This window comes from Kitasatospora sp. NPDC101157, assembly GCF_044768255.1.
In the GTDB taxonomy this organism is placed as follows: domain Bacteria; phylum Actinomycetota; class Actinomycetes; order Streptomycetales; family Streptomycetaceae; genus Kitasatospora.
In genome coordinates, this window is record NZ_JBIWPL010000012.1 from 101,554 (window position 1) to 216,896 (window position 115,343).

The following is a 115,343-nucleotide window of genomic DNA, read 5'->3' on the forward strand; positions in this document are numbered from 1 at the left end:
GCCTTCGACAGGGCTTCCACCTGGAGCTGGTGGTAGTCCCGCTCCCAGGCCCGAGTAGTCGCGTTGTCCCGTGCGAGGAAGCCGCGCAACTGGCACTCCGAGTATGCCAGGAGTGTTCGACCCGGCATGGTCAGCAGCGTAATGACCATGGTGAACGGCAGTTCTTCCGCGAGCGAGAACGGAGCGACCTGGATCGTGACGTTCGGGCGGGCGGCGAGGGCTTCGAGGTGCTCCAACTGCCGTGCCATGACGTCCGGCCCTCCGACGGTCCGCCGCAGCGCGCCTTCGTCCAGGACGAAGTGGAGACGAGGAGCCGGGTGCCGGTCGATCAGCCGCTGGCGGGTGACGAGGAAGTCCAGCCGTTCCAGTGCCTGCTTCTCATCGATGCTGCCGCGTCGAACGGCGGCGGAGGCGAACGCCTCGGCGTAGTCCGGAGTCTGGAGCAGTCCGGGCACGATGCCCGGCTCGAAGTGGCGGATCTCGGTGGCCCGGGTCTCGTGGAGCGCGTACTCGGGGAACCCCTCCAGCAGCGAAGCGCGGGAGTACATCCGCCACAACTCCATGAAGGTGCCGCCAGTTTCGAACACCTCATCGGCTTTCACCGCGAATTTGAGAGTGGCGGGCTTCTTCCCCCGTTCGACGTACGAGACCATGCCGTGCGAGTAGCCCATCAGCTTGCCGAGGTGGGCCTGCGACCAGCCCCTCGCCCTTCGCAACCTGCGGAGCTCGTTCCCGAACCGGATCGCCAGAGATGACGACTCGTCATATTCGTTCGATTCCACTGCTGCTCCCCCTCTGTGACATGGCAGAACAGTGAAGGTTGAGGCCTGGCAATCGTAAGGGAAAGCGCGCCACCATGGCTACACCAGGTGAGGCGCCGATTGCGCCGAGCAACCTTCGGAGCTTCCATGCCTTCAGGACAGACGCGTCCAAAGCCGTCCGGATTCGAGGCCCCACTGAGGCCCAACCAAGCGGCTCTCACGGCCAGTCCGCCGCCAGTTGCCCAGTCGAACCCAGACATGAGCGCCAAGACGGCATCTGTCTGCCTGCCGTACCGGCCGGAGTCGGTGGGTGCCGCTCGGCGCTTCGTGTGCACGCAGCTGCGGGGCTGGGGGCTCGACAACCTGGTCGACGACGCCGCCGTCATCGTCAGCGAGTTGGTCACCAACTCCATCAAGACCGGCTGCCAGACCCGCATGCTCGTCGGCGTCCGCCGTCCGACCGACCGCACCGTCCGCATCCTCGTCGGTGACGGTTCCCGGTCGATGCCCGTGATGGTCCAGGCCCGGCCCGACGCCACGTCGGGCCGTGGCCTGGAAATGGTCCACCGGCTCACTCACGGCCGCTGGGGTGTCACGCCCCTCCCGTTCGGCAAGGTCGTCCACGCCGACCTCGCGACTCCCGCGCCGATCCCCCGGTGAACCGGCAATCTCCGCAGGACACTTACGCCCCCGACGATGCACCGCCGTCGCCACCGTCCATCCCCGATCCCACCCGGATCTGGGCCGCCTACGGCGTGTCCGTCGCGGCCGGGCTGCATGTCGTCATCGCGGCCCTCGTACTGATCAACCGATCCCGCTGAACTCCCGGCCGCGCCGCCGATCCAGCGGCGCGGTCGGGATGACCATCACTCATCAACACACAAGGAGGAACCATGGGTTGGGGAACAGACAAGTCCAGCGGCGGCAAGCACGGCGGTAAGAAGGACCCCGGCACGAGCAAGCCGTCCCCCGACGGATCCCGGCCGGCGCCCGAGCCGAAGCACAAGAAGGACGAGGGCGACAAGTGACGGACCCCGTGCATCGACCGGAGCAGGCCGCCGTGCGCGGCCTGCTCCGGGCCGTCGGCGAAGCGCTCGACGGCCCGGTCCCCCGCGAGTGGCAAGCAGCGATCACAGCAACTCCCCGCCACCGCTTCCTGCCCGAGCGGATCTGGCTGGAGAACGACGACGGCGGCTACGAGCCGTGCGACCTCTCCACCGACCACGACCGCTGGTTCGAGGCGGCCTACTCGGACGCGCCCGTCATCACCCAGGTCAACGACGGCCAGGCATCGGCCGACCCGGCCGATGCCTGGCCCTCCTCCTCCGCCTCCGCCCCCTCGATCGTCGTCCGCATGCTCCGCGACCTCGACGTCCGGCCCGGGATGAACGTCCTGGAGATCGGCACCGGCACCGGCTGGAACGCCGCCCTCCTCGCCCACCGCCTCGGCTCCGGCCACGTCACCTCGATCGAGATCGACTCCGAGGTCTCCGAGCAGGCCTGGGCCGCCCTGAACGCGGCCGGCCTGGACGTGGACCTGATCTGCGGAGACGGATCCCTGGGCTGGCCCCACCGCCTCCCCTACGACCGGATCATCTCCACCTGCTCGGTCCGCCACGTCCCTTGGGCCTGGATCGAACAGACCCGGCCCGGCGGCATCGTCCTCACCCCCTGGGACAGCCCCATGCTCTGCTGGGGCCTGCTCAAGCTCACCGTCGAACGCGACCGCGCCCAGGGCCACTTCAGCCCCCACTCCGCGTTCATGCTGATGCGCAACCACCGGCAGGACCTGCGGATCTTCCGCGACGTCGTCCAGGACGATCACGTCCCGGACGAGTCCGAAACGGTGCTCCCGCCATGGGAAGTCACCGGCGACCACTGGGAGGCCCGCTTCGCCCTCGGCCTACGGCTGGGCGACGTGTGGACCGCCTGGGAGGACGAGCCGGGCGTCGACGGCGTCGCCGCCCGGCTCTGGGTCGCCACCACCGATGCCCGTTCCTGGGCGGCCGTCGACCACGACGGCCGCCAGAACAAGCGCTTCACCGTCTGGCAGCACGGCCCCCGCCGCCTCTGGGGCGAGATCGAGGCCGCCCACCACTGGTGGCAGCACAACAACCGCCCGACCCCCGACCGCTTCGGCCTCACCGTCACCGCGAACAGACAGTGGGCCTGGCTCGACCGCCCCGCCCAGCCCGTTCGTCACCCGCTCCCGTAAGGGCCCGGCGACCGAGCCGTCGCCGGAGGGGCTACTGCGGCCGGCGACGGGCGCGGATCAGCGCGACACCGATCGCGAGGGGGAAGGACAGCAGGAAGAGCGTCACCGCGGGCCACAGCGGGTCGCCGTCGACTATCGCGTTCACGAGCGTGCGGATACCGACAACGATGACGTGCATGCGCGTACCGTAGCGCTACCCTTCGCCGGGCCGTCCGGCGCCCCTGACCAGCGAAAACGGCCCGGCTTCCCCACCTAGGAGGAGCCGGGCCGTCGGCGTTCGAACCAGGAGCGGTCAGCCGCCGAGCTGGATGCCGGCCATGCGCTTCCACTCGTACGCGCTGGTCTTCACCTTCAGCCCCAGCTCGCCCTCGAAGTTCTCGTGCAGGGTCAGGCCCGCCAGCTCCGCGGCCCGGCGGCCGACGGCGTAGGTCGGGGCGACCTGGTCGCCCCAGGCGCCGTCCGCGCCGACCACGACGATGCGGGTGGCCACGGCGCCGACGTACTCGACGACCGCGTCGGCGCTGCCGCCGTGCTGCTGGGCAAAGCTGGTCAGGTGCTTGGCGATGCGCTTGGCGCGGCGCTCGGTACGGGCGTCCGGCGCGGCGGCGGTGGCGGTCGATGCGCTGCTCATGCGCCCGCCTCGCTTCGCTCGCCAGGGGCATTCGCCCATGCGCGCCTTTCGATGATTCGCTCACTTCGCTCGCTCATGCCCGCATGCTACCCACCGGTACGCGACCTCGCGACGGGAGCGCCCTGTGCACCGGGACACATACTCGGAACATGACGTTCAAAGGCTGGCCGAGCGAGGCGCTGGACTTCTACGAGCACCTCGAAGCCGACAACTCGAAGACCTTCTGGCAGGCCCACAAGGAGCAGTACGACACCGCCGTACGGGCCCCGATGGAGGCGCTGCTGGCCGAGCTGGAGCCGGAGTTCGGGCCGGGGAAGATCTTCCGCCCCAACCGGGACGTCCGCTTCAGCGCCGACAAGTCCCCGTACAAGACGCACATCGGCGCGCACCTGGAGTCCGGCGGCTACGTCCAGCTCTCCGCCGACGGCCTGGCCTGCGCCAACGGCATGTACCAGCTGGCCCCCGACCAGCTGGAGCGCTACCGCGCCGCCGTCGCCGAGGACGTCAGCGGCGCCGAGCTGGAGCGGGTGATCGCCCGGGTGGAACAGGCCGGTCCGCGGGTCCACGGCCGCGACTCCCTCAAGTCGGCCCCGCGCGGCTACCCCAAGGACCACCCCAGGATCGAGCTGCTGCGCCACAAGGGCCTGGTGGCCTGGCAGGACTGGGAGCCCGCGAAGTGGCTGGGCACGCGCGCCGCCCACACCCGGATCGTCGACTTCCTGCGCGCCTCCCAACCGCTGCGGGACTGGCTGGACGGCCACGTCGGCCCGTCGGAACTCCCGTCCCGCTGAAACGCGAAGAGCCCCGGTCCGCCCAGGACCGGGGCTCTTCCCAAGACAACAGCCTTACTTCACGAACGGATCGATCGCGCACACCACGAACAGCAGCGACAGGTAGGTGATCGACCAGTGGAACAGCCGCATCTCCTTCAGCTTGGCGCCCACGATCCCGGCCTTCGCCCGCCCGTACAGGGCGTGCGCCTCGCGCAGCCAGAAGCCGCCGAGCAGCACCGCGGCGACGGGGTACAGCCAGCTCATGTGCCCCAGCGGCCAGACCGCCAGCGAGACCGCCACCATCACCCAGGAGTAGGCGACGACCTGCTTGCCGACCGCCACGTTGCCCTTGATGACCGGGAGCATCGGCACCCCGGCCCGCTCGTAGTCGTCGCGCACCTTCATCGACAGCACCCAGGTGTGCGGCGGAGTCCAGAAGAAGACCACCAGGAAGAGCGCGACGGCCGCCCAGGACACCGAGTTGGTCACCGAGGACCAGCCGATCAGCACCGGCATGCAGCCCGCGATGCCGCCCCAGACGATGTTCTGCGAGGTGCGCCGCTTGAGCCCCAGCGTGTAGACGAACACGTAGAACAGCAGCGCGCCGAGCGCCAGTCCGGCGGAGAGCCAGTTGACGCCGATGCCGAGCAGCAGGGTGGAGACGATCCCGAGCGTGATGCCGAAGACCAGCGCCTCGCGCGGCGACACCATCCCGGTGACGATCGGCCGGCGCTCGGTGCGGGACATCAGGGCGTCGATGTCGCGGTCGATGTACATGTTGAGGGCGTTGGCGCCGCCCGCCGAGAGGTAACCGCCGACCACGACCTTCAGCACCAAGAGCATGTTCGGCACGCCCTGTTGGGCCAGGAACATCACCGGCACGGTGCTCATCAGCAGCAGCTCGATGATGCGCGGCTTGGTCAGTGCGACGAAGGCGCCGACACGGGCCCCGATGGGCCGGTGCGCAGGAGTCGCCCCGGTGACCCCGGCGGGACGGGTTTCGACGGCGGTCACTAACACCCCAACTGAAGATGAATCCTCGCAGGCGTCCACAGGAACGAAGGGTCCCGAATCGTCCGCTCTGCGCGTACCACGCCACCTTAGACGCTCCATATATCCCATCCGGCTCCGGGGTCCCCCGGCGAGGCGGATCGCACACCCCCGGGTGAGCCGACTGGGTGAAGCCACGAAGCGGCTCCGGCGCGACCCCGCAACCCGTCCCGACCACCCGGGCGGCGCGCCCGTGCAAACCGGGAGAGCCTGGGACAAAACATGTCGGACCGCCCTAGTGGGAATCACCATGCGGAAATCCCGGTTGTCCCGGCACGGAGGGTGAGCCCCGGCCCGGACGGTAGGCTCGCACGCAGAAGCGGGATCTACCCTCCGTGACCGGCACCATCCACAGTCGGGACCACAGCGCCGTGGCCGACCCGGTCCCCATTCACGGGGTCACTCTTCACAATGGAAGGAGCCCTGAGACAGGGTGAGCACTGCGCCGACGAACGCATTCGAGTGGAGCGACCTGGATGAGCGCACGGTTGACACGGCGCGCGTCCTCGCGATGGACGCTGTCCAGAAGGTCGGGAACGGGCACCCCGGGACGGCCATGTCCCTGGCCCCCGCTGCCTACCTGATCTTCCAGCGCTTCCTTCGCCACGACCCGACCGACCCGGCCTGGGTCGGCCGCGACCGCTTCGTCCTCTCCCCCGGGCACACCAGCCTGACGCTCTACACCCAGCTCTACTTCTCCGGCTACGGCCTGGAACTGGACGACCTCAAGGCGTTCCGAGTGGCCGGCAGCCGCACCCCCGGCCACCCGGAGCACGGCCACACCGCGGGCGTGGAGACCACCACCGGCCCGCTCGGCCAGGGCATCGCCAACGCGGTCGGCATGGCGATGGCCGCCCGCTACGAGCGCGGTCTGTTCGACCCGGAGGCGGCCGCCGGGGAGTCCCCCTTCGACCACACCATCTGGGCCATCGTCTCCGACGGCGACCTGGAGGAGGGCATCTCCGCCGAGGCCTCCTCGCTGGCCGGCCACCAGAAGCTGGGCAACCTGGTCGCCCTCTACGACGACAACCACATCTCGATCGAGGGCGACACCGAGACCGCCTTCTCCGAGGACGTCCTCAAGCGCTACGAGGCGTACGGCTGGCACGTCCAGCGCGTCATCCCGAAGGCCAACGGCGACGTCGACGTCGAGGCCCTCGCCGGTGCGCTGGCCGCCGCCAAGGCCGAGACGTCCCGCCCGTCGATCATCGCGATGCGCACGATCATCGCCTGGCCGGCCCCGGACGCCCAGAACACCGCCAAGGCGCACGGCTCCGCGCTCGGCGCCGCCGAGATCGCCGCCACCAAGAAGGTCCTGGGCTTCGACCCGGAGAAGACCTTCGAGGTCAGCGACCAGGTCATCGAGCACGCCCGCAAGGTCATCAAGCGCGGCAAGGCCGCCCGCGACCAGTGGCAGCAGAGCTTCGACGCCTGGCGCGCCGCCAACCCGCACCGGGCCGCCGAGTTCGCCCGCATCCAGGCCGGCGAGCTGCCCGAGGGCTGGAAGAAGGCCGTTCCGACCTTCCCGGCCGGCAAGGACGTCGCCACCCGCAAGGCCTCCGGCGAGACCCTCAAGGCGCTCGGCGCGGTGATCCCGGAGCTGTGGGGCGGCTCGGCCGACCTCGCGGAGTCCAACCTCACCACCATCGACGAGGACAGCTCCTTCCTCCCCGAGGGCAACCCGCTGAAGTCCGCCAGCCCGTACGGCCGGACGATCCACTTCGGCATCCGCGAGCACGCCATGGGCTCCACCATGAACGGCATCGCCCTGCACGGGAAGACCCGCGTCTACGGCGGCACCTTCCTGGTCTTCGCCGACTACATGCGCCCCGCCGTCCGCCTGGCCGCGCTGATGAAGCTGCCGGTCACCTACGTCTGGACGCACGACTCGATCGGCCTCGGCGAGGACGGCCCGACCCACCAGCCGGTCGAGCACATGGCCTCGCTGCGTGCCATCCCGGGCCTGTCCATGGTCCGCCCGGCCGACGCCAACGAGACGGCCGTCGCCTGGCGCACGATCATCGAGCGCCAGACCAGCCACCCCGGCCCGGTCGGCCTGGCGCTGACCCGCCAGAACGTCCCGACCTTCGACCGCGAGGTCTTCGCCTCCGCCGAGGGCACCGCCAAGGGCGCCTACGTGCTGGCCGAGGCCTCCACCGGCGACCCGCAGGTGATCCTTCTGGGCACCGGTTCCGAGGTCCAGCTGGCCGTCCAGGCCCGCGAGGCCCTGGAGGCCGAGGGCGTCCCGACCCGGGTGGTCTCCGTCCCGTCCTTCGAGTGGTTCCAGGAGCAGGACCAGGCCTACCGCGACAGCGTGCTGCCGCCGTCGGTCAAGGCCCGCGTCTCGGTCGAGGCCGGCATCGCCCAGGGCTGGCGCGAGCTGGTCGGCGACCACGGCCGGATCGTCTCGCTGGAGCACTTCGGTGCCTCCGCCGACTACAAGGTGCTGTTCGAGGAGTTCGGCCTGACCGCCGAGCGCGTGATCGCGGAGGCGCACAACGCCCTGCGCGCCCTCGAAGCCGTCAACCGCTAGTTCCGCTCCGGCCGCGTACCTCGCCCGCACGCGGGTACGCGGCCCCTCTGACTACCCCACGAAGCAGAAGAAGGACTGAAGCACCATGACTGACGCACTGAAGCGCCTCAGCGACGAAGGCGTTGCGATCTGGCTGGACGACCTCAGCCGCAAGCGGCTGAACTCCGGCAACCTGGCCGAGCTGGTGCAGAACAAGCACGTGGTGGGTGTCACCACCAACCCGACCATCTTCCAGAAGGCCATCGCCGGCAGCGGCGACACCTCCTACGACGGCCAGCTGCGTGACCTCGCCGTCCGCAAGGTCACCACCGAGGAGGCGATCCGCATGATCACCACCTCGGACGTGCGCGACGCCGCCGATGTGCTGCGTCCGGTCTACGACGCCTCCAACGGCCGCGACGGCCGGGTCTCCATCGAGGTCGACCCCCGCCTGGCCCACGAGACCGCCCCGACCGTGGCCGAGGCCAAGCAGCTGTGGTGGCTGGTCGACCGCCCGAACGTCTTCATCAAGATCCCCGCCACCGAGGCCGGCCTGCCCGCCATCAGCGAGGTCATCGGCCTGGGCATCAGCGTCAACGTCACGCTGATCTTCTCCCTGGAGCGCTACAAGGCCGTCATCGACGCCTACCTGACCGGCCTGGAGACCGCCAAGGCCAAGGGCCTGGACCTCTCCCAGATCGAGTCGGTCGCCTCCTTCTTCGTGTCCCGCGTCGACACCGAGATCGACAAGCGCCTGGACAAGATCGGCGGCGACGCCAAGGACCTGCGCTCCAAGGCCGCCCTGGCCAACGCCCGCCTCGCCTACCAGGCGTACGAGGAGGTCTTCGGCTCGGTCGACGGCAAGACCGCCGGCAATGCCCGCTGGAAGGCCCTGGAGGCCGCCGGCGCCAAGCCGCAGCGCCCGCTGTGGGCCTCGACCGGCGTCAAGGACCCGGCCCTGCCGGACACCCTGTACGTCACCGAGCTGGTCGCCCCGGGCACCGTCAACACCATGCCCGAGGCCACCCTGGACGCCGCCGCCGACCACGGCGTGGTCAGCGGCAACACCATCGTCCCCAACTACGCCGACGCCAAGGCCGTCCTGGACGCCGTCGCGGCCGCCGGCGTGGACTACGACGACGTGGTCCAGGTCCTGGAGGACGAGGGCGTGCAGAAGTTCGAGCAGTCCTGGCAGGAGCTGCTCGACACCGTCACCGCCTCGCTGGCTTCCTTCGCCACCGAGAAGTGACCCCCGCTCACACAATCGGCGCACGAAAGCGGAGCACACCAAGTGAGCACTGATTTCCCCGAGTTGACGTCGGAATCGGACGCGGACGACCTCCCGCCCTCCCCCGTCAACCCGCTTCGTGACCCCTCCGACCGGCGGCTCCCGCGCATCGCGGGGCCGTCCGGCCTGGTCATCTTCGGGGTCACCGGCGACCTGTCGCGCAAGAAGCTGATGCCGGCCATCTACGACCTGGCCAACCGCGGTCTGCTGCCGCCGGGCTTCTCCCTGGTCGGGTTCGCCCGCCGCGAGTGGGACAACGAGGACTTCGCCCAGGAGGTCCACGACGCGGTCAAGGAGCACGCCCGCACCCCGTTCCGGGAAGAGGTCTGGCAGCAGCTCGCCAAGGGCATGCGCTTCGTCCACGGCACCTTCGACGACGACGACGCCTTCGACAAGCTCCGCGAGACCATCGAGGAGCTGGACAAGGCCCAGGGCACCGGCGGCAACTTCGCCTTCTACCTGTCCGTCCCGCCGAAGTTCTTCCCGACCGTCGTCCAGCAGCTCAAGAAGCACGGCCTGGCCGACCCGCCGCAGGGCTCCTGGCGCCGCGCCGTCATCGAGAAGCCCTTCGGCCACGACCTGGAGAGCGCCCAGGAGCTCAACAAGGTCGTCCACGAGGTCTTCCCCCGGGACGAGGTCTTCCGGATCGACCACTACCTGGGCAAGGAGACGGTCCAGAACATCCTGGCGCTGCGCTTCGCCAACCAGATGTTCGAGCCGATCTGGAACCGGTCCTACGTCGACCACGTGCAGATCACCATGGCCGAGGACATCGGCATCGGCGGCCGGGCCGGCTACTACGACGGCATCGGCTCCGCCCGTGACGTCATCCAGAACCACCTGCTCCAGCTGATGGCGCTCACCGCCATCGAGGAGCCGGCGTCCTTCCACCCGAAGGCGCTGGTGGCCGAGAAGCTCAAGGTGCTCAGCGCCGTCAAGCTCCCGGCCGACCTCGGCCGGCACACCGTGCGCGGCCAGTACGCGGCCGGCTGGCAGGGCGGCGAGGAGGTCGTCGGCTACCTGGACGAGGACGGCATCGACCCCGAGTCCAAGACCGACACCTACGCGGCCATCAAGCTGGAGATCAACAACCGCCGCTGGGCGGGCGTCCCGTTCTACCTGCGCACCGGCAAGCGGCTGGGCCGCCGGGTCACCGAGATCGCGGTGGTCTTCCAGCGCGCCCCGTACCTGCCGTTCGACTCCTACGCGACCGAGGAGCTGGGGCAGAACGCCCTGGTCATCCGGGTCCAGCCGGACGAGGGCGTGACGGTGCGGTTCGGCTCCAAGGTGCCGGGCACCTCCTTCGAGGTCCGGGACGTCACGATGGACTTCGCCTACGGCGAGTCCTTCACCGAGTCCAGCCCGGAGGCGTACGAGCGGCTCATCCTCGACGTGCTGCTCGGCGACGCCAACCTGTTCCCGCGCCACCAGGAGGTCGAGCTCTCCTGGCAGATCCTCGACCCGATCGAGCGGTACTGGGACACCCACGGCAAGCCCGCCCAGTACGCGGCGGGCACCTGGGGCCCCGCCGAGGCTGACGAGATGCTCGCACGAGACGGCAGGAGCTGGCGCCGGCCATGAAGATCGACCTCACCAACACGACGTCCAGCAAGATCAACGCCGCGCTGATGGAGGCGCGCCGGGCCAGCGGCTCCACCGCCGCCGGCATGGTGCTCACCCTGGTGATCGTGACCGACGAGGGCAGCGCCTACGACGCCCTCAAGGCCGCCAACGACGCCTCCCGCGAGCACCCGATGCGCACCCTCGCGGTGATCAAGCGCGCCGGGCGCTCGCCCCGGGCCCGCGCGGAGACCCGGCTGGACGCCGAGATCCTGGTCGGCTCGGACGCGGGCTCGGGCGAAACGGTTGTCCTGCGCATGCACGGCGAACTCGCCGCGCACGCCCAGTCGGTCGTCCTGCCGCTGCTGCTGCCGGACGCCCCGACCGTGGTCTGGTGGCCGGACAACGCGCCGCTGCACCCGGCCCAGGACCCGCTGGGCGCGCTCGCCCAGCGCCGGATCACCGACGCGGTCACCGCCGAGTCCCCCGTCGGCCAGCTCGCCCAGCGCGCCCAGAGCTACACCCCGGGCGACACCGACCTGGCCTGGACCCGGCTCACCGGCTGGCGCTCGATGCTGGCCGCCGCGCTGGACCAGCGGCCGTCCACCATCGTCTCCGCGGCGGTCGAGGGCGAGTCCTACAACCCCAGCGTGGAGCTGCTCGGCCTGTGGCTGCTCAACCGGCTGCACGTGCCGGTCGAGCGGGTCGTCACCGGCGGCCCCGGCATCACCGCGGTGCGCCTGCGCACCAAGGACGGGGACATCACCCTGGACCGCCCGGACGGCCTGATGGGCATGCTCTCCATGCCCGGCTCGCCGGACCGCCAGGTGGCGCTCAAGCGGCGCGAGACCTCGGAGCTGATCGCCGAGGAGCTGCGCCGGCTGGACCCGGACGACATCTACTCGACGGCCGTGCGCACGCCCGTCGAGCGGCTGCGCGAGCACGACGACACCGTCCCGGCGGCCGCCGAGCAGATCGCCCAGGCGGTCGAGGCCTCGGTGGCCGACGCGGACGGCGGGCCGGGCGGACCGGTCGGGGCCGTCGAGGCTGGGAAGAAGCCCGCCGCGAAGAAGGCCGCCGGCAAGCGCGCCGCCACCAAGGACGGCGAATGACCAGGGCCACTCCGCAGCTGGTCGTCCACCGGGACAAGGAGCTGATGGCCCAGGCGGCCGCGGCCCGGCTGATCACCCGGATCGTGGACGCCCAGGCCGCCCGCGGCACCGCCTCGGTGGTGCTCACCGGCGGCCGCAACGGCAACGCCCTGCTGGCCGCGATCGCCGCCTCCCCGGCGCGCGACGCGGTCGACTGGGGCCGGCTGGACCTCTGGTGGGGCGACGAGCGCTTCGTGCCCGCCGCCGACGGTGACCGCAACGCCGTCCAGGCCCGCGCCGAACTGCTGGACGCCGTCCCGCTCGACCCGGCACGGGTGCACGAGATGCCCGCCTCGGACGGGGAGGACGGCTCCGACGTGGAGGCCGCGGCCGCCCGCTACGCGCAGGAGCTGGCCGAGGCCGCCGGACCGGGCGACCGGCTCGGCGTCCCGGCCTTCGACGTGCTGCTGCTCGGCGTCGGACCGGACACCCACATCGCCTCGCTCTTCCCGGAGCACCCGGGCGTGCGGGAGACCGAGCTGACCGTGGTCGGCGTGCGCGGGGCCCCCAAGCCCCCGCCGACCCGGATCTCGCTCACCCTCCCGGCGATCCGGGCCGCCCGCGAGGTCTGGCTGCTGGCCGCCGGAGAGGACAAGGCGGGCGCGGTCGCGCTGGCCCTGTCCGGCCCCGGCGAACTGCAGGCGCCCGCCTCCGGCGCGTACGGCCGCAGCCGCACCCTGTGGCTGCTGGACCGCGCCGCCGCCGAGCGGATCCCCGCCCAGCTGTACCCGCCGGCCTCGGCCTAGCCTGTACGACGCCGAAGGGCGCCCACCGTCGTTCGACGGTGGGCGCCCTTCCTGCTTCTCCGGCGCTCGGCCCGGTCAGATCTCGCCGCGCAGCTTGGCCAGCGCCTCCGCGAGGATCGCCTCGCCGTCGGCGTCGGTGCGCCGCTCACGGACGTAGGCGAGGTGGGTCTTGTAGGGCTCGTTGCGCGAGGGCGCCGGCGGGTTGTGCTCGTCCTGGCCGGCCGGGAAGCCGCAGCGCGGGCAGTCCCAGGTGTCCGGGATGACGGCCTCGGCGGCGAAGCTGGGCCGGGTCTCGTGCTTGTTGGCGCACCAGAAGGAGATCCGGTTGCGCGGAGCGGACTCGCCGCGCTCCGCCTCCCCCATCGGGCCGGCCCCGACCCTGCTGCCACGGATGGCGTTGCCACTTGCCACGGTCTGACTCCCTGCGTGCTGGTGCGCCGACCCGCCGCGGTGCGCGCCGGTGGCGAAAGTCGTCCTAGTGTAAGCAGGACTTAAGCTTCCGCCACCATCGCCTCCGCCCCGACCGTCCAAGGATAGGCGCTCGGGCGACGGGGCGTCAGGGTTGTGTCAGCTCTTGTACTTCAGGACCAGGCCCAGCACCAGGATGCACGCGAACCAGCCGATGCCGACCACGATCGTGATGCGGTCCAGGTTGCGCTCGGCCACCGCCGAACCGCCGCCGGTCGACATCGCGCCGCCGCCGAACATGTCCGACAGGCCGCCGCCCTTCCCCTTGTGCAGCAGCACCAGGAGGATCATCAGCAGGCTGAAGACGATCAGGGCAATCGAGAACCCGAGAACCACGGCGGGACCAACTCTCTCGTATCTTCGGCGAAGGGGCCGGGCCGCGTACGGCGGTCCGGCCCCAAAGCCTACGTTGCTGCGGCGGCGTTAGCCTACTGCCTGCTCACGGTAGCGCACGATCTTGACGAACTCGTCGGCGTCCAGCGAGGCACCGCCGATCAGACCGCCGTCGATGTCGGGCTTGGCCATCAGGCCGGCCGCGCTCGACGCCTTGACCGAACCGCCGTACAGCACGCGGACCTTGTCGGCCAGCTCGGCGTCGTACAGCTCGGCGATCCGCCCGCGGATGGCGGCGCAGACCTCCTGCGCGTCCTCCGGGGTGGCCACCTCGCCGGTGCCGATCGCCCAGACCGGCTCGTACGCGACCACGATCGACTCGGCCTGGTCGGCGGTGACGCCCTCCAGGGCGCCGTCCAGCTGGGCCAGGGTGTACTCGACGTGGGTGCCGGCCTTGCGGATCTCCAGCGGCTCGCCGACGCAGAGGATCGGGGTGACCCCGGCCCGGTAGGCGGCCTTGACCTTGGCGTTGACGATCTCCTCGTTCTCGCCGTGGTACTGGCGGCGCTCCGAGTGGCCGATCACCGCGTAGGTGCACTGCAGCTTGGCCAGCATCGGGCCGGAGACCTCGCCGGTGTAGGCGCCGCCGTCGTGCTGCGAGATGTCCTGCGAGCCGTACTTGATCTTCAGCTTGTCGCCGAAGACCAGGGTCTGCACCGACCGCAGGTCGGTGAACGGCACCAGGACGGCGACCTCGACGGCCTCGTAGTCCTTGTCGGCCAGCGCGAAGGCCAGCTTCTGGGTGTGCTGGATGGCCTCAAGGTGGTTGAGGTTCATCTTCCAGTTGCCCGCCATCAGCGGGAGACGCTCAGTCATGCCTTCAGCCTTCCAGGGCGGCGAGACCGGGAAGGGTCTTGCCCTCCAGGTACTCAAGGCTCGCGCCACCGCCGGTCGAGATGTGCCCGAACTTCGTCTCGTCGAAGCCCAGGATGCGGACGGCCGCGGCGGAGTCGCCGCCACCGACCACGGTGAACGCCGCACTGTCGGTCAGGGCCTGCGCGACGGCCTTGGTGCCGTTCGCGTAGTCCGGGTGCTCGAAGACGCCCATCGGGCCGTTCCAGAACACCGTGCCGGCGTCGGCCAGCTTCGCCGCGTAGAGCTCGCGGGTCTTCGGGCCGATGTCCAGGCCCTCCTTGTCGGCCGGGATCGCGTCCGAGCCGACGACCTCGTAGTTCGCCGGGGTCTTGCCCTTGAGGTCCGGGAACTCCGCGGAGACCAGGACGTCCACGGGCAGGACGAACTCGACGCCCCGCTCCTCGGCCTCGGCCAGGTAGCCCAGGACGGTCGGGATCTGGTCCTCCTGCAGCAGCGAGATGCCGACCTCGTGGCCCTTGGCCTTGAGGAAGGTGTACGCCATGCCGCCGCCGATCAGGATCCGGTCGGCCTTCTTCAGCAGGTTGTCGATCACGCCGAGCTTGTCCGACACCTTGGCGCCGCCGAGCACGACGACGTACGGGCGCTTGACGTCCTCGGTGAGCTTCTTCAGCACGCCGACCTCGGTGGCGATCAGGTCGCCGGCGGCGTGCGGCAGCAGGCCCGGCAGGTCGTACACCGAGGCGTGCTTGCGGTGCACGGCGCCGAAGCCGTCGCCGACGTACAGGTCCGCCAGGGCGGCCAGCTGCTCGGCGAAGGCCTTGCGCTCGGCGTCGTCCTTGCTGGTCTCACCGGCGTTGAAGCGCAGGTTCTCCAGCAGCACGACCTCGCCGTCGGCCAGCGCGGCCACGGCGGACTTCGCGGACTCGCCCACGGTGTCGGCGGCGAAGGCGACCGGCTTGCCGAGGATCTCGCCGAGGCGCTCGGCCACCGGCGCGAGCGAGAACTGCGGGTCCGGCGCGCCCTTGGGACGGCCGAGGTGGGAGGCGACGACGACCTTGGCGCCGCGCTCGACGAGCTTGGCGATGGTCGGGGCGACGGCGCGGATCCGGCCGTCGTCGGTGATCCGGCCGTCCGACAGCGGAACGTTCAGGTCGGCGCGTACGAAGACGCGCTTGCCGGCGACGTCCAGGTCTTCGATGGTCTTCACGGGTTCTTCGGTCTCCTGGGGAGATGGTTGATGCGCAGAGGCGGCACGGCGCAGGGGCCGCCTGAGAAGTCCTTGTACGCAGAGCGAGGGCCCGGTCGGCACGTTTCGCCGTCCGGGCCCTCGCCCCTACATCACGTCAGCTCCCACACCGTCAGAGCTGGCCACCGACGAGGGTGACCAGGTCGACGACGCGGTTCGAGTAGCCCCACTCGTTGTCGTACCAGCCGAGCACCTTGACCTGGTTGCCCTGGACCATGGTCAGGCTGGAGTCGAAGATGCAGGAGGCGGGGTCGTTGACGATGTCCGAGGAGACGATCGGGTCCTCGGTGTAGGCCAGGATGCCCTTGAGCGGGCCCTCCTGCGCGGCCTTCTGGAAGGCCGCGTTGACCTCGTCCTTGGTGACCTCGCGCTCCAGGGTGACGACCAGGTCGGTGATCGAGCCGGTCGGGACCGGGACGCGCAGCGAGGTGCCGTCCAGCTTGCCCTTCAGCTCCGGCAGGACCAGGGCGGTCGCCTTGGCGGCACCCGTCGAGGTCGGGATGATGTTCTGGCTCGCCGCACGAGCACGGCGCAGGTCCTTGTGCGGGAAGTCCAGGGTGACCTGGTCGTTGGTGAACGCGTGGACGGTGGTCATCAGGCCCTTGACGATGCCGAAGCTCTCGTTCAGCACCTTGGCCATCGGCGCCACGCAGTTGGTGGTGCAGGAGGCGTTGGAGATGACGTGGTGGTTGGCGGCGTCGTACTTGTCGTCGTTGACACCCAGGACGATGGTGACGTCCTCGTCGGTGGCGGGCGCCGAGATGATGACCTTCTTGGCGCCGGCGGTGAGGTGCTTCTTCGCGGCCTCGGCCTTGGTGAAGATGCCGGTGGACTCGACGACGATGTCGGCGCCCAGGGCGGCCCACGGCAGGTTGGCCGGGTCACGCTCGGCGGTCACCTTGAAGGTGTGGCCGTCGACGGTGATGCTGTCCTCGGTGTGCGAGACCTCGCCCGGGAAGGTGCCCAGGGTGGTGTCGTACTTGAGCAGGTGAGCCAGGGTCTTCGTGTCGGTGAGGTCGTTGACACCGACGATCTCGATGTCCGCGCCCTGGGCCTTGACGGCGCGGAAGAAGTTGCGGCCGATGCGGCCGAAGCCGTTGATGCCTACCCGGATCGTCACGAACCGATCTCCTCGTTAGGTACGCCGGCGCTGAGCCGACGGGGATGAGATTTGGGAAGTCCCCGACCGCCTACGACCCTACCTCTCCCGGGCCTGGGAGGGCACATCGCGCCATCAGGCAAGACGTGGCGTGGCGCGATCCCGGGCCCGCCGTCCCTGCCGACCCCGTCCGTCGGTCCTGGTCAAGTGGTCTTGACCAATTTCGGTTCGCCGTCCGCTCCCGTCCGGCCCCGGACACGACGACGGCCGGTGCCCCGGAATCCGGACACCGGCCCTTGCACCCGGTGGATCAGTTGAGCGCCATCTCGTCGGTCAGGTTGGCCTCGGTGCTCGGCAGGCCGAGCTCGGCCGCGCGCTTGTCGGCCATCGCCAGCAGGCGGCGGATCCGGCCAGCCACCGCGTCCTTGGTCAGCGGCGGGTCGGCGAGTGCGCCCAGCTCCTCCAGCGAGGCCTGCTTGTGCTGCATCCGCAGCTGACCGGCCGCGGCCAGGTGCTCGGGCACCTCCTCGCCGAGGATCTCCAGGGCGCGGGCCACCCGGGCGCCGGCCGCGACCGCGGCCCGGGCCGAGCGGCGCAGGTTGGCGTCGTCGAAGTTGGCCAGCCGGTTCGCGGTGGCCCGGACCTCGCGCCGCATCCGGCGCTCCTCCCAGGCGAGCACCGACTCGTGCGCCCCCAGCCGGGTCAGCAGCGCGCCGATCGCGTCACCGTCGCGGATGACCACCCGGTCCACCCCGCGCACCTCGCGGGCCTTGGCCGGGATGCCGAGCCGACGGGCCGCGCCGACCAGCGCCAGCGCCGCCTCGGAGCCGGGGCAGGTGATCTCCAGCGAGGAGGAGCGACCCGGCTCGGTGAGCGAGCCGTGCGCCAGGAAGGCCCCGCGCCAGGCGGCCTCGGCGTCGCAGGTGGCCCCGGAGACGACCGCCGGGGGCAGGCCCCGGATCGGACGGCCGCGACCGTCCACCAGACCGGTCTGGCGGGCGAGCAGCTCGCCGTCCTTGACCACCCGGACGACGAAGCGGCTGCCGCGCCGCAACCCGCCGGGCGCCATCACCACGAGGTCGGAGGAATGCCCGAAGATCTCCAGCAGGTCCTTGCGCAGCCGCCGCGCCGCCGCCCCGGTGTCCAGCTCCGCCTCGATCACGATGCGGCCGCTCACGATGTGCAGTCCGCCCGCGAACCGCAGGATCGCCGACACCTCCGCCTTGCGACAGCAGGCCCGGGTGACCGGGAGCCGGCTGATCTCGTCCTTCACCGCTGGAGTCATCGCCATGGCCCGATCCTTCCATGTGTCCGGAAAATCCGGTCGTACGCGGCCGCCAACAGCTCGGGGTCGTGTCGCGGGGTGCCGTCGGTGCGGGCCACCGTACCGAGCACCAGTGCGGCACCCATCCGTTCGGCGGCCTTCTCCAGACCGGCCAGGTCGGCCTGCCCGAAGGCGCCGCCCGTGACGGCGCGCTCGTCCACCAGGATCGCATCCACCACGAGGCCGGGAGCGTGGTCGGCGATGACCTCCAGGTGGCGCTGGGGGGTGAAGCCCTCGGTCTCGCCGGGCTGCGGGGCCAGGTTCAGGGTGAGCAGACGGCGGGCGCGGGTCTCCATCAGCGCCTTGGCCAGCTCGGGCACCAGCAGGTGCGGCAGCACGCTGGTGAACCAGGAGCCGGGGCCCAGCACCACCCAGTCCGCCTCCCGGACCGCCGTGACCGCCTCCGGCACGGCCGGCGGCTCGTCCGGCAGCAGCCGGATCGACTGCACGGTGCCCGGGGTGACCGCCACGCTGGCCTGGCCGCGGACGGCCGAGACCTCACCCGGACGCGCCGGGTCGTGGCCGCGCACGGTCGCCTCGATGTCCAGCGGCACCGCCGACATCGGCAGCACCCGGCCCTGGACGTTCAGCAGCCGTCCGACCCAGTCCAGCGCGGCGACCGGGTCGCCCAGCTTCTCCCAGAGCGCGACGATCAACAGGTTGCCGACCGCGTGGCCGCCCAGCTCACCGTTGCCGGTGAAGCGCTGCTGGATCACCTCGGACCAGGTGCGGCCCCAGTCGTCGTCCCCGCACAGCGCGGCCAGCGCCTTGCGCAGGTCGCCTGGCGGCAGCACCCCCAGCTCCTCGCGCAGCCGTCCGCTGGAGCCGCCGTCGTCGGCGACGGTGACCACGGCGGTCAGGTCGCTGGTGAGCCGGCGCAGCGCGGACAGCGAGGCGGACAGGCCCTGGCCGCCGCCGAGCGCGGTGATCCGGGGAGCCGGGTTGGCCCGGGCGGGACTGCTGCGCGGACGGCTCGGCGAGGGGCTGCCCGCCCGTTCGCCGGTCCTGCTCTGCGGCTGCCGCCCGGGCACGTATCCCGCCACACTCACCTCGCGTTCCTCGGCCCCGCCAACCGGCTCCGCCGGCGGCCCGGCAGGGAAGGCGGCGGTTACTCCCGACCCATGTCACGGTGGACGAGCACCGTCTCGACTCCGTCGGCGATGAGACGCTTGGTCAGACGCTCGGACATGGCGACGCTGCGGTGCTTGCCACCGGTGCAGCCTACGGCAAGCGTCATGTAGCGCTTCCCCTCCCGACGGTAGCCCTCGGTAACGATCCGGAGGAGCTCGGCGTAGCCGTTCAGGAACTCGTTGGCGCCGGGCTGCTGGAACACGTAGTCGGCGACGTCCGCGTCGGTGCCGGTGCGGGCCCGCAGCTCGGGCACCCAGTGCGGGTTCGGCAGGAAGCGGCAGTCCACCACCAGGTCGGCGTCGACCGGCAGGCCGTACTTGAAGCCGAAGGACATCACGGTGGCGCGCAGCTCGGGCTCGTCGTGGTCGGCGAACTGGGCGTCCAGCTTGGCGCGCAGCTGGTGGACGTTGAGGTTGGAGGTGTCGATCACCAGGTCCGCCTCACCGCGCAGGTCGCGCAGCAGGTCGCGCTCCTGGGCGATGCCGTCCACGATCCGGCCGTCGGCCTGCAGCGGGTGCGGGCGGCGGACGCTCTCGAACCGGCGGACCAGGGCCTCGTCGGAGGAGTCGAGGAAGACCACCCGGAGCCGGACGCCGCGCTTCTCCAGCTCGTCCAGCGAGGTGAGCAGGTCGTCGAAGAACTGGCGGCCGCGGACGTCCACGACCACGCCGATCCGGGCGACGTTGCCCTGGGAGCGGGCGCCCAGGTCGACCATGGTGGGGATCAGGGCCGGCGGCAGGTTGTCCACCACGAACCAGCCCAGGTCCTCCAGGCACTTCGCGGCGGTGGAGCGGCCGGCTCCGGACATGCCGGAGATGATCACCAGCTCCGGCGCGTTCTCAGCCACGTCTGACACGGTCACTTCGGTTCCCCGCTCTCGGTCTTTCTGCTGGGGAGAACGCGCACGGCACGGCCGCCCTTCCCCGTCCCGGACAGGCGGGCGGGTTCGGGGCGCGCCGATGGACGGGCGGCGTCGGCCGTCATGGCGTCTCCTGGGATGGTGCGGTCTGGGGTGCTGCGGCCACCGGCTCGGCGGCCCGGTCAGGCCCGTCCTCGATGATCTCGCCGGTCGCGGTGTTGACCGCGGGTGCGGCGGGTGTACGGGACGACAACGCCGCCGCAACAGTTTCCGCCGTGCGGCGCCCGATGCCGGGTACCGCGCAGATCTCGTCGACGGTGGCGGCCCGGAGCTTCTTCAGCGAGCCGAAGTGCTTGAGCAGCGCCCGGCGGCGAGTTTCGCCGAGGCCCGGGACGGAGTCCAGCTCCCCGGCGGTGAGTCGCTTGGAACGCTTGTTGCGCTGATAGCTGATCGCGAAGCGGTGGGCCTCGTCGCGCACCCGCTGGAGCAGGTACAGGCCCTCGCTGGAGCGCGGCAGCACGACCGGGTCGTCCTCGCCGGGCAGCCAGACCTCCTCCAGACGCTTGGCCAGTCCGCACAGCGCGACGTCGTCGATGCCCAGTTCCTCCAGGGCCCGCTTGGCGGCGGCGACCTGCGGCTGGCCGCCGTCGACCACCAGCAGCTGCGGCGGGTAGGCGAAGCGCTTGGGGCGGCCGTCCTCGGTGCGCGGGCCGTCGGCCGGCTGGTCGTCGTCGGGCTCCTCGGGGACGGCCCACTCACCGGTCTCCTCGCGCTCCTGGAGGTAGCGGCGGAAGCGGCGGCTGATCACCTCGTGCATCGAGCGGACGTCGTCCTGGCCCTCGAAGCCCCTGATCTGGAAGCGCCGGTACTCGCTCTTGCGGGCCAGGCCGTCCTCGAAGACGACCATCGAGGCGACCACGTCCTCGCCCTGGAGGTGGGAGATGTCGTAGCACTCGATGCGCAGCGGAACGGAGTCCAGCTCCAGCGCGTCGGCGATCTCCTGGAGGGCGCGGCTGCGGGTGGTGAGGTCCGAGGCGCGCTTGGTCTTGTGCAGGGCGAGCGCCTGTTGGGCGTTGCGCTGCACGGTGGCCATCAGGTCCTTCTTGTCGCCGCGCTGCGGGATGCGCAGGTCGACCTGGCTGCCGCGCAGGCCGCTCAGCCACTCCCGGACGGGGGCGAGCGGCTCGGGCAGGGCGGGGACGAGCACCTCGCGCGGGACGGACTCGTTGCGCTCCTCCGCGGCGGCGCCACCGTAGAGCTGCTGGAGGGCGTGCTCGACCAGTCCGGCGGTGTCGACGTCCTCGACCTTGTCGGTGACCCAGCCGCGCTGGCCGCGCACCCGGCCGCCGCGGACGTGGAAGATCTGGACGGCGGCCTCCAGTTCGTCCTCCGCGACGGCCAGCAGGTCGGCGTCGGTGGCGTCGGCGAGCACGATGGCGTTCTTCTCCATCGCGCGCTTGAGGGCGCCGATGTCGTCCCGCAGCCGGGCCGCCTTCTCGTACTCCATCTCGGCGGCGGCCTCCTGCATCTGGTCTTCCAGCCGGCGCAGGTAGTTGCCGGTCCGCCCGGCCATGAAGTCGCAGAAGTCCTCGGCCAGTTCACGGTGTTCGTCCGGCGAGACCCGGCCGACGCAGGGGGCGGCGCACTTGCCGATGTAGCCGAGCAGGCAGGGGCGGCCGACCTGCCGGGCGCGCTTGAACACGCCGTTGGAGCAGGTGCGTACGGGGAAGACCCGCAGCAGCAGGTCGACCGTCTCGCGGATCGCCCAGGCGTGCCCGTACGGACCGAAGTAGCGCACGCCCTTCTTGTGCGCCCCGCGCATCACCTGGACCCTCGGGTACTCCTCGTTGAGGGTGACGGCGAGTTCCGGATAGCTCTTGTCGTCGCGGTACTTGACGTTGAACCGCGGGTCGAACTCCTTGATCCAGGAGTACTCCAGCTGGAGCGCCTCGACCTCGGTGGCGACCACGGTCCACTCCACCGAGGCGGCGGTGGTGACCATGGTCGCGGTACGCGGGTGCAGCCCGGCGAGGTCCTGGAAGTAGGACGACAGGCGCGGGCGCAGGCTCTTGGCCTTGCCGACGTAGATGACCCGGCCGTGGGCGTCACGGAACTTGTAGACGCCCGGGGAGGCCGGGATCGCGCCCGGCGCCGGGCGGTAGGTGCTCGGGTCAGCCATGGCTCCACCGTACCGAGTGCGGTCGGGGCCGCGGGGACGGGATCGAGGGGGAGGCGCTCAACTGCTTCAGCTCGGGGTCACCTTGAGGTTCCCGCCCTCGACCGTGACGGTGTAGGCGGGCAGCGGGCTGGGGGCCGGGCCGTCCTGCACCGCGCCGTCGGCGATGCCGAACCGGCTGCCGTGGCAGGGGCACTGGATCTGCTCCTTCTGCACCTGGTCCACGATGCAGCCGGCGTGGGTGCACTTGGCGCTGAAGGCCTTGTACTGGCCGGCGGTCGGCTGGGTCACCACGATCTTCTGCTCGCGGAAGACCTTGCCGCCGCCCTCCGGGATCGCCGAGGCCGGGCCGAGGTCCACCGGGCCCTGGGGCGCGCTGCTCTTCTCCGAGGAGCCGGTGGAGGAACTGCAGCCGGTGACCGCGACGGTGCCTCCCGCCGCCAGGACGGCCGCGGCCCCGCAGAGCAGGGTGCGCCGGGAGGTGGCGGGGCTGGTCTCGGGTGCCTCGGACATCGGTGCGCTCCTACGGGTTGATGCTGCTGCGAGGGACCACGGAAGTCTATGCCGCACGCGCCCGCCGCTCCCGGACGTCTCCGACGGTCGGAGCGGCCCGGGAGCGGCGGGGGCGGGCGGCGGGGCGGGCGACTACTTCTTGGCGGCGGTGGCCCGCTTGCGCGGGGCCTTCTTGGCCGGTGCCGCGACCGGGGCGTCCGCGAAATCACCCGGCAGGATGTCCCGCAGGAACTTGCCGGTGTGGCTCTCCGGGACGGCCGCGATCTGCTCCGGGGTGCCCTCGGCGACGACCGTGCCGCCGCCGGAGCCGCCCTCGGGGCCCATGTCGACGACCCAGTCGGCAGTCTTGATCACGTCGAGGTTGTGCTCGATCACGATCACCGTGTTGCCCTTGTCGACCAGCCCGCTGAGCACCTTGATCAGCTTGCTGATGTCCTCGAAGTGCAGACCGGTGGTCGGCTCGTCCAGCACGTAGACCGTCCGCCCGGTGGAGCGCTTCTGCAGCTCGGAGGCCAGCTTGACGCGCTGCGCCTCGCCGCCGGAGAGCGTCGGCGCGGACTGGCCGAGCCGGACGTAGCCGAGGCCGACGTCGTTGAGCGTCCGCAGGTGGCGGGCGATCGCGGGGACGGCCTCGAAGAAGGCGAGCGCCTCCTCGATCGGCATGTCCAGCACCTCGGCGATGGACTTGCCCTTGTAGTGGACCTCCAGCGTCTCCCGGTTGTACCGGGCGCCGTGGCAGACCTCGCACGGCACGTAGACGTCCGGCAGGAAGTTCATCTCGATCTTGATGGTGCCGTCACCGGTGCAGTTCTCGCAGCGGCCGCCCTTGACGTTGAAGGAGAACCGGCCAGGGAGGTACCCGCGGACCTTGGCCTCCTGGGTCTCCGCGAAGAGCCGGCGGACGTGGTCGAACACCCCGGTGTAGGTGGCCGGGTTGGACCGCGGGGTGCGGCCGATCGGCGACTGGTCGACGTGCACCACCTTGTCCACCAGGTCGGTGCCGGTGATCCGGGTGTGCCGGCCGGGCACGCTGCGGGCGCCGTTCAGCTCCCGGGCGAGGTGGGTGTAGAGGATGTCGTTGACCAGGGTCGACTTGCCGGAGCCGGAGACCCCGGTGATCGCCGTCAGGGTGCCCAGCGGGAAGCCGACCGTGACGTCCTTGAGGTTGTGCTCGCGGGCGCCGTGCACCGTCAGCTGGCGCTTCCTGTCCCGGTCACGGCGGCCGGCCGGGATCGGGATGGACCGCTTGCCGGAGAGGTACTGGCCGGTCAGCGACTCCTTGTTGGCGAGCAGCTGCTTCAGCGAGCCGGAGTGCACCACCTTGCCGCCGTGCTCGCCGGCGCCCGGGCCGATGTCGACCACCCAGTCCGCGGTCTTGATGGTGTCCTCGTCGTGCTCGACCACGATCAGGGTGTTGCCGATGTCGCGCAGCCGCACCAGCGTCTCGATCAGCCGGTGGTTGTCCCGCTGGTGCAGGCCGATGGACGGCTCGTCCAGCACGTACAGCACGCCGACCAGGCCGGAGCCGATCTGGGTGGCCAGCCGGATGCGCTGGGCCTCGCCGCCTGACAGGGTGCCGGCCGCGCGGTCCAGGGAGAGGTAGTCCAGGCCGACGTCGACCAGGAAGCGCAGCCGCTCGTTGACCTCCTTGAGGACCCGCTCGGCGATCTGCTTGTCCCGGTCGTTGAGCTTCATCGCGCCCAGGAACTCGGCGCAGTCGCTGATCGACATCGAGGAGACGTCGGCGATCGACCTGTCCTCGACGGTGACCGCCAGCACCACCGGCTTGAGCCGGGTGCCCTGGCAGGTCGGGCAGGGCACCTCGCGCATGTAGCCCTCGAAGCGCTCGCGGCTGCTGTCGCTCTCCGCCTCGGTGTGCCGGCGCTGGATGAACGGCACCGCGCCCTCGAAGCCGGTGCTGTACGAGCGCTCGCGGCCGAAGCGGTTGCGGTAGCGGACCTGCACCTGGTGCTTGTGCCCGTACATCAGCGCCTTCTTGGCGCGGGCGGGCAGCCCGGCCCAGGGGATGTCGGTGCGGAAGCCGAGCTCCTCGGCGAGCGCGTCGATCAGGCGCTGGAAGTAGTCCTTGGCGTGCCCGGCCGACCACGGGTGGATCGCGCCCTCGTCCAGCGAGCGCTCCGGGTCCGGCACGACCAGCTCCGGGTCGACCTCCATCCGGTTGCCCAGGCCCGAGCAGTCCGGGCAGGCGCCGAACGGCGAGTTGAAGGAGAACGAGCGCGGCTCCAGCTCCTCGAACGACACGTCGTCGTACGGGCAGTAGAGGTGCTCGGAGTACATCCGCTCGCGCTCCGGGTCGTCCTCGGGGAGGTCGACGAAGTCGAGCACCACCATGCCGCCGGACAGCCGCAGGGCCGTCTCCACCGAGTCGGTGAGCCGCCGCTTGGCGCTCTCCTTGACGGTCAGGCGGTCGACGACCACCTCGACGGTGTGCTTCTCCTGCTTCTTCAGCTTCGGCGGCTCGGCGAGCTGGATCGTCTCGCCGTCGACCCGGGCGCGGGAGTAGCCCTTGGACTGGAGGTCGGCGAAGAGGTCGACGAACTCGCCCTTGCGCTCGCGCACCACCGGGCTGAGCACCTGGAAGCGGGTGCCCTCGGCGAGCTCCAGCACCTTGTCGACGATCGCCTGCGGCGACTGCTTGGCGATCGGGCGTCCGCAGTGCGGGCAGTGCGGCTTGCCGATCCGGGCGAACAGCAGGCGCAGGTAGTCGTAGACCTCGGTGATCGTGCCGACGGTCGAACGGGGGTTGCGGTTGGTGGACTTCTGGTCGATCGAGACGGCCGGGGAGAGGCCCTCGATGAAGTCCACGTCGGGCTTGTCCATCTGCCCGAGGAACTGACGGGCGTAGGAGGACAGCGACTCCACGTAGCGGCGCTGGCCCTCGGCGAAGATCGTGTCGAAGGCGAGCGAGGACTTGCCGGAGCCGGAGAGGCCCGTGAAGACGATGAGGGAGTCGCGGGGCAGGTCGAGCGAGACGTTCTTGAGGTTGTGCTCGCGAGCACCGCGGACGATGAGGCGGTCGGCCACTGCTTCTGGCGCCTTTCTCCGGGGCGAGAGGGCTTGCGGTGTGAGGTGTTCTTCTTCCAGGATGCGGCAGCCAGCCTACTAGCTCAGACGTTCGAATCTCGACTTGTCCAGCCGGGACCACCCGAACGAGTGAGGCCCGTCCCGAGGACCGTCCGTACCCGGACCGAAAAAGCCCCTGCTCAGGACGCGGATTCGGCGATAGCGTCGCCTGGTCAACGAGCGGAGCCCGCTCCGGGCAACGCACCGTCTCGCACCGAAGGCAGATTCGATGACCGACCCGCAGTCCGCAGCCTCCGCAGCCGCCGTCGCCGCCGAGCGGCTGAGCCTGGTCGAGGGCAGCACCCGGCGCCTGCTGGACACCGTCGCCGAGCTGAAGCCCGACGCCGTCGCCGAGCCCTCCGCGCTCCCCGGCTGGACCCGCGGCCACGTGCTCGCCCACCTCGCCCGCAACGCCGACTCCCTGGTCAACCTGCTGACCGGCGCCCGCACCGGCACCGACATCCCGCAGTACGCCAGCGAGGAGGCCCGCGAGCAGGGCATCCAGGACGGCGCCGGCCGCCCGCTGGAGGAGCAGCTCGCCGACCTGCGCGAGTCGCACGAGCGCTTCCTCGCGGCCGTCGCGCTGATGACCGACGAGGACTGGGCCGCCGAGGTGCGCCACCGCTCCGGCGCCGTCTTCCCGGCCTGCGACCTGGTCTGGAAGCGCCTCGGCGAGCTGGAGTACCACCTGGTCGACCTGGACGGCGGCTACTCCCCCGCCGAGTGGCCGGAGGAGTTCGCCGTCGCCGAGTTCCACAAGCTCGCCCTCAAGCTCCACGGCACCGACCTGCCCGCCGTCGACCTGGTCGCCGAGGACACCGGGGACCGCGGCCTGATCGGCTCGGGTCCCGTCTCCCTGACCGTCCAGGGCCCCGTCCGCGCCCTGCTCGCCTGGCTCTCCGGCCGCTCCGACGGCGCGGACCTCAAGCGCATCCCCGACACCGCGCTCCCCCAGCTTCCCCCGCTGGGCTGACGGAGTCAGGATGATCCTGAACCCTGTTGCAACCGGACCCGGACGAGGAGCGGACGGATGACGTACCACGGAGCGGTCAAGGTCGGCGGACCGCCGGACGTGCGGGAGCTGGCCCACCTGATCATCACCAAGGTGGCCGTCGGCCCGTACGACAACAACGCCTACCTGCTGCGCTGCCGGGCCACCGACGAACAGTTGCTGATCGACGCGGCCGCCGACGCCCCGGTGCTGCTGGAGACCGTCGGGGACGACCTCGAAACGGTGGTCACCACCCACCGGCACCACGACCACTGGGGTGCCCTCGCCGAGGTGGTCGCCACCACCGGCGCCCGCACCGCCGCCGGGCAGCACGACGCCGAGGGCATCGACGTGCCCACCGAGCTGCTGCTCGCGGACGGCGACAAGCTGCGGGTCGGCGAGGTCGAGCTCACCGTCCGGCACCTGGTCGGCCACACCCCGGGCGCGATCGTGCTGGTCTACGACGACCCCCAGGGCCACCCCCACGTCTTCACCGGCGACTGCCTCTTCCCCGGCGGCGTCGGCAACACCTGGGGCGACCCGGAGGCCTTCAGGACCCTCTTCCGGGACGTCAACGAGAAGATCTTCGACGTCCTCCCCGACGAGGCCTGGGTCTACCCCGGCCACGGCAACGACACCACCCTCGGCGCCGAGCGCCCCCACCTCGACGAGTGGCGCGAGCGCGGCTGGTGACCCTCGCTCCCGGACGCGCCGGGTCCCGCGACGCAGACCGTCGCGGGGCCCCGGCGGTTCTCGGGTGCTCCGGGTGCCTCAGGTGCCTCGGGCGCCTCAGGCGTCGAGCTTCTGCGGCTCGGGCTCGGCCTGCTCGGCCTTCTTGGAGGCCATCAGGCTGGTCACCGTCGTCACGGCCAGCACCACCACGATGAAGCCCAGGGAGAACGGGATGCCGATCTCCGGGACGTGGGCGCCGGCTTCATGCGCCGCGTGCAGCACCAGCTTCACGCCGATGAAGCCGAGGATCACGGACAGGCCGTAGCTCAGGTGGACCAGCTTCTTCAGCAGGCCGCCGATCAGGAAGTACAGCTGGCGCAGGCCCATCAGGGCGAAGGCGTTCGCCGTGAAGACGATGTACGGGTCCTGGGTGAGGCCGAAGATGGCCGGGATCGAGTCCAGGGCGAACAGCACGTCCGTCGTGCCGATCGCCAGCATGACGATCAGCATCGGGGTGATCAGCCGGCGGCCGTTCTCCACGATGGAGAGCTTGGTGCCGTGGTAGCGGTCGGTCGACGGGAAGCGCCGGGTGATCGACTTGAGCAGGCGGTTCTCCTCGAACTCCTCGTCCTCCTCCCCCGCCCGGGCCTCCTTGATCAGCTTCCAGGCCGTCCAGATCAGGAACGCGCCGAAGAGGAAGAACACCCAGGAGAACTGCGCCACCAGCGCCGCGCCGCCGGCGATGAACGCCGCCCGCAGCACCAGGGCGATGATCACGCCGAACATCAGCACGCGCTGCTGGTAGATCCTGGGCACCGCGAACTTGCCCATGATCAGGATGAAGACGAAGAGGTTGTCGACGCTGAGCGACTTCTCGGTGATGTAGCCGGCGAAGAACTCGCCCGCCGGCTGCCCGCCGGAGTGCCACCAGAGGAAACCGCCGAAGAGCACCGCCAGCGCGACCCAGACGGCCGTCCAGATCCCGGCCTCCTTGATCGAGACCTCGTGCGGCTTGCGCCCGCCGATGAAGAAGTCCGCCACGATCAGTGCGATCAGCACACCGATCGTGGTGGCCCACATGGTTACGGAAACGTCCATTTACTGCTCCTCCGGCAGCTGGGCGAGAAAGGTCGTCACTGCCGGAGGTCTCTTCCGCCCACGGGCTCGCCCGGGGACCAGCGCCCCGGGGCGCCGCGACGGGCGCCCGTGATGACGGGGTCGGCTGTTGGGGAATACTCCCCTCCGCTGCCATCGAGAGTAACAGGGAAGGCAAGGAAGGGTAAAGAAGGTAAAGGACCGTCAGAGGAACGGCTCGATCGCCGGCAGCAGGTCCTGGAACGTCCGCCCCTTCGCCGGGGCACCGATCGCCTGCATCTCCCAGCCTCCGTTGCCGTCCCGGACCACCTTCGCCATGATCTGCCCGGTGTGCGGCCCGCCGCCCGCCAGCTCGTACCGGGCCAGCTCCACGCCGGTGGTCTCGTCCAGCAGCCGACAGTGCGCCTGGCGCACCTCGGCGAAGGTCTGCCCGGTGTACGAGCTGACCGTGAACACCACCTGGGTGATGTGCGGCGGCACGTGCAGCAGGTCGACCAGGATCGCCTCGTCGTCCTCCGCGCCCGAACCGCCCTCCAGGTTGTCCCCGGTGTGCCGCACCGAGCCGTCGGTGGACTCCAGGTGCTGGAAGAACACCACGTCCGACGGAGTCTTCTCGGCGTACAGCAGTGCCGAGGCGTCCAGGTCGATCTTCCTGGTCCGGCTGCCGAACAGACCCCGCTTGGGGGCGGCCTGCCAGCCGAGCCCCATCCGGACCACGGTCAGGGTGTCGCCCGCCCCCTTCTGGAGGCTGACCCGCTGCCCCTTGGCAAGGTTCACCGACACGACGTTGTCCTCTCTGCCGGCCACGCGGTCGTTGCCGCACGGCTCCCCGGTGGAACACCCCGTCGCCGTCCCCCGGCTGAGGCCCCCTCTGCTGACGGCCCGCTTCCCCGTCCCGAGGGCGCGATGCCGCAGGCCAGCCTAGGGCCTGCGGCACCCGCGACTCCTCCGGGTTACCCGCTTTGTGGCAAGGATGAGACACCGCAGGCCTTGACCGGTGCCGAACCGGCCAAGCCCGACGCCCAAGCCCGACGCCCGAGGCCGCCGTACAGGCCTGCTAGGCCACCCCCGCCTCGCGCATCTGCCGCAGCTCCTTCTTCAGCTCCTTCACCTCGTCGCGCAGCCGGGCCGCGACCTCGAACTGGAGGTCGGCGGCCGCCGTGTGCATCCGGTCGGTCATCTCCTGGATCAGCTCCGCCAGCTCGGCCGCCGGCAGCGACTTGGCCGGCTTGCGCTCCGCGCCCAGCACCGGCACCGGGGCCTTGCCCTTCCCCTGGCCCCGGTAGCCGGTGGAGAGCAGCTCGTCGGTGTCCACGTCCTCGCGGGCGAGGGTGTCCAGGATGTCGCCGATCTTCTTCCGCAGCGGCTGCGGGTCGATCCCGTGCTCCTTGTTGTAGGCCTGCTGCACGGCCCGGCGGCGGTTGGTCTCGTCGATCGCCTTCTCCATCGACGGGGTGATCCGGTCCGCGTACATGTGCACCTGACCGGAGACGTTGCGGGCGGCACGGCCGATCGTCTGGATGAGCGAGGTGCCGGAGCGCAGGAAGCCCTCCTTGTCCGCGTCCAGGATCGCCACCAGCGACACCTCCGGCAGGTCAAGGCCCTCGCGCAGCAGGTTGATGCCGACCAGCACGTCGAACCGGCCCGCGCGCAGCTCGCGCAGCAGCTCGACGCGGCGCAGGGTGTCCACGTCGCTGTGCAGGTACCGGACCCGGATGTCCAGGCCGAGCATGTAGTCGGTGAGGTCCTCCGCCATCTTCTTGGTCAGCGTGGTGACCAGGACGCGCTCGTCCCGCTCGACCCGCTTGCGGACCTCGTGCACCAGGTCGTCGATCTGGCCCTCGGTCGGCTTGACGATCACCTCGGGGTCGATCAGACCGGTCGGGCGGATGATCTGCTCGACCTGGCCGTCGCCGCGCGACAGCTCGTACGGGCCCGGCGTCGCCGACAGGTACACCGTCTGACCGATCCGGCCGAGGAACTCCTCCCACTTCAGCGGGCGGTTGTCCATCGCGGACGGCAGCCGGAAGCCGTGCTCGACCAGGGTGCGCTTGCGCGAGGCGTCGCCCTCGTACATCGCACCGATCTGCGGGACGGTGACGTGCGACTCGTCGATGACCAGGAGGAAGTCCTCCGGGAAGTAGTCCAGCAGGGTGTTCGGCGGGGAGCCGGGCTCGCGGCCGTCGAAGTGCATCGAGTAGTTCTCGACGCCCGAGCAGGTGCCGATCTGGCGCAGCATCTCGATGTCGTAGGTGGTGCGCATGCGCAGCCGCTGGGCCTCCAGCAGCTTGCCCTGCTTCTCCAGCTTGCCGAGCGTCTGCTCCAGCTCCTGCTCGATGCCGGTGATCGCCCGCTCCATGCGCTCGGGGCCGGCCACGTAGTGCGAGGCGGGGAAGACGTAGATCTGCTCGTCCTGGCTGATGATCTCGCCGGTGAGTGGGTGGAGGGTGTAGAGCGACTCGATCTCGTCGCCGAACATCTCGATCCGGACGGCGAGCTCCTCGTAGACCGGGAAGATCTCGATGGTGTCGCCGCGGACCCGGAAGGTGCCGCGGGTGAAGGCCACGTCGTTGCGCGCGTACTGGATGTCGACGAAGCGGCGCAGCAGGACGTCGCGGTCGATCTCCTGGCCGACCTTGAGCGGGACCATCCGGTCCACGTACTCCTGGGGGGTACCGAGGCCGTAGATGCAGGAGACCGAGGCGACCACGACCACGTCGCGGCGGGTGAGCAGCGAGTTGGTCGCCGAGTGGCGCAGCCGCTCGACCTCCTCGTTGATCGAGGAGTCCTTCTCGATGTAGGTGTCCGTCTGCGGGACGTACGCCTCGGGCTGGTAGTAGTCGTAGTACGAGACGAAGTACTCGACCGCGTTGTTCGGCAGCAGCTCCCGGAACTCGTTCGCCAGCTGGGCGGCCAGCGTCTTGTTCGGTGCCATCACCAGGGTGGGGCGCTGCAGCTTCTCGATCATCCAGGCCGTCGTGGCCGACTTGCCGGTACCGGTGGCACCGAGCAGCACGACGTCCTTCTCCCCCGCCCTGATCCGCCGTTCCAACTCGGCGATCGCCGCGGGCTGGTCACCGTTCGGCTGGTAGGGACTGACGACCTCGAAGGGCGCCACGGACCGCTCAATACTCGTGATGGGACGCACGCCTCCACCGTACGACCCCCGACTGACAACCGGGGCCGCTCCGGTCAGGCCGCGTGCGCCTCGAACCTCATGCCGGGCTCGCGGGCGGGGTCGATGCGCACGGCCGCGTCGAAGGCGGCGGCGAGCAGCTCGATCAGCGGCAGGGTCGGGTCGACCCCGCTCTCCTCGATGCTTTCGACGGTCTCCTCGTCGAGCCCCGTGTACACCCGCCACTCCGCGCTCGCGCCTCGGCCGGCGCCATCCGCCGCCCTGCCGCCCGGTACTCCTCGCTCTCGCGGTGCTCCGGCGGCACGACCCAACGGGTGTGGTAGCCGTCTCCGGTCATCCGACCTCCTCGTTCGGCCGTTGGTCCAACGGCCGAACGGGGAGGTCGGTCACGGATCAGCCCTTCGCGCTGTCGCGGGCGAGGGCGACCAGGCGCGATATCGCGCGCAGGTACTTCTTGCGGTAGCCGCCGCGCAGCATGTCCTCGGGGAAGACCTGGTCGAAGGGCAGGCCGGAGGCGGTGATGGGCAGCTCGCGGTCGTACATCCGGTCGGCGAGGACGACCAGGCGCAGCGCGGTGGACTGGTCGTCGACCTGGCGCACGCCGCGCAGGCAGACGGCGGTGACGTCGTCCAGCAGCGCGCCGTAGCGGCTGGGGTGGACGGCGGAGAGGTGGCCGAGGAGGGCGTCGAAGTCGTCCAGGGAGGCGCCGGGGGTGCGGGCGGCGACGGCCTCGACGGCGTCGTCGGCGTACGGCGGCGGGGCGTCGGGCAGGCCGCGGTGGCGGTAGTCCTGGCCGTCGATCCGCATCGGGCGGAAGTGCGCGGACAGGCCCTGGATCTCGCGCAGGAAGTCGGCGGCGGCGAAGCGGCCCTCGCCGAGCTTCTCCGGCAGGGTGTTCGAGGTGGCGCACAGCTTGACGCCGTTCTCGACCAGTCGGCCGAGCAGGGTGGAGACCAGCACGGTGTCGCCCGGGTCGTCGAGCTCGAACTCGTCGATGCAGAGCAGGGTGTGTCCGGAGAGGGTCCGGACGGCCTGCTGGAAGCCGAGCGCGCCGACCAGGTTGGTCAGCTCGACGAAGGTGCCGAAGGCCTTGGGGCCGGGGGCGGCGTGCCAGAGCGAGGCGAGCAGGTGGGTCTTGCCGACGCCGTAGCCGCCGTCGAGGTAGACCCCGGCCGGGCCGGTGGGCGCGGGGGCGGAGCGGCGGAACCAGCTGCGCTTGGGCGCAGAACCGTTTCCTCCCCCGAGGGTGCCGGCGAACTGCTCCAGGACCTGGACCGCCTCGTACTGGCTGGGCTGGGTCGGGTCCGGGAGGTACGTCCCGAAGCTCACGTCGGCGAACCGGGGCGGCGGGACCATCTCGGCGACCAGCCGCTCGGCGGGCACGACGGGGCGGCGGTCGGTGAGCGCGATCGGGTCGCCGGCCGGGCTCGCGGCGGCTATCGGATCGGTCGCGGTGGCGGGGCGGGAGGCTGCGGGCACGGTAGTAGAGGGTACGCCTGCCGGTGACCGCCCTCGAAACGCCTCCGAACGGCCCTCGGTGGAACACTGAGGACATGCAACAGTTGATCAGCCCGTTGGGCGCTCCGGTCGCCGATCCGTCCGATCTGGAATCGCTCGCCGCCGTCTACGCGTACCCCGACCAGGTGAATCGGGGGCGCCCGTGGCTGCGCGCCAACATGGTGTCGGGGCTGGACGGCGGGGCGCGGCTCGACGGCCTGTCGGAGGGCCTGTCCGGCGACGCGGACAAGCGGATCTTCGGTGTGCTGCGCGCCCTGTCGGACGTGGTGCTGGTCGGCGCCGAGACGGTCCGGGCGGAGGGCTACCGGCCGGCCCGGGCCCGGCGGGAGTTCGCGGCCGCACGGGCGGCGGCGGGGCAGTCCCCGGCCCCGGCGATCGCGATCGTGAGCCGGTCGCTGGACTTCGACCTGAGCGCGCCGCTGTTCACGGAGCCGCTGGTCAGGACGGTGGTGATCACCGTCGAGGACGCCGCCGAGGAGCGTCGCCGGGAGGTCGCCGAGGTGGCCGACGTGGTGCTCGCCGGACGCGGCTCGGTCGACCTGCGGGCCGGCGTGGCGGCCCTGGTGGAGCGGGGCTGGACGCGCCTGCTGACCGAGGGCGGACCGCGGCTGCTGGGGCAGCTGGCGGCGGCGGACCTGCTGGACGAGCTGTGCCTGTCACTGGCCCCGCTGGTCACGGGAGGCGACGCGCCGCGCATCCTTTACCGTGCGGAAATGCCTGACGTGCAGCGGATGCGGCTGGTCTCATTGATCGAGCAGAAAGGATTCCTCTTCACCCGCTACCTGCGTCACCTGGGTTCGGATGACCCCGTGACCCCCCGATCGTGATCCCGTTATGCGATGCCGGGGCCCGGGGGCCGGCCACTGGAAGGGACTCACGTGTTCAAGACGGTACTGATGATCGAAAAGGCTCTCTCGGACGCGGACGTGGAGCTCGTCACGACGCTCCACAGCGACGAGAAGGTGTCCTTCGTCGTCCTGATGCAGCCGCGCGGCAAGCAGGACGAACTGCTGCGGGCGCTCGACGACGTCGCCCTCGGCCACCTCGACAAGGTGGTGCACGAGCACGACGAGTCCGAGAGCGGACCGACCGTCGCCAGCGAGTCGTTGGAGCACAGCCTGCGCCACCTGCGCGCGGCCGGGGCCGAGGCGATCGGCGAACTGGTCGAGGAGAAGCCGCTGGACCGGCTGCGCGCGGCGGTCCAGGAACACCGGGCCGACGAGGTGGTGGTGCTCACCTCACCGCACTTCGTGGAGGAGTTCTTCCACCGCGACTGGGCCTCCCAGGCCCGGCACAAGGTGGGGGTGCCGGTGCTGAGGCTCTTCGCCAGCGACTCCTGACCTCTCGCGCCCGTGGTGCAGAATCGTCCTTGCGGTCCGCCGCGAGGACGATTCGCGCATCGCGAGGACCCACCTGTGCCCACCCAGCCCCCGCCCGTACGGAGCCACGCCTTGAACGACGCCGCGCACGACCTGCACGCCCCGCACTTCATCGGCATCGGCGGCGCCGGGATGTCCGGCCTGGCGAAGATCCTCGCAGTGCGCGGTGCCAGCGTCTCCGGCAGCGACTCCAAGGAGTCCGAGACCGTCCTCGCGCTGCGCGCCCTCGGCGCGACCGTGCACGTCGGTCACGCCGCCGAGCACGTGCCGGACGGCGCCAGCAGCATCGTGGTCTCCAGCGCGATCCGCGCCGACAACCCGGAGCTGGTCTCGGCCCGCGAGCGCGGCATCCCGGTGGTGCACCGCTCCGACGCGCTGGCCGCGCTGATGGGCGGCCGCCGGGCGCTGGCGGTGGCCGGCACCCACGGCAAGACCACCACCACCAGCATGCTCGCCGTCGCCCTCGGCGAGCTGGGCCTCGACCCGTCCTACGCGATCGGCGGCGACCTCGACGCCCCCGGCTCCAACGCCCAGCACGGCACCGGCGAGATCTTCGTCGCCGAGGCCGACGAGAGCGACCGCAGCTTCCACAAGTACGCGCCCGAGGTGGCGATCGTGCTCAACGTGGAGCTCGACCACCACGCCAACTACGCCTCGATCGACGAGATCTACGAGTCCTTCGAGACCTTCGTCGGCCGGATCACCCCCGGCGGCACCCTGGTCGTCTCCGCCGACCACGACGGCGCCCGCGAGCTCACCTCCCGGGTGGCCGGCCGCGAGGGCCTCGACGTGGTGACCGTCGGCGCCGCCGAGGACGCCGACCTGCGCGTCCTCTCGGTCGTCCCCCGCGGCATGACCAGCGAGGTCACCGTGCTGCTGGACGGCGCCGAGCTGACCTTCACCGTCTCGGTGCCCGGCCGGCACTACGCCCACAACGCCGTGGCCGCGCTGGCCGCCGGCATCGCGCTGGGCGTCCCGGCCGCCGACCTGGCCAAGGCGCTCGGCGCCTACACCGGAGTGCGCCGCCGCCTGCAGCTCAAGGGCGAGGCGGCCGGCGTCCAGGTGATCGACTCCTACGCCCACCACCCCACCGAGATGACCGCCGACCTGGAGGCCATCCGCGAGGGCCTGGAGGGCGAGGGCCGCGTCCTGGTGGTCTTCCAGCCGCACCTGTTCAGCCGCACCCAGCAGCTCGCCGAGGAGATGGGCCGGGCGCTGGCGCTGGCCGACGCCTCCGTGGTGCTGGACATCTACCCGGCCCGCGAGGACCCGATCCCGGGCGTGACCAGCGAGCTGATCATCGACGCCGCCCGCCGGGCCGGCGCCGACGTCACCGCCGAGCACGACTTCGCCGCCGCGCCCGCCCTGCTGGCCGGCCTGGCCCGCCCGGGCGACCTGCTGCTCACCATGGGCGCCGGTGACGTCACCAACCTCGGGCCCGAAATTCTCAAGCACCTCGCGAACGTTGCCTCCAACGTCTGACGTACGCCGAGCGGGAGTCGTGATGAGCTACGAGATCGAGAAGACCGAGGCCGAGTGGCGCGCCCAGCTCAGCCCCGAGGAGTACCACGTGCTCCGCGAGGCGGGCACCGAGCGCCCCTTCGTCGGCGAGTACACCGACACCAAGACGGTCGGCGTCTACAGCTGCCGCGCGTGCGGGGCGGAGCTGTTCAGTTCCGAGACCAAGTTCGACAGCCACTGCGGCTGGCCGTCCTACTACGCGCCGCTGGCCGAGGACCGGGTCGAGTACATCGAGGACACCTCGCTCGGCATGCGCCGGGTCGAGGTGCGCTGCGCCCGCTGCGGCGGGCACCTGGGGCACGTCTTCGAGGGCGAGGGCTACGGCACCCCGACCGACCAGCGCTACTGCATCAACAGCATCTCGCTGACGCTGAAGCCGGCCGAGTAGCAGGAACCGCGGAGAGCCCGGACGACGATCGCTGGAAACGCCTCGTCGCCCGGGCCCTCTGGCTGTCCGGCTACTGGGCCAGCGGCGCGAAGCGGACCGGGAGGTGGACCAGGGCCCGGTGGAACGGGCCGGGGCGCCAGAGCAAATCCCCTGCCGGAGTGGACAGTTCGAGGTCGCTGAGGCGGCTGGTGAGCTGTTCGATGGCGGTGATGGCGATCAGCAGGGCCGGGTCCCGGGCGGGGCAGGCGTGCGGGCCGGCCGCCCAGGCCAGGTGGGCGCTCTCGCCGCTGCGCAGTTCGCCGCCGTCGGTGGGCGGCGCGGCCTGGGAGTTGGCGGCCGCGTACGAGACCAGCACCAGGGAGCCGGCCCTGATCTCGCGGCCGTGGAAGGTGATGTCGTAGCGCGGGTAGTGGGCCGAGAGGTTGGCCATCGGCGGCTCGTGCCACAGCACCTCGTCGATCGCCTGGTGGGCGGTCATCGCGCCGCCGAACAGCGAGCCGGCGTAGCGGGCGTCGGTGAGCAGGCGCAGCAGGGCGTTGCCGATCAGGTTGGTGGTCGGCTCGTGCCCGGCGATCAGGGTCAGGGTGATCTGCCGGATCACCTCGTCGTCGTCCAGCCCGACCGGGTGGGTGACGAACCAGGAGGCGAGGTCGTGCCGGGGGCGCTCGCGGCGCTCGGCGACCATCGCGGTGACCACCGCGACGAGCTCGCCGTACGCGGCGCCGGCCCGGGCGGTGGACTCGATCAGGCCGGTGATCGCTGCCACCACGTCGGCGTGCTGCTCCTCGGGCACGCCGAACCAGGTGGTGAGCACGAAGGCGGGCAGCTGGCGGGCGTACTCGGCGATCAGGTCGGCGTGGCCGACGGTGGCGAAGCGGTCGATCAGCTGGTGGGCGACCTCGGCGACCTGGCGCTGCAGCCGGTGCGGTTCGAACAGGGCGAGGCCGTCGGTGATCACCGCCCGGTAGCCGGCGTGGGTCGCGCCGTCGCTGAACAGGGCGGTGGGGCGGTAGCCGAGCACCGGCAGCAGCGGGGAGTCCGGCGGGACGGTCGCCTGCCAGGCGCGGGAGTCCTTGGAGAAGGTGTCGGTGTCGCGCAGCAGGTCCAGGGCGGCCTGGTAGTCGGTGACCAGCAGGGCCTCGACGCCGGGGGCGATCTCCACCGGGGCGACCGCGCCGTGGCGGCGCAGCCGCTCGTACACCAGTTGCGGGTCGGCGGCGAAGACCGGGCCGTAGATCGGGGTCGGTCGGGTCTCGACGGTCACGGGCGCTCCCGGAGGTCGGTGGAGGCGGCGGGCAGGGTGTCGAGGACGTGCTCGGTCAGGGCGATCAGCGCGTCGAGGCTGCTCCCGCGCTCACGCGCGTCGCACAGCAGCAGCGGGGTCGCGGCGTGCAGGTCCAGGTGGGCGCGCAGCACCTCGGTCGGGTGGTCCGGGGAGTCCGGGAAGCGGTTGACGGCGACGGCGTACGGCAGGCCCTGCTCCTCGACCATGTCCATGATCTCGAAGGAGTCGGCCAGCCGGCGGGTGTCGGCGAGCACCAGGGCGCCCAGGGCGCCGCGGGCGATGTCCTGCCAGAGCGGGAAGAAGCGGCGCTGGCCGGGGGTGCCGAACATGTAGAGCACCGTGTTGCCGGGCAGGGTGAGCCGGCCGAAGTCGACCGCGACGGTGGTGGTGGACTTCTCGGGCAGTCCGGCCAGGTCGTCCACCGGCCGTCCGGTCTCGGTCATCGCCTCCTCGGTGTGCAGGGTGGCGATCTCGGAGAGGGTGCGGATGAGGGTGGTCTTGCCGACCCCGAACGGGCCGGCGACCAGCAGTTTCATCAGCGTCTGGTCCCGGTCGGGCAGGTAGCCGACCCGGCTGGGCCGGTCATTCGGCAGGTCGTTCGGCCGGTCAGGCCGGTCATCCGGGCTACCGGAGGGCACGGAGTCCAACGAGGAGCCTCTCGACGATGGAGCGGTCGGTCTGCTGGGCGCGCGGGATCGGCGCGCGGGCGTGCAGGCAGCCCGCCTCGACCAGGTCGGCCGCGAGGAAGACGGTGGCGCTGACCGGCAGGCGCAGGTGTGCGGCGGCCTCCACCACGGTCAGTGCGCCGGGGCGCAGCAGTTCCCAGAGCCGACGGTGTTCGGGTTCGAGTTCGGTCGGCGGTTCGGCGCGGTCGGCCCGGTCCGCGAACAGGACGGTCAGCCGCTCGAAGCCTTCGGTGCCGGGGCGGCTGCGGCCGCCGGTGGCGAGGTAGGCGGGCACCATCCGCCTGCGGGGGACGGCGGTCATGACCCGGGGGTGGCGCCCGGCAAGCCGACGCCCGGCGTTCCGGCGGCCTGCTGCCGGGAGGGGCTGGCGAGCGCGCGGCCCAGCGCGGCGACCTGGAGCTGCATCTGGTAGGCCACGTTGCCGAGTTGGGCGTCCGGCGCGGTGAACACGGCGAGCGAGGTGTTCTCCCCGGCGGGGACGACGATCGCGTAGCCGAGGTCGGACTCCACCACCGTCTGGGCCAGCCGCGGCCGCTCGGTGTCGGTGAACGCGGTCGTGAAGGCGCGGGCCGCGGCGTGCACGGTGGCCGTCATCGCGGCGACCCGCTCGGCGGAGGCCCGGCCGAGGCCGTCGGAGGCGCCCTCGACGAGGCCGTCACCGGTGGCGACCACCGCGTGCAGCACCCCCGGCAGCTCCAGCAGCGGGTTCAGCACCCAGGAGATCTCGTCGGTGGCGGTCGGGCTGGGCGAGCTGCTCACTGCTCGGCTCCTTCTAAGGTCGGTCCGGTGGTGTGGTCACCGGTTTCGCGGCCGGCGGTGGTGCCGCCGGTGCTGGCGCTCTCGTCGGTGCCGGTGGCCTGCGCGTCGGTGGCCTGCGCGTCGGTGGCCTGCGCCGCGGCGGCCCGGCCGGAGTCGGTGCCCCGTTGCAGCGCCTGCCAGTGGGCGGCGGCCTGCTCGGGGCTGCGGACGTACGGCGCTGGCTGCTCCCCCGGGGCGTTCCCCGGTCCAGCCTCCGCGCCCACGCCCGTGCCCACGCCCGCGCCGGCCCCCGGCTCCTCGGCCGTGAGCGGACGGCGGCGGCGCCGGCTGGGCAGTCCGCTGCCGTCCCCGCCCTGGACGGCGCCCGCGTCCGGGTCGGGCACCACGTGGATGGCCGCCGCCGGGTGGGGGCCGGGCTGGTGGTGGCGGTCGGCGAGCAGCGGCCCGTCCTGCTCGTCGGCGTCGCGCATCGGCGGGACGGCCGCGACGGCGGGCGCCTGCGCCGGGCCGGTGCCGGCCCGCAGCGGCAGCGGGGTGAGCACCGACAGCTGCTGCTCGTCGTCCACCACCGTCACCAGCGCGGCCGGGATGCGCAGGATGGTCCGCATGCCGCCGTACGGCGAGGGCTCGATGTGGCAGGCGAAGCCGTACTGGCGGGCCAGCTTGCCGACCACCGCGAAGCCGGTCTTGGGCGGGTTGCCGAGCTCGGTGAGCAGCACGTCCGGCGGGCCGGCCAGCAGGCGGCGGGCCCGGCGCAGCTGGTCCTCGTCCATGCCGATGCCGCTGTCGTCGATGATCACCAGCGCGCCGCGGCCGCCCTGCTGGACGGTGACCGGGACGTCCGTCTCCGGGTGGGAGTACGCGGTGGCGTTGGCGAGCAGTTCGGCGATGGTGATGGCGATCGGCTCGGCGGCCCGGGCGACCACGGCCAACCGCTGCTCGCGCAGGTGGTTGGCGACCTTGATCCGGGCGTAGCCGGGCACTCGGGAGAGCGCCCCGACGACCACCTCGGCGAGCGGGGAGTCGGTCCGGGCCAGACCGGGCCAGGCCTCGCAGAGCACGGCGACGGTCTGGATCCGGCGCAGCGCGACCTCGTTGCGGAAGTCGACCTCCAGCAGCCGGGGGTCGTCGTTGTCGTGCTGGAGCTGCTGGACCAGGCTCTGGATCTGGTACAGCAGGGTCTGGATCCGGGAGGTGGCGCCGCGCATGGCGGCCCGGGCGGCGGCGTCGACCCGCTCGCGCTCGTCGGCGAGGGCGGCGGTGGTGGCGTCCAGGACCGACTGCAGCGCCCGGACGCCCTCGGAGCCGACGGCCTGCGCGTCCAGCGGGCCGACCAGCGGGGCGTTGGCGTGGGTCAGCCGCACGGCGGTGGCGGCGACCCGCTCCTGGGCGAGGTGGCCGATCTCGGCGAGCAGCGCGGTGGCGTGCCGCTCGGCAGCGGCGAGCCGGGCCTCGGCCTGCTCGGCGCGAGTGGTCGCCGCCTCGGCCAGGCCGGTCGCTTCGGTCGCCCGGGCGTTCGCCTCGGCCGCGCGGGCCTCCGCCTCGGCGGCCCGGGTGGTCGCCGCCTCGCCCTGCTGCTCGGCGTCACCGGCGGCCCGGCGGGCCTCCCGGGTGCGCTCCTCGGCCCGTCGGGTCTGCTCGGCGGACTGCCGGGCGGATTCCCGGGCCTCGGTCGACTCCTGTTCGGCCAGGGCGAGTCGGGCTTCCACGGCGCGGGCCTGCTGCTCGCCGCGACCGAGGGCGGCCTCGGCGGCCGTCGCCCGGGCGATGGCCCTGGCCCGGCCGAGGGCGAGCACGACCGTGGCCGCGGCGGCGACCAGCGCCAGGGCGATCAGCGCGATCTGCGTCATCGGAGTCCTCGGGTGTCCTCGCTGGTCGGGCCGGGCCGTCGCCCGGTGTTCGGTTCCTGTCGGTGGTCCGGGCGGGCGCCGGGGTCGGCCCCCGCCGCGCGGTGGCAGCCGGCAGGGGTGTCGGCTCCGCCCGGAGCATGGGGGTCGGTTCCGCCCGGAGCCCGGGCGTCAGCTCCGCCCGGAACGCGGGTGCGGGACGCGGTCGGCGTCCTCGGCCAGTTCGCGGGCCACCAGGGCGACCTGGCCCATGGCGTCCAGGACGCCGGGCAGCTCGGAGCCGTCCAGGTGCCGGTACTCGGCCGCGACGGTGAGCACCAGCCGCTCGGGCAGGCCGAGTTCGGGGTGGCGCTGCTCGGCGATCACGCGCCGGGCGGCGTCCAGCGCGGGTATCCCGGCGGCGTGCAGGGCGTGGGCGCGCTCGCGGACGTACGCCAGGTAGCCGATGTGTTCCCGGACGCCGTCGCGGTCGAGCACCGGGCCGTGGCCGGGGACGAAGATCTCCGCGCCGGTGGCCAGCGCCTGCTCGCAGGCGCCGATGACGTTCTCCAGCGGGCCGGCCCAGTGCGACGGGTGGTCGCCGGGCTGCTCGGGGGTGGAGGAGAAGATCACGTCACCGGTGAACACCGCGCGCTGGTGCGGGAGGTGGACCATGAGATCCCCGCCCGTGTGGGCGGCGGGCAGGCTGGTGATCTGCACCGGGTAGCGGCCGACCTTCAGCTCCAGCTCGCCGGTGAAGACGGTGTCGGGATGCACGGGTTCGGCGGTGGACCAGTCGAAGCGGCCGAAGTGCTCGCGGAGGTAGCCGCCGAGCGGGGAGTCCGGGTCGCTGTTGGTGAGCAGCGCGTGCTGCTGCTGCGGGGTGGGCTCCCAGTGGATGTGCTCCAGCGCCTCGCGGGTGGCGATCACCTCGGCGTCGGGGAGCACCCCGGCGCCCCAGAGGTGGTCGCCGTTGGCGTGGGTGACGACCACCCGGTCGATGTCGACCCCGGTGGGCAGCAGGCGCCGGCTGGCGGCCAGGAACTCCCCGGCCATCGAGGGGTCGTACGGGGTGTCGATCCAGAGCGCGGTGGTCTCGGAGGCCAGCAGGCCGCAGTTGGCCAGGCCCCAACCCCGCTTCGGCGGGAGCCACACGTACAGGTCCTCGGCAATCGCGCTCACGTTCGCACGGTTGATCGTCATGCGCGCGATTATGCCCATGTTGTGTCAGGGATGGGGCAAAACCGCTGCGGACAGCCGGAATTCGTGCCCCGGTCTCTCCCGCCCTGTCCCGATTCGTACTCCGTGGTCGAGACCAATTGTCTCAGATCTCGGGACGGCCGGTGGACACCTCACCCCGGAACCCGGACGGGACGTCGGACCGCGGCGCGGGCAGGACCCGGCAGACCTCGACCGTGACGTCCACGGTGTCCAGCCCGATCACCCGACCCTCCACCGCGACGAATCCTTTCTCCCCCGAGCGGAACAGCGCCGCCAGCGAAGAACCCCGGTTCGCCGAGGTCAGTGCCTCCACCGCCATCGCCGAGCCGAAGGCGAACACCCCGCAGAGCACCACGCAGGGCGCGTGGCGGGGCGTACGGGTGACGAAGATGAAGCCGTGGTCGCGGATCAGCTCCCCGGCCGGACCGTACAACGCCTCGAAGGTCATCCCGCCCCAGCGGGCGCGGGCCTCGTCCGGGAACTCGATGGCGAAGTCCGGGAACACCGCCTCCAGCACCCCGCCGGAGTAGGAGTTGACGCTCGGCCCGCCGATCGAGAAGGTCGGCATCCGCGGATCCTGCGCCCCCGCCACCACCAGCTCGATCGTCGCCTTCCGGTTGACCTTCCGCAGCAGGTCGGTCAGCTCCGCTATCGCCCTGGCCTCGGCCATCGGCACGAACAGCACGTTCTTCGGCCCCCGGCTGGTCAACTGGCAACCGTCCGCGGTGAAGGCGAACTCCGCCACCTCCAGGCTCGGGATGACGATCTGCACCCGGCCGTACGGCGCCAGCAGCGCCCGCAGGAAGCCGTAGCGCAGGAACAGTCTGGTGCGGGCGAGGGAACGGGCCGCTAGAAAACCGATCACGGCCGGAACGGATGCGATCAGCACCTGGAGCAGGATCTCCATATGATCCCCCGGAGGAAGACTCGACCACGAACTGTGCGCCCTGGTTAAGTCCCCGCCCGTGGCCGAAAATACCCCCGTCCGGCGATTCGCAGCGTAGCGATCTCCGCACCGAAGGTCACCCGAGGCGCTTGATCCCCTTGCGCTCCCCCGCGCAGCGCTCGTAACCGAGCCAGGAGTTGACCGCCAGCATCGGCGCGTTGGTGGTGTCGTTGCTGGTGTACGCCCGCCGGTAGCCGGCCGCCGCGGCGAGCCGCAGCGACTCCAGCTTGGCCAGCCGGGCCAGGCCGCGGCCGCGGAACTCCCGGCGGCAGGCGGTGAACGCGGACCAGTAGCGGTCCACCCCGTCGGTCTGCACCAGGGCGAAGGCGGCCGGCTCGCCGTCCACCACGGCCACCACCGTCAGTCCCAGGTCCAGGTCCGGCCGGGCCCAGTCGGCCTTGAGCCACTCCTCGTACTCCAGGGCGTCCGTCTCGAAATCGCCGGGCTCGTCCCGGATCGCGTCCGCCTCCACCAGGAACAGCGGGCGCGGATCGTCCGCCCAGTCGGTGGCCGGGCGCAGCTCGACGCCGGCCGGCCGCACGGGCGCCTGCGGCAGCGGCAGCGTGAGGTCCCGGCCGCCGAACTGCGCACTGCGGCCGATCTCGTAACCCCGCGCGGCGCCGAAGGCCAGGGAGGCGGGCTCGTCGTCCAGCCAGGTGTGCAGTTCCGTCACCCCGTGGCCGATCAGGTGCCGCTCGGCCGCGGCCAGCAGGGCGGTGGCCGCGCCCCGCCGCCGGAACCCGGGCAGCACGCTGCCGTTGGCGTAGCCGACGCCGGCGGTCGACGTCCCGAGCACCACCGCGCAGCGCACCCCGCCGACCACCCGGCCGTCCAACTCGGCGACGAAGGTGCGGAAGTGCTGGGCGGAATCCTGCTGGGCGTTCAGCCAGAGCAGGGCCTCGGCGGTCATCACCAGGTGCTCGCGCCCGGCCCGGTGGGCGGCCGCCACCGCCTCGGCGTCCTCGGGGCGGAAGTCACGGATCGTCAGTGCAGTCGTCGTCATCGATTCCCACGCTATCCACCGCCGTCGGCCGGCCGCCTCCGGTTTTCTCCGCCCCCACCCGGCGCCCCGTCTGGGGAGATCGTCCCGGTCGCGGCCCGCAGGACCCCACCACCAGGATCGGCAAGCTCAAATAATGCTCTGAGAAGACCGGGTGAGGCTTGGCAGCGACCCCGCCCGGGGACATCCTCAGCAACACGGCCGCGCGGTCCTGGCGACGACGCCCGCACCGCCGGACGGCCTCCCCACCCAGCCCTCCGAAGGGGGCGACACCGATGACTTCCCCTGCCTCCACGCCCCGACCCGGGGCCGGAACCGGAACCTCGTGCGGAACCGGCACCGGAACGGCGCTCGGCGTCGGCCTCGGCTGGCGCAGCGAGATCGACACCGTGGTCGAGCGCCAACCCGGCCTGGACTGGGTCGAGGTGGTCGCCGAGAACCTCTGCCCCGACCACCTGCCCACCTCGCTCACCGTGCTGCGCGAGCGCGGCGTCACCGTCGTCCCGCACGGCGTCGGCCTCGGCCTCGGCGGCGCCGGGCTGCCCGATCCCGAGCGGCTCGGCACGCTCGCCGAGACGGCGCTCGCGCTCGGCTCCCCGCTGGTCACCGAGCACCTGGCCTTCGTCCGGGCCGGCGGCCTGGAGGCCGGGCACCTGCTGCCCGTGCCCCGCACCCGGGACTCGCTGCGGGTGATCGCCGAGAACATCAGGATCGCCCAGGACCAGCTTCCGGTACCACTCGCCCTGGAGAACATCGCCGCCCAACTCGCCTGGCCCGAGGACGAGTTCACCGAGGGCGAGTTCCTCGCCGAACTGGTCGCGCGGACCGGCGTCCGGCTGCTGATCGACGTCGCCAACCTGCACACCAACCGGGTCAACCTCGGCATCGACCCGGCGGCCGAACTCGACCACCTGCCGCTGGAGGCGCTCGCCTACGTGCACGTCGCCGGCGGCACCCTGGTCGACGGCGTATGGCACGACACCCACGCCCACCCCGTCACCGAACCGGTGCTGGAGGTCCTGGCCGAACTCTGCGCGCGGGTCGCACCGCCCGGCGTCCTGCTGGAACGGGACGCCAACTTCCCGCCGCCCTCCGAACTGGCCGGTGAACTGGACGCCATCCGCCGGGTGCTGGAGGGGAGCACCCCGCGATGAACGACCTGGACCACGGCGAGCGCACCACCGGCATCGCCCGGGAGCGCCTGGCCCGGCGGCAGGAGGAACTGCTGGCCGCCCTGGTGGCCGGCGGGCCCGTCCCGCCGGGCTTCGACCCGGACCAGGTCCGCGCCCAGTCCACCGGCCTCGCCGCCAAGCGGCGCGACACCACCGCGAAGGTCGTCCCCGACCTGCCCCGCCTGCTCGGGGCGTGCTACGGGCCGCTCTTCCTCGACTACGCCCGCACCCACCCGCAGACCGGCGGCTACCGCGCCGACGCCCGGGCCTTCGCCGCGTGGGTGCTCACCGACGGCGGCACACTCGCCGCCGACCACCGCCGCGCCCTGGAGCAGTGGCTCCGGCGGGCGCCCCAACCGGCCGAACAAGCCGAGCAGGCCGAACGGGCCCAGCAGGCCGCACGGCCGCACGGCCCGCTCGCCCGCCTGCGCCGGGCCCTGCGCGGCCGCTGACCGAATCCACACCCCGGGGGAACCGCCCATGTGGCACAACAGTTACTTCATCGTCCCCGCCGTCCTGCTGGCCGCGGCCGGCCTGTACGCGGCCCAGACCCACCAGCGGGTCCGGCACGTTCCGCACCCGACGGGCCTGCCCGGCCGCGGACTGCCGCTGCTGGACACCGCCTTCCTGGCCGGCGGCCCCGGCCGGGTCGTCGACACCGCGCTGGTCCGGATGCACCTCGCCGAGCAGATCGTGATCAACCGCGCGGGACTGGTCACCCTCACCGGTGCCAAGCCGTACGACGCCGTCGACCAGGCGGTCCACAACGCCGTCGGCGCCACCGGCAGCCGGGAACTCGGCGCCCTGCGCCGGATGGTGATGCGCTCCGCCGCCGTCGAGGAGATCGGCGACCGGCTCGCCGACCGCGGCCTGATGCGGCGCCCCGAGCGGCTCCAGCGGGCCCGCACCGCCCGCCGGCTGCTCTGGCTCGCGATGCTCGACGTCGTGGTCTTCACCGTGCTCGCCCTGCTGCTCGACGACAACGAGGCCCTCTACGAGCACCCCGACCTCTTGATCCCGGGCTTCCTGCTGCTCCTCGGCGCCGTCACCCTGGCCGTCACCTCCCCGGCCAAGGGCAGGATCACCCCCGCCGGGCAGCGCCAGCTCAGCCTGATGCAGGGCAGCACCGCGTGGACGCCCAGCTCGGGCGTCTCGCCCCGGCTGACGGGCGGCGCGATGCTGGGCGCGGTCGCGCTCGGCGGGCTGGCCGCGGCGGCACTGGACAACCCGGAGCTGGAGGCCGCGATGCTGGCCGCGGCGGCCGAGGAGGAAGCGGTGCGACAGGCCCAGGCGTCGTCGTCCTCCTCGTCCTCCTCGTCCTCCTCGTCCTGCTCGTCCTGGTCGGGCGGCTCCTCCTGCGGCGCCGCCGACTCCGGCTCCACCCACCACCACTCCTGCGGATCCTCGCACCACTCCTCGTGCGGTTCCTCGCACTCCTCCAGCTGCGGCTCCTCGTCCAGCTGCGGTTCGAGCTGCGGGAGCAGCTGCGGCGGATCCTGATGTCACAGTTCGGTATCGCGGCCGGGGAAGCCGTTCCCCGCACGACGGCCCCAGGCATACAACAAGCCCATGTGGTTGCTGTTCCTGATACCGGCCTGTGTCGCGGCGGTGTTCTCCTGCCTCCGGCTGGTGCGGATGACCGCCACCGCCGACGCCCTCGCCGACCAGGACCGGCTGCGCCCGCCGGAGGCCGTCGGCATCGGGCTCTACGAGACGGCCTACCTGGCCGGCGGCCCGGACCGGGTGGTGGAGCTCGCCCTCGTCCTGATGGCCGGCCGCGGCCGGCTCCACCTCGCGCACACCGGGTGGACCACCGTGGTCGACCCCAAGGGCCGCAGCCGCCTGGAGCGCGCCGTCGTCTCCACCGTCGGCCCCGACGGCCAGTGCCGTACGGACGAGCTGCGCCGGGCGATGGCCGAGCACCCCACCGTGCTGGAGATCGGCGCCCGGCTGGCGCTGGCCGGCCTGGCCACCCCTGCCCTGGTCCAGCGCAACACCGTGCTGGTGGTCCGCCAGGTCCGGCACGCCATGCTGCTGACCCTGGTGCTCCTCGCCGCCTCGCTGTCCGTCAGCGGCTTCACCGGCGGTGACACCGTCGCCCCGCTCGCCTGGTTTGCGCTGCCGCTGGTGCTCACCGCGGGCACCCTGCTGATGGCCCGGGTCGACGTCTACCCCTACACCCGCTGGGCCTCGCCGATCGGCCTGGAGGTGCTGCGCGAGGTCCGGCCGGCCCGTCAGCACGGCCTCGCCGACGACGAGGAGCGCGAGCTGCTCACCGCCGTCGCCATGAACGGCCCCGCCGTCCTCCCCGACGCCCGCCTGCGCGCCGCCCTGCGCCCTCACCGGGGCTGAGCTCCCCGGAACCACCGGAGGCCGGTTCCTCCGCCTCGGCAGCGGGGGGGACCGGCCTCCGTACGGCGCGGGTGGGATCAGACCAGGCCGTTCAGCAGCTCGCTCACCGGCTTGCGGCGGCCGGTGAAGAACGGCACCTCCTCGCGGACGTGCATCCGGGCCCGGGAGGCCCGCAGGTCGCGCATCAGGTCGACGATGCGGTGCAGCTCGTCCGCCTCGAAGGCGAGCAGCCACTCGTAGTCGCCGAGCGCGAAGGAGGCCACCGTGTTGGCCCGCACGTCCGGGTAGCCGCGGGCCTGCATGCCGTGCTCGGCGAGCATCGAGCGCCGGTCCTCGTCGGGCAGCAGGTACCAGTCGTACGAGCGGACGAACGGGTACACGCAGACGTAGTCGCGCGCGCGCTCGTCAGCGAGGAACGCCGGGATGTGCGACTTGTTGAACTCGGCCGGGCGGTGCAGGGCCATGTTCGACCAGACCGGCTCCAGCTGGCGGCCGAGGCCGGTGCGGCGGAAGCGGTTGTACGCCTCCTGGAGGTCGTCCGAGTCCTCGGCGTGCCACCAGACCAGGATGTCGGCGTCCGCGCGCAGCCCGGACACGTCGTACGTGCCGCGCACCGTCACGTCCTTGGCGGCGAGCTGGGCGAACAGCTCGTCCACCTCGGCGGCGAGGCCGGTGCGGTCCTCGGGCAGGGCGCCCTTGAGCTTGAACACCGACCACATCGTGTAGCGGATGACCTGGTTCAGGTCGCGCGCCTTCTTCTTCTCGGGCTGCTGCTCCGGCTCCCGCTCAACGCTCTCAGTCATGCGCCCATTGTCCTCTCCGTGGAACCTTCCCCGGTCGCCGGGGTCAACAGTTCGTCGACGGCGGCCGCCGCGGCGGCCGCCGAGGCGATGCAGGCCGGGATCCCCACCCCGTCGTACGCGGCGCCGCACAGCGCCAGCGCCCCCACCGCCTCCGCCGCCGCCCGCACCCGGGCGACCCGGTCCAGGTGGCCCACCGGGTACTGCGGCAGGCCGGCCGTGAAGCGCGACACGAAGGTGTCGTACGGCCGGGCGGTCAGGCCGACGGCCTCCTCCAGGTCCGCCAGCGAGCGGGCCACCAGCTCCTCGTCCGGCAGTTCCAGCACCTCGTCCTCGCGGTGGCGGCCGAGCGAGGTGCGCAGCAGGAACGCGTCCGGGGCGGAGCGCTCCAGCCACCCCCACTTGTTGGAGGAGAAGGTCGAGGCCTTGATCCGGCGGCCGTCCACCGGCGGCACCAGGAAGCCGCTGCCGGTGGGCGGCTCGGGCAGGTCGGCGCGGCGGAACGCCAGGGTCACCAGCGCCATGCCCGCGTACTCGACGGTGTCCAGCTCGACGGCCGCCGCCGGGGCGTCCGCGCGCAGCAGCCGGGCCGCGGCCGGCGCCGGGACGGCCAGCACCACGGCGTCCGCGGTCAGCACCTCGCCGCCGGCCACCACCCGCCAGCCCTCGGGGGTGCGGCGCAGCTCCTCCACCGGGGTGTCGGTGCGCAGGTCCACGCCAGCCTTGACGCAGGCCGCGGCGACCGCCTCCGGCAGGGTGCCCAGGCCGCCGCGCAGGCCCTGGAACACCGGGGTGCCGACCACCTGCGGCCGGGAGGCCAGCTCGTGCACCCCCTCGACCAGCGAGCCGCCGCCGCGGGCGATCGGCAGCAGCTGCGGCACGGCGGCACGCAGCGAGATCTCGTCGGCGCGCCCGGCGTAGACGCCGCCCAGCAGCGGCTCGACCAGCCGGTCCACCACCTCCCGGCCCAGCCGGTCGGCGACGTAGCGGCCGATCGCGACGTCCGCCCCGACCTCGGTGGTCCGCTCGTCGCGGGCCCGCTCCAGGCCCTCGGCGGTGAGCACCCCGGAGGCGGCCAGCGCCTCCAGGTCACCGGGGACGCCCATCACCTGCCCGCCGGGCAGCGGCCGCAGCGCGCCGCGGGTCCAGATCGCCGCCTTCGCGGTGGTCGGCGGCTCCAGCTCCTCCCCCAGCCCGACCGCCCGCGCCAGCTCCACGGCCTCCGGCCGCCGCGCCAGCACCGACTCGGCCCCGAGGTCCACCCGGACCCCGCCGACCTCCCCGCCCCACAGCTTCCCGCCGACCCGCCCGGACGCCTCCAGCACCGTCACCCGCGCCCGCGCCGACCCCCCGGCCGCCCCGCTCAGGAAGGCGGCCGCAGCCAGCCCCGCGATCCCACCACCGACGACGACGACCTGTGCATCCGACATGCTTCGCAGTCTCGCAGGTCTTTACACGGAACCCTCAATCCGCTGCACGCGCGAGGTCGACGGAGATCACGAAGGGCACCGGGGGCTCCACCATCCCGCGAAGACCCCGGCCGGCGCGTAGGCGGGGAGCGCCCGCTCCGGCTCGAAGACGTGCACGACCGGCCGGCCGTCCTCCTCGACGATCCAGTAGTGCGGGATCCCCGCCTCCGCGTCCTTGCGGAGCTTGACCGAACCGGCCCTCGCTGCGGGGCGCGTACATCCGCTCGGGAAGCTCACGCACCGGGCCGACGCGGCGAGTTCGGAATCGGCCTGGCGGACCGATCCGGTCGTGCGGTGGCGAAGGGCCATGGTGCAACTGGGGGGCGAGGCGGTCCGGTGGGTGGATGACGGGTGCCCCGGGGTGGTGGAGGTCCGGTTCCCGGATGCGGACGGCCGACGCTGGTCGGTGATCGACAAGACGACGATGTTCGGGGCGACCGTCCGGCTCGACGCGGACTCTCCCTACCCGGTGCCGGTCGAGATCGACTGCACGGTGCTGGACGCGGGCGACGACGACGTGGTCACGGTGTCGACCTGGCGGCCGCACCACCTCGAAACCGTGTGCGGGCGAAGCGAGTTCCGCGTGCGCCGCGAACAGCTCCGGGACGCTTGAGGCCGCCGTCGTAGGCTCGGGCGCATGGAACCGATCATGGTGAGTGCCTGTCTGGCCGGGGTGCCCTGCCGGTACGACGGGCGGGCGAAGAGGTCCGTCGAGGCGGTGCGGCTCGTGGCGGAGGGTCGGGCGGTCGTGGTCTGCCCGGAGGGGGCGGGCGGGTTGCCGACGCCGCGGCCGGCGGCGGAGATCGTGGGCGGGGACGGAGCGGACGTGCTGGACGGGCGGGCGAGGGTGGTGGACTCGACCGGGACGGACTGCACTGCGGAGTTCCTGGCCGGGGCCCGGGCGGCGCTTGCGGCGGCGGAGGAGTCGGGCGCGCGGCGGGCCGTGCTGATGGCGCGCAGCCCGTCCTGCGGGTGCGGGCAGGTGTACGACGGGACCTTCTCCGGGGAGCTGCGGCCCGGGGACGGTGTGACGGCGGCGCTGTTGCGACGGGCGGGGATCGAGGTCACGGCCGGTGAGGCCTGAGTTCGTGGCCGTCCCGCCGCCGAGCTGTGATGGACTCGCGATCTCCCGGGCTGGTCCTCGCGACCGGCTCTCCCGTCCAATGGTCAGGAATGCCAACGGACTTGGGGAGGGGCCCGGGAATGGGACGACAGGCGAAGGCCGGAGCGCTGGGGGCGGTGGTGGCAGCGGCGGTGCTGCTGGCCGGGGGTTGCAGCGCGGGCGGATCGGGGGGTTCGGCGAGGAACGACTCGGCCGCGGCACCGGCGAAGCAGGCCGGTGAGGGCGGCGGGGCGGCCGCGCCGACTCCGGCGAACGCCCACGGCACCGGCGCCCCGGCGGCGTCCGGGGTGACCCCGGCCGCCGACACCCGGCTGATCTCGTACACCGCGCAGCTCACCCTGCGCACCAAGGACGTTCCGCAAGTGCTCTCCAAGGCAAGGGACTTGACCACCACCGCGGGCGGCTACGTGGGCGGCGAGTCGGTCAGCGGCAGCGGCACGGACGAGTCCGGCCAGCTGACGCTCAGGATCCCGTCCGGCGCCTACCAGCAGACCCTGGACCAGCTGGCCGCCCTGGGCGAGGTGGTGTCCCGCAGGAGCCAGGCGGACGACCTGACCCAGCAGGTCGCGGACGTGGCGAGCCGGGTGCAGACCCAGCAGGCGAGCGTGGACCGGGTGCGGGCGCTGATGGCGGAGGCCAAGACGCTGAGCGACATCACCTCGCTGGAGGGTGAGTTGAGCCGCCGCGAGGCGGACCTGGAGTCGCTGCAGAAGCAGCAGAAGGAACTGGCCGCCCGGACTTCGTACTCCACCGTGACCCTGGACGTCCGCCGCGACGCCGTGGCGCCCGCGCCGACCGCGACGCCGAAGGGCGAGCAGAGCTTCGGCGACTCGGTCGGTTCCGCGCTCGGCGGTGGGTGGCACGTTCTGCTGACGATCGCGCGGGCGCTGGCGGTGGCGGTGGCAGCGTTGGCGCCGTTCCTGCTGGTGCTGGGCTTCCCGGCGGCGCTAATCTACCGGTACTGGCGCCGGACCCGTTCGCACCCCGGCACACCCGGCGCACCCGACGCCCCCGATGCCGCCGGTGAGGGCGGCCCCGGCGACGAGGTCTGACCCGCACGACGGTGGCGGGCCCCCGGCTCCCGGGGGCCCGCCACCGCGGGGGCGTCAGCGCGTGGAGGTCAGCGCGCGCTGGCCTCGTGCACGAAGGCGACCAGGCGGCTGAGCGCGTCCGGGTCCATCGACGGCAGCACGCCGTGCCCGAGGTTGAAGATGTGGCCGCTGGTGCCGAGCGCCTGGGCGGCGTGCAGCACCTCGCGGGCCTTGGTCTCCACGACCTTGGTGGGGGCGAACAGCACCGCCGGGTCGAGGTTGCCCTGCAGGCCCTTTCCGGGGCCGACCCGCTCGGCGGCGACGTTCAGCGGCACCCGCCAGTCGACGCCGACGATGTCCGCGCCGGCCTGACCCATCAGTCCGAGCAGCTCGCCGGTGCCGACGCCGAAGTGGATCCGCGGCACCCCGTAGGAGGCGACGGACTCGAAGACCTTTGCACTGGCCGGCATGACCGAGCGGCGGTAGTCGTCGGGCGCGAGCGCGCCGACCCAGGAGTCGAACAGCTGGACCGCGGAGGCGCCCGCCTCGATCTGCACCTTCAGGAAGGCGGAGGTGATGTCCGCCAGCCGGTCCACCAGGGCGGCCCACAGCTCGGGCTGCCCGTACATCATGGCCTTGGTGTTCTCGTGGTTCTTGGACGGCCCGCCCTCGACCAGGTAGCTGGCCAGCGTGTACGGCGCACCGGCGAAGCCGATCAGCGGGGTCCCGCCGAGCTCGTCCACCAGCAGGCCGACGGCCTCGGTGATGTAGGGGACGTCGTCGGGCTCCAGCGGGCGCAGCCGCTTGAGGTCCTCGAAGGTCCGGATCGGATCGGCGATGACCGGGCCGACGCCGGCCTTGATGTCCACGTCGATGCCGACGGCCTTGAGCGGCACCACGATGTCGCTGAAGAAGATCGCCGCGTCGACCTTGTGCCGGCGCACCGGCTGCAGGGTGATCTCCTTGACCAGCTCGGGCCGCATGCAGGACTCCAGCATGGGGATGCCCTCGCGGACCTTCAGGTACTCGGGCAGCGAGCGACCCGCCTGGCGCATGAACCACACCGGGGTGTGCGGCACCGGCTCCTGCCGGCAGGCGCGCAGGAACGCGGAGTCGTGCGCGGCGCCGCGGCGCGCGGGGGTGGATCGGCCGTCGAGGGTGGCCGCCGTCGGGTCTGCCGTAGTCTCGCTCACGGGTCAAATCTTCGCATGCGCCGAAGTCCCGCCTCCCCGGGCGGTCTCGTCGGTTCCTCCAAGATCTGGCCGGGTTTGCCGTTCCGGCACGCCGCTCGGACGGAAGTTGCGGCGATAACCCGGGTTTTCGACCTAGTCTTCGGGTCATGGCAGCGGTCGGCGGGCACCCCGCGCAGGGTGGCGGAACAGGTGGCGGAACGGGTCGGGAGGGGGCGCCCAGCGAGTTCCGGGCCGCCGTGGAGGCCCTCGAAGGGGCGCGGCTGCGGCCGGAGCTCCAGCTCTCCTCCTCGCCGGCCCCGCGCCGGCTCGCCCCGTACGCGTTCGCGCTGACCGCCGCCGTGGAGGTGGACGGCGAGGAACTGGCCGACGGCCGGCTGGTGCTGCTGCACGACCCGGCCGGCCAGGAGGCCTGGAACGGGGAGTTCCGGGTGGTCACCATGACCCGGGCCGAGCTGGAGCCCGAGATGGCCGGCGACCCGATGCTCTCCGAGGTCGGCTGGGCCTGGCTGCTGGACGCTCTGCAGGCGCACGGCGCCGGGTACGCGGAGCCCTCCGGCACGGTGACCCGCTGCGCCTCGCAGTACTTCGGCGGCCTGGCGGACCGCCCGTCCTCGACCGAGATCGAGATCCGGGCCTCCTGGACGCCGGCCGACGGCCGGTTCGAGCGGCACCTGGCGGCCTGGGGGGACCTGCTCTGCATCAGCGCCGGGCTGCCGCCGGCCGCGCCGTCCCCCCAGGGCCCGGGCGAGGTCACGTCACTCGGTGGGGTGGTCCCGATGCCCGCGCGGCGACGCCCGCGGTCGCACTGACGGGTGGTGGCCGGGCCGGACGGCACCTCCTGGCCCGATGCCACCCCCAGGACTGACGGAGTGTGACTTCGGTCGTGCTCTGTGTCAACAAACCGGTCAGAGTCGACCGATCTGGCACGAATCTGATCGATTTTGTGCGATTTCAGGGCATCTCGCATCAGTCATATGCGCGATTTGTCTGTATTGTTACTCACTAGATCGTGATCTTTCGCTAAAGCCGGGCACGGTAGCTGCCGAAGCAGACTGTGACCCTTTCCGAACGCGGAACACTCCGACCGCCCCCTCGGGGTTCCGTCCGCCACTCCCCGCAGGAGGCCTGGTGTCGGTCCTTCTTGAGCACCCCGCAAACGTGGTCGCCTATCGGCCGACCAAGCCCACCGCCATGGTGGTCATCGCTGATCCCCGCGTCCGAAACACCGTCACCCGTCACCTGTGGGCGCTCGGCGTCCGCGACGTGATCGAGGTGTCCTCGATCGCCGAGGCCCGTCCCCGGGTCTCCACCCCGCGCGACATCTGCGTCGCCGACGTACACCTGCCGGACGGCTCCGGGCTGACCATCCTCGCCGAGACCCGCGCCGCGGGCTGGCCCAACGGCCTGGCCCTGTCGGCCGCCGACGACATCGGCGCGGTCCGCAGCGCGCTGGCCGGCGGCGTCAAGGGTTACGTGGTCACCGGCACCCGCACCAACGTCGCGATGCCCGGCCGCCCGGGCCTACCGCTCGGCGCCGCCGGACTGGCCGGCCGGATGCGCCGCCCCGGGATGCCGGGCATGCCGGGCGCCGCCGGCGCTCCCGGCGCACCCGGGGCCCCCGGAGCGCCGGGCCCGCAGCAGGCCGCCTACCGCGAGCTGTCCGGCCGCGAGGTCGAGGTGCTGCGCCTGGTGGCCGAGGGCCAGTCGAACAAGGCGATCGGCGTGGCGATGGGCCTGTCGGCGCTCACGGTGAAGAGCCACCTCGCCCGGATCGCCCGCAAGCTCGGCACCGGTGACCGCGCCGGGATGGTCGCGGTCGCGCTGCGCACCGGCATCATCCACTGAGCCGACCGGGGCCGAACCGCTCGTCGAAGCCGCGGCGGCCCAGGAGGAACGTTCCTCCTGGGCCGCCGCCCCCGCACGCCCGGCGCCCCGGCGCCTCGGCCGAGCCGCCGACGAAGGAGGTGGCGAAGCGCCCGCCGACCGTCGGCACCGGGTCCGAGCGGGCCGGAGACGAGCGGGCGATCTCCCGCCCCGAGCCGAAGGGCCGCGCCGGTACCGAAAGGGAGAAGGGCCGAGCCGCCGACGAAGGAGGTGGCGAAGCGCCCGCCGACCGTCGGCACCGGGTCCAAGCGGGCCGGAGGCGAGCGGGCGATCAACAGTCTGACCAGTCCGACAACACTCCCAGTTCCGAGGACCGTCGTACCCTTGGTGGGTGACCGACGCCGTAGCAGCCATCCCAGAAGAAGCAGCCCCGGTCCCGCTCCTTGAGCCGAAGGAGGGGATCCCGCCCGTCGTGGCGGACGAGCAGGCGCTGGCCGCCACGATCGCCGCCTTCGCCGCGGGCACCGGACCGGTCGCCGTCGACGCCGAGCGCGCCTCCGGCTACCGCTACGGGCAGCGGGCGTACCTCATCCAGCTGCGCCGAGCCGGCGCCGGCTCCGCCCTGATCGACCCGATCGCCTGCCCCGACCTCAGCGGGCTGGGCGCTGCCATCGCGGACGCCGAATGGGTGGTGCACGCCGCCACCCAGGATCTGCCCTGCCTGGCCGAGGTGGGCATGAGACCCACCCGGCTGTTCGACACCGAGCTGGCGGGGCGGATCGCCGGCTTCGCCCGGGTGGGCCTCGGGCCGATGACCGAGAACGTGCTCGGGCTGAGCCTGGCCAAGGAGCACTCGGCGGTGGACTGGTCCACCCGCCCGCTTCCCGAGCCCTGGCTGCGCTACGCGGCTCTGGACGTCGAGGTGCTGGTCGAGCTGCGTGACGCACTCGAACAGGAGCTGGACGCCCAGGGCAAGCTCGGCTGGGCCCTGGAGGAGTTCGCCGCGATCGCCGCCGCCCCGCGTCCGGCCCCGCGCACCGACCCGTGGCGCCGTACCTCGCAGCTGCACAAGGTCCGCCGGCGCCGCCAGCTGGCCGTGGTGCGCGAGCTGTGGCTGACCCGCGACCGGATGGCGCAGGAGCGCGACGTCTCCCCCGGCCGGGTGCTCTCGGACGCCGCGATCGTCAACGCCGCGCTGGCCATGCCGCTGAACATCGCCGCCCTGCAGGCCGTCCAGGGCTTCGGCCCGCGCCTGCACCGGCGCCAGCTGGAGCAGTGGCTGGCGGCCGTGCAGCGGGGCCGGGAGGTCCCGGAGAACCAGCTGCCGCCGGCCGCCGCGCCGCACGACGGTCCGCCGCCGCCGCGGGCCTGGGCGGAGAAGGACCCGGTGGCCGCCGCCCGGCTCTCCGGCGCCCGCGCCGCGGTCAGCGAGCTGGCCGAGCGCCATCACCTGCCGGCCGAGAACCTGATCACCCCGGACCTGGTGCGCCGGGTGTCCTGGGAGCCGCCGGCCGAGCCGGGCGCCGAGGGCGTGGCCGCCGCGCTGCGCCGGCTCGGTGCCCGGCAGTGGCAGGTCGACCTGGTGGCGCCGGTGATGGCCGCCGCCTTCACCGCCGCCGCGGCCACCGCCACGGCCCAGGGCTGATCGCGCCGCCCGGCACCGATCGGGCTCCGAAAAGGGGATGCCGTCCGCACGGACGGCATCCCCTTCGGCGTCTCCGGGGAGGCTTCCTGGTCGGACGTGCCGCCGGACGTGTCGCGGGACACATGGTCAGAACCCTCGGAGGGGCCTGGGCAGGTTGGTTACCGGCGGGTAGCATGACCGTGACGCGGCGCCGCTCGGGTGTTTCCCGGCGGCAGCCTGTCCACCTCGAAATGTTGGTCCCTGGGAGGAGAGCCCCCGTGCCTCGTACCGCGAGGGACGTCGTCTTCGTCGACGGCGTCCGCACCCCGTTCGGCAAGGCCGGCCCGAAGGGCATCTACCACGAGACGCGCGCCGACGACCTCGTCGTCAAGTGCATCCGGGAGCTCGTGCGCCGTAACCCGAACCTGCCCGTCGAGCGCATCGACGAGGTCGCCGTCGCGGCCACCACGCAGATCGGCGACCAGGGTCTGACCATCGGGCGCACCGCCGCCCTGCTGTCCGGCCTGCCGAAGTCCGTCCCCGGTTACGCGATCGACCGGATGTGCGCCGGCGCCCTGACCGCCGTGACCACCACCGCCGGCGGCATCGCCTTCGGCGCGTACGACGTGGTCGTGGCCGGCGGCGTCGAGCACATGGGCCGCCACCCGATGGGCGAGGGCGTGGACCCGAACCCGCGCTTCGTCTCCGAGAAGCTGGTCGACGAGTCCGCCCTGTTCATGGGCATGACCGCGGAGAACCTGCACGACCGGTTCCCGCACCTGACCAAGGAGCGCTGCGACGCCTACGCCGTGCGCTCCCAGGAGAAGGCCGCCAAGGCGTACGCCAACGGCGACATCCAGCCCGACCTGGTGCCGATCTCGGTCCGCAACACCAACCCCGAGGTCGGCGAGACCGGCTGGGGCCTGGTCACCGTGGACGAGCCGCTGCGCCCGGGCACCACGATGGAGTCGCTGGCCAACCTGAAGACCCCGTTCCGCCCGCACGGCAACATCACCGCGGGCAACTCGGCCGGTCTGAACGACGGTGCCACCGCCTCGCTGCTGGCCGCCGAGGACGTCGCCGAGGAGCTCGGCCTCCCGGTCAAGATGCGCCTGGTCTCCTACGCCTTCGCGGGCGTCGAGCCCGAGGTCATGGGCATCGGCCCGGTGCCGGCCACCGAGAAGGCGCTGGCCAAGGCCGGTCTGACCATCGACGACATCCAGGCCTTCGAGATCAACGAGGCCTTCGCCGTCCAGGTGCTGTCCTTCCTGGACCACTACGGCATCGCGGACGACGACGAGCGGGTCAACCCGTACGGCGGTGCGATCGCCTTCGGCCACCCGCTGGCCTCCTCCGGCGTGCGCCTGATGAACCAGCTGGCCCGCCGCTTCGAGCAGCGCCCGGACGTCCGCTACGGCCTGACCACGATGTGCATCGGCTTCGGCATGGGCGGGACCATCATCTGGGAGAACCCGCACTTCGAGGGTGGTAAGTGACCATGAGCAACACCACTGAGCTGCTCCAGCGCGGCGCCGAGCTGTTCCCGGGCGAGGTCGTCACGACCGCGCACGTCCGCCACCTGGACCTGCCGCTGCAGGCCGGCAAGCTGGCCCTGATCACCCTGGACAACGGCTTCGACCACACCAAGCCGACCACCTTCGGCCCGGGCTCGCTGCTGAAGCTGTCCGAGGCGCTGGACCAGGTCGAGGCCGAGGCGGCCGAGGGCAAGATCGTCGGCGCCGCGATCACCGGCAAGCCGTTCATCTTCGCCGTGGGCGCCGACCTCAAGGGCGTCGAGCTGCTCCAGCAGCACGCCGACGCGCTGGCCATCGGCAAGGGCGGCCACGAGGTCTTCAAGCGGATCGCGGCGCTGCCCGTCCCGACCTTCGCCTTCTACAACGGCGCGGCCATGGGCGGCGGCGTCGAGGTCGGCCTGCACTGCGACTACCGCACGGTGTCCGCGGGCGTTCCGGCCTTCTCGCTGCCCGAGGTCTTCCTCGGCCTCGTCCCCGGCTGGGGCGGCTGCACCATCCTGCCGAACCTGATCGGTGCCGGTAAGGCCGTCAAGGTCATCATCGAGAACTCGATGAACCAGAACAAGCAGCTCAAGGGCAAGGACGTGTTCGAGCTGGGGATCGCCGACGCGATCTTCGAGCCGGCCGACTTCCTGGAGCAGTCGCTGCTGTGGGCCGCCAAGGTCCTCAAGGGCGACCTGGTCGTCGAGCGCGAGGCGATCGACCGCGGCAAGGCCTGGGACGACGCCGTCCTCTGGGGCCGCATGGTCGCCGACGGCAAGGTGCACGGCGCCGCCCCGGCCGCCTACAAGGCGCTGGACATCATCGCCGCCGTCAAGGACGCCGACCTCGCCGACAAGGCCAGCCTGCAGGCCGGCTTCGACGCCGAGGACGCGGCCCTGGCCGACCTCATCATGGGCGGCGAGCTGCGCAGCGGCATCTACGCCTTCAACCTGGTGCAGCGCCGGGCCAAGCGCCCGGTCGGCGCCCCGGACAAGTCGCTGGCCCGTCCGGTCTCCAAGGTCGGCGTCGTCGGCGCCGGTCTGATGGCCTCGCAGCTGGCGCTGCTGTTCGCCCGCCGTCTGGAGGTGCCGGTGGTCCTCACCGACATCGACCAGGAACGCGTCGACAAGGGCGTCGGCTACGTCCACGCCGAGATCGACAAGCTGCTCGGCAAGGGCCGGATCGGCCAGGACAAGGCCAACCGCCTCAAGGGCCTGGTCACCGGCTCGCTGGACAAGGCCGCCGCCTTCGGCGACGCGGACTTCGTCATCGAGGCCGTGTTCGAGGAGATGGGCGTCAAGCAGACCGTCTTCGCGGACCTGGAGAACGTGGTCTCGCCGACCTGTGTGCTGGCGACCAACACCTCCTCGCTGTCGGTCACCGAGATGGCCTCGAAGCTGAAGCACCCCGAGCGGGTCGTCGGCTTCCACTTCTTCAACCCGGTCGCGATCCTGCCGCTGCTGGAGATCGTCCGCGGCGAGAAGACCGACGACGCGTCGCTGGCCACCGCCTTCGCCGTGTCGAAGAAGCTGAAGAAGACCTCGGTGCTCTGCAAGGACGCCCCGGCGTTCGTGGTGAACCGGATCCTGACCCGCTTCATGGGCGAGATCCAGAACATCATCGACGAGGGCACCCCGATCGCCAGCGTCGAGAAGGCCGTCGAGCCGCTCGGCCTGCCGATGTCCCCGATCGTGCTGCTGGAGCTGGTCGGCCCGGCCATCGCCCTGCACGTCTCGGAGACCCTGCACGGCGCCTTCCCGGAGCGGTTCACCGTCTCCGAGAACCTCGGCAAGGTGGTCAAGGCCGGCAAGCGCGGCTTCTACACCTGGGTCGACGGCAAGCAGGTCCTCGACCCCGAGGTGCTGGAGCTGCTGACCTTCGGCGACACGGTGCTCACCGAGGAGCAGGTCCTCAGCCGCGCCCTGGAGGCCGTGGCGCAGGAGATCGGCCTGATGCTGGCCGAGGGTGTCGTCGCCGAGGCGCAGGACATCGACCTCTGCATGATCACCGGCGCCGGCTGGCCCTTCCACCTGGGCGGGATCACCCCGTACCTGGACCGTGAGGGCGTCTCGGAGCGGGTGAACGGCAAGAAGTTCCTCGCCCCCGGCGTGGCCTCGGTGCCCGCGTAAGGCGTAGCGCTGCAACGGAGGAGCCCCGGCGACCAGGTCGCCGGGGCTCCTCCGTACGTGGGGGGGGCGTTCGGGCCTCAGTGCTTGAGGCGGTAGACGACGGTGTCGCCGATGACGCCGATCATCTCGTAGTGGGTGTCCAGCAGGTTCTCGATCCGGGGCACCATGACCGGCTGGTAGGGGGCGATGCCGGAGTCGTCCACGAAGACCTCGGGCAGGCCGTTGGCGAGCTCCTTGTCGAAGGTCTGCCAGGCGTTGTTGACGCTGAACTGCTCGCCGACGTTGGGACTGCCGTCCTTGCCGCCGCTGTAGTTGGTGAGGAAGCCGGCGGTCAGGTAGCGGCTGGCGGGCTTGCGGTCGGCCAGCCAGTACAGCTCGGGGTGCATGCCCCAGACCAGCACGGTGTCCTTGGGGGTGGTCTGGGCGGCGACCGCGGTGGCGACCTCGGTGTTGCGGCTCATCTGCTCGCCCGGCCAGGCCAGTGCCAGGGTCCAGAACACCGTGGCGGCGACCGTGGTGTACACCAGGACGGGCTTCCAGCGGATCGCCGACGTGGCGACCGCCCCGGTGCCCAGCAGCACCAGCGGGGGCATCAGCTGGAGGTAGTAGTGGCCGAAGAAGTGGAAGCCCACGCTGACCGCCACGACCGAGGAGAGCAGCCAGACCCACAGGTCGGTGGTCGACCCGTACTCCTCGCCGGCCACCGGCAGCGGGCGGTGACGGTACTTGAACCAGAGCCGGCGCCCGACCGGGTACAGGAAGCCGAGGCCCGCCGCGGCCAGGATGCCCAGGTTGCCGAAGGCCCGGCCGAGCATCTGCAGCCAGGCGCCGCCGAAGGAGGCGTAGTCGCCGCTGCCGGTGACCACCCAGAAGAGGAAGCCCTTGGGCTTGGTCAGGATGACCGCCACCAGGGCTATCGGCACCGCGAAGCCGAACCCGATCTTGAACAGCGCGGGCGGCCAGCGCACCCCCCGTCGGCGGGTGTCCTGGAGGAGCATCCAGAGCACCGGCAGCAGGACCGCGCCGCCGGTCTGTTTGGTCAGCGAGCAGAGCGCGACCGCGATGCCCGCGGCCAGCCAGCGGCGGCGCTCGGCGTAGCGGAAGGCGGCCACCATCGCGGGCAGCATGAAGACCTCGAAGGTCGCCGCCTGGGTGTCCTCCGGGGAGAGCCCGATGGAGACCAGCAGGTAGAGCAGTCCGGCGCCGGCCCCGGCCCGGTTGCCCCAGCGGCCGCGGGCGATCGAGGCCAGCAGGATCGCGGTGACCAGGTGGGCCGCCACCGCGAGGGTGCGCAGCGGCCAGAGCGAGGCGGAGCCGAAGAGGGCGAAGCAGGCCTGGTAGAGCCAGGGCAGCAGCGGCGGCTTGCGGTCCACGACGGTGTCGTAGAGCACCCCGCCGTCCGCGAGCATCCGGGCCTGGGTGGCCAGGAAGCCCTCGTCCGGGCTCCAGACGGGACGGGCGAAGGACGGGACGTGGGTGGCCAGCGCGACCAGCGCGAGCACCGGCACCAGCCTGGTCCAGTACCCCTGACGAAGGTGGGTACGGGCGCGCTCGGGCAGGCGGTCGGCCAAGCCGGCGAGGCGGCGGCGGGTGGGGGTCGGCACGGTTGACAACCTACCGGGCGGGATCGGCACGGATGGCGCCGGTCCCGCTATTCAGTGCGATTGTCAGCTCGTTCCGCGACGAACTGTTACAGAGTTACGACAATCGGTCGTCGGCGGAACGGACTACGGCGACCGGGGGCGCCGTCGGTCCGTTCCGCCGACCGTCGTCTCAGGCCTTGACCGGTGCCGCGTCCAGCTTGGCGACCAGGGCGGCCACCCGCTGGGCGATGTCGGGGCCGTTCAGGCCGATCTCGGCCAGGATCTCGTTCCGGCTGGCGTGGTCCAGGAACTCCTGCGGAATGCCGAAGTCACGCACCGGCAGGTCCACGTCCGCGTCCCGCAGCGCCTGCGCGACGGCCGCGCCGACGCCGCCCACCCGGCCGTTGTCCTCGATGGTGACGACCACCCGGTGCTCGGCGGCCAGGCCCGGCAGGGCCGGGTCCACCGGCTTGACCCAGCGCGGGTCCACCACGGTGGCGGTGATCCCCTCGGCGGCCAGCAGGTCGGCGACCTCCAGGCTGGTGGGGGCCATCGCACCGACCGAGACGATCAGCACGTCGGCGCGGTGGGCGCCGGAGGGCTCCTCGGCGGCGCGCAGCACGTCCATGCCGCCGACCCGGCCGACCGCGGGGACGGCCGGGCCGACCGTGCCCTTGGAGTAGCGGACCACCGTCGGGGCGTCCTTGACCAGGACGGCCTCGCGCAGCTGGGCGCGGACCTGGTCGGCGTCGCGCGGGGCGGCCAGCCGCAGGCTCGGGATGACCTGGAGGATCGACATGTCCCACATGCCGTTGTGCGAGGCGCCGTCCGTGCCGGTGACACCGGCCCGGTCGAGCACGAAGGTGACGCCCAGCTTGTGCAGCGCCACGTCCATCAGGACCTGGTCGAAGGCGCGGTTCAGGAAGGTCGCGTAGACCGCGAACACCGGGTGCAGCCCGTTGGTGGCCAGTCCGGCGGCGCTGGTGACGGCGTGCTGCTCGGCGATGCCGACATCGAAGATGCGGTCCGGGAACTCCTTGGCGAAGGGGGCCAGGCCGACCGGGTGGAGCATCGCGGCGGTGATCGCGACGATGTCCTCGCGCTCGTGGCCGAGCGCGACCATCTCCTCACCGAAGACCGAGGTCCAGTCCTTGCCCGAGTTCTTGACCGGCAGGCCGGTGTCCGGGTGGATCACGCCGACGGCGTGGAAGCGGTCCTCGTCGTTGTTCTCGGCGGCGTGGTAGCCGCGGCCCTTCTCGGTGAGGCAGTGCACGATCACCGGGCCGCCGAAGCCGCGCGCCTTGGTCAGCGCGGACTCCAGGGCGGTCAGGTCGTGGCCGTCGATCGGGCCGATGTACTTGAGGCCGAGGTCCTCGAACATGCCCTGCGGGGCGATGAAGTCCTTGAGGCCCTTCTTGGCGCCGTGCAGCGTCTCGAACAGCTGCTGGCCGACCACCGGAGTGCGCTGCAGCGCGTCCTTGCCCCAGGAGAGGAAGCGCTCGTAGCCCTGGGTGGTGCGCAGCGTGGCGAGGTGGTTGGCCAGGCCGCCGATGGTCGGCGAGTAGGAGCGCTCGTTGTCGTTGACGACGATGACGACCGGGAGGTCCTTGGCGTCGGCGATGTTGTTGAGCGCCTCCCAGGCCATGCCGCCGGTGAGCGCGCCGTCGCCGATGACGGCGACGACCGGGTCCGCCTTGCCCTGGATCTTGTTGGCCTTGGCGAGGCCGTCGGCGTACGAGAGGACCGTGGAGGCGTGCGAGTTCTCGATCACGTCGTGCTCGGACTCAGCGCGGGAGGGGTAGCCGGACAGGCCGCCGCTCATTTTCAGCCGGGAGAAGTCCTGGCGGCCGGTGAGCAGCTTGTGGACGTAGCTCTGGTGGCCGGTGTCGAAAAGGATGCGGTCGCGCGGCGAGTCGAACACCCGGTGCAGCGCGATGGTGAGCTCCACCACGCCGAGGTTCGGGCCGAGGTGACCGCCCGTCTTGGAGACCTCGGTCACCAGGAAGGTCCGGATCTCCTGGGCCAGTGCGGCCAGCTGTCCGGGCGTGAGCCGGTCGAGATCGCGCGGTCCCCGAATGCGGGTCAGCAGGGCCACCCGTTCCTCCTCGTTCAGTGTTCGCGGACCACGGACGGTCCGACGGGCGTCGCTGCCCGGTCCGGCGGCAGGCCGGTGGTCGCGGCCGGTACCGACCGGTCGAGTCTAATGTCCGCCTGCCGGACACCGAGCGGCGCGCCCGGTGCCACCGGCTGGTTACCGCCATTCCGGGAGGTCGGTCGGGGGGCGTCGGTCAATCCGCGTTGACGAACGGGTGTTCTGGTCGCGGGATCGGGGCGGGGAGGACGTGGGTGGCGGGCAGGGCCGGGGACGGGGGCGTCAGTGGCGGGCGAGGGCGCCGGACTCGCCCATCTCGCTCATCACCAGGGCGAGCGCGCCGAGCACCTCCGCGCGGCCGCCGAGGGTGCCGGGGACCACCGAGAGCTGGCGGGCGGCACTGGGGATGGCGTAGCGGGCGACCGAGTCCCGGATGGGGGCGAGCACCAGCTCACCGGCCTCGGCGAGGTCGCCGCCGAGGATCACCCGGCGGGGGTTGAGCAGGTTGCACAGGGTCGCCACGCCCGTGCCGATCTGACGGCCGGCGTCGGCGATCACCCGGCGGCAGCCCAGGTCGCCCTGGTGCGCCAGCTCCACCACCCGGGGCAGCGAGAGGTCCGAACCGAGGGTGGAGGTGAGCAGCGAGAGGAGGTAGCGGGAGCCGACGAAGGTCTCCAGGCAGCCGCGGTTGCCGCAGCGGCAGACCGGGCCCGCCTCGTCCAGGGTGATGTGCCCGATCTCACCCGCGGTGCCGCCCGGGCCGCGGTAGATCTGGCCGTTCACCACCAGGCCGGCGCCCACGCCGCTGGCGATCTTGATGTACGCGAGGTCGCTCAGGCCGCGGCCGGCCCCCCAGACCAGCTCGCCGAGCGCGCCCAGGTTGGCGTCGTTGTCCACGTGCACCGGCATGCCGAGCCGCTCGGCCAGCTCCCGGCCCGGGGCGATGCCCGTCCAGCCCGGCAGGATCGCGGTCGACCCGAGCGCGCCGGTCTCCACGTCGATCGGGCCGGGCACGCCCAGGCCCACGCCGATCACCTTCTCCGGACGGAAGCCCGCCTGCTCCAGCAGCCGTTCCACCATCGCCTCGGCCCGGTCGAAGCCCTGGGCCGCGGAGACGTCCACGTCGATCGGGGCGCTCTCCTCGGCCAGCACCCGGTGGGCGAGGTTGCCGACCGCGACGCGGAGGTGGGTGTGGCCGAAGTCGATGCCGACGACGATGCCGGCGTCACCGCTGAGCGAGACGCTGCGGGCGCGGCGGCCGCCGGAGGAGGTGTCGGCCACCACGACGGTGCCGCTCTCCTTCAGTTCCCGCACGATGTTGGAGACGGTGGCCGCGGAGAGGCCGGTGCCGCGGGCGATCTCGGCCTGGGTGAGCGAGCCGGCCATCCGCACCGCGCGGAGCACCCGTTCCAGGTTCGCCCGGTGCAGGGACGACTGTGAGCCCGGTGTGTCCGTCGACATGATCCGCCCTCCCAGGGGTGGGGAGCCCTCGGTCGGGTGTCCCCTTCAACTCCTGAAGCCTACGGCTCGGGGGCTTTGGGGGGTGTCGTCCGGGGGTGGGGGTGAGGGGGGTGCTGTTGGGGGTGGGGCTTTCGGGAGGGTGGGTGACGCCGGGGGCGGTTCCGGGGGTGGGTGCTCCGGGGGCTGGGTGATTTTCGGACTGCCGACTCTGTGGGTGGGGGCTTTGGACCGTTGGCAGTCTGAAAATCACCCGTTACGCCCCCTTCCGCACCCACCCCCTCCACCGCCCCCTCCCGCAGCGCGTCCCTCTCGCCTGGGTTGAGTGGGAGGGGGAGGGGTGGTGTGGGGGGCGGGGTGCGGGCGCGCGGGGGGGTTGCCCGCGCGTCCATGGTGGGGGGCGGGGTGTGGGCGCGCGGGGTGTTGCCCGCGCGTCCACGAGGGAGGGAGCGTGGGGGCGGGGTGGGTGCAGGGTGAAGGTGTTGCGTGGTCAGGGGGTGTCGGGGTGGGGCGGGTGGTCCTGGCAACGGCTGAATTCCCACTCGCCACTAGCATGGTGCCGAATCTCACCCGTCCCATCGGACCGTGGACGGTACCGGCAGGGGGACGCTTCCAGATATGACGGGGAATCAGATGGCAGGGGATCACCCTACGCCGGGTGCGGGCGACGCAGCCGGCAGCGGCCCGCAGGAAAACCGGGGCGTTTCGTTCGGGCGCCCGGCAGGCGGCGTGGATCCTGCCGCCGTCGCGGACCAGATGACACAGCTCGACGGCTCGGCGATCCCGGGTCAGGCCTCGCCCGTCGGCCCGCCGCCGGCCCAGCCGCCCGCGCCGCCGGCCCAGCCGCCGGCGCAGCCGCCGGCGGGTGGCGCCGACTACATGGCGTACGCGCCGACCGCGGCCGGGGGGTTCCCCGCGCAGGCGCCGCCGCCCGGTGCGCCGATCGGCCCGTACGACCCGGTTCCCGGGGGCGGTTACGCCGCGCCGGACCCGTCCCAGGGGTACGGGTACGACTACCAGCAGCAGCCCGGGTACACCTACCCGGGCATGCCGGTGCCCGCGGCGCCCAAGCAGCGCAACCCGGTGATGCTGTGGGGTGGGATCATCGGCGGTGTGCTGGCGATCGCCATCGTGATCGGACTGGTCGTGCTGCTCCAGCCGAACCCCAAGCCCAACCCGAACCCGGGTCCCGCGGCCGACTCGGGCGGCACCAGCACCAGCACCTCCGCCGGCGGAACCAGCGGGGACACCACGACCGACTCGTCCAAGACCACGTACAAGGTCGCCTGGAACGCCGCCAAGGACCCCAACGCGGACTCGTCCTCGCAGCTGCTCGGTGTCTGGGGGGCCTCCTCGGGCTCCGACTCGTTCGCGGTGCGCGCGGACACCAACGGCATCCGGGCGTACAACCTGGCGGACGGCAAGCAGGCCTGGAACATCCCGGTGCCGTCCGGCAGCAAGGAGCTGTGCACCGCCTCCCGGTCGCGCAACGCCAAGAACATCATCGCGGTCTCCTTCAACACCGGTGACTACGACTGTTCGACCATCGGTGCCGTCGACATCGCCCAGGGCAAGCTGCTCTGGAGCGTCAAGGCCAGCCCGGACAAGCTGTCCAACCCGGCCCTGAGCGTCACCGACAAGGTGGTCGCCGTCGGTTCCCTCGGCGCGCTGAACATCGACAACGGACAGTCCGTCTGGCAGTTCAAGGGGCGCGGCAAGGACTGCACCGTGTACGGCGCCGCGGCCGGCTCCGTGATCGCGGCCAGCGACCGCTGCTACGACACCGGCCTCCAGAAGTCGGTGCTGCAGGTCGTCAACGCCGAGACCGGCAATCCCGTCAGCCAGGCGATCCCGCTCAACGGCCAGATCGAGCGCATCGACGCGGTCATCAGCACCCAGCCGCTGGTGGTCCTGATGTCCGGCGGCACGAACGGCGACTACATCCTGCCGTTCGACGACAGCTACAAGCCCGGGAACCCGATGTCGACCAAGGAGGCCGGCTCGGACAGCCTGCGCCTGTCCGGCCAGTCCGACCCCATCAGCAACAACGTGGTCGTCGGCAAGACGCTGTACGTCCAGATCGACGGCAGCAAGTCGGGCATCAACGCGTACGACCTGGGCACCGGCAAGCGCATCTGGTCGGCCAGCTCCCCGTCGTCCAGCAACGACATGCGACTGGTCCCCGGCACCACCAAGGACGGCAAGGTCCGGGCCATCGTCGGCCAGGGCTACGACAAGCCGGCCAAGCTGGTCGCGCTGTCGCCGACCGACGGCTCGATGACCGACATCGGCACCATGGCGATGCCGAACGGCCTGGACATCGGGATGAGCATGGTCCAGTACTTCATTCCCGACGACAACAGCCAGGTGGTCGCCTACCGTCGCAGCAGCGGCTACGCGCCGCCGATGACGAAGTGGTCGAAGTGACGTAGGGAGACTGGCGTCCCCAGCAAGGGCGGGGCGGGTCCGGGCCGATGGTCCCGGGGCCGCCCCGCCTTCGGCTTATCCGGTCGGGGCACCCCTCGGGCGTGCGAGGATTCGGTCCATCAGCCTGACGAAGGAGTGCAGCGAGTGCCCGGCACCAACCTGACCCGCGAAGAGGCCCGCACCCGGGCCGACCTCATCCGGGTGGACGCGTACGACATCGAGCTCGACCTCGGCTCGGCCCGCGAGGGCGGCACCTTCCGGTCCACGACCGTGGTCCGGTTCACCGCCACCACCCCCGGCGCCGACAGCTTCATCGACCTCGTCGCCCCCGGCGTCGAGGAGATCACCCTCAACGGCGCGGCGCTCGACCCGGCGAGCTTCGCCGACAGCCGCATCCCGCTGCCCGGTCTGGCGGCCGAGAACGAGCTCCGGGTGGTCGCCAACTGCGCGTACAGCAACACCGGTGAGGGCCTGCACCGGTTCGTCGACCCGGTCGACGGCGAGACCTACCTGTACACCCAGTTCGAGGTGCCGGACGCCCGGCGGGTCTTCGCGAACTTCGAACAGCCCGACCTGAAGGCCACGTTCGCGTTCACCGTGACCGCCCCCACCGGCTGGGTCGTGGTCTCCAACTCGCCGACCCCCGAGCCGGTCGGCGAAGGCGCCACCCAGGTCTGGAAGTTCGAGCCGACCGGCCGGATCTCCAGCTACATCACCGCCCTGGTCGCCGGCCCGTACGTGGGGGTCTTCGACGCCTACGAGAAGGGCGAGCAGCGGGTGCCGCTGGGCGTCTACTGCCGTCCATCGATGCGCGAGTACCTGGACGCCGAGGCGATCTTCGAGGTCACCAAGCAGGGTTTCGACTACTTCCAGGAAAAGTTCGACTACCCGTACCCGTTCGCCAAGTACGACCAGCTCTTCGTCCCGGAGTTCAACGCCGGCGCGATGGAGAACGCGGGCGCCGTCACCCTCCGCGACCAGTACGTGTTCCGCTCCAAGGTCACCGACGCCGCGTACGAGGCGCGCGCCGCCACGATCCTGCACGAGCTCGCCCACATGTGGTTCGGCGACCTCGTCACCATGGAGTGGTGGAACGACCTCTGGCTCAACGAGTCCTTCGCGACCTTCGCCGAGGCCGTCTGCCAGGCCGAGGCCCCCGGCTCGAAGTGGCCGCAGTCCTGGACCACGTTCGCCAACCAGATGAAGACCTGGGCCTACCGGCAGGACCAGCTGCCGTCCACCCACCCGATCATGGCGGACATCAACGACCTGGAGGACGTCCAGGTCAACTTCGACGGCATCACCTACGCCAAGGGCGCCTCGGTGCTCAAGCAGCTGGTGGCGTACGTCGGCCAGGACGCCTTCTTCGAGGGCGTGCGCTCCTACTTCAAGCGCCACGCGTGGGGCAACACCCGGCTCAGCGACCTGCTCGGCGCCCTGGAGGAGGCCAGCGGACGCGACCTCAAGGCCTGGTCCAAGGCCTGGCTGGAGACGGCCGGGATCAACGTGCTGCGCCCGTCCCTGACGGTGAACACGGACGGTGACATCGAGTCGTTCGCGGTTCTGCAGGAGGCGCCCGCGCTGCCCGCCGGCGCCAAGGGCGAGGCCGTGCTGCGGCCGCACCGGATCGCGATCGGCCTGTACGAGCTGGTCGACGGTGCGCTGGTGCGCACGGACCGGATCGAACTGGACCTCGACGGCGCCCGCACCGAGGTGCCGGAGCTGGTCGGACGCCACCGGCCGGCCGTCGTGCTGCTGAACGACGACGACCTGTCGTACGCCAAGATCCGCCTCGACGAGGACTCGCTGGCCGTCGTCACCGAGAACCTCGGCGGTTTCACCGAGTCGCTGCCGCGCGCCCTGTGCTGGGCCTCCGCCTGGGACATGACCCGCGACGGCGAGCTGGCCGCCCGCGACTACCTGTCGCTGGCGCTGTCCGGCATCGGGCGGGAGAGTGACATCGGCGTCGTGCAGTCCGTGCAGCGCCAGGTCAAGCTGGCCCTGGACGCCTACACCGACCCGGACTGGCGCGAGCAGGGCCTCGCCCGCTGGGCCACCGCCGCCGAGGAGCACCTGCGCGCCGCCGAGCCCGGCAGCGACCACCAGCTGGCCTGGGCCCGCACCCTCGCCGCGGTCGCCCGGACGGACGGTCAGCTGGACCTGCTGACCGGGCTGCTGGACGGCTCGGTGGAGATCAAGGGCCTGGCCGTGGACACCGAGCTGCGCTGGACGCTGCTGTCCCGGCTCTCCGCCACCGGCCGGGCCGACGAGGCCGCGGTCGTCGCCGAGCTGGAGCGGGACAACACGGCGGCCGGCCAGGAGCACGCGGCCACCTGCCGCGCCTCCCGCCCGACGGAGGAGGCGAAGGCGCAGGCCTGGGCCTCGGTGGTGGAGTCCGACAAGCTGACCAACTATCTGCAGGAGGCCGTGATCGCCGGCTTCCAGCAGTCGGACCAGCGGGAGCTGCTGGCGCCGTACGCGGAGAAGTACTTCGCCGCGGTGAAGCACATCTGGGAGACCCGCAGCCACGAGATCTCGCAGCAGATCATCGTCGGGCTGTACCCGGCGCTGCAGGTCTCCGAGGCGACGCTGGCCGCCACGGACGCCTGGCTGGCCTCGGCCGAGCCGGCGCCGGCGCTGCGGCGCCAGGTGGTCGAGGCCCGGGCCGGGGTCGAGCGCGCGCTCAAGGCGCAGGCGGTCGACAAGGCGGCCGGGGCGCGGTGAAGCGGTTCCTGAACGCCTGAAACCCCGAAGGGGGCGCCGGACGGATCGTCCGGCGCCCCCTTCGGGGTGGTGCGGGGTGGTGCGGGTGGTGCAGGTCCTGGTGGACGGCTACTTCTTCTTCTTGCCGTACGGCATGGCCGCCAGGCCCGCGATGATCGCGAACGCGGCGAGCGGGATCAGCACGTACAGGCCGACGGTCTGGCCGACGCTCAGGCCGGGGCCCGGGTCGTCACCGTCGTCCCTGGTGAGGGCCATGGCGGGCGACGACAGCAGCATCATCAGCGTGACCGTTGCGGTGACCGCGCCGGCTCGCAAAGCGTTCCTCTTGTCCACGTTTCCAACTTACCCGGCACTTACCGGAGGGCGCGCGTCGGGGTGGGGCCGGGGGCTCCGGTCACGGGTTCCGGCGATCGGGCAGCGCCAGGAGGTGGGCGAGGAGGCGGGCGGCGGGGGCAGTGGCGAGGCGGTCGAGGGTGACCGGGTCGCCCGCGCCGTCGGCGACCGGGAGGCGCCAGTTCGGGTACTGGTCCCAGGTGCCGGGCAGGTTCTGCGGGCGCGGGTCGCCGACCAGGTCCGGCAGCCAGACGCCGACCAGCTCCGCCGGGGTGGAGCGGAGGAAGCGGTAGAGCGCCGGCATCGACAGCGGCTCGTCGGGGGTGAGCAGCCCCCGGTCGATCAGTTCGGCCCGCCAGTCGGCCAGCTCGGCGGCTGCCTCCTGCTGCTCCTCGGGGAGCGGGCGGGCCAGCAGGCCGAGGCGGTGGCGCAGCTCGACGTGCTCGCCGGAGAGGCGGGCGGCGGTGCTCGGCAGATCGTGGGTGGTGAGGGTGGCCAGGCAGCCGGGGCGCCAGCGGTCGGGGGGCAGGATCTGCCCGGTGCTGTCCCAGTCCCGCTCGAACCAGAGCACGGAGGTGCCGAGGATGCCCCGGGCCGCCAGCTCCTCGCGCACGCCCGGCTCGACGGTGCCGAGGTCCTCGCCGATCACCGCGGTACCGGCCCGGTGGGCTTCCAGGGCCAGCACGCCGAGCATCGCCTCGGCGTCGTAGCGGACGTAGGCGCCCTCGGTGGGCGGGTGGCCGTTCGGGACCCACCAGAGGCGGAAGAGGCCCATCACGTGGTCGATGCGAAGGGCTCCGGCGTGGCGTGTCGCGCTCCGGATCAGCTCCGCGTACGGGGCGTAGCCGGCGGCGGCCAGGGCGTCCGGGCGCCAGGGCGGGAGGCCCCAGTCCTGGCCGTGGGCGTTGAAGGCGTCCGGCGGGGCGCCCGTCGAGATGCCGCCGGCCAGCACGTCCTGGAGCGCCCAGGCGTCGGCGCCGTCCGGGTGGACGCCGACGGCGAGGTCGTGGATCAGGCCCACCGGCATGCCGGCCTCGCGGGCGCTGCGCTGGGCGTCGGCGAGCTGCTGGTCGACCTGCCAGGCGAGCCAGCGGTGGAACTCGACGTGTTCCTGGAGCTCCTTGGCGGCCTGCTCGATCTGTGGGCCGTTCGGGTGACGCAGACCCTTCGGCCAGTGGTGCCAGTCGGGGCCGTGGGCCTCCGCCAGGGCGTTCCAGAGGGCGTGCCGGCGCAGCCACTCGCCCTCGCGGCGCTGGAACGCCTCGTACGCGGCCTGCCGGCCGGGGCCGCGCGGGACCTCGTGGAGGAGCTGGAGGGCCTCGCGCTTGAGCGCCCAGACGGCGTCGCGGTCGACCAGGCCGTCGTGGGCGAGGACTTCGTCGCGGAGGCGGGCGGCGCGGCGGGTGAGGTCGTCGGCCTGCTGCCGCTGTTCGGCGTCGAGGTAGGCGTACTCGGGGACGGCCTCGATCCGCAGGTGCACCGGGTCGGCGAAGCGGCGGGAGGACGGGCGGTAGGGGGACGGGTCGGAGGGGGTGCCGGGCAGGGCTTGATGGAGCGGGTTGATCTGCACGAAGCCAGCGCCGAGGCCGGCGCCGGCCCACTGGGCGAGCTCGGCGAGGTCGCCCAGATCGCCCATGCCCCAGGAGCGGTCGGACAGGACCGAGTACAGCTGCGCGAGGAAACCCCAGCTGCGGCCTGGGAGTTGGGGCAGCCGCTGCGGGGCGACGATCAGCGGCGCCTGCTCCCTCCTGCTGTTGCTCTCCGCCGTGAGGGTGTGCCGCCCGAGCGGCAGGTCGGCGGGCAGCCAGTGCGAGTGGCCGCACGGCAGCTCCCAACTGCCGCCGCCCTCCAGCTCCACGTGCAGCCGGGCGTCGGCCGGCACGTCCAGCGCGGTGCGCCGCCCCTGCCGGACCACCACACAGGGCGGCAGCAACTTCTCGCGCTGCTCGGCACGGTGACGCTCCAGCGCCTCCCGCACCTCCTCCGGCGTCTCCGCCGCCACCCCCAGCGCCCCCAGCACCGCCACCAGCGTCCGCGCCCCCACCGCCTGCCCACCCGGGCCGGGGTAGCGGGCATCCACCCCGTACGCCTGGGCCAGCGCCACCAGTTCGGCCGGTGGCGGCGGCGCATCCTGCGCCGGCACCTTCAGCCCGTCGGCTCCGTCACTGTCGTGGTAAGCGGCCACTCGCGGCTCCTGCGATGTCTCGGCAACACCCGGGTAGGACTCCCCAGTCCTACCCGGGTGATGATGCGATCACGCTGCGCGACACGGAGACGCCCGACCCCAGAGCAAGGTAGGAGGCCCCAGATCCCAGAAGATCGCCCCTGGATCGGCCAGCCCGCTCGCCCACGACAGCCTTCACCGGGTGCCGTGAAGTTTTCTACGAATCTCCACAGCCCGCCTCCGCGCTAGCGCCGCCCCGGACTGCGCCTGCTTTCGGTCCGACTCAAACAAGAGGACGGTTGAAAGTCGCTCCAGAGCATCCGCCATCCGTTCCTGCCAAGCCGCAAACGCCTCCGACTCCTCTGAGCCAGCCGGCCTCCCGGAACGAACCTTGCGCAAATTCCGCAGTGATTCCTTTAGATTTGTCGGAATAGGATCCATATCAGCTAGCCATTTCCACCAATAATCTTGAGGAACCTCTTACACGCAGGGCACGGGCCAATCAGCTCCCCATGCTCCGGAAGATCAAACGCATTTCCACGACCACCGCCGCCGATCTTAACAGACTGGAACGTGGCATCCAACCGAGAAATTCCCTCCTTCTCAAATTTGATGGCACATCCGATCTCACCACAGCCTCCATGGTGCGCCGACGCCTCGACCGCTGCTGCGGTCTCCTCCGGCATCATAACCGTCGGCCTGTCCACAGCATATGCCATGGCCTTGTGTTTTCCATCAGCAGAGACGATCTTTGTTGCCACATTCGGCCTACTTTCGGCAGGAATACTCAAGGCCGCATCCGCAAAGTCGAGCAAATCGTCATCTGCATCACCACAATTATTGTGCACCAGCACAGGGGTGACGCCAGCAATGACGTAGTACGTGTGGATCAGGTTGACGGTGAGGTTGTGGGTGGTGACGGCGTAGGGGTAGTTGCGGACGGACCGGATGGTGAGGGTGGTGCCGTCGGGCTGGCGGAGTTGTTCGCCGGAAGTGAGATCACCGGCGTCGACCCACTGCTTGCGAGTCTCGCTCCAGTAGGGGTGGTGGTGGGTGGAGGTGATCTTCGACTGGTCGGCGGCCGGGGGGCCGCGGGGGTTGGCGTCGTCGGTGAGGGTGAGGTCGGTGAAGTCCTTGTCGTCGGGGGTGGTGATGGTGGCGGTCACCGGTTCGGGGTGGGTCTCGCCGGTCTGGGGGTCGGTCGCCATGACGACGTCGCCCTCGTGAATGTCCTCGATGGACTTGAGACTGCCGTCCGCCATCAGGACCTGGGTGCCGGTGGGGAAGCTGTTCCGGCGCAGCGGGCAGCTGGCGGCCGCCGAGTCGTCGGCTTCCTTGGCTACGGCCTTTTCAGAGGTTCCCGCCGCGTCGGTTGCTGTCTCTTTCGCTGCTTTTTCTTCGGCTGCCTTGGCTGCGGCTGCTTCGGCTGCTCGGGCCTCCGATGCGGCGGTTTTGGCGGTGACGTAGGCGGCCTCGGCCTCCCTCGCCGCGCGTTCGCCTCCCCGGATGGCGTCGTAGATCCTGTTGATCTCCTTGTAGATCTTCAGGGCCTGGATGCCGACCTTGATGGCCTTGAAGATCTTGCCCCAGGGCAGGGTGTTGAGAGCGGTGTTGATGCAGGCCATCACATCGCCCTTGGTGAAGCAGTCACGGGCGTCGTTGAAGCCGATCAGATCGCCGACGATGTCGACAACCTTGTGCACGAGCTCGTCACGCTTGCGCTTGTTCTCGTTGACGACCTTGTTCGCCTCGTCGAGGGCGTCCTTGGCGTGCTGTTCCTCCGGGGTGGGCGGCGCCTTCGGGAGCACCCGCTTCGGAGCGACGTGGTCGATGTCGGTGATGTTGCCGTGGGAGTCCCCGTACCAGCCCGTGCACTCCGTTTCCTGGTTGCAGTCGACGCGCAGGCCGTTGGCGTCCGACTTGTTGATCGGGCTGTTGTTGGCGTACGCGTAGGCGTTCCACTGCTGGGGATCGCCTGCGACCGTGACGGGGTCGGGGCTGATGAAGCGGCCCGTGTTGGGGTCGTACTCGCGGGCGCCGAGGAGGGTGAAGCCGGTGGACTTCTCCTTGGTGCCGCCGACGAAGCCCTTGTCGCCGGCCCAGACGCCCGGCGCGGGTTGGGTGCCGCGGTCGTTGCCGAAGGGGTCGGTGGGGCGGCGGACGTGGGCCAGCGTCGACGCGTCGAACTGGACGCCGTTGGTCCCGTGCGGGTCCGCGCTCTGGTAGGCGAGCGTGGAGTTGCCGCTGGTCATGGTGCGGGTGATGGAGAGGCCGTTGGGGGCCGAGTAGCTGCGGACCGCGGTGATCGCCCCGGTCGCGGTGTCCAGGGTGATCTGGTCCGTGCCCATGTTGAGCGTGGTCTTGCCGAGGTCACGGCGGATCAGCTGGTTGCCCGACACGTCGTACAGGTAGCTGGTGGCGCCGTTCTGGCCGGTGCCGGTGATCTGGTCCAGCTTGCCCTGGGCGTTCCAGGTCAGCGTCCTGGTGCCAGGTGTGTCGGTGATCGCGGTGGTGTTGCCGGCCGCGTCGTAGGTGTAGGAGGTCACCGCGGTGCCGGCCGGGCCGGTGCGGGTGGACTTCATCAGCGCGTGCGGGCCGCCCGTGCCGCCACCCGTCTTCGGGTCGGTGGACGGGGTGTTGGGTCCGGTGCCGAAGGTCTGGGTGGTGGTGACGTCCTTGGCGGCGTTGCCGGTGACGTCCTTCTGGACCAGCTTGGTGCGGTTGCCGATGAGGTCGTACTCGTACTGCTGCCAGTACGGGGCCGGACCGCCGACGCTCGGCGCGGCACCGACGGACGGACCGTCGGAGTTGCTGCAGGCTCCGATGCCGGGCACGCTCGGCTGCGGCTTGGTGGTCTGGGTGCCGGTGTCGGTCCAGGCCTGGGTGAGACGGCCGAGGTAGTCGTGGGTGAAGCACTGCAGGTCGGCGACGGCGCCGTCCTGGGCGTCGCGGGCCGAGGTGACCTGACCCAACGGGTTGTAGGTGTAGTCGACCGAGTCGACGTGGGCGGTCGCGGCGGTCTGCTTGTCGACGATCGAGCGGGTGACCCGGCCCGTGGCGTCGTCGATGGCCATGGTGGCGACCACCTGGACGCCTGCTGCGCCCACCGTGGTGCGGTACGGCCGGCCGTACGGGTCGTAGCGGACGTCGGCCACATAGGTCTTGGGCTGGGCCAGGCCGAAGGCACCGGACAGGCCGCCGAAGTTGCCGACGTCGTCGGGGGCGAACTTCAGTGTCTCCCTGGCCATCCCGGCCACGGCGGGAAGCACCGTGGTCGAGAGACGACCGCCCTCGTCGTACGTGTTGTCGGTCTGGTAGACACCGGCCAGACCGCCCTCGACCGCCGGGATGGTGGCCTTGGCACCGAGTTCGCGGTAGCCGATGTCGTAGCCGGTGATCTCCGACTTGTAGGCGGCTCCGGTAGCCCCGCCGACGTAGCGGGTGGTGGAGGTCGGCTTGCCCAGGGCGAGGCTGTCGTACGTCCAGGCGGCGACCTGCTTGGCCGGGTCGACCGTCGTGCCCTCGTAGGCCGCGACGGTGCGGCCGAGCAGGTCGGTGACGGTGGTCGCGCTCTTGCCTCGCGAATCCGTGGCGGTGGTCAGGTTCTTGCTGTCGTCGTACGACGTCGTTCCGCTGCCGGAGTCAGGGTCGGTGGTCTTCACCGGCCGGCCGAGCAGGTCGTACTCGTAGGTCCAGGTGTTGCCGGCAGCGTCCTTGCGCCAGAGTTCCTTGCCCTCCGGCGAGTAGCCGTAGGTGGTCTCGTCGTACGCGCCGGTCGGGGTGTTCGACTTGTACTGGCGCAGCGCCACGGTGTTGCCGCGGGCGTCGGTGATGGTCGCCGATGCGAAGCCGCCGGCCGGCGGGGTGGTGCGGACCTCGTCGGCGCCGACGAAGTCGGTGTGGGTGCGCCACTGCTCGATGCCGTACGACTGGAAGATCGAGTCGACGGTGCGTCCCATGCCGTCGAACTTCTGGACGGTCTGAGCGGGGATCTTGCTGTCCGGCTCCACCCCGCCGTTGGGCAGGAAGAGCTGGCCGCTCGGCTGGGCCTGGTCGTTGTAGTAGGCGGCGCTGGTCTTGGTCTGCCAGCCGTGCGAGTCGAAGAGCGCGTCGGTGATCAGCCGGCCGGTGGCGCCCGAGGGCGGGGTCGCCTGGGTCTGCCGGACGCGACCGAGGCCGTCGTAGATGGTGAAGCTGGAGGTGTAGAGCTTCAGGCTGCCCATCAGCGCCTGGCTGAGCACCTGCGAGGGCGCCTTGGTGCCGTTGACCGAATAGGAGAACTTGCGGTTCGGTCGGTTCGGGTTCTTGGTCCGGTCGTTGCCCGGGCTCCAGGCGGCCACGGCGCGGCCGAGGGAGTCGAAGTCCTGCTCGCTGATCCGGCCGTTCTCGTCCTTGATCTTGAGCGGCGATCCGCGGCCGACGTCCAGCGTGCTGACCGTCTGCCAGCCCATCGGGTTGGTGTGGGTGACCTGCGTCGGCAGCTGGCCGGTGGCCGGGGAGTAGGCGGTCCTGGTCTCGGCGCCGGTCTGGTGGGTGGCGTCGGTACGGGTCGGGTCGACGGTGCTGACGACTCGGCCGTAGGCGTCGAAGCTCGCTCGGCCGGTGGTCCGGTAGACCGGGCGGCCGGCGTCGTCGTAGCGCTCCAGGGCCTCGGTCGAGGTCTGCTCGGACTTGGCGCCGGCCTGGCCCAGCGGCAGGCCGTCGAAGTACGCCCGGGTGTCGGCGACCGTGTTGTCCTTGGTCGGGGTCTGGCCGCAGGCGCCCTTGAGGACGAGGGTGTGCGAGGCCAGCTGCGTCGTGGCGTCGCCGGGGCCCTTGGCGTACTCGAAGGAGGTGCAGAGCAGTTGTTCGGGGTGCGCCAGGTCGCCGTTGTCGTAGACCGTCAGCGGACGGGCGAACGGGGTCGAGTCGTACGTGGTGGAGCGTTCGCTGGTGCGCCAGCCGCTGGCCAGCTTCTGCCGACTGGTCACCTTGAGGGAGTTGACCGCCCTCGCGGTGATCGCGGGCATCCCTCCGGACTGCTGGCGGGTGGCCGTGATCGGCCCCACCCACGGGTCGGAGACCGTGGTGGAGAGGAGCTCGCCGTTCTCGCCGTTGTAGTTGGCGGAGTCGCGGATGTAGCCGGCCAGGACGTTCTCGTCCTTGATGCTGCCGCCGTTGACGTCGGTCACGGACACCTGGCGGGTGGAGCCGTTGGCGAGGACGTCGCCGTCCATGCCCCGCAGGAAGGTGGCCACCGACTTGGTGCGCGGCGCCTCCACGGCGCTGCCACTGCCGGTGAGGGTGGTGACCGTCGCGTACCCGCGGAACTGGTCCCAGGTCCGGGCCTTGGGGTTGGGCATCTCGGAGTCGTTGCGGTGCCAGGCCGCGCCGCCGCCGTAGACGTAGTCGGTGACGACCACCGGGCTGCCGGTCGTGACCGAGTCCTCCTGGGTCACCGACTGCACGATGATCTTGTTGAACCAGTCGTTCACCGGATCCGGGTCGCTCTGCCCGGGCAGGTACCACTTGACCGGCATGCAGGCCATCGTGTTGCTGTCCTCGGAGGCCGGCATCTTGCCCCCGGGCTCCCGGGAGCACTCCGCGGGACGGTAGACGACGTTGATCAGACCACCGGTCTCGGTGGTGATCTTCTGGATGCGCGGACGGTTGTACGGCTCGATCGAGGCCGTGGTGCCGTCCGGGCGGACGATCTGCCCCTTGACGCGGTTGGCGATCTGCAGCGGCTGGAAGGACACCGCCGGCAGGGTGATCGGCGTGCGGCCGTTGCTGCCGGTGCGCTGGACCGAGTCGAGCCAGAGCGACGGTGAGGTGCCGTCGCCCGGGTCCGGGAAGGACTGGCCGAGGGCGAAGGAGTCGACCCCGCGGTAGGAGGAACCGGTCCAGACCTCGGTGTCGATCCTGGTGAGCCGCTTGGTGGTCCAGAAGGTGGGCGAGTAGACGGTGCAGTCGCCGTTCGCGTCGCAGTTCTGGTCGATCGGGGTGTCCGGCCAGTGCTTGGCGTTGGACTTGTTCCGCAGGGACGGGTCGCAGCTGAAGGTGTCGTCCGGCAGGCAGCGCTCGGCGGTGCGGAACCACACCTGGGCGGCCGGGTTGGCCTTGCCCTTGGCGGCGATCTGGTCGGGCAGACGCTGGCCGTAGCCGACCCAGGTCGGGTAGCTGGCGCGCTGGTACTGGGCCCGGGGACCGGTGCCGTTGTTCTGGCCGCCGCCCTGGACGTAGTAGTTCTGCTCCTGCTCGTACCGGTAGGTGATCAGGTTCTGGTGCGGGTCGACGACGTAGTCCAGCGACCACTGCCAGCCCATCTGGTTCCAGGTCTTGGTGGCCGGGGAACCGTCCTTGAGGCACGGGTCCTGGCCGCCGGGCCAGTAGATCGGCACGGTGGAGACCGAGTTGCTGGCCTGGTCGGTGCCGTCGCCGCCGGGCAGGTGGTTGGCCCCGAAGTAGTACTGGGTGCCGTCGCCGGTGGTGATCCGCCAGGCCTCGCCGTTCCAGGCGCCGTTGCTCTGGCCGGTCAGCCGCTCGACCTTGGTGCCGTCCTCGCCCTGCAGGTGCCACTCGCAGGACTTGTCGTCCTTGACCAGCTGGCCGGCGTGGCCCGCGAGCGACAGCTGGAGCAGGTCTCCGCCCCAGCACTGGTCGCCCGACCCTTCGACCCCCGCGTCCTTGCAGCTCTTGTAGCCGCGGACGATGGAGCCGGGGTGCCACTCCCAGCCCTCACCGATCCAGGACGACTGGGCGTTGGTGGAGGCGGTCTTGCCGTCCACCGCGGAGGAGTCGTAGCCGAGCGAGACGGCGGGGGCCGGACCGGCCAGCGCGGAGGGCAGCTCGACGGTGTAGCCGTAGGTGAAGTTGCCCGCGTTGGCGCCCGCCTGCCAGGAGGCGGACGGGGTGATCGGCGAGGCGGTGAAGTCGCCGCCGCTGCCCTTGGCGTCCGCCTCGACGGCGAGTGCCACGGCGGGGGAAGCCGTCGGCGGGCTGGAGAAGGCGCTGCCGGAGAAGGCCCCCGCGGCAAAGGACTTGGCCACCGAGGACTTGGTGACGGCGCCGGTCGGCTGGGGGACGTCGACCTCGGCCACCAGGCGGCCGGTGGCCTCGTCCCGGTGGGACGACACGGGGGTGCGCGTCGTACAGCCGGCCGCGCCCGGGGTGGTCAGCGCGCACCCGGGCAGCTGGACGACCCGGGCTCGCGAGCCCCAGTTGGCGCCCGCGTTCTTCGCCCAGGCCTGGACGTCGATCCCGACCTGGACCCGACCGACCTGGCTGCCCTCGCCGGTGTCGGTGAGCGCGACCAGGGCGCCGTTCACGCCGGCGGCCTTGGTCCGGCCCTGGTCGGCCAGCTCGACCTGGACGGTCGGGTCGGCGGCGCCGTCCCTGGCCGAGCCCGCATCGGCAGCCTTGGGAGTCGGTCCACCGGCGGCGGGCGACGCGATCCAGACCGGCAGCGAACCGGCCTGAACCGGCTGTCCCGGTACGGCGGTGGCTCTGCCGGACGGTGGACCGGAGTCGGCCGGTGGCGACCACTTCTTACCGGCATCGAGTGCCTGTCCGGAGGGCTTGCCGTCGGTGCCCTTCACCGGGCGGGTCTCCGGCACAGGCGTGTTCGGCGGCACCCAGACCTCGGGTGGGGCGGCGGCCTTGGCGACCGCTTGGACCGAGGGGAGCGTCACCACCGACATGCACACGGCCAGAGCGGCGGCCGTAGCCAGTCGCGAACTGCGCGAACGATTGAACAGCCGGAAGCGACGCGACACTTGATCCCCCCAAGGATTGCCAAGTCTTCGGGCGGGCCGACGGTGTCGACCCAAGCCCACGGCACCTTAGGGGCATACGACCTATCGAATGTGAGAAATTCTTAAAAACACATCATGTGATGACCATCACACTGAGAGCAACCCGCCACCACCCCTGACAACTCGGACACGATGTCGACAAAACACTTTGACAGCGAATCGAATGTGAAGGCACCGTGCGCCTGACTTCCGTTCACATCGCCATCGGAGACGGGCTGTTCATGTTGAGGTCACAACCTCCATCTCTTCCAACGCGCAGGCGGAACCCCAGAAACCGGACATTCGGTGCGGCTCTCCTTCCGTTCGCCTGCACGGCCGTGCTCTCGCTGGGCGCAGGTCTGCTCGGCGCACCGACCGTCGCCGCAGCGGCTCCCACCGACCGGAACCACGGCCCCGCCGATCCCTCCTGGCCCAGCACGCCGGCCCAGCCCGCCAAGGGTCCGTCCGATCCCCGGGGCGCCCAGATCGCGGCGATCCACGCGGCCCAGGCCAAGGCGAAGAGCACCGGCAAGCCCGTCGTCGTCGACGCGCTGACCACGGGAAGCAGCCAGACCACCGCCAACCCGGACGGCACGGTCACCAACGACTCCAGCCCGGTGGCGGAGCGGGTCAAGAACCCGGACGGCAGCTGGCGCCCGGTCGACGCGACCCTCCGGGCAGATCCGGACGGAACGCTCGCGCCGACGGCCGCGCCCTCGGCGCTCACCTTCTCGGGTGGCGGCAGCGGTCCTCTGGCCACCATGACCACGGCGGACGGCAAGAAGTTGTCGGTCAAGGCCCCGTTCGACCTGCCGAAGCCCGAACTCAGCGGCAGCAGCGCGCTCTACCGGTCCGTCCTGCCCGACGTCGACCTGGAGCTGAGCGCCACCACCGCCGGCGGCTGGCGCCAGGTCCTGATCGTCCGCACCGCCCAGGCCGCGACCGATCCGAGGATCAAGAAGCTCCACCTCGACACCGCTGTCGACGGGCTGACCGTCAAGGCGGACGCCAACGGCAACCTGACGGCCGAGGACGCGTCCGGCGCGGCGCGCTTCACCGCGCCCACGCCGGTCATGTGGGACTCCACCACAGGCGCCGCGCCGGCAGTCGCCGGGAAGGCTCAGAGCAAGGTCGCCGCCGCACCTGCGGCGGACGACGGTGCCGCCGCGCCCGGGTCCACCAGCAAGGCTCCGGGCCCCGGTGCGAAGACCGCGACGATCACCACCACGGTCAACGGCAGCGGCATCGACCTCGTCCCCGACGCCTCGGTGCTCGGGCAGGGCACCGGCCCCTGGTACATCGACCCGGGCTGGAACCCCAGTGTCGACAACGGCGCCCAGGCCTGGGCGCAGGTGCAGTGGGCCTACCCCGACACCCCCGAGTACAACGGCACCCAGTACGGCCAGGACAAGCCGGCCGCCGGCTACTGCGGCTACATCGACTCGCAGCACCGCTGCGAGAAGGAAGGCAGGGAACGCGCCTACTTCCAGGTCGGCCTGAACTCCGCCTTCTGGGACTCGGCCGTACTGAGCGCCACGCTCTACGCCACCGTCGCGGTCTCGTCGAGTCCGTCGACCGACACACCGATGGGCCTCTACTCGACCGGCTCGGGCACCAGCAACCCGATCAACCAGTGGACGACGTGGAACGCCCAGCCCTGCAAGGAACCGTGGAACTGCGCCAAGGTCGAGACGAAGTCGATCAAGGGTGAGGGCGGCGTCGAGTTCAACGTCTACAACCAGATGGTCCAGGCCGCACGCGAGCACTGGGGCGGCTGGACGTTCATGTTCGCGCCGGACAACGAGACCAACAAGTACTACCGCCAGCGGTTCGCCAACAACCCGCACATCTCGGTCACTTACGACTTCGCACCGCACGTCGGCAGTCCGGGCGCCAGCCCCACGCCGGGCTTCGCGCGTGACGCGGCCTACGACCAGTGCCAGACCCCCGGTACCGCCCACCCCTGGGACAACCCGGGCTGGGTGGGGGCCAACACCGACATCAACCTGGCCGCGGACACCTGGTCGCCGACCGGCGAGCAGCTCTGGACCACGTTCAAGATCTGGGACGACGACGACAACGGCTCCTCGAAGATCTACGACACCGGGTGGGCCGCGAGTTCGGGCCGCCGGACCGTGAGTGTCGGCTCCCTGATCGACGGCCACCAGTACGGCTGGTTCGGCCACACCGGCGACGGCACCCTCGACAGCGACAACACCGCGATGTGCTTCCTGCGCATCGACCGCACCCCGCCGACCGCCCGCATCACCTCGACGGACTTCCCGGAGTCGGGCACCCTCGGCGGGCACCCGAAGCTCGTCGGCCAGGAGGGCGTCTTCACCCTCAGCGGCACCGACCCGACGCCGTCCGGCGGCGGCCGTTCCTCCGGTCTGGCCTGCGCGCGCTGGACCACCGACCCGATCCAGGCCGCCGCCACCGGGTGGAACTGCAACGACGGCGGAAACATCGTCAAGATGAACGGCGACGGCAGCTTCCAGCTGAAGTACACCCCCTGGCACTGGGGGACCAACTTCCTCTACCTGCAGACCCAGGACAACGCCGGCAACATGTCGCAGCCGGTCGTCTACACCTACTTCGTACCGAGCAACCCGGCCGCCGGCGACCCCGTCATGGGCGACATCGACGGCGACCGCAAGGGTGACGTCCTGCTCCCGGACGGCACCGGCTCGCTGCGCCTGGTCGGCGCGAACGCCGATCCGTACGCCGCTCCGAACACCAAGCCGGCCTCGGCACCGGGAGCGGCCGACAACCAGGACTGGAGCACGGCCCAGATCACCCACCGGGGTTCGTTCAGCGACCGGAACGTGGACGACCTGGTCGCCCACGCGCCCGGAAGCCCGTTCCTCTCCCTCTACCCGAACGACGACATCGCCGGACACCTGGACGGCCAGGCGGCGACCACGCTGGCCAAGAGCCGGACCTGCGTCCTGCCCGACGGCACGCCCATCGACTGCGCGGCCAACGGGAACGGCGGCGACTGGTCCGCGGTCACCCAGATCGCCGCGCTCGGCTCGCCCTTCGGTGACACGCCCGACCGGGCGGGCACCTCCACCGCCGGTCTGCCCCGTTCCTCCCTGCTCTTCGTCGAGAAGAGCAGGCTGTGGCTCAGCCTGTCGTACAACGTCAAGCAGCTCGACGGCCCCGCCATCCTGCTCTCCCAGAGCCAGGCCTGGGACTCCTACGACCTGATCACCCCCGGCCCGGCCAAGGGCACCAACATCCCGACCGTCTGGGCCCGGTCGAAGTGGGACGGCACCGTCCACGCCTACCAGTTGGCCAAGGGCGCCACCCAGGGCACCGTCGACGCCTCGGCCTTCGCCGATCCCACCAAGGGCTGGCTGGCCAACGGCGTCGACGCCAAGCTCTACCCGAAGGTCGGCTCCAGCGGCGACGTCACCGGTGACGGCGTCCCGGACCTCTGGGCCGTCGACACCAACAACCAGTTGGTCGCCTGGGCCGGCGTCGGCACCAAGGCAGCCGACGTCAACAGCGGCCCGACGGTGACCGGTCTGGAGACGAAGCCGGTCGTACTCGGCAACCTCAACCACCCGGTCGGCAACTGGCTGGCCGCGCCGAACGGCGGCAACACCGTTCCCGACGGCCAGAAGAAGGCCGACGGGACGGCGTCGGGCGTGAGTTGGGTCGGGGACACGGTGGACGGCCGCGCCACCACCGTGGGCGCCTTCAGCCCCGGCGCCGGATCGACCGTCACGATGTCGCGCCCCGTGGTCGACACCCGGAAGAGCTTCACGGTCTCCACCTGGGCCAAGACCGGTCCGAAGGGCGGCGTCATCGCCAGCCAGGACACCGTGCACGGCAGCAACTTCATCCTGTACGCGGACGCCAAGTACGGCTTCTGGGCCTTCGCCCTGTCGGTCAGTGACGACGACAACTGGTCGTACGACTACACGGACACCAGGAACGCCGGAGCCTACTTCCGACCCGGCGTGTGGACCCGGCTCACCGCCTCCTACAACGCCGATACCGGCGCGATGTCGCTGTACGTGGACGGCGTCCTCGCCACGACCGGCTACCACCGGGCGAGCACCAGCCCGCCGCCCTCGGGGCCGTTCGTCCTGGGCCGGTACCGGTACCAGTCCAAGCCGACCGACAGCTTCGACGGGAGCATCAGCAGCACCGCCGTCTACCCGTTCGCGGTGGCGCCGACCGCTCCAGGCTCCGCGAGCGTCATCCGCTCGCGCGTCGACGTCAACAAGTGCGTGGACCTCAACGGCGCCGTGGCGGGCAACGGCACCGCGGTCCAGCTCTACGACTGCAACGGGAGCACCGCGCAGCAGTTCTCGCTGGGCGGCGACGGCACCGTCCGGGTCATGAACGGATGCCTGGCGCCGGTGAACGCCGGTACGGGCAACGGCGTGCAGATGGAGTACCACACCTGTGACGGCACCGCCGCGCAGAAGTGGATCCCGCTCGCCAACGAGGCGCTGTACCACCCGGCCTCCGGCCGGTGCCTCGACCTGCCGGGCGGGAACACCACCAACGGCACGCGGCTCCAGCTGTGGGACTGCCAGACCGACCAGCTCGGCCTCAACCACCAGTGGTCCGTCCCGAACCTGCGGACGGCCGTGCCGCCCGCTCCTCCGCGTTCCTGACGTCCGCGTCCTGAGCTGCTGGTTCTCGGGCCCGTTCCGCCTCGTGGCGGAGCGGGCCCGAGGTGTGTCGGGGGTGTGTCGGGGATGGTTCGGATGGTGGGATGAAATCGGGCAAAGTAGGCATAGCCGTCGGTGACATTGACACCGGGTTGGGTAGCTGGTGGGGTTGCTCGCGTTGTGGTCCAGGCCTGGCGAGGAGGCCCCTGTGCAAGCCCGTGTGTCCGTTGTGGCCGGGCGGCGGCTGCGGCAGCAGTTGGAGCAGACTCCGGCGCTGCGCGAGGTGCTGCACCATCCGGCGGCGCTGGCGGCGCGGCGGGCGACGGCGCGGACGTGCCGTCAGCTGGCGCCGCGGACCGCGGACCGGGTGATCGCCGATCTGAAGGGGACGGAGCCGCTGTTGGCGTCGGTGCGGGCGGAGCGTGCGGCCGGGCGGCCGGGGCGGCGGGCGATGCAGATCGCGGCCGGGGTGGTGACCGCGGCGGTGGTGGGCGGGCTGCTGGCCGGTCCGCTGCCGTCGACGGCGTACGCGGCGACGCCCGGGCCGGACGTGGTGAGCACCGCGCCGCAGACGCCGCTGGGGAGCGTGACCGACCCGCAGGTGTTCCCGCGTCCGCAGGAGCAGACCGTGGCGGGCAAGGCCGTCACCGTTCCGGCCGCCGTGACGCTGGTGACCGCGCCCAAGGTGGACCGGGGCGCGGTGGACGCCGTCCGCGAGGTGCTGACCGTCGCCGGGGCGACCGACGTGTCGCCGCAGGCGGACGGCGGGACGCCGGCGGCCGGCTCGCTGGTGGTGTACGTCGGCGGGACCGCGGAGGGCGCCGGGGGCGAGGTGGACCGGACGCTGCGCCAGCTGACCGCCGCGGCCGGCGGCAAGGACGGCTCCGCGCCGTCCACAGCGGGCATGCCGCCCAGCGGCTACGTGCTGTCGGCCGGTCAGCTGCCCGCCCAGGGCGGCGGGACGTACGGCGCGGTGGTGCTGGCGGGTGCGGACGCGGCCGGCACCTTCTACGCCGCGCAGAGCCTGCGCCAGCTGCTCGCCGCCGTCCCGGCCGGGCAGGGCCAGGGGCCGGGCGCGGCCGGGCTCGGCGTGCCCGGGATCACGCTGCGGGACTGGCCGAGCGGCGCGGCGGTGCGCGGCACCGCGGAGGCGTTCTACGGCACCCCGTGGACCGCCCAGCAGCGGCTCGACCAGGTCGACTTCCTGGGCCGCTCCAAGCAGAACTTCTACCTCTACGCCCCGGGTGACGACCCGTTCCGGCTCAGCCGCTGGCGCGACGCCTACCCCGCCGACCAGCAGTCCGACCTGCGCGAGCTCGGTGACCGGGCCCGACTGAACCACGTCACCCTCGGCTACGCGATCGACCCGGGGCAGTCGCTCTGCTTCACCGACGACGACGACGTCGACGCGCTGGTCAGGAAGCTGGACGGGCTGCGCAAGCTCGGTTTCACCGCGTTCCAGCTGCAGTTCCTGGACGTCAGCTACACCGAGTGGCACTGCGGCGACGACCGCGACGAGTACGGCACCGGCCCGGCCGCCGCGGCCAAGGCGCAGGCCGCGCTGGTCAAGAAGGTGCAGGACCGGCTGATCGCGAAGAACCCGGGCCTGGCGCCGCTGTCCGTCGTCCCGACCGAGTACCACAAGCAGGGTTCGACGCCGTACCGCAAGGCGCTGGCCGACGCGCTGCCGGCCGGCGTGCAGGTGGCCTGGAGCGGCGGCGCGGTGATCCCGGAGAAGATCACCGGCGCCGAGACCTCGGACACCGGCAGCCTGTACGGGCACCCGCTGGTCACCATGGACAACTACCCGGTCAACGACGCCAGCCCGGACCGGCTCTTCCTCGGTGCCTACACCGGCCGCGACCCCGAGGTGGCGACCCGCTCCGCCGTGCTGCTGACCGGCGCCATGCAGCAGCCGGTGGCCTCCCGGATCGCGCTCGCCACGGCCGGCGACTTCGCCTGGAACCCGGCCGGCTACAAGCCCGACGACTCCTGGCGGGCCGCGGTGCGCTCGCTGGCCGGCCCGACCGGCGCCGCCGCGACGCCCGCCGGGTCGGCGCTGTCCGCCGTCACCGCGCTGGCCGGCAACAGCACCTCATCGCCGCTGGCCAAGCAGGAGTCCGGCTACCTGCAACCGCTGCTGGACCAGTTCTGGGCCAACGCCGAGCCCACCTCCGGCGCGGCCCCCGACCTCAACAAGCTGATAGCGGCGGCGGCCCCGCTGCGGGACGCCTTCACCACGATGGCGGGCGCCCAGCAGACCCTGGCCGGCACCCAGGCCACCGCCCAGCTGGCCGCCGAGGCCGGCCCCTGGCTGGGCCCGCTGCGCGACTACGGGCTGGCCGGGCAGGCCGCGCTCGACATGCTGCTGGCCCAGCACGGTGGCGACGGCGCGGCGGCCTGGAAGGCCCGTGTCAGGCTCAACCAGCTGCGGGCGCAGCTCGCCCAGACCCCGGCGACCATCGGCGCGGGGGTGCTCGGCCCGTTCCTGGACCGCGCCGTGCGCGCCGCCGACAACTGGTCCGGCGTGGTCAGCGGCGGCATCACCCCGACCACCAGCATGGGCACCGCCCACGACCACCTGCCCGCGCTGATGGTCGACGGCCAGGCCGGCACCTTCTACTGGAGCTCCGCTCCCCCGCAGGCCGGCGACTCGGTCGGCGTCGACCTCGGCGCGGGCCGGCCGATCAGCGGCGTCACCGTCCTGATGGGCGGCTGGGGCGACGGTCCGGACGCCCAGAACGCCGTGGACGACTACATCCGCGACGGGGTGCTGGAGTACAGCACCGGCGAGGGCGGCTGGCAGCAGCTCGCCGTGGTGAAGAACCAGAAGACGGTCAGCGCCCAGCTGCCGGCCGGCACCGTGGTGCGGGCGGTGCGGCTGCGGGCGACCGCCGCGCAGAAGACCGCCGTGGCGGTGCGCGAGTTCACCGTGACCGCCCCGGACGAGTCCCCGGCCAGCGTCTCCGGCGGGCCGGCCGCGCTGCCCGGCTCCTCGGCCGCGGCCGTGCTGGACGGCAACCCGGACACCGCGTACCGCGCCGCCCAGGCGCCCACCGCGCTGGACGCGCCGCTCGTCGTCGAGCTGGGCAGCGCCCGCCCGCTGGACCGGCTCACCGTGCTGACCGACCCGAACGTGCGCGCCACCGCCACCGTCGCGGTGCGCCACGCGGACGGCAGCTGGGTGGACATCGGCACCGTACAGCCCGGCTACAACGAGCTGCCGGCCGGCGGGCAGGCCGCCGACGCGTTCCGGCTGACCTGGAAGCCCGGCGGCGACCCGCCGGTGGTCAACCAGGTGATCCCCTGGTACGCGGACGCCCCGGCGGCCCGGCTGAGCCTTGCCGATCCCGCCCTGGACGTGGTCACCGGCGCCGCCGCGCCCACCAGGACCCAGGCCACCGTCGAGGCCGGCCGCCCCGAGGGCACCACCGGCGAGCTGCGCACCGAGGTTCCGGCCGCCGCCAAGGGCCTGACCGTGACCCCGGCCGGCCCGGTGACCGTGCCGCGCGGCGGCCGGGTCGGCGTGCCGCTGCTGGTCACCGCCGCGCAGGGGACGCCCTCCGGGACCTACCAGGTGCCGGTGTCATACGTGGCGGGCGGCACGACCGTGAAGCAGGTGCTGCAGGTGCACGTGGTGCCGCCGACCGGCGGGCCGGACCTGGCGGTCGGCGCGCAGGCGAGCTCCTCGGGCGACGAGACGCCGAACTTCCCGGCCTCGGCGGTCGCCGACGGCGACCCGAAGTCCCGCTGGTCCTCCCCGGCCAAGGACGACGCCTGGGTGCAGCTGGCGCTGCCGCAGGCGTCCCACCTGGGGGCGGCGGTGCTGCACTGGCAGTCCGCGTACGCCTCCTCGTACAAGATCCAGGTCTCGGCGGACGGCAGCAGCTGGACGGACGCGGCGACGGTGGACAACGGCAAGGGCGGCGACGAGACGGTGCGCTTCGACGCGCCGAACGTGCGGTACGTCCGGATGCAGGGCGTGGCGCGGGCCACCAAGTTCGGCTACTCGCTGTACGGCATCGAGCTGTACGCCGTCACGGCTCCGGCCGCCCCGCAGCAGCCGCCGGCCAACCCGCCGGGGCAGCCGGGGCAGCCGGGCCAGTCGGGGGCGCCGGTCGCGCCGCCGGCGACGAAGCCGTAGCGCTTCCCGTTCAGAACAGCGGCGGGCCGCCGGGCTCCCCTTCGCGGGGGGCGCGGCGGCCCATGAGGCGCGTACCGACGTGTGACGGGCGGGCCCTTTGTGTCGCTTCGGTCAGGCGGAGAGCGGTTCGGGCTGCTCGCCGCGGCGGACGGGGGCGGGGTGGGCGGCGTGCGCCCGGCCGATCGGGACGGAGTGGGTCGGCTCGGTATGGTCGTGGTGCTCGTACTCGCCCCACTGCGGCGCGCGCAGCTGGTCACCGCCGCCGTACGGCTCCAGGTAGGGCCGCCAGCGCGGGTCCTTGATCCCGGTGCCGATGATCCTCCAGGCGAGGCCGCTGGGCGGTGCGGGTGGTCGTTTCATCCGCCAGCCGAGTTCGGTCAGGTGGCGGTCGGCCTTGGTGTGGTTGCAGCGGCGGCAGGCCGCCACCACGTTGTCCCACCGGTGCTGGCCGCCCCGGCTGCGCGGGATGACGTGGTCGACGCTGGTGGCGGCGGCCCCGCAGTAGACGCAGCGGCCGTGGTCGCGGGCGAACAGCGCCCGGCGGGTGAGCGGGACGGGCCCGCAGAACGGGACCCGGACGAAGCGGGTCAGACGGACGACGGACGGCGCCGGTAGGGCGCTGGTGGCGCTGTGCAGAGTGACTCCCGTGTCCTCCAGGCTGACCGCCTTGTGGTTGAGGACCAGGATGAGTGCGCGGCGCATCGATACGACGCCGAGTGGCTCGTAGGACGCGTTGAGGACCAGGACATGCGGCACGGATGCCTCCTTGGACGCCTGCGGCGCGTGGCTCGCGCCGGGACGAGCGGTTGGATCCCGCAACGAGTGCGCGATCTCCCCCAGTGTCGCCTTACGCCTTCGTACGGCGCCACCACTCCTGTGTAACGGACCTGACGTGAACTCCGGGTGTGGTGTCCGTCATAGCCGGTATGCCCGGGGGAAGGTCCGGTTGCACCCGGGTGCCGCCGGGGCGGGGGCGGGGGCCGGGCGGGGAGCGCGGCTCGGCCGGTCGGAGCAGCCCGCTGGGCCGTACGGCGGCGGTCCTGCGGCCGTTCGGGGTGGTGGGGCCGGTGGTGCGGGGCGGTGCGGGCGTGGCGCGGAGTGGTGCGGGGGCGGGGCCGGCGGGTGCCCTCGGGGGAGCGCACCGGGGCATTGACGGGGCGTCCGGGGTGCGCCGTACGCCCCGCGCGCGGTCCGGGCAGGTGTTCGGCGCCGGATAGGCTAGCCCGCACGGTCCGTGGGCCGCTTGCGCGGCGCGGACCGGTCAGGCCCCCAGCAAGGAAGGTCCCGCACGTGTTCCGCTTCGGCGCCACCGGTCCGACCGACGCGTCCTCGGCGCTCTCCACCCCGACGCCGGTGCCGTCCCCCACCGCCTCCCCCACCGCGCCGGAGCTGCCGCAGCTGCGGATCCCCACCAGCGCGCAGGAGGTCACCGACACCACCAAGCAGGCGGCCAGCTGGTTCGACACCCACTGGCAGAGCTGGCTGGCGGCCGGCCTGCAGATCGTCCTGATCATCGTGCTGGCGCTGGTGCTGCGGGTCGTGGTGAGCAAGCTGATCACCCAGCTGATAGCGCGGATGGCGCGCGGCCACGACCACCACGAGGAGAGCCGGCTCGGCGGGCTGCTGGCCAACCACGGGGTGGTGAACCCGGAGCGGCGCCAGCAGCGCTCGGAGGCGATCGGCTCGGTGCTGCGCAGCGTGGCGTCCTTCACCATTCTGGGCACGGCGGCGCTGATGGTGCTCTCCGCGCTGGGGATGAACCTGGCGCCGCTGCTGGCCAGCGCCGGTGTGGCCGGTGTGGCGATCGGTTTCGGCGCCCGCAACCTGGTGACGGACTTCCTCTCCGGGGTCTTCATGATCATGGAGGACCAGTACGGCGTCGGCGACGAGATCGACACCGGGGTGGCCACCGGCACGGTGCTGGAGGTCGGGCTGCGGGTGACCAAGCTGCGCGGGGCCAACGGCGAGATCTGGTACATCCGCAACGGCGAGGTGAAGCGGATCGCCAACATGAGCCAGGGCTGGGCGACCGCCTCGGTGGACGTGCAGGTCGGGTACAAGGAGGACCTGCAGCGGGTCGAGGACCTGATCCAGGAGACCGCCGAGGGGCTGGCCAAGGAGGCGCCGTACGACGAGCTGGTCTGGGCGCCGGTGTCGGTCCTGGGCGTGGAGTCGGTGGCGGCGGACTCGGTGATGGTGCGGGTCGAGGCCCGGACCGCGCCGGGCAAGGCGTCGACGGTCTCCCGGGCGCTGCGCCAGCGGCTGAAGACGGCCTTCGACCAGGCGGGGATCAAGGTCAAGGAGGAGGCCACCGCGGTGGCCACCGGCGTCTCGATCACGGCGGCGGAGCCCGCCCCGCCGTCCGCCCTCTCCGACCCCGCCTCGCCCCGCTACCGGGCCACCGAACCGATCCCCCTGCCCAAGCCCCCGACGGACGACCCGACGATCGCCAAGCCGTAGGCCGATCCGTCGCCCGAGGGCCCCGTTCCCACTCCGGTGGGGGCGGGGCCTTCCGTCGTTCAGGCGGCGCTCCGGCGGACGGCGGCGCCCGGGTGGGCGGTAACGCTTCGGCATCTGGGCGTTCGGGGGCCATTGACACCCCGGTGAGGGGACCGTACGGTCCTGTGCCAAGCGACTGGAAAGTTTCCTAACAGTTCACGTCGACCGGTGGGAAGGGGAGGATTCCGGGCATGACCAAGAGCACCGCCAAGGCCCCCCTCGCCGGCACCCCCAGCCTGTTGCGCGCCATCAACGACCGCGCCGCCCTCGAACTGCTGCTGGAGAACGGGCCGCTGTCCCGCACCCAGATCGGGGCGCTGACCGGGCTGTCCAAGCCGACCGCCTCGCAGTTGCTGTCCCGGCTGGAGGCGGCCGGGCTGGTCCTGCCGGTCGGGACGACCGAGGGCGGTCCCGGCCCCAACGCGCAGCTGTACCAGGTGAATCCGGCCGCCGGGTACGTCGCCGGACTGGACGTCACCAACAGCGGGATCAGGGTCGCCGTCGCCGACATCACCGGCAGCACGCTGGCCGAGCACAGCGTGTCCACCAGAGGCGTCCCGGCCGCCGGGACGGTGCCGCGGGTGGCCGCGGCCGTCGGCGAGGCGGTGCGGGCGGCCGGGGTGCCGGCGGGGAGTCTGCGGACGGTCGCGATCGGGGTCGGCGGCGCGCCGGACCCGGTCACCGGGAAGCTGCACTACGCCTCCCACCTGCCCGGCTGGCACTCGCCCCGGCTGGTGGCCGAGCTGACCGAGGCGATCGGCGCGCCGGTGTCGATCGAGAACGACGTGAACCTGGCCGCGGTCGCCGAGCAGGTCTCCGGCGCGGCGGCCGGCTTCGAGGACTTCGTCCTGCTCTGGGCCGGTGCCGGCGTCGGCGCCGCGATCGTGCTGGCCGGGCGGCTGCACCGCGGCTTCACCGGCGGCGCCGGCGAGGTCGGCTACATGCCGGTGCCCGGTTCACCGGTCGAGTGGGACGCCCGCCGCCGCAAGTTCGGCGGCTTCCAGGCCCAGGTCGGCGCACCCGCCGTCCGGACCCTGGCGCGCGAGCACGGGCTCGGCGCGCCCACCGCGGAGGAGTCGATCGCCAAGGCCCTGGAGACCCCGGGCGCCGGTGACGCGTTCCTCACCGAACTGGCCGGACGGCTCGCCGTCGGGCTGTCCGTGATCGTCGCCGTGGTCGACCCCCAGCTGGTGGTCCTCTCCGGTGCGGTGCCGAGCGCCGGCGGCGAGCGGCTGCGCGCGCTCGTCGAGGACGAACTGGCCCGGATCTGCCTCGCCCGTCCGGAGATCCGCAGCAGTGCCCTGCCCGGCTCACCCGTCCTGCTCGGCGCCCTGCAGCGCGCCCTGACGGACGCCCGTGAGGCGGTCTTCTCCACCCACTGACGACCCACCCGCCGACCCACCCGCCGACCCACCCCCTTGACGCCCCCCCTGCACCCACCTCTCCCCGATCCCCTACGCGGGCCCCGAGGCGATGACGCCTGCCCGCGCACCCCCAGGAGGACCTCGAAGTGCACGCCACCACCTCCCGCCGAGGCCGCCGCACGATCGCCGCCGTCGCGGGCAGCGCCGTCCTGGCCCTGCTCGCCTCCGCCTGCACCGGTTCCAGCGAGTCGGGCGGCAACGACGACTCCGCCGGCGGCAAGGACGTCACCATCACCTTCTGGCACGGCTGGAGCCAGGACAGCGAGGTGAAGGCGATCAACGACACCATCGCCGCCTTCGAGAAGGCCCACCCCAACATCCACGTCAAGCCGGTGGGCAACGTCGCGGACGACAAGGTCAACCAGGCCCTGCGGGCCGGCGGCGACGACGCGCCGGACGTGGTGTCCTCCTTCACCACCAACAACGTCGGCATGTTCTGCTCGACCAAGGCCTTCATCGACCTCAAGCCCCTGTTGCAGAAGAGCGGCATCGACGCGGCCAGGACCTTCCCGGCCGCGATGCTCAACTACACGCAGTTCCAGGGCAACCAGTGCTCGCTGCCGCTGCTCGGCGACGCCTACGGGCTGTACTACAACAAGAAGGCCTTCGCCGCGGCCGGCATCAGTGCCCCGCCGAAGACCTTCAGCGAGTTCGCCGACGACGCCAAGAAGCTCACCGTCGCCGACGGCGACTCGTACAAGCAGCTCGGGTTCATGCCGCTCTACCACGGCTACGAGTCCACCACCGAGCACTTCCTCGGCCAGTACGGCGCCACCTACTTCGGTGCCGACGGCAAGTCGAACATCGCCTCCGACCCCAGGGTCGCGGCGATGCTCAGCTGGCAGAAGGGCATGGTCGACCAGCTCGGCGGCTACGCGAAGCTGGACAAGTACCGCGCCACCTTCGGCGAGGAGTTCAGCGCCAAGAACCCGTTCCAGACCGGCCAGGTCGCGATGGCCATCGACGGCGAGTGGCGCACCGCCTCGCTCGCCGAGAACAAGCCCGACTTCGACTGGGCCACCGCGCCGTTCCCCGTCCCGGACGACCAGGCCGCCACCTACGGCCGCGGCTACCAGACCGGCACCATCGTCGGCATCGCCGGCACCAGCAAGAAGCAGGCCGCGGCCTGGGAGTTCGTCAAGTTCCTGACCACCGACACCGACGCGGTGGTCGGCTTCGCCAACGCGATCCACAACGTGCCCAGCACCTTCGAGGCGCTCAACTCGCCGAAGCTGGTCGGCGACGCCAACTTCAGGACCTTCCTGGACGTCGCCAGGAACCCCGACTCGGGCACCACGCCCGCGAGCGTCAACGGCGGCGGCTACATCGTCTCGCTGCAGAACCTCGGCTACGACATCGAGTCCGGCAAGCAGCCGGACGTCCGGGCGGGCCTCGCCGCCACGGCCAAGCAGATCGACACCGACATCGCCCAGGCGAAGTAGCGGGAACGGTCCACGGAGTTCCCCATGTCACTCGCGTTCGGCACCCGCAAGGGCGCTGGGACCGGGGCGACCGACCCGGCGGCGCCGTCCACGCAGCACCTGCTGCGCCGGAAGCGCCGCCGGGAGGCGGCCCGCACCCTCGCCTTCCTGTCCCCCTGGCTGATCGGGTTCGGCGTCTTCTTCGTCTACCCGCTGGTCTCCACCGCCTACTTCTCCTTCACCCAGTACAACGGCTTCGGCAACCCGACCTTCAACGGCCTGAAGAACTGGAACTACGTCCTCAACGAGCTGCCGACCTTCTGGCAGGGCCTGCGGAACACCGTGTGGCTGGTCGTGATCATGGTCAGCCTGCGGGTCGCCTTCGGCCTCGGCATCGGGCTGCTCATCACCAAGGTCAAGACCGGCGCCGGCTTCTTCCGCACTGCCTTCTACCTGCCCTACCTGGCCCCGCCGGTGGCCGCCACGGTGGCCTTCGCCTTCCTGCTCAACCCCGGCACCGGCCCGCTCAACCACCTGCTCGGCGAGCTCGGCCTGCCCCAGCCCGGCTGGTTCGCCGACCCGAACTGGTCCAAGCCCGCGCTCACCCTGCTCGCCATGTGGGGCGTCGGCGACCTGATGGTCATCTTCATGGCCTCGCTGCTGGACGTCCCCAAGGAGCAGTACGAGGCGGCCGAACTGGACGGCGCCGGCCCGTTCCAGCGGTTCCGGTACGTCACGCTGCCGAACATCTCGCCGATCATCATGTTCGCGGTGGTCACCGGGGTCATCCAGACCATGCAGTACTACACCCAGGCGATCGTCGCGGGGAAGGTCGCCAGCGGCATCGCGGGCAACTCCGGCCAGCCGTTCGAGCCCGGCTTCCCCCAGGGCTCCACCTGGACCCTGCCGCAGATGGTCTACAACCTCGGCTTCCAGCGCTTCAACTACGGCGCGGCCTGCGTCGTCGCCCTGGTGCTGTTCGCCCTGTCGATGGCCGTCACCTCGATCCTGCTCCGCCGCAAGTCCGGCTTCATGGCGAGCGACGACTAGCGGACGGATGTGAGGACCCTCCCATGACACTCAGCTCCACACTGACCGAGGCGCCGGCCCGCGCCGCCACCGGCACCGCCGCCGCCCGGGCCGCCCGGCGACGGGCGCTGCTCAACTGGGTGGCCGTGCACTCGCTGGCCATCGCCGCCGCGCTGTTCTTCCTGCTGCCCTTCGTCTTCGTCTTCCTCACCTCGGTGATGAACGACCAACAGGCGCTCACCACCGACTACTGGCCCACTTCCTGGAACTGGGGCAACTACGCCAAGGTCTGGGACACCCCCGGCTTCCTCACCTGGTGGCGCAACACCCTGGTGTACGCCGGCGCCGGCACCCTGCTCACCGTCGTCTCCAGCCTGCCCGTCGCCTACGCGCTCGCCAAGTTCCGCTTCCGCGGCCGCAACCTGGCGCTGATGGCGGTCATCGCGATGATGATGCTGCCCCCGCAGGTCACCGTCATCCCGATGTACCTGTTCTGGGCCAAGCAGATGGGCCTGGGCGGCTCGCTCTGGCCGCTGATCATCCCGATGGCCTTCGGCGACGCGTTCTCGATCTTCCTGCTGCGCCAGTTCCTGATGACCATCCCCAAGGAGTACATCGAGGCCGCCCGGATCGACGGCTGCGGCGACCTGCGCACCCTGCTGCGGGTCGTCCTGCCGATGGCCAGGCCGGCCATCGCCGCCGTCGCCCTGTTCCAGTTCTTCTACTGCTGGAACGACTACTTCGGCCCGCAGATCTACGCCAGCAACAACCACGAGGCCTGGACGCTCAGTTACGGACTGGAGTCGTTCAAGGCCGCCCACCACACCAACTGGAACCTCACCATGGCCGCCACCCTGCTGGTGATGGCCCCGGTGATCGTCCTGTTCTTCTTCGCCCAGAAGGCCTTCATCGAAGGCGTGACACTGACAGGGGTCAAGGGCTGATGGCCGCCACACTCACGTCCGGCAGGACCGCGCTCAAGCTGGCCATCGTCGGCGGCGGTTCGACGTACACCCCCGAACTGATCGACGGTTTCGCCCGGCTGCGCGACACCCTGCCGATCGGCGAACTGGTGCTGATCGACCCGGCCGCCGAGCGACTGGAGCTGATCGGGGGGCTCGCCCGGCGGATCTTCGCCAGGCAGGGACACCCCGCCACCGTCTCGGTGACCACCGACCTGACGGCGGGCGTCGCGGACGCCGACGCCGTACTGCTCCAACTGCGGGTCGGCGGACAGGCCGCGCGCAACCAGGACGAGACCTGGCCGCTGGAGTGCGGATGCGTCGGCCAGGAGACCACCGGCGCGGGCGGGCTCGCCAAGGCGCTGCGCACCGTGCCGGTCGTCCTCGACATCGCCGAACGGGTCCGCCGGACCAACCCGGACGCCTGGATCGTCGACTTCACCAACCCGGTCGGCATCGTCACCCGCGCACTGCAGAGCGCCGGGCACAAGGCGGTCGGGCTGTGCAACGTCGCGATCGGCTTCCAGCGCAAGTTCGCCGCCCACCTGGGGGTGGACCCGGAACTGGTCCGGCTGGACCACGTCGGGCTCAACCACCTCACCTGGGAGCGCGGGGTGACCCTGCTGGACGCGCCGGGCGCCGTGAGCGGCCGGGAGGTGCTCCCGGAACTGCTGCGGGACTTCGGCAAGGAGATCGCCGACGACCTCCACCTGCCGCAGGCCTTCGTCCAGCGGCTCGGTGTGGTGCCCTCGTACTACCTGCGGTACTTCTACCAGCACGACGCCGTGGTCGAGGAACTCCGGGCCCAGGGCTCGCGGGCCGCGCAGGTCGCCGAGATCGAGCGGCAACTGCTGGAGCTGTACGCCGACCCCGCGCTGGACACCAAGCCCGAACTGCTCGGCAAGCGCGGCGGCGCCTTCTACTCGGAGGCCGCCGTCCAGCTGATCTCGGCGCTGCTGGGCACCGGCGGCGGGACGTCCGTCCAGGTGGTCAACACCCGCAACGACGGGGTGCTGCCCTTCCTGCCCGACGACGCCGTCATCGAGGTCCCGGCCGAGGTGGACGCCGACGGTGTCCGGCCGCTGCCGCAGCGGCCGGTCGAGCCGCTGTTCGCCGGGCTGGTCGCCGCCGTCACCTCGTACGAGCACCTCGCGCTCGACGCCGCCCTGCACGGCGGACGCGACCGGGTCTTCGACGCCCTGCTCGCCCACCCGCTGGTCGGCCAGATCGAGCTCGCCGACCAGCTCACGGACCGGCTGCTCGCCCACAACCGCGAGCACCTCGCCTGGGCCTGAACGCCCCCGGCCCGGCCCGCCGCGACGGCGGGCCGGGCACCGCGAGGAGACCGACCACCCCCGGCCGGGGCTCCACGGCCGGGCCACGTACGAGCCCGGGGACCAGATGACCCACCAGCCCGAACCACTCCTGTCCGGCGTCCTCGCCATCGACGCGGGCAACTCCAAGACCGACGTCGCCCTGATCGGCGCCGACGGCACCGTCCTCGGCACCGCCCGCGGCGGCGGCTTCGCCCCCCAGAAGATCGGCGGCGCCGCGGCCGTGGCCGGCCTCGCCCCCCTGGTCGAGCAGGCCGCCGCGGCCGCCGGCCTGACCGGCACCGCCGGAGTGCTCACCAGCCACGTCAGCGCCTGCCTGGCCAACGCCGACCTGCCGATCGAGGAGGAGGCGCTGCGCACCGCCCTCGCATCGCACCCCTGGGGCCTCAGCAACACCGTGGTCAACGACACCTTCGGCCTGCTGCGGGCCGGCACCGACGGCCCGCGCGGGGTCGCGGTGGTCTGCGGCGCCGGGATCAACTGCGTCGGACTGCTGCCGGACGGGCGCACCGCCCGCTTCCCGGCGCTCGGCGAACTCACCGGCGACTGGGGCGGCGGCTCCGGACTCGCCGTCAACAGCATGTGGCACGCCGTCCGCGCCGAGGACGGGCGGGGCGGGCCCACCGCACTGGCCCCTGCCATCGCCGAACACTTCGGCCTGCCCAGTGCCGGGGCCGTCGCCGAGGCCGTCCACCTCGGGCACCTGCCGGCCGCACGGCTGCACGAGATCGTCCGGCTGCTGTTCGCGGTCGCGGTCGAGGGGGACGCCGTCGCCCTGGAGCTGATCGACCGGCAGGCCGACGAGATCGTCCGGCTCGCCGTGGTCGCGCTCGGACGGCTGGAACTGCTGGACTCGCCGACCCCGGTGGTGCTCGGCGGCGGAGTGCTCGCCTCCCGCCAGCCGCTGCTGCTGGACAATCTGACGGACCGCCTGGCGCGGGCCGCGCCGCTGGCCGAGCCGCGGGTGGTCGTCGCGCCGCCGGTGCTGGGCGCGGCGCTGCTCGGGCTCGACCACCTGGGCGCGGACGGGGCGGCGCAGGCGCGGGTGCGCCAGGCGTACGAGGCGCAGCGGACGGTCGCGGCCTGACCGTTCGCCCTGCCCGAGACCTCCCGCCCCCGCCGGATCCGCACATCCGGCGGGGGCGGGAACCCTTCGGCACGCGCCCGGCGTGCACCCCGGTGCCGACCGCCACCGCCGCCCGGGGAGACTTGTGCCATGGCCGTGCCCCGCATCCTCCTCGCCGCAGCCGCGTTGACCGTGACCGCCCTGGCCGGCCTCACCGGCTGCACCCCCGCCGAGTCCCGCCCGACGGTGGCCGCCGCGTCCTCCGCCGCGGCCCTCGCCGAGGACGGCGCGGACGAACCGCTGGACGACGAACTCGACTTCGGCGACGACCTCGGTGACGACGGCACCTACACCGCCGGGCCGGTCGCGGCCCCCGCGGACCCCGGTGCCCCTGCCGACCCCGACTCCCCTGCCGACCCCGGCGCCTCCGCGGACCCTGCCGCCTCTGCCACCCCTGCTGACCCCGCTGACCCCGGCGCCTCCGCGCCGGAGTGCACGGCGCCCGCGGCCGCTCCCGGCCACCAGGTGATGATCGTGGTCGCCGCCGGTCCGGCCGAACTCACCGCCCAGCCCGCCCGCTTCAGCTGCGCCCCGCCCCGCTACGAGGCCACCGGCGCCCCCGTGCACTACGGCTTCGCCGCGGCCGGCGTCACCGCGACGCTGGTCGACCGCCCGAACGGGGAGGCGGCGAAGCCCGTCCGACTGGACGAACTGGTCATCCACCTCAACGACTGCCTCGCCGAACGCGACCCGGCCGACCCGTACGGCTGTCACGGCAACGCCTACGACGTCGTCCTGGACCCGCACGGCCGGATCGTGCGGATCGCCGAGGTCGGAGTGCCGACACCGTAGGGCACTCCGACAGGGGTGGGAAGGGAGCCGGGGTGGGCGGTTCGTGCAGGTAGTGGGGAGGGGCAATACGGTGTAAAAGCCTCCTTCAACTGTTGAGATTCGCCGTCGCTACGCGCATCAACGGGTCGTCAACTGGGGGCTTTTGGCTTTCGATACCTCTTTCGGGGACGCGCTTGGGGTTGGTCTTACTCCCGGCGTCGTTGACCCGGTTTCGGCGGCGGTGCTTTGCTTCCGGCCGTCGGCGGTGAACCGGTCCCCCATCCCCGCTTCGCCGGCTGTTCATGACGAACGGTCGGTGGCAACCGGCTTGCCCGCCGTCGCCCCTCCCCCTTTGTCCCCCACGGTGTCGCCGCGCCCTACCGGTGTGCGGTCGGCATGAGAGAGGAACCCTCACGATGGGCATGTCCCCCACCTCCCGCCGGGCGCGAGTCCGGGCCCTGACCGGGCTCAGCGCGCTGGCGCTGGCCGCCACCGGTTTCGCCGCCGCCCCGGCCGCCCAGGCCGACCAGCCGGGCAGCGAGTTCGCCGGACAGAGCCACCCGTACCGGCACGGCACCGTCCCCACCAGGGAGGCGGCCGAGCACGCCAACGCCAACTCGGCCGCTGCGACGCGCACGTCGAACCTGCGCTACGGCGGCGGGGTCGACGGCATCGGCGTCACCACCGGTGCACCGAAGGTGTACGTGGTCTTCTGGGGCTCTCAGTGGGGCACCGCGGGCACCGATGCCAACGGCTACACCACGCTGACCGGTGACCCGTCGGGCGAGGCCGTCCGCGCCCAGCAGCTGTACAAGGGCCTCGGCACCAACAACGAGACCTGGTCCGGCGTCATGACCCAGTACTGCGAGGGCGTCGCCAAGGGTGCCACCAGCTGCGGGTCCACCGCCGCGCACGTCGGCTACCCGACCGGCGGCGCGCTGGCCGGCGTCTGGGTCGACAACTCCGCCGCCGCCCCCGGCCAGGCCACCGGCAACCAGATCGCCAACGAGGCGATCAAGGCCGCCGGGCACTTCGGCAACACCACCTCCGCGTCCAACCGCAACGTCCAGTACGTGGTGCTCTCGCCGACCGGCACCCACCCGGACGGCTTCAACACGTCCACCGGCAACTTCTGCGCCTGGCACGACTGGAACGGCGACACCACGCTGACCGGCGGCGCGGCCACCTCGCCGTACGGTGACGTGGCGTTCAGCAACGACCCGTACGTGACGGACATGGGCACCTCCTGCGGCCAGAACTACGTCAACAGCGGCAGCGCGGGCCTGCTCGACGGCGTGACCATGGTGTTCGGCCACGAGTACGCGGAGACCGTCACCGACCAGAACCCGGCCGGCGGCTGGACCGACTCGACCGGCTACGAGAACGCCGACAAGTGCGCCTGGAAGGGCGTCGGCGGCACCGGCGGCTCGCAGAACGTCGCGTTCGCGACCGGGTCGTTCGCGATGCAGGGCACCTGGTCGAACGCGGTCAGCGGCTGCCAGATCTCGCACGCGATCGTCCCCTGACCGGTGTCCCCGGGCAGCGTGGGGCGGCTCGGGGACCGGATGATCCGGCGGATCCGAACGGCCTGAGGGGTCACGTGTCCTGAGGATCCGGACCGGAGGAGCGCCGGGGTGGGCTGTGTGGGCCCACCCCGGCGCTCCGCGCTGTTCACGGCACGCCGCTACGAGGGCGCGACGAGGCCGAACTCGTAGGCGTGGATGACCAGATGGACCCGGTCACGGGCGTCCAGCTTGGTGAACAGCCGGGCGACGTGCGCCTTGGCGGTGGCCACGCTGATGGTGAGCTCCTCGGCGATCTCCGTGTTGGACAGGCCTCGGCCGACCAGGGTGAGCACCTCGCGCTCGCGCTCGGTGATGCCCTCGGCGGACTTCCGGGGCCGGGCGGAGGCGTCCGGCCGGGCGGCGAACTCGCCGATCAGCCGGCGGGTGATGCCGGGCGCGAGCAGCGCGTCGCCGGCGGCGACCACCCGGACGCCGTCCAGGATGGTCTCCAGGGCGAGGTCCTTGACCAGGAAGCCGCTCGCCCCGGCGCGCAGCGCGCCGTACACGTAGTCGTCGTCGTCGAAGGTGGTGAGGACGAGTACGTGGGTGGGCAGTTCGGGAACGGCGAGGATCCGCCGGGTCGCCTCGATGCCGTCCATGCCGGGCATCCGGATGTCCATCACGGCGACGTCCGGGCGCAGCCGGGTGACCAGCTCGACGGCCTCGGCGCCGTTGCCGGCCTCCCCGACCACCTCCAGGTCGGGGGCGTCGGCGATGAGCACCCGCAGGCCGGTGCGGATGAGCGGCTGGTCGTCGACCAGGACGACGCGGATCACGGTCCCACCTCCGGGGTGGCTGTCGCGGACGCTTCGGTCCGGGCGGGAATCGGCAGGCGGGCGGCGACCCGGAAGCCGCCCCCGGGGCGTGGGCCGGCGCTGAACTCGCCGTGGAGCAGGGCGACCCGCTCGCGCATGCCGGCCAGGCCGTAGCCGGTGCCGGTGGGGTGGGCCGGTGCGCCCGCGCCCAGGTCGAGGACGGTGACGGCGAGTTGCTCCGCGCCGTAGTCGACCGTGATGTGGCAGTCGCGGGTGCCGGAGTGCTTGACCACGTTGGTGACCGCCTCCTGGACGATCCGGAAGGCGGCGAGGTCCACCTCGGGCGGCAGGGCACGGGCTTCGCCGCTGCGGGTGAGAGCGACCCGCACCCCGGCACCCGCGGCCTTCTCCACCAGGCGGTCCAGCTCGCCCAGTCCCGGGGCGACTTCGAGCGGCGCGGACTCGCCCTCGCCCTGCCGCAGCGCGCCCAGCACCCGGCGCAGCCCGGCCAGGGTCTCCCGGCTGGTGGCCTCGATGGCCTCCAGCGCGTTGCGGGTCTCGGCGGGCTGGGTGTCCATGACCCGGCTGCCCATGCCCGCCTGGATCGCGATGATGCCGATGTTGTGGGCCACCATGTCGTGCAACTCCCGGGCGATGCGCAGCCGTTCGGCGGTGACGACCTGCTCGGCGGCGCGGCCGCGCAGGGCCTCGGTGTGGGAGCGGCTCTGGCGGACGGTGTTGCCGATCAGCCAGGCGATCAGCACGGTCGCGGCGAGGCCCCCGTAGGCGTAGGGGTTCACGACGTAGCCGTTGACCGCGCCCCAGACGAACAGCCCGGCGAGCAGGGCCAGCGGCATCGCCGTCGCGATCGTCGACACCGGGCGCGACCGGGTGGCCACGCAGTAGGCGACCACCGTCTCGGCGATCAGGAACTGCACCGGGGCCGTCTCCGGGACGCCCCACATCCCGAGCGCGTAGACGCCGCCCGCCAGCGCCACCGCGACGGCCGCCAGCGGCAACCGGACCAGCAGGAAGGCCACCAGGGTGGTGACCACGGCCGTGACCACCAGGGGCATGTCCTCCACGTTGCCGTGGTACTCGAAGAGGAGGCGCCTCTCGTCGGCCCGGGTGAAGAACCGGAACACCACGATGGCCGTCCAGAACGCCCCCACCCACACGCCCGCGGGCAGGCGCCTGAGCAGGGGCGGGCGAGGTTCGATGATCATGCCGCGATGGTAGCGGCGGGCCGGGCGGCGCCACATTGGCCCGCGGGCGTAATCCCGGGGGCGGGGCGGCCGCTCCCCGTTGTGTCCCGCCGCCCGATGCCCGGGCACGCCCCTGACCGGCACCGTTGTCCCCGTGATCGAGATCGAGCGACTGACCAAGCGGTACGGCGCCACCACGGCCGTCGACCAGTTGACCTTCACCGTCCCGCCGGGCACCGTCACCGGCTTCCTCGGGCCCAACGGCGCGGGCAAGTCCACCACGCTCCGGATGATCCTGGGCCTCAACACCCCCACCGAGGGCACCGTCACCGTGGACGGCGTGCCCTTCGCCGGCCGGCCGCGCGGACTGCGGCACGTCGGCGCCCTGCTGGACGCGGGTGACGTCCACGGCGGGCGCAGCGCCAAGGCGCACCTGTCGGCGCTCGCCCGCAGCAACCGGATCCCGCTCGGGCGGGTCGACGAGGTGCTGGCCGAGGTCGGGCTCGGCAAGGCCGCCGGGCGGCGGATCGGCGGCTACTCGCTGGGCATGAAGCAGCGGCTCGGTATCGCCGGCGCCCTGCTCGGCGACCCGCCCGTGCTGCTCTTCGACGAGCCGCTCAACGGACTGGACCCGGAGGGCGTCCTGTGGGTGCGCGGGCTGTTCCGCCGACTCGCCGCGGAGGGCCGGACGGTCTTCGTCTCCAGCCACATGATGGCCGAGATGGAGCACACCGCCGACCGGCTGGTGGTGATCGGCCGCGGCCGGCTGATCGCCGACGAGAGCCTCGCCGAGTTCGCCGCCCGCAACGCGGAGTCCAGCGTGACGGTGCGGACGCCGCAACTCTCCCTGCTGGCCGACGCCCTGCGCGCCGAGGGCGCCGAAGTCGGCCAGGTGGAGCCGCAGTTCGCGGTGGTCACCGGAATGCCCGCCGAGCGGATCGGTGAACTCGCCCGGCGCCACGGAGTGGTGCTGCACGAGCTCGCCTCCCGGACGTCGCCCCTGGAGTCGGCGTTCATGTCCCTGACCGCCGACAGCGTCGAGTACCTGGCTGGAGAGGCCCGATGAGCACCATGACCCTGACCCGTACGGAGAGCGCCCGCTCGGTGGACCCGGCACCCCGGTTCACCGACCTGCTCGCCGCCGAGTGGATCAAACTGCGCTCGCTGCGCTCGACGTACTGGGTGCTGGCACTGGCCTCGCTGGTGGCGATCGGGATCAACCTGAACGCCGTCCACTCCGACCTGACGTACATCGACCACCCGCCGCGGCCGATACCCGGCCTCCCCCCGTACCGCTACGACGCGCTCTACCACAGCCTCAGCAGCATCGCCTGCTACGTGATGGCGATCGCGGCCGGCAGCCTGGGCGCGATCACCGTGTTCGGCGAGTACACCAGCGGCATGATCCGCACCACCTTCGCCGCCGTGCCCGACCGGCGCGGGGTGATCGCCGCCAAGGTGCTGCTGATCGGCGGTATCACCGCGCTGGCCGGGGCGGTGGTGTCCACGGTGTCCTTCTTCGCCTGCAACGCCATGCTGGCCTCCCGGCACGTCGGGCTCTCCATCGCCCAGGGGGTCAGCCTCCAGGCGGTCATCGCCTATGCGGCGATCGTGCCGGTCTGCGCGCTGATCGGGATGGCCCTGGGCGCGCTGCTGCGGCACGCCACCGCCTCGATCGTCTCGCTGGTGATGCTGCTCTTCATCCTGCCGCTGATGTTCGGCGGGGACCGCTACCGGTGGCTCAACGAGATCGGCAGCCACCTGCCGATGGCCACCATCAACCGGCTCACCTACAACCCCGACTCCAACTCCACGATCAGCAAGTGGGCGCCGAGCGTGCTGGACTCCTGGATCACCATGGGCGCCTGGGCGGCCGTCTCGGTGGCGGTGACGGTGGTCGTGGTACGGCGGCGGGACGTCTGAAGTGTCCCCTCGCCGGGATCACGGGATGAGCTGGGCACCGATCATGCCGCGGCCGGCCTCGACGGCGGCCCGCCAGACCGGGACGACGGCGTCGAACAGGGCGGGGACGTCGTCCGAGTCACCCAGCACCTCGTACGCCCGCTCCTTCGCCGCCGCCCGTGCGGTCCCGTCCAGGTCGAACACCCCCTCCACGGCCGGCAGCGCCGCCCGCACCTCCTCCGGGGTGAGGACCAGGTCCCCGAACCAGCCCGGCAGGCCCGCCAGCCGCTCGGGGCCGAGGGCGTGGGCCAGCCCGAGCACCGGGTAGCGGTTGCGGGCGGAGACGCAGAGGGCCGGCCCGATCTCCGTACCGCAGTCGTTCCAGGCGTCGTACAACCCGTTGACGTTGACGTCCCAACCGAACGGGCCGGACACCAGGGCCTCCAGCTCGTCCGCACCGAACCCCTCCCCCCGCTCCCAGCGTCGCCGCAGCGCGGCGTTCCCCGGCTCCGCCGCGTGCCCGTCGAGCAGCGCCCGCAGCCTCGGCCCGTGCCGCTCGATCGCCGCGGCGGGAGCGGGGACCAGGAACCACATGCCCGAGTAGCTCATGGCCCCCGAGCGTAGCCGCGGGCACCGACAGCGGCCCTTGCTCAGGCCGTGAGGGCGGCGGCCTTGGTGCGGAAGGCGGTGAGGGTGGCGGCCGGGATGCCGCAGGCGGGGAGGAAGGAGGCGGCGCCGCCGTGGCGGGTACGGACGTGGGTGAGGAAGACGGACATGGCCTCGGCGGGAGCCTGGAGGAGGGGGGCCGGGATGCGGAGGTGGCGGCCCTCGGAGTCGGTGACGCGGGTGGTGCCGCTGCCGTTGAGAGCGGTGCGGTGGCGCTCGGCGAGGTTGGCGAAGATCTGCGGGAGGGCGTCGGCGGTGCGGGCGTAGTCGTCGACGATCCGTTCGGCGGGGACGTCGAGGAGGTCGAGCAGCAGGGCGGTGAGCAGCCCGGTGCGGTCCTTGCCGGCGGCGCAGTGCAGCAGGACGGCGCCGGGGCGGGTGGCGGCCTCGACGGCGGCGGCGACGGCCTCGGGGGCGGACTCGGCGAGTAGCAGGTAGAACTCGCCGAGGTCGGCGGCGGTGGTCATGGTCGCCATGTGGGCGGTGAGGACGTCGGTGGCGGGGTTGACCGGGGCGGCGACGACGGCTATCCCGGCGGCTTCGGCGGCGGCCCAGTCGGCGGGCCGGGTCTCGCGGGGGTCGCGCAGGTCGACGACGGTGCGGATGTCGCAGGACCGCAGCTGGGCGACCACGGCCTCGTCGGCGGCCGGGTAGGGCTGGGCGGAGCGGTACAGCACACCGGGGCGGATCCGCAGGCCGTCGGGGTCGCTGAGGACGGCGGGGTCGCGGAAGTTGACCAGGGACATGCGAGGGGCCTTTCGGTGGAGCCGCACACGGAGGGAAAGGACATCCAGTAGGACATCTAGACGTCTAGATGTCCAATCCCCGCCAGGGGTTCGGAGCACCTTTCCATCCCACCCCCGTCGGGCCGCCAGGGCGAGCCGGAGCGGCGGCCCGCGGCCTCGTGGGCTTCGTAGGATCGGGTGCGTGGCGACGAACCTCCCGAGCACTCCCCCCAACACCCCGCTGTACCGCCGGCTGGCCCGCCGGCTCCAGGAGCGGATCGACGCCGGCGGCTACCCGGCGGGCGCCCGGCTGCCGAGCGAGCCGGAACTGAGCGCCGAGTTCGGCGTGAACCGGCTGACCGTGCGGCAGGCCGTCGCGGAGCTGGAGCGGGCGGCCGTGGTGGAGATCCGCCGGGGCGTGGGCACCTTCGTCCGCCCGCCGGCCGTCCGCGTCTCGATCGCGGTGGACCCGCGCAGCCAGCGCTTCGACCTGGGCAGTGTGCACGAGGCCCTGCCCGAGGGGGAGCAGGGGGACGGCGAGTTCGTGGTCGCCGCCCCGCCGGTCACCGGCTCGGCGGAGGACGAGGAGGCCGCCCGCCAGCTCGGCCGGGCCCCCGGCGGGCTGTCCCGCCTCGACTCGGTGATCCGCCTCGGCGGGCGGGCCCGGGCGGCGTGCAGCTACTGGGTCCCGTTCGGGCCGCTGCCCGCCGAGCTGGTGCGGCCCGGGCACACCGGGAACCTGGTGCGGGACCTGGCCCGGGCGGCCGGGGTGGAGCTGGAGTACGACTGGCGGGCCTTCGGCGCGATCGGCGCGGACCTCGCGGACGCGGAGCTGCTGGGCGTACCCGCGGGCACCCCGCTGCTGGTGCGCGAGGGCGTCAGCTGCACCCCGGACGGCACCCCGTCGCTGTACGTCCGGCGGCGGATCGACGGCAGCAGCGCGCGCTTCGTGCTGCACTTCCGCGAGCGGTAGGGCGCGAGCCCCGGCCGTGAGGACCCTGATAGGGTTCACCGCCCGAAATCCAGGCCGCACGGGTTGGCAGAACACGGTGATCGAGACCGACGATTGCGACATACCCACCGAGCTGGCCGAGGCGTACCTCGTCCTGCTCGCCGACGTCTCCCGCACCGGGCGCCTGCTGCGCCGGGACGAGCTGGAGCGGCTGCGCCGGCTCGGCGGGCAGTGCGCCGAGGCCGGTTACGGGCTGCGCGAGGTGGTCTCGCACTGCCTGGCGGCGGCCCGGCGGGCCTGGCAGACGCTGCCCGGGGCGACGGCCGCGGCCAGCGTCGGCGAGCTGCGCCGGACGGGCGACGCGGTGCTGGCCGCCACTGACGCGGCGCTGGCCGCGCTCGGCGAGGGGCACGAGCGCTCGCAGCGCCTGGCGGTCCGCCAGGAGGAGGCCGCCCGAAGGGAGTTCATCGACGACCTGCTGCACGGCCGCAGCGACCTCGGCCTGCTCGCCGAGCGCGCGGAGCGGTTCGGGCTGCGGCTTGCGGGCGCGTACACGGTGGCGGTGGCGGTCGGCGACGAGCCGTTCGCGGACGTCCATCCGATGGTGCACCGGGTGGAGCGGGAGCTGGCCGGGCGGTTCGGCGAGCGGGACGTCCTGCTCGCCGGCAAGGACGGCCGGCTGGTGTGCATCGCCCCGGACTCCGAGCGGGCCGTGCTGGACGCCTTCGCGGACCTGACGCTGCGCCCCGGCCCCGGCTACCGCCCGGTGCTGCGGGTCGCGACCGGGCGCCGGCACTCGGGCGCGAGCGGGGTGCTGCGCAGCTACGACGAGGCGCTGGACGCACTGGACTACGCCCAGCGACTGGACCTGCCGGCCTGCCGGCTGAGGGCCGAGGAGCTGTTGGTCTTCCCGGTGCTGATGCGGGACCGGGCGGCGATGGCCGACCTGGTGCGCAGCGTGCTCGGCCCGCTGAGCGAGGCGCGCGGCGGCGCCCGTCCGCTGCTGGACACCATCGCGGTGCAGGCGGAGGCGGCGTACGTGAACGCGGAGGCGGCGCGCCGGCTGGGGCTGAGCGTGCGCACCCTCGGCTACCGGCTGGAGCGGATCAAGGCCCTCACGGGGTACGACCCGGCGGACGCGTTGCAGCGGTTCACGCTGGAGACGGCGGCCATGGGCGCGCGGCTGCTGAACTGGCCGGAGCAGCCCCTCTAGGCCTGTTGCGAAAGTGCTGGTCACAGCCACTCGTTGACGGCTGCGACCAGTACGGGCTCCGGGCCGCAAGGACCGGGGCGGCCCGATGTTGCGGCGGCGTCACTCGGCGGCCGGCGGGAGACCGAGGTGGTCACGGCTGCTGAACGGACGCCGGGTGCGACGCTGCCGGTGGGCTGCCGGATCTCCCCCGGCGATACGCCACCGCGGTGCGCCACCCGGGCCCTGGTCGGGTGGCTGCGCGAACACCCTGAGGCCGACGCCGCGCCGACGGGCCGGTGTGCCGGGGCGGGCGGTGCTGTCGAGTCCGTGGTCAAGATCGTCCGCGTCACGGCTCTGTCCCGGTGATCGGAAACGACGTCAACAGTGCGCGGCGGCCGGCCAACCGGGCGTCAGGGCAGGTCGGCGCCAGGATGCGGCACGGCACGGCGGGCGACCGCGGGGGTGGATTCGGCGGTACATGTCACAGCCCTGTCCTGAGGGCGGCCCGGGCGCAACGGCTCCCCCGGCAGGACAGTCCCTGCTTTCGAAACCCGCTCGCACCGAGCACAAGGCACCACCGCCCCAGAGGAGAACACCGTGCGCGTCCGCAAGATCGCCTTCGCCGCCCTGGCCGCCGCCGCCGCCCTCGCGCTCACCGCCTGCCAGAACGACGACCTGGACACCGCCCAGGGCACCCCGACCACCGCCCCCGCGGCATCCACCGGCGGCCCGGCCACGAACGCACCGGCCACGCACGCACCGGCCACCGGCAAGCCGGGCAAGACCGGCACACCGGCCACCGCCGCACCGGCCGGCTCCGGCACCGCCGCGAAGACCGCCAAGTGCCGGACCGCGGACCTGACCGTCACCGCCACGGACCGCACCATCACCGGCGACCCCGACAACACCGTCGTGGTCGAGCTGAAGAACCACAGCGACAAGGACTGCACGCTCTCCGGCTACGCCGGCGTCGACCTGAAGACCCCCTCGGGCGCACTGTCCGCGGACCGCACCGGCCAGCCGGCCGTCACTGCCGTCATCGCACCCGGCAAGTCGACCTACTTCGGCATCAGCTACCCGCCCAACAACACGGGCGGCTCCGGCCTGCGGATCACCGGCCTGGTCGTGACCCCGCCGGACGAGACCCAGCCCGTCACCCTGCCCTGGCCCGGCGCCGGTTCGCTGCCCGCCACGGACACCAACGGATCCCCCGTGAAGATCGGCCCGATGGGAAGCGCCGGCCAGGGCCAGTGACCACGAGCCCCCAACCGGACCCCACCCCGACCGGACCCCACCCCACCCCACTCCCTGACATGCGCCGCGGCCGACCCGGCACGGTGACGCGGTGGGCCGGACCTCCGGCGAGGAGCGCACCGCCGGATCGAGGCCGCCCTCGCACCGGGCGTCACCGCTCGTCCGGACCACGGCCACCGCGGGGCGCTCGACCAGCCGGCCGCCTTCGAAGCGGGCTGCGGCGCGGACGAGCGGGGGGAGGCCGGGGCGTTGACGGCGGCGCTGCCTCCGTGACCGCCTCCGGGAGGGGCCCGCAAACCCCGGATGACCTGCCCGGAGCCGTCCTGTTGCCCGACTGTTGCAGTGTCACGGGGCACGCGCGTACCAGGGTGTCAAAGAGCCGTAAAGATTGCCGGATCCTGGCAATGTGCGGGTGCGTCCCCCGCTGCCATGATCTCCCCGGCGCCGATGTGCGGCGCCGTCGGAAGGGCGGGGGAGCATGGCCGGGACGGGGGACTTCTTCGCGGCCGCGCTGTCCTTTCCGACGGCGTTGTTCAGCTTCGCGCTGGTGGTGGTCGTCGGGTACTGGCTGCTGATGCTGATCGGCGGCCTGGGGTTCGACGCCGTGCACGGGGGGCACGGCGTCGGGCACCACCTGGGTGCCGGGCACGCCGGGCACGGGGGCCCGGTGGGTCACGTCGGACACGGTGCCGGGGGGCACGGTGTCGGGGGGAGCGTGGCCCACGGGACGCCCGGCGGGCACGGTGCCGGCGGGGGGAGCGCCGGCGGGGGGAGTGCCCACGGTTCCGAGCACGGGAACGGCCACCACGGGGGCGTGCTGGACGCGCTGGGGCTGGGCGGGGTGCCCGCGACGGTGGCGGTTTCGCTGCTGGTCGCGCTCGCCTGGTTCGTCAGCCTGGCCGGCACCGTCCTCACCTCGGGGGCACCGGCGCGCGGCGGCGTGTTCGCCGTCGCGCTGGTCGCCTCCTGGGCGGGCACCCGGGTGCTCGTCCGGCCGCTGCGGCGGCTCTTCCCGGAGGACCGGCCGGTCACCCGGGCCGACTTCGTGGGCCGGGTCTGCGTGATCCGCACCGGCCGGGTGACCGCCGACTTCGGGCAGGCCGAGGTGACCGCCGAGGACGGCTCCACCGCGACCGTCCAGGTCCGTACCCCCGACGCCGAGCCGGGGCTGACGGCCGGGCGCACCGCGCTGATCTACGACTACGACCCGGACGGCGAACACTTCCTGGTCGCGCCGTTCGACCCGTCCCCGCCGGGCATCTGACATCGCATCGTTCCAGCGATCCACCCACCACTTCGCACCACCATCTCGTCAAAGGACTCCGTGATGGACACCATCGCCGTGGGTTTCGGCGTGCTCGTCGCCGTCGTGCTGCTCATCCTGCTCGCCGTCCTGCTCTTCGTGGGCCGCCTGTTCCAGAAGGTCGAGCAGGGCAAGGCCCTGATCGTCTCGCGGACCAGGAAGGTGGACGTCACCTTCACCGGCGCGATCGTCCTGCCGATCCTGCACAAGGCCGAGCTGATGGACATCACGGCGAAGACGGTGGAGATCCACCGGGCCGGCCGGGACGGCCTGATCTGCCGGGACAACATCCGGGCGGACATCCGGATCTCCTTCTTCGTCCGGGTGAACAAGACCGTCGAGGACGTCGTCAAGGTGGCGCAGTCGATCGGCACCGCCCGGGCCAGCGACCCGCAGGCGATCCAGGACTTCTTCGCGGCCAAGTTCGCCGAGGCGCTCAAGACCGTCGGCAAGCAGCTGGACTTCACCGACCTGTACACCCACCGGCACGAGTTCCGGGACCAGATCATCGCGGTCATCGGCACCGACCTCAACGGCTACACCCTTGAGGACGCGGCCATCGACCACCTCGAACAGACTCCGATGAGCCAGCTGGACGGCGACAACATCCTGGACGCCCAGGGCATCCGCAAGATCACCGAGCTGACCGCCATCGAGCACGTGCGCACCAACGAGTACCAGCGCAACGAGGAGAAGGAGATCACCCGGCAGAACGTGGACGCCCGGGAGACCGTCCTGGAGCTCGAACGCCGGCAGGCCGACGCCGAGATCCGCCAGCGCCGCGAGATCGAGACCCTGCGGGCCAAGGAGGACGCGGTGATCGCCCGGGTGCAGGAGGAGGAGCGGCTCAACGCCCAGACCGCCTTCCTGCGCACCGAGGAACTGCTCGGCGTGCAGCGGGAGAACCAGGCCCGCGAGGTCGCGGTGGCGCAGAAGAACCGCGAGCGGGTGATCGCGGTGGAGAACGAGCGGATCGAGAAGGACCGGCTGCTGGAGGTCGTCGGCCGCGAGCGGGAGACCGAACTCGCCGTGATGGCCAAGACCAAGGAGGTCGAGTCCCGCCGCCGGGAGGTCGCCGACGTGGTCCGCGAGCGGGTCGCGGTCGAGCGCACCGTCGCCGAGCAGGAGGAGGCCGTCAAGACGCTGCGGGCCACCGAGGAGGCCGAGCGGGTGCGCAAGGCCGTCGTCATCCAGGCCGAGGCGGAGGCGCAGGAGAAGCTCGTCAAGGACATCAAGGCCGCCGAGGCCGCCGAGCAGGCCGCCTCGCACAAGGCCCGCGAGTCGCTGGTGCTGGCCGAGGCCCGGCAGCAGGCCGCCGAGCTGGACGCGGCCGCCAAGGTCAAGCTGGCCGAGGGCGTCCGGGCGGAGGCCGCCGCCGAGGGGCTGGCCCGGGTGCAGGTGCGGGAGCAGGAGGCCGCGGCGATGGAGAAGGTCGGCCGCGCCGAGGCCGCCGTGCAGGCCGAGAAGGCCAAGGCGGCCGCGCTGGAGGTCGGCGCCAAGCTGAAGGCGGAGGCCGAGGGCCTGACCGAGAAGGCCGCGGCGATGGCCAAGCTGGACGAGGCCTCGCGGGAGCACGAGGAGTACCGGCTGCGGCTGGCCGCCGAGAAGGACGTCCGCCTCGCCGGGCTGGAGGCGCAGCGGCAGATCGCCGAGGCGCAGGCCGCGCTGGTCGCGACCGGCCTGGAGAAGGCGAAGATCGACATCGTCGGCGGGGACTCGGTGTTCTTCGACAAGCTGGTGCAGTCGGTGACGGCCGGCAGGAGCGTCGACGCCTTCGTCGGCCACTCGGAGACCGCCCGGACCCTGGCCGGGCCGTGGCTGGACGGACGGGGCGGCTTCACCGAGGACCTCACCCGGGTGCTGTCCTCGGTGTCCACCGCGGACGTGCAGAACCTGACGGTCTCCGCGCTGCTGCTCCAGCTGATCGGCAGCGGCGGCGAGCAGTCCGGGCAGCTGCGGCAACTGCTGGACTCGGCAGGGAAGTTGGGGATCGCCGAGACGCCGATCGGAGCGCTGTCCGCCGCCTCGGCGAACGGCTCCAGGTAACGACCCGAAGGGGCGGCCGGATGACCGGCCGCCCCCGAGCACCCGAGGAACTGACCGTGGACGCCCCCGACACCCGGCTCGACGCCGGCACCTACGAGGTCCTGCGCGACCGGCTCGCCCGGGCCGCCGCCGAACTCGCCGACCGCGCGCAGGCGTTGAACGCCCGCCGGGTCGAGGAGTTCGGCGGCGGGGAGCTGCGGCTCACCGGCACCGGGCGGCTCACCACCGCCCGGCCCTGCCTGCCGCAGGACCTCACCGCCGCCGCCGGGATGCTGCTGCTCGGCACCCGGCCCGCCGAGACCACGGACGCCGACGACCCGGGGGACGTCCTCGGCCTCCACCACCCCGACCTGTCCCCCGCTCCCGCCGAGGGCACCCTGCTGGACGACCCCCGGCTGCGCCAGGACCTCGCCGACCTGCGCCGCTACTTCCGCGACGCCCGGCTGGAACGGCTGCGCCCGGTCGGCGGCCGGCTGCTCGCCGTCTTCCGCACCGGCCCGGCCGCCGCCGACGTCCGGGTGCTGCGCTGGCGCCTCGACGACGACCGGGCCGACTACCAGGACGGGCGCGGCGAGCGCGACCACGCCCCCGCGGAGGGCCAGCAGCTCCACTGGACGCCCCTCACCCGGGACGACCAGCTGCCCGCCGCCCCCGGCACCGCGCCGCGCGCCGACCTCGCCGGGGAACTCCGCCTCGGCGTGGACGGCGGCCGGCTCACCCTCACCACCCCCGACGGCCGCGAACTCCACCACGAGCCGCTCGCCGAGGCCTTGCAGACCCTCGCCGACGCCCGGATCGCCCACGCCCGGCTCGCCACCCTGCTCCTGGTGCGGGTGCGCCCGTACCAGGAGGAGACCGTCCGGCACCTGGTGGTGCACCTGCCCACCGGCCGCGTCACCAGGATCGACGCGCTCGGCCGGGCCTGCCTGCGGCTGCCCGCCGACCAGGGCGTGGCCTTCCCCGGCGGCTGCCACCTCGCCGACGGCACCGTGCGCGTCTTCGACCAGCCGGTGGACGGCCTGGTGTACGAGCGCACCCTGCTCTCCCCCAACGGCGAGGACGTGCTGTACGAGTTCCGCTCCGCCGTCGACGGACACGCCCTGCTCCAGCCGTACAACTCCGTCCGCCAGGAGGCCGCCGCCCCGCTCGCCTGCCAGGGCTACGCGCTGCTCGACGACGGCACCCTGATCGCGCTGCGCCCGGCCGAGGACGGCCCCACCCGGCTGCACCCCGTGCAGCTGTGGCGGAGCCCGTTCACCAGCGAGCGCCACGCCGCCCAACAGCCCTCCGGCACAGGACCTTTGGCCCGGATCGGGAACGCCGACCTGGTCCGCGGCCTGGCCGACTGCCTGGCCCTGGCCCGGCTGGCCGCGGCCGGCGCCGACACCCCGGCCGGGCACCGGGCCGTGCTCGCCGCCTGCACCCGCACCA

At 72.2% G+C, this 115,343-nt stretch carries 89 protein-coding genes and 1 pseudogene (1 of these 90 running past the window's edge); 47 read left to right on the top strand and 43 right to left on the bottom strand.

The features are described 5' to 3' along the window. A partial coding sequence (locus ACIRVF_RS23455; protein WP_402820982.1) for a Scr1 family TA system antitoxin-like transcriptional regulator occupies positions 1–782 on the bottom strand: 782 nt, incomplete at its 3' end. A 237-nt stretch (positions 783–1,019) separates the two neighbouring features. On the opposite strand from ACIRVF_RS23455, the gene ACIRVF_RS23460 reads away from it, so the two are divergent. The 3 genes from ACIRVF_RS23460 to ACIRVF_RS23470 all read left to right on the top strand — a co-directional run bounded on the left by ACIRVF_RS23460 (position 1,020) and on the right by ACIRVF_RS23470 (position 2,976). Further along, complete coding sequence (locus ACIRVF_RS23460) at positions 1,020–1,421, top strand: ATP-binding protein (protein ID WP_402820985.1); 402 nt, start codon at positions 1,020–1,022, stop codon at positions 1,419–1,421. A gap of 233 nt (positions 1,422–1,654) precedes the next feature. Continuing rightward, positions 1,655–1,789 (top strand): hypothetical protein, encoded by a 135-nt coding sequence (locus ACIRVF_RS23465; RefSeq protein WP_402820987.1) that lies wholly within the window; start codon positions 1,655–1,657, stop codon positions 1,787–1,789. After that, positions 1,786–2,976, top strand: a complete 1,191-nt coding sequence (locus ACIRVF_RS23470; protein ID WP_402820989.1) for a methyltransferase domain-containing protein — start codon at positions 1,786–1,788, stop codon at positions 2,974–2,976. The genes ACIRVF_RS23465 and ACIRVF_RS23470 overlap by 4 nt, the downstream gene beginning before the upstream one ends. Before the next feature lie 31 nt (positions 2,977–3,007). Here the strand turns inward: ACIRVF_RS23470 and ACIRVF_RS23475 are convergent, their stop codons facing one another. Beyond that, positions 3,008–3,154: a hypothetical protein gene (locus ACIRVF_RS23475; protein ID WP_402820991.1), complete on the bottom strand. Its 147-nt coding sequence runs from the start codon at positions 3,152–3,154 to the stop codon at positions 3,008–3,010. 114 nt (positions 3,155–3,268) lie between these two features. Then, complete coding sequence (locus ACIRVF_RS23480; protein WP_402820994.1) at positions 3,269–3,607, bottom strand: hypothetical protein; 339 nt, start codon at positions 3,605–3,607, stop codon at positions 3,269–3,271. Between the two features lie 149 nt (positions 3,608–3,756). On the opposite strand from ACIRVF_RS23480, the gene ACIRVF_RS23485 reads away from it, so the two are divergent. Beyond that, positions 3,757–4,398 carry a DUF2461 domain-containing protein gene (locus tag ACIRVF_RS23485; protein WP_402820996.1) on the top strand — a complete coding sequence of 214 codons (642 nt, stop codon included), beginning with the start codon at positions 3,757–3,759 and terminating at the stop codon, positions 4,396–4,398. Between the two features lie 54 nt (positions 4,399–4,452). On the opposite strand, the gene ACIRVF_RS23490 is transcribed toward ACIRVF_RS23485, so the two are convergent. Further along, a complete protein-coding gene (locus tag ACIRVF_RS23490; RefSeq protein ID WP_402820999.1) occupies positions 4,453–5,400 on the bottom strand; it encodes a heme o synthase in 948 nt (315 codons plus the stop codon). A 463-nt stretch (positions 5,401–5,863) separates the two neighbouring features. Here ACIRVF_RS23490 and tkt point away from each other — a divergent pair, with 463 nt between their 5' ends. The 5 genes from tkt to pgl all read left to right on the top strand — a co-directional run bounded on the left by tkt (position 5,864) and on the right by pgl (position 12,687). Beyond that, positions 5,864–7,963, top strand: a complete 2,100-nt coding sequence (gene tkt / locus ACIRVF_RS23495; RefSeq protein ID WP_402821002.1) for a transketolase — start codon at positions 5,864–5,866, stop codon at positions 7,961–7,963. A gap of 85 nt (positions 7,964–8,048) precedes the next feature. Further along, positions 8,049–9,191 (top strand): transaldolase, encoded by a 1,143-nt coding sequence (tal, locus tag ACIRVF_RS23500; RefSeq protein WP_402821005.1) that lies wholly within the window; start codon positions 8,049–8,051, stop codon positions 9,189–9,191. A gap of 63 nt (positions 9,192–9,254) precedes the next feature. Further along, positions 9,255–10,811, top strand: coding sequence for a glucose-6-phosphate dehydrogenase (gene zwf, locus ACIRVF_RS23505; RefSeq protein ID WP_402821278.1), 1,557 nt, complete (start codon positions 9,255–9,257; stop codon positions 10,809–10,811). Continuing rightward, the gene (gene opcA, locus ACIRVF_RS23510) at positions 10,808–11,902 is read left to right on the top strand and encodes a glucose-6-phosphate dehydrogenase assembly protein OpcA (protein ID WP_402821008.1); all 1,095 of its coding nucleotides are present in this window, start codon (positions 10,808–10,810) and stop codon (positions 11,900–11,902) included. Before zwf ends, opcA begins: the two co-directional genes overlap by 4 nt. Beyond that, the gene (gene pgl / locus ACIRVF_RS23515) at positions 11,899–12,687 is read left to right on the top strand and encodes a 6-phosphogluconolactonase (protein WP_402821011.1); all 789 of its coding nucleotides are present in this window, start codon (positions 11,899–11,901) and stop codon (positions 12,685–12,687) included. Before opcA ends, pgl begins: the two co-directional genes overlap by 4 nt. Positions 12,688–12,762: 75 nt before the next feature. Here pgl and ACIRVF_RS23520 read toward each other — a convergent pair whose 3' ends face one another. The 11 genes from ACIRVF_RS23520 to uvrA all read right to left on the bottom strand — a co-directional run bounded on the left by ACIRVF_RS23520 (position 12,763) and on the right by uvrA (position 25,757). Further along, a complete protein-coding gene (locus tag ACIRVF_RS23520; protein ID WP_030308030.1) occupies positions 12,763–13,050 on the bottom strand; it encodes an RNA polymerase-binding protein RbpA in 288 nt (95 codons plus the stop codon). Between the two features lie 204 nt (positions 13,051–13,254). Then, complete coding sequence (gene secG, locus ACIRVF_RS23525; RefSeq protein ID WP_030288291.1) at positions 13,255–13,491, bottom strand: preprotein translocase subunit SecG; 237 nt, start codon at positions 13,489–13,491, stop codon at positions 13,255–13,257. Between the two features lie 87 nt (positions 13,492–13,578). After that, positions 13,579–14,364, bottom strand: coding sequence for a triose-phosphate isomerase (tpiA, locus tag ACIRVF_RS23530; protein ID WP_402821014.1), 786 nt, complete (start codon positions 14,362–14,364; stop codon positions 13,579–13,581). A gap of 4 nt (positions 14,365–14,368) precedes the next feature. After that, positions 14,369–15,571, bottom strand: a complete 1,203-nt coding sequence (locus ACIRVF_RS23535; RefSeq protein WP_402821017.1) for a phosphoglycerate kinase — start codon at positions 15,569–15,571, stop codon at positions 14,369–14,371. Positions 15,572–15,722: 151 nt separating this feature from the next. Beyond that, a complete protein-coding gene (gene gap, locus ACIRVF_RS23540; protein ID WP_396536304.1) occupies positions 15,723–16,730 on the bottom strand; it encodes a type I glyceraldehyde-3-phosphate dehydrogenase in 1,008 nt (335 codons plus the stop codon). A gap of 289 nt (positions 16,731–17,019) precedes the next feature. Beyond that, positions 17,020–18,000: a DNA-binding protein WhiA gene (gene whiA, locus ACIRVF_RS23545; RefSeq protein WP_030288283.1), complete on the bottom strand. Its 981-nt coding sequence runs from the start codon at positions 17,998–18,000 to the stop codon at positions 17,020–17,022. After that, positions 17,991–19,076: a uridine diphosphate-N-acetylglucosamine-binding protein YvcK gene (gene yvcK, locus ACIRVF_RS23550; protein WP_402821281.1), complete on the bottom strand. Its 1,086-nt coding sequence runs from the start codon at positions 19,074–19,076 to the stop codon at positions 17,991–17,993. The genes whiA and yvcK overlap by 10 nt, the downstream gene beginning before the upstream one ends. A 65-nt stretch (positions 19,077–19,141) precedes the next feature. Then, positions 19,142–20,026 (bottom strand): RNase adapter RapZ, encoded by an 885-nt coding sequence (gene rapZ / locus ACIRVF_RS23555; RefSeq protein ID WP_270143324.1) that lies wholly within the window; start codon positions 20,024–20,026, stop codon positions 19,142–19,144. A gap of 118 nt (positions 20,027–20,144) precedes the next feature. Next, a complete protein-coding gene (uvrC, locus tag ACIRVF_RS23560) occupies positions 20,145–22,202 on the bottom strand; it encodes an excinuclease ABC subunit UvrC (protein WP_402821023.1) in 2,058 nt (685 codons plus the stop codon). 66 nt (positions 22,203–22,268) lie between these two features. Further along, entirely contained in the window at positions 22,269–22,712 is a 444-nt protein-coding gene (locus ACIRVF_RS23565; protein WP_402821026.1) for a Rieske (2Fe-2S) protein, read from the bottom strand. A gap of 132 nt (positions 22,713–22,844) precedes the next feature. Further along, on the bottom strand, positions 22,845–25,757 hold the full coding sequence (gene uvrA / locus ACIRVF_RS23570; RefSeq protein ID WP_402821029.1) for an excinuclease ABC subunit UvrA: 2,913 nt from the start codon (positions 25,755–25,757) through the stop codon (positions 22,845–22,847). Between the two features lie 268 nt (positions 25,758–26,025). Here uvrA and ACIRVF_RS23575 point away from each other — a divergent pair, with 268 nt between their 5' ends. Both ACIRVF_RS23575 and ACIRVF_RS23580 read left to right on the top strand, forming a co-directional pair. Next, positions 26,026–26,769, top strand: a complete 744-nt coding sequence (locus ACIRVF_RS23575; protein WP_402821032.1) for a maleylpyruvate isomerase family mycothiol-dependent enzyme — start codon at positions 26,026–26,028, stop codon at positions 26,767–26,769. A gap of 57 nt (positions 26,770–26,826) precedes the next feature. After that, positions 26,827–27,480 (top strand): MBL fold metallo-hydrolase, encoded by a 654-nt coding sequence (locus ACIRVF_RS23580; RefSeq protein WP_033353480.1) that lies wholly within the window; start codon positions 26,827–26,829, stop codon positions 27,478–27,480. 96 nt (positions 27,481–27,576) lie between these two features. Here ACIRVF_RS23580 and ACIRVF_RS23585 read toward each other — a convergent pair whose 3' ends face one another. From ACIRVF_RS23585 to zapE, 5 genes are all read right to left on the bottom strand, one after another. Beyond that, positions 27,577–28,557, bottom strand: a complete 981-nt coding sequence (locus ACIRVF_RS23585; RefSeq protein ID WP_402821037.1) for a TerC family protein — start codon at positions 28,555–28,557, stop codon at positions 27,577–27,579. 201 nt (positions 28,558–28,758) lie between these two features. After that, positions 28,759–29,337 (bottom strand): TerD family protein, encoded by a 579-nt coding sequence (locus tag ACIRVF_RS23590; protein ID WP_402821040.1) that lies wholly within the window; start codon positions 29,335–29,337, stop codon positions 28,759–28,761. Between the two features lie 274 nt (positions 29,338–29,611). After that, entirely contained in the window at positions 29,612–31,702 is a 2,091-nt protein-coding gene (gene uvrB / locus ACIRVF_RS23595; protein ID WP_402821043.1) for an excinuclease ABC subunit UvrB, read from the bottom strand. A gap of 44 nt (positions 31,703–31,746) precedes the next feature. Continuing rightward, the gene (locus ACIRVF_RS23600) at positions 31,747–31,908 is read right to left on the bottom strand and encodes a hypothetical protein (protein WP_402821046.1); all 162 of its coding nucleotides are present in this window, start codon (positions 31,906–31,908) and stop codon (positions 31,747–31,749) included. Positions 31,909–32,083: 175 nt separating this feature from the next. Continuing rightward, on the bottom strand, positions 32,084–33,130 hold the full coding sequence (gene zapE, locus ACIRVF_RS23605; RefSeq protein WP_402821284.1) for a cell division protein ZapE: 1,047 nt from the start codon (positions 33,128–33,130) through the stop codon (positions 32,084–32,086). 113 nt (positions 33,131–33,243) lie between these two features. On the opposite strand from zapE, the gene ACIRVF_RS23610 reads away from it, so the two are divergent. From ACIRVF_RS23610 to msrB, 4 genes are all read left to right on the top strand, one after another. Continuing rightward, the gene (locus tag ACIRVF_RS23610; protein ID WP_402821049.1) at positions 33,244–34,035 is read left to right on the top strand and encodes a pyrimidine reductase family protein; all 792 of its coding nucleotides are present in this window, start codon (positions 33,244–33,246) and stop codon (positions 34,033–34,035) included. 51 nt (positions 34,036–34,086) lie between these two features. Continuing rightward, entirely contained in the window at positions 34,087–34,548 is a 462-nt protein-coding gene (locus ACIRVF_RS23615; RefSeq protein WP_402821052.1) for an indole-3-glycerol phosphate synthase, read from the top strand. A gap of 132 nt (positions 34,549–34,680) precedes the next feature. Further along, positions 34,681–36,069, top strand: coding sequence for a UDP-N-acetylmuramate--L-alanine ligase (gene murC, locus ACIRVF_RS23620; RefSeq protein ID WP_402821287.1), 1,389 nt, complete (start codon positions 34,681–34,683; stop codon positions 36,067–36,069). Positions 36,070–36,091: 22 nt separating this feature from the next. Then, positions 36,092–36,496: a peptide-methionine (R)-S-oxide reductase MsrB gene (msrB, locus tag ACIRVF_RS23625; RefSeq protein ID WP_402821055.1), complete on the top strand. Its 405-nt coding sequence runs from the start codon at positions 36,092–36,094 to the stop codon at positions 36,494–36,496. 70 nt (positions 36,497–36,566) lie between these two features. Here the strand turns inward: msrB and ACIRVF_RS23630 are convergent, their stop codons facing one another. From ACIRVF_RS23630 to ACIRVF_RS23665, 8 genes are all read right to left on the bottom strand, one after another. Further along, positions 36,567–37,760 (bottom strand): cytochrome P450, encoded by a 1,194-nt coding sequence (locus ACIRVF_RS23630; RefSeq protein WP_402821058.1) that lies wholly within the window; start codon positions 37,758–37,760, stop codon positions 36,567–36,569. After that, a complete protein-coding gene (locus tag ACIRVF_RS23635; RefSeq protein ID WP_402821290.1) occupies positions 37,757–38,317 on the bottom strand; it encodes a GTP-binding protein in 561 nt (186 codons plus the stop codon). The genes ACIRVF_RS23630 and ACIRVF_RS23635 overlap by 4 nt, the downstream gene beginning before the upstream one ends. Before the next feature lie 88 nt (positions 38,318–38,405). Beyond that, the gene (locus tag ACIRVF_RS23640) at positions 38,406–38,768 is read right to left on the bottom strand and encodes a DUF742 domain-containing protein (RefSeq protein ID WP_030288251.1); all 363 of its coding nucleotides are present in this window, start codon (positions 38,766–38,768) and stop codon (positions 38,406–38,408) included. Continuing rightward, entirely contained in the window at positions 38,765–39,226 is a 462-nt protein-coding gene (locus ACIRVF_RS23645) for a roadblock/LC7 domain-containing protein (RefSeq protein WP_402821061.1), read from the bottom strand. Before ACIRVF_RS23645 ends, ACIRVF_RS23640 begins: the two co-directional genes overlap by 4 nt. Beyond that, complete coding sequence (locus tag ACIRVF_RS23650; RefSeq protein WP_402821064.1) at positions 39,223–41,076, bottom strand: ATP-binding protein; 1,854 nt, start codon at positions 41,074–41,076, stop codon at positions 39,223–39,225. Before ACIRVF_RS23650 ends, ACIRVF_RS23645 begins: the two co-directional genes overlap by 4 nt. A 168-nt stretch (positions 41,077–41,244) precedes the next feature. Next, the gene (locus ACIRVF_RS23655; protein WP_402821067.1) at positions 41,245–42,255 is read right to left on the bottom strand and encodes an MBL fold metallo-hydrolase; all 1,011 of its coding nucleotides are present in this window, start codon (positions 42,253–42,255) and stop codon (positions 41,245–41,247) included. A gap of 121 nt (positions 42,256–42,376) precedes the next feature. After that, a complete protein-coding gene (locus ACIRVF_RS23660; protein WP_402821070.1) occupies positions 42,377–43,180 on the bottom strand; it encodes a hypothetical protein in 804 nt (267 codons plus the stop codon). 115 nt (positions 43,181–43,295) lie between these two features. After that, positions 43,296–44,222, bottom strand: a complete 927-nt coding sequence (locus tag ACIRVF_RS23665; protein ID WP_402821072.1) for a GNAT family N-acetyltransferase — start codon at positions 44,220–44,222, stop codon at positions 43,296–43,298. A gap of 377 nt (positions 44,223–44,599) precedes the next feature. Here ACIRVF_RS23665 and ACIRVF_RS23670 point away from each other — a divergent pair. The 3 genes and pseudogenes from ACIRVF_RS23670 (at position 44,600) to ACIRVF_RS23680 (ending at position 47,743) form a co-directional block, all read left to right on the top strand. Further along, positions 44,600–45,843, top strand: a pseudogene (locus ACIRVF_RS23670) (DUF692 domain-containing protein). Positions 45,844–45,871: 28 nt separating this feature from the next. Continuing rightward, the gene (locus ACIRVF_RS23675; protein WP_402821075.1) at positions 45,872–46,891 is read left to right on the top strand and encodes a TIGR04222 domain-containing membrane protein; all 1,020 of its coding nucleotides are present in this window, start codon (positions 45,872–45,874) and stop codon (positions 46,889–46,891) included. 69 nt (positions 46,892–46,960) lie between these two features. Beyond that, the gene (locus tag ACIRVF_RS23680; RefSeq protein ID WP_402821078.1) at positions 46,961–47,743 is read left to right on the top strand and encodes a TIGR04222 domain-containing membrane protein; all 783 of its coding nucleotides are present in this window, start codon (positions 46,961–46,963) and stop codon (positions 47,741–47,743) included. 77 nt (positions 47,744–47,820) lie between these two features. Here the strand turns inward: ACIRVF_RS23680 and hemQ are convergent, their stop codons facing one another. The 3 genes from hemQ to ACIRVF_RS23695 form a co-directional block, all read right to left on the bottom strand. Then, a complete protein-coding gene (hemQ, locus tag ACIRVF_RS23685; RefSeq protein ID WP_402821080.1) occupies positions 47,821–48,546 on the bottom strand; it encodes a hydrogen peroxide-dependent heme synthase in 726 nt (241 codons plus the stop codon). Beyond that, the gene (gene hemG / locus ACIRVF_RS23690; RefSeq protein ID WP_402821083.1) at positions 48,543–49,973 is read right to left on the bottom strand and encodes a protoporphyrinogen oxidase; all 1,431 of its coding nucleotides are present in this window, start codon (positions 49,971–49,973) and stop codon (positions 48,543–48,545) included. Before hemG ends, hemQ begins: the two co-directional genes overlap by 4 nt. A 66-nt stretch (positions 49,974–50,039) precedes the next feature. Then, entirely contained in the window at positions 50,040–50,321 is a 282-nt protein-coding gene (locus tag ACIRVF_RS23695) for a hypothetical protein (protein WP_402821086.1), read from the bottom strand. Here ACIRVF_RS23695 and ACIRVF_RS23700 point away from each other — a divergent pair. The 3 genes from ACIRVF_RS23700 to ACIRVF_RS23710 all read left to right on the top strand — a co-directional run bounded on the left by ACIRVF_RS23700 (position 50,320) and on the right by ACIRVF_RS23710 (position 52,187). After that, entirely contained in the window at positions 50,320–50,625 is a 306-nt protein-coding gene (locus tag ACIRVF_RS23700; protein WP_402821089.1) for a hypothetical protein, read from the top strand. The two genes, ACIRVF_RS23695 and ACIRVF_RS23700, sit on opposite strands and share 2 nt — an antisense overlap. Positions 50,626–50,649: 24 nt before the next feature. After that, entirely contained in the window at positions 50,650–51,096 is a 447-nt protein-coding gene (locus ACIRVF_RS23705) for a DUF523 domain-containing protein (protein WP_402821092.1), read from the top strand. Between the two features lie 119 nt (positions 51,097–51,215). Beyond that, positions 51,216–52,187, top strand: a complete 972-nt coding sequence (locus tag ACIRVF_RS23710) for a DUF4349 domain-containing protein (protein WP_402821095.1) — start codon at positions 51,216–51,218, stop codon at positions 52,185–52,187. Between the two features lie 68 nt (positions 52,188–52,255). On the opposite strand, the gene hemE is transcribed toward ACIRVF_RS23710, so the two are convergent. Beyond that, on the bottom strand, positions 52,256–53,359 hold the full coding sequence (gene hemE, locus ACIRVF_RS23715) for a uroporphyrinogen decarboxylase (protein ID WP_402821097.1): 1,104 nt from the start codon (positions 53,357–53,359) through the stop codon (positions 52,256–52,258). A 146-nt stretch (positions 53,360–53,505) separates the two neighbouring features. Between hemE and ACIRVF_RS23720 the strand changes: the two genes are divergently transcribed. The 5 genes from ACIRVF_RS23720 (at position 53,506) to ACIRVF_RS23740 (ending at position 60,453) form a co-directional block, all read left to right on the top strand. Continuing rightward, on the top strand, positions 53,506–54,168 hold the full coding sequence (locus tag ACIRVF_RS23720; protein ID WP_402821100.1) for a DUF3000 domain-containing protein: 663 nt from the start codon (positions 53,506–53,508) through the stop codon (positions 54,166–54,168). A gap of 319 nt (positions 54,169–54,487) precedes the next feature. Continuing rightward, positions 54,488–55,204: a response regulator transcription factor gene (locus ACIRVF_RS23725; RefSeq protein WP_030288221.1), complete on the top strand. Its 717-nt coding sequence runs from the start codon at positions 54,488–54,490 to the stop codon at positions 55,202–55,204. Positions 55,205–55,574: 370 nt separating this feature from the next. After that, complete coding sequence (locus ACIRVF_RS23730; protein ID WP_402821103.1) at positions 55,575–56,828, top strand: HRDC domain-containing protein; 1,254 nt, start codon at positions 55,575–55,577, stop codon at positions 56,826–56,828. 257 nt (positions 56,829–57,085) lie between these two features. Further along, complete coding sequence (locus tag ACIRVF_RS23735) at positions 57,086–58,303, top strand: thiolase family protein (RefSeq protein WP_402821106.1); 1,218 nt, start codon at positions 57,086–57,088, stop codon at positions 58,301–58,303. 2 nt (positions 58,304–58,305) lie between these two features. Next, the gene (locus ACIRVF_RS23740; protein ID WP_402821109.1) at positions 58,306–60,453 is read left to right on the top strand and encodes a 3-hydroxyacyl-CoA dehydrogenase NAD-binding domain-containing protein; all 2,148 of its coding nucleotides are present in this window, start codon (positions 58,306–58,308) and stop codon (positions 60,451–60,453) included. 77 nt (positions 60,454–60,530) lie between these two features. On the opposite strand, the gene ACIRVF_RS23745 is transcribed toward ACIRVF_RS23740, so the two are convergent. The 3 genes from ACIRVF_RS23745 to ACIRVF_RS23755 form a co-directional block, all read right to left on the bottom strand. Then, a complete protein-coding gene (locus ACIRVF_RS23745) occupies positions 60,531–62,057 on the bottom strand; it encodes an ArnT family glycosyltransferase (RefSeq protein WP_402821112.1) in 1,527 nt (508 codons plus the stop codon). A gap of 169 nt (positions 62,058–62,226) precedes the next feature. After that, a complete protein-coding gene (dxs, locus tag ACIRVF_RS23750) occupies positions 62,227–64,131 on the bottom strand; it encodes a 1-deoxy-D-xylulose-5-phosphate synthase (RefSeq protein ID WP_402821115.1) in 1,905 nt (634 codons plus the stop codon). 279 nt (positions 64,132–64,410) lie between these two features. Beyond that, positions 64,411–65,589, bottom strand: a complete 1,179-nt coding sequence (locus ACIRVF_RS23755) for an ROK family protein (protein WP_402821118.1) — start codon at positions 65,587–65,589, stop codon at positions 64,411–64,413. A 753-nt stretch (positions 65,590–66,342) separates the two neighbouring features. Here ACIRVF_RS23755 and ACIRVF_RS23760 point away from each other — a divergent pair. Together ACIRVF_RS23760 and pepN are read left to right on the top strand one after the other, a co-directional pair. After that, complete coding sequence (locus ACIRVF_RS23760; RefSeq protein ID WP_402821121.1) at positions 66,343–68,013, top strand: PQQ-binding-like beta-propeller repeat protein; 1,671 nt, start codon at positions 66,343–66,345, stop codon at positions 68,011–68,013. A 144-nt stretch (positions 68,014–68,157) separates the two neighbouring features. Continuing rightward, the gene (gene pepN / locus ACIRVF_RS23765; protein ID WP_402821124.1) at positions 68,158–70,737 is read left to right on the top strand and encodes an aminopeptidase N; all 2,580 of its coding nucleotides are present in this window, start codon (positions 68,158–68,160) and stop codon (positions 70,735–70,737) included. Between the two features lie 108 nt (positions 70,738–70,845). On the opposite strand, the gene ACIRVF_RS23770 is transcribed toward pepN, so the two are convergent. From ACIRVF_RS23770 to ACIRVF_RS23780, 3 genes are all read right to left on the bottom strand, one after another. Next, positions 70,846–71,070 carry a hypothetical protein gene (locus tag ACIRVF_RS23770; protein WP_402821127.1) on the bottom strand — a complete coding sequence of 75 codons (225 nt, stop codon included), beginning with the start codon at positions 71,068–71,070 and terminating at the stop codon, positions 70,846–70,848. Between the two features lie 61 nt (positions 71,071–71,131). Then, positions 71,132–73,255, bottom strand: coding sequence for a 4-alpha-glucanotransferase (malQ, locus tag ACIRVF_RS23775; RefSeq protein WP_402821130.1), 2,124 nt, complete (start codon positions 73,253–73,255; stop codon positions 71,132–71,134). Between the two features lie 425 nt (positions 73,256–73,680). After that, complete coding sequence (locus tag ACIRVF_RS23780) at positions 73,681–80,904, bottom strand: polymorphic toxin-type HINT domain-containing protein (protein ID WP_402821133.1); 7,224 nt, start codon at positions 80,902–80,904, stop codon at positions 73,681–73,683. 440 nt (positions 80,905–81,344) lie between these two features. Here ACIRVF_RS23780 and ACIRVF_RS23785 point away from each other — a divergent pair, with 440 nt between their 5' ends. Together ACIRVF_RS23785 and ACIRVF_RS23790 are read left to right on the top strand one after the other, a co-directional pair. Beyond that, the gene (locus ACIRVF_RS23785; RefSeq protein ID WP_402821136.1) at positions 81,345–85,640 is read left to right on the top strand and encodes a ricin-type beta-trefoil lectin domain protein; all 4,296 of its coding nucleotides are present in this window, start codon (positions 81,345–81,347) and stop codon (positions 85,638–85,640) included. Positions 85,641–85,845: 205 nt separating this feature from the next. Next, entirely contained in the window at positions 85,846–89,781 is a 3,936-nt protein-coding gene (locus ACIRVF_RS23790) for a beta-N-acetylglucosaminidase domain-containing protein (RefSeq protein WP_402821139.1), read from the top strand. Between the two features lie 111 nt (positions 89,782–89,892). On the opposite strand, the gene ACIRVF_RS23795 is transcribed toward ACIRVF_RS23790, so the two are convergent. Next, a complete protein-coding gene (locus tag ACIRVF_RS23795) occupies positions 89,893–90,537 on the bottom strand; it encodes an HNH endonuclease (RefSeq protein WP_030287845.1) in 645 nt (214 codons plus the stop codon). 534 nt (positions 90,538–91,071) lie between these two features. Between ACIRVF_RS23795 and ACIRVF_RS23800 the strand changes: the two genes are divergently transcribed. The 9 genes from ACIRVF_RS23800 (at position 91,072) to ACIRVF_RS23840 (ending at position 101,873) form a co-directional block, all read left to right on the top strand. After that, on the top strand, positions 91,072–92,241 hold the full coding sequence (locus ACIRVF_RS23800) for a mechanosensitive ion channel family protein (protein ID WP_402821143.1): 1,170 nt from the start codon (positions 91,072–91,074) through the stop codon (positions 92,239–92,241). A gap of 230 nt (positions 92,242–92,471) precedes the next feature. Continuing rightward, a complete protein-coding gene (locus ACIRVF_RS23805) occupies positions 92,472–93,662 on the top strand; it encodes an ROK family protein (RefSeq protein ID WP_402821146.1) in 1,191 nt (396 codons plus the stop codon). Positions 93,663–93,790: 128 nt separating this feature from the next. Beyond that, positions 93,791–95,146: an ABC transporter substrate-binding protein gene (locus ACIRVF_RS23810; RefSeq protein ID WP_402821149.1), complete on the top strand. Its 1,356-nt coding sequence runs from the start codon at positions 93,791–93,793 to the stop codon at positions 95,144–95,146. A 24-nt stretch (positions 95,147–95,170) separates the two neighbouring features. After that, positions 95,171–96,175, top strand: coding sequence for a carbohydrate ABC transporter permease (locus ACIRVF_RS23815; protein WP_402821152.1), 1,005 nt, complete (start codon positions 95,171–95,173; stop codon positions 96,173–96,175). Between the two features lie 23 nt (positions 96,176–96,198). After that, positions 96,199–97,098 carry a carbohydrate ABC transporter permease gene (locus ACIRVF_RS23820; RefSeq protein WP_402821155.1) on the top strand — a complete coding sequence of 300 codons (900 nt, stop codon included), beginning with the start codon at positions 96,199–96,201 and terminating at the stop codon, positions 97,096–97,098. Further along, the gene (locus ACIRVF_RS23825) at positions 97,098–98,411 is read left to right on the top strand and encodes a 6-phospho-beta-glucosidase (protein ID WP_402821158.1); all 1,314 of its coding nucleotides are present in this window, start codon (positions 97,098–97,100) and stop codon (positions 98,409–98,411) included. Before ACIRVF_RS23820 ends, ACIRVF_RS23825 begins: the two co-directional genes overlap by 1 nt. A 106-nt stretch (positions 98,412–98,517) precedes the next feature. Then, entirely contained in the window at positions 98,518–99,537 is a 1,020-nt protein-coding gene (locus tag ACIRVF_RS23830; RefSeq protein WP_402821161.1) for an N-acetylglucosamine kinase, read from the top strand. A 129-nt stretch (positions 99,538–99,666) separates the two neighbouring features. After that, entirely contained in the window at positions 99,667–100,368 is a 702-nt protein-coding gene (locus ACIRVF_RS23835; RefSeq protein ID WP_402821164.1) for a hypothetical protein, read from the top strand. Positions 100,369–100,763: 395 nt separating this feature from the next. Further along, positions 100,764–101,873, top strand: coding sequence for a hypothetical protein (locus ACIRVF_RS23840; RefSeq protein ID WP_402821167.1), 1,110 nt, complete (start codon positions 100,764–100,766; stop codon positions 101,871–101,873). A 158-nt stretch (positions 101,874–102,031) separates the two neighbouring features. On the opposite strand, the gene ACIRVF_RS23845 is transcribed toward ACIRVF_RS23840, so the two are convergent. Continuing rightward, positions 102,032–102,688: a response regulator gene (locus ACIRVF_RS23845; protein WP_402821170.1), complete on the bottom strand. Its 657-nt coding sequence runs from the start codon at positions 102,686–102,688 to the stop codon at positions 102,032–102,034. Next, positions 102,685–103,893, bottom strand: a complete 1,209-nt coding sequence (locus ACIRVF_RS23850; RefSeq protein ID WP_402821173.1) for a sensor histidine kinase — start codon at positions 103,891–103,893, stop codon at positions 102,685–102,687. Before ACIRVF_RS23850 ends, ACIRVF_RS23845 begins: the two co-directional genes overlap by 4 nt. Positions 103,894–104,026: 133 nt before the next feature. On the opposite strand from ACIRVF_RS23850, the gene ACIRVF_RS23855 reads away from it, so the two are divergent. After that, on the top strand, positions 104,027–104,938 hold the full coding sequence (locus tag ACIRVF_RS23855; RefSeq protein ID WP_402821176.1) for an ABC transporter ATP-binding protein: 912 nt from the start codon (positions 104,027–104,029) through the stop codon (positions 104,936–104,938). Next, the gene (locus tag ACIRVF_RS23860; protein ID WP_402821179.1) at positions 104,935–105,795 is read left to right on the top strand and encodes an ABC transporter permease subunit; all 861 of its coding nucleotides are present in this window, start codon (positions 104,935–104,937) and stop codon (positions 105,793–105,795) included. Before ACIRVF_RS23855 ends, ACIRVF_RS23860 begins: the two co-directional genes overlap by 4 nt. Positions 105,796–105,813: 18 nt before the next feature. On the opposite strand, the gene ACIRVF_RS23865 is transcribed toward ACIRVF_RS23860, so the two are convergent. Both ACIRVF_RS23865 and ACIRVF_RS23870 read right to left on the bottom strand, forming a co-directional pair. Further along, positions 105,814–106,383: a hypothetical protein gene (locus tag ACIRVF_RS23865; protein ID WP_402821182.1), complete on the bottom strand. Its 570-nt coding sequence runs from the start codon at positions 106,381–106,383 to the stop codon at positions 105,814–105,816. Between the two features lie 41 nt (positions 106,384–106,424). Beyond that, positions 106,425–107,186 carry a tyrosine-protein phosphatase gene (locus ACIRVF_RS23870; protein ID WP_402821185.1) on the bottom strand — a complete coding sequence of 254 codons (762 nt, stop codon included), beginning with the start codon at positions 107,184–107,186 and terminating at the stop codon, positions 106,425–106,427. Positions 107,187–107,367: 181 nt separating this feature from the next. On the opposite strand from ACIRVF_RS23870, the gene ACIRVF_RS23875 reads away from it, so the two are divergent. The 6 genes from ACIRVF_RS23875 to ACIRVF_RS23900 form a co-directional block, all read left to right on the top strand. Further along, the gene (locus ACIRVF_RS23875) at positions 107,368–108,138 is read left to right on the top strand and encodes a GntR family transcriptional regulator (protein ID WP_402821188.1); all 771 of its coding nucleotides are present in this window, start codon (positions 107,368–107,370) and stop codon (positions 108,136–108,138) included. A 76-nt stretch (positions 108,139–108,214) separates the two neighbouring features. Beyond that, a complete protein-coding gene (locus tag ACIRVF_RS23880; RefSeq protein ID WP_402821191.1) occupies positions 108,215–109,330 on the top strand; it encodes a PucR family transcriptional regulator in 1,116 nt (371 codons plus the stop codon). A gap of 576 nt (positions 109,331–109,906) precedes the next feature. Then, positions 109,907–110,563, top strand: coding sequence for a DUF4232 domain-containing protein (locus tag ACIRVF_RS23885; RefSeq protein ID WP_402821194.1), 657 nt, complete (start codon positions 109,907–109,909; stop codon positions 110,561–110,563). A gap of 478 nt (positions 110,564–111,041) precedes the next feature. After that, positions 111,042–111,827 carry a hypothetical protein gene (locus ACIRVF_RS23890; RefSeq protein WP_402821197.1) on the top strand — a complete coding sequence of 262 codons (786 nt, stop codon included), beginning with the start codon at positions 111,042–111,044 and terminating at the stop codon, positions 111,825–111,827. A gap of 63 nt (positions 111,828–111,890) precedes the next feature. After that, positions 111,891–113,912, top strand: coding sequence for a flotillin family protein (locus tag ACIRVF_RS23895; RefSeq protein ID WP_402821200.1), 2,022 nt, complete (start codon positions 111,891–111,893; stop codon positions 113,910–113,912). Positions 113,913–113,932: 20 nt separating this feature from the next. Continuing rightward, positions 113,933–115,343 carry the start of a DNA repair ATPase gene (locus tag ACIRVF_RS23900; protein ID WP_402821203.1) on the top strand. It continues 3,365 nt past the right edge of the window, so the window shows 1,411 of its 4,776 coding nt (coding positions 1–1,411); it begins with the start codon at positions 113,933–113,935; the stop codon falls past the right edge of the window.

Coding starts and splice junctions, on each gene's coding strand:
- ACIRVF_RS23860 (WP_402821179.1), top strand. CDS start 104,935: ATGAGCACCATGACCCTGACCCGTACGGAGAGCGCCCGCTCGGTGGAC.
- ACIRVF_RS23700 (WP_402821089.1), top strand. CDS start 50,320: ATGGTGCAACTGGGGGGCGAGGCGGTCCGGTGGGTGGATGACGGGTGC.
- ACIRVF_RS23760 (WP_402821121.1), top strand. CDS start 66,343: ATGACACAGCTCGACGGCTCGGCGATCCCGGGTCAGGCCTCGCCCGTC.
- ACIRVF_RS23865 (WP_402821182.1), bottom strand. CDS start 106,383: ATGAGCTACTCGGGCATGTGGTTCCTGGTCCCCGCTCCCGCCGCGGCG.
- ACIRVF_RS23580 (WP_033353480.1), top strand. CDS start 26,827: ATGACGTACCACGGAGCGGTCAAGGTCGGCGGACCGCCGGACGTGCGG.
- ACIRVF_RS23895 (WP_402821200.1), top strand. CDS start 111,891: ATGGACACCATCGCCGTGGGTTTCGGCGTGCTCGTCGCCGTCGTGCTG.
- ACIRVF_RS23485 (WP_402820996.1), top strand. CDS start 3,757: ATGACGTTCAAAGGCTGGCCGAGCGAGGCGCTGGACTTCTACGAGCAC.
- ACIRVF_RS23870 (WP_402821185.1), bottom strand. CDS start 107,186: ATGTCCCTGGTCAACTTCCGCGACCCCGCCGTCCTCAGCGACCCCGAC.
- uvrC (WP_402821023.1), bottom strand. CDS start 22,202: ATGGCTGACCCGAGCACCTACCGCCCGGCGCCGGGCGCGATCCCGGCC.
- msrB (WP_402821055.1), top strand. CDS start 36,092: ATGAGCTACGAGATCGAGAAGACCGAGGCCGAGTGGCGCGCCCAGCTC.
- ACIRVF_RS23835 (WP_402821164.1), top strand. CDS start 99,667: ATGGCCGTGCCCCGCATCCTCCTCGCCGCAGCCGCGTTGACCGTGACC.
- ACIRVF_RS23675 (WP_402821075.1), top strand. CDS start 45,872: ATGTGGCACAACAGTTACTTCATCGTCCCCGCCGTCCTGCTGGCCGCG.
- ACIRVF_RS23520 (WP_030308030.1), bottom strand. CDS start 13,050: ATGGGGGAGGCGGAGCGCGGCGAGTCCGCTCCGCGCAACCGGATCTCC.
- ACIRVF_RS23740 (WP_402821109.1), top strand. CDS start 58,306: ATGAGCAACACCACTGAGCTGCTCCAGCGCGGCGCCGAGCTGTTCCCG.
- hemQ (WP_402821080.1), bottom strand. CDS start 48,546: ATGACTGAGAGCGTTGAGCGGGAGCCGGAGCAGCAGCCCGAGAAGAAG.
- tal (WP_402821005.1), top strand. CDS start 8,049: ATGACTGACGCACTGAAGCGCCTCAGCGACGAAGGCGTTGCGATCTGG.
- ACIRVF_RS23640 (WP_030288251.1), bottom strand. CDS start 38,768: ATGACCGCCGTCCCCCGCAGGCGGATGGTGCCCGCCTACCTCGCCACC.
- ACIRVF_RS23635 (WP_402821290.1), bottom strand. CDS start 38,317: ATGAAACTGCTGGTCGCCGGCCCGTTCGGGGTCGGCAAGACCACCCTC.
- ACIRVF_RS23655 (WP_402821067.1), bottom strand. CDS start 42,255: ATGACGATCAACCGTGCGAACGTGAGCGCGATTGCCGAGGACCTGTAC.
- pgl (WP_402821011.1), top strand. CDS start 11,899: ATGACCAGGGCCACTCCGCAGCTGGTCGTCCACCGGGACAAGGAGCTG.
- hemG (WP_402821083.1), bottom strand. CDS start 49,973: ATGTCGGATGCACAGGTCGTCGTCGTCGGTGGTGGGATCGCGGGGCTG.
- opcA (WP_402821008.1), top strand. CDS start 10,808: ATGAAGATCGACCTCACCAACACGACGTCCAGCAAGATCAACGCCGCG.
- ACIRVF_RS23665 (WP_402821072.1), bottom strand. CDS start 44,222: ATGACGACGACTGCACTGACGATCCGTGACTTCCGCCCCGAGGACGCC.
- ACIRVF_RS23840 (WP_402821167.1), top strand. CDS start 100,764: ATGGGCATGTCCCCCACCTCCCGCCGGGCGCGAGTCCGGGCCCTGACC.
- ACIRVF_RS23585 (WP_402821037.1), bottom strand. CDS start 28,557: ATGGACGTTTCCGTAACCATGTGGGCCACCACGATCGGTGTGCTGATC.
- ACIRVF_RS23575 (WP_402821032.1), top strand. CDS start 26,026: ATGACCGACCCGCAGTCCGCAGCCTCCGCAGCCGCCGTCGCCGCCGAG.
- ACIRVF_RS23805 (WP_402821146.1), top strand. CDS start 92,472: ATGACCAAGAGCACCGCCAAGGCCCCCCTCGCCGGCACCCCCAGCCTG.
- ACIRVF_RS23755 (WP_402821118.1), bottom strand. CDS start 65,589: ATGTCGACGGACACACCGGGCTCACAGTCGTCCCTGCACCGGGCGAAC.
- ACIRVF_RS23705 (WP_402821092.1), top strand. CDS start 50,650: ATGGAACCGATCATGGTGAGTGCCTGTCTGGCCGGGGTGCCCTGCCGG.
- ACIRVF_RS23695 (WP_402821086.1), bottom strand. CDS start 50,321: ATGGCCCTTCGCCACCGCACGACCGGATCGGTCCGCCAGGCCGATTCC.
- ACIRVF_RS23820 (WP_402821155.1), top strand. CDS start 96,199: ATGACACTCAGCTCCACACTGACCGAGGCGCCGGCCCGCGCCGCCACC.
- ACIRVF_RS23610 (WP_402821049.1), top strand. CDS start 33,244: ATGCAACAGTTGATCAGCCCGTTGGGCGCTCCGGTCGCCGATCCGTCC.
- ACIRVF_RS23890 (WP_402821197.1), top strand. CDS start 111,042: ATGGCCGGGACGGGGGACTTCTTCGCGGCCGCGCTGTCCTTTCCGACG.
- ACIRVF_RS23660 (WP_402821070.1), bottom strand. CDS start 43,180: ATGGAGATCCTGCTCCAGGTGCTGATCGCATCCGTTCCGGCCGTGATC.
- ACIRVF_RS23460 (WP_402820985.1), top strand. CDS start 1,020: ATGAGCGCCAAGACGGCATCTGTCTGCCTGCCGTACCGGCCGGAGTCG.
- tpiA (WP_402821014.1), bottom strand. CDS start 14,364: ATGACTGAGCGTCTCCCGCTGATGGCGGGCAACTGGAAGATGAACCTC.
- ACIRVF_RS23720 (WP_402821100.1), top strand. CDS start 53,506: ATGGCAGCGGTCGGCGGGCACCCCGCGCAGGGTGGCGGAACAGGTGGC.
- ACIRVF_RS23650 (WP_402821064.1), bottom strand. CDS start 41,076: ATGACGCAGATCGCGCTGATCGCCCTGGCGCTGGTCGCCGCCGCGGCC.
- ACIRVF_RS23830 (WP_402821161.1), top strand. CDS start 98,518: ATGACCCACCAGCCCGAACCACTCCTGTCCGGCGTCCTCGCCATCGAC.
- ACIRVF_RS23710 (WP_402821095.1), top strand. CDS start 51,216: ATGGGACGACAGGCGAAGGCCGGAGCGCTGGGGGCGGTGGTGGCAGCG.
- whiA (WP_030288283.1), bottom strand. CDS start 18,000: ATGGCGATGACTCCAGCGGTGAAGGACGAGATCAGCCGGCTCCCGGTC.
- ACIRVF_RS23480 (WP_402820994.1), bottom strand. CDS start 3,607: ATGAGCAGCGCATCGACCGCCACCGCCGCCGCGCCGGACGCCCGTACC.
- ACIRVF_RS23825 (WP_402821158.1), top strand. CDS start 97,098: ATGGCCGCCACACTCACGTCCGGCAGGACCGCGCTCAAGCTGGCCATC.
- ACIRVF_RS23815 (WP_402821152.1), top strand. CDS start 95,171: ATGTCACTCGCGTTCGGCACCCGCAAGGGCGCTGGGACCGGGGCGACC.
- ACIRVF_RS23565 (WP_402821026.1), bottom strand. CDS start 22,712: ATGTCCGAGGCACCCGAGACCAGCCCCGCCACCTCCCGGCGCACCCTG.
- ACIRVF_RS23850 (WP_402821173.1), bottom strand. CDS start 103,893: ATGATCATCGAACCTCGCCCGCCCCTGCTCAGGCGCCTGCCCGCGGGC.
- ACIRVF_RS23465 (WP_402820987.1), top strand. CDS start 1,655: ATGGGTTGGGGAACAGACAAGTCCAGCGGCGGCAAGCACGGCGGTAAG.
- ACIRVF_RS23680 (WP_402821078.1), top strand. CDS start 46,961: ATGTGGTTGCTGTTCCTGATACCGGCCTGTGTCGCGGCGGTGTTCTCC.
- ACIRVF_RS23475 (WP_402820991.1), bottom strand. CDS start 3,154: ATGCACGTCATCGTTGTCGGTATCCGCACGCTCGTGAACGCGATAGTC.